Annotated in this window: 84 protein-coding genes and 1 pseudogene; 49 read left to right on the top strand and 36 right to left on the bottom strand. The window is 71.3% G+C overall.

Translation table 11 applies throughout. The features are described 5' to 3' along the window. From fdh to nrfD, 3 genes are all read left to right on the top strand, one after another. Positions 1-3,198: formate dehydrogenase (fdh, locus tag AB0B85_RS22240; RefSeq protein ID WP_357410200.1), on the top strand; the 3,198-nt coding region annotated here is incomplete at its 5' end. Positions 3,199-3,201: 3 nt separating this feature from the next. Next, positions 3,202-4,245 (top strand): 4Fe-4S dicluster domain-containing protein, encoded by a 1,044-nt coding sequence (locus AB0B85_RS22245; protein ID WP_357410202.1) that lies wholly within the window; start codon positions 3,202-3,204, stop codon positions 4,243-4,245. After that, entirely contained in the window at positions 4,242-5,213 is a 972-nt protein-coding gene (gene nrfD / locus AB0B85_RS22250; RefSeq protein WP_357410204.1) for an NrfD/PsrC family molybdoenzyme membrane anchor subunit, read from the top strand. Before AB0B85_RS22245 ends, nrfD begins: the two co-directional genes overlap by 4 nt. On the opposite strand, the gene AB0B85_RS22255 is transcribed toward nrfD, so the two are convergent. The 8 genes from AB0B85_RS22255 to AB0B85_RS22290 form a co-directional block, all read right to left on the bottom strand. Then, on the bottom strand, positions 5,203-6,762 hold the full coding sequence (locus AB0B85_RS22255; protein ID WP_357410354.1) for an OFA family MFS transporter: 1,560 nt from the start codon (positions 6,760-6,762) through the stop codon (positions 5,203-5,205). The genes nrfD and AB0B85_RS22255 overlap by 11 nt on opposite strands. A gap of 231 nt (positions 6,763-6,993) precedes the next feature. Then, positions 6,994-8,574, bottom strand: a complete 1,581-nt coding sequence (locus AB0B85_RS22260; RefSeq protein WP_357410206.1) for an MDR family MFS transporter — start codon at positions 8,572-8,574, stop codon at positions 6,994-6,996. A 73-nt stretch (positions 8,575-8,647) separates the two neighbouring features. Continuing rightward, positions 8,648-9,268: a TetR family transcriptional regulator gene (locus tag AB0B85_RS22265; protein WP_357410208.1), complete on the bottom strand. Its 621-nt coding sequence runs from the start codon at positions 9,266-9,268 to the stop codon at positions 8,648-8,650. 41 nt (positions 9,269-9,309) lie between these two features. Continuing rightward, complete coding sequence (locus tag AB0B85_RS22270) at positions 9,310-10,170, bottom strand: alpha/beta fold hydrolase (RefSeq protein ID WP_357410210.1); 861 nt, start codon at positions 10,168-10,170, stop codon at positions 9,310-9,312. Continuing rightward, complete coding sequence (locus tag AB0B85_RS22275) at positions 10,167-11,039, bottom strand: SDR family oxidoreductase (RefSeq protein WP_357410212.1); 873 nt, start codon at positions 11,037-11,039, stop codon at positions 10,167-10,169. The genes AB0B85_RS22270 and AB0B85_RS22275 overlap by 4 nt, the downstream gene beginning before the upstream one ends. After that, positions 11,029-12,522: an NAD(P)/FAD-dependent oxidoreductase gene (locus tag AB0B85_RS22280; RefSeq protein ID WP_357410214.1), complete on the bottom strand. Its 1,494-nt coding sequence runs from the start codon at positions 12,520-12,522 to the stop codon at positions 11,029-11,031. The genes AB0B85_RS22275 and AB0B85_RS22280 overlap by 11 nt, the downstream gene beginning before the upstream one ends. Continuing rightward, entirely contained in the window at positions 12,523-12,822 is a 300-nt protein-coding gene (locus AB0B85_RS22285; protein ID WP_357410216.1) for a DUF4873 domain-containing protein, read from the bottom strand. It abuts the gene before it with no gap. Next, positions 12,819-13,547, bottom strand: a complete 729-nt coding sequence (locus tag AB0B85_RS22290; protein ID WP_357410218.1) for a TetR/AcrR family transcriptional regulator — start codon at positions 13,545-13,547, stop codon at positions 12,819-12,821. The genes AB0B85_RS22285 and AB0B85_RS22290 overlap by 4 nt, the downstream gene beginning before the upstream one ends. 48 nt (positions 13,548-13,595) lie before the next feature. Between AB0B85_RS22290 and AB0B85_RS22295 the strand changes: the two genes are divergently transcribed. Further along, entirely contained in the window at positions 13,596-14,492 is an 897-nt protein-coding gene (locus tag AB0B85_RS22295; protein WP_357410219.1) for a diiron oxygenase, read from the top strand. Positions 14,493-14,606: 114 nt separating this feature from the next. Here AB0B85_RS22295 and AB0B85_RS22300 read toward each other — a convergent pair whose 3' ends face one another. Next, the gene (locus AB0B85_RS22300; protein ID WP_357410221.1) at positions 14,607-15,200 is read right to left on the bottom strand and encodes a winged helix-turn-helix domain-containing protein; all 594 of its coding nucleotides are present in this window, start codon (positions 15,198-15,200) and stop codon (positions 14,607-14,609) included. A gap of 195 nt (positions 15,201-15,395) precedes the next feature. On the opposite strand from AB0B85_RS22300, the gene AB0B85_RS22305 reads away from it, so the two are divergent. Then, positions 15,396-19,799 carry a S8 family serine peptidase gene (locus AB0B85_RS22305; RefSeq protein ID WP_357410223.1) on the top strand — a complete coding sequence of 1,468 codons (4,404 nt, stop codon included), beginning with the start codon at positions 15,396-15,398 and terminating at the stop codon, positions 19,797-19,799. A 71-nt stretch (positions 19,800-19,870) separates the two neighbouring features. On the opposite strand, the gene AB0B85_RS22310 is transcribed toward AB0B85_RS22305, so the two are convergent. Then, on the bottom strand, positions 19,871-20,386 hold the full coding sequence (locus AB0B85_RS22310; protein WP_357410226.1) for a winged helix-turn-helix domain-containing protein: 516 nt from the start codon (positions 20,384-20,386) through the stop codon (positions 19,871-19,873). A gap of 251 nt (positions 20,387-20,637) precedes the next feature. Here AB0B85_RS22310 and AB0B85_RS22315 point away from each other — a divergent pair, with 251 nt between their 5' ends. The 4 genes from AB0B85_RS22315 to AB0B85_RS22330 are packed head-to-tail and all read left to right on the top strand — an operon-like array spanning position 20,638 to position 24,266. After that, positions 20,638-21,606 (top strand): phosphatase PAP2 family protein, encoded by a 969-nt coding sequence (locus AB0B85_RS22315; protein WP_357410228.1) that lies wholly within the window; start codon positions 20,638-20,640, stop codon positions 21,604-21,606. A gap of 16 nt (positions 21,607-21,622) precedes the next feature. Further along, the gene (locus AB0B85_RS22320) at positions 21,623-22,318 is read left to right on the top strand and encodes a response regulator transcription factor (RefSeq protein WP_357410230.1); all 696 of its coding nucleotides are present in this window, start codon (positions 21,623-21,625) and stop codon (positions 22,316-22,318) included. After that, entirely contained in the window at positions 22,315-23,775 is a 1,461-nt protein-coding gene (locus AB0B85_RS22325) for a HAMP domain-containing sensor histidine kinase (protein WP_357410232.1), read from the top strand. Before AB0B85_RS22320 ends, AB0B85_RS22325 begins: the two co-directional genes overlap by 4 nt. Further along, positions 23,772-24,266 carry a hypothetical protein gene (locus AB0B85_RS22330; protein ID WP_357410234.1) on the top strand — a complete coding sequence of 165 codons (495 nt, stop codon included), beginning with the start codon at positions 23,772-23,774 and terminating at the stop codon, positions 24,264-24,266. The genes AB0B85_RS22325 and AB0B85_RS22330 overlap by 4 nt, the downstream gene beginning before the upstream one ends. Here AB0B85_RS22330 and AB0B85_RS22335 read toward each other — a convergent pair. From AB0B85_RS22335 to AB0B85_RS22345, 3 genes are read right to left on the bottom strand one after another with little or no spacing between them, the layout of a single operon-like run. Beyond that, entirely contained in the window at positions 24,259-25,308 is a 1,050-nt protein-coding gene (locus tag AB0B85_RS22335; RefSeq protein WP_357410236.1) for a D-alanine--D-alanine ligase family protein, read from the bottom strand. The genes AB0B85_RS22330 and AB0B85_RS22335 overlap by 8 nt on opposite strands. Further along, positions 25,305-26,447, bottom strand: coding sequence for an alanine racemase (gene alr / locus AB0B85_RS22340; RefSeq protein ID WP_357410238.1), 1,143 nt, complete (start codon positions 26,445-26,447; stop codon positions 25,305-25,307). Before alr ends, AB0B85_RS22335 begins: the two co-directional genes overlap by 4 nt. Next, positions 26,444-27,592, bottom strand: coding sequence for an acyltransferase (locus tag AB0B85_RS22345; RefSeq protein ID WP_357410240.1), 1,149 nt, complete (start codon positions 27,590-27,592; stop codon positions 26,444-26,446). Before AB0B85_RS22345 ends, alr begins: the two co-directional genes overlap by 4 nt. Before the next feature lie 200 nt (positions 27,593-27,792). Between AB0B85_RS22345 and AB0B85_RS22350 the strand changes: the two genes are divergently transcribed. Further along, positions 27,793-28,665, top strand: a complete 873-nt coding sequence (locus AB0B85_RS22350) for an LLM class F420-dependent oxidoreductase (protein ID WP_357410242.1) — start codon at positions 27,793-27,795, stop codon at positions 28,663-28,665. Positions 28,666-28,847: 182 nt separating this feature from the next. Then, the gene (locus AB0B85_RS22355; RefSeq protein ID WP_357410356.1) at positions 28,848-30,878 is read left to right on the top strand and encodes a serine/threonine protein kinase; all 2,031 of its coding nucleotides are present in this window, start codon (positions 28,848-28,850) and stop codon (positions 30,876-30,878) included. Between the two features lie 114 nt (positions 30,879-30,992). Here AB0B85_RS22355 and AB0B85_RS22360 read toward each other — a convergent pair whose 3' ends face one another. Then, the gene (locus AB0B85_RS22360) at positions 30,993-33,254 is read right to left on the bottom strand and encodes a catalase (RefSeq protein WP_357410244.1); all 2,262 of its coding nucleotides are present in this window, start codon (positions 33,252-33,254) and stop codon (positions 30,993-30,995) included. Positions 33,255-33,438: 184 nt separating this feature from the next. Between AB0B85_RS22360 and AB0B85_RS22365 the strand changes: the two genes are divergently transcribed. The 11 genes from AB0B85_RS22365 to AB0B85_RS22415 all read left to right on the top strand — a co-directional run bounded on the left by AB0B85_RS22365 (position 33,439) and on the right by AB0B85_RS22415 (position 44,883). Continuing rightward, the gene (locus tag AB0B85_RS22365; protein WP_357410246.1) at positions 33,439-34,338 is read left to right on the top strand and encodes an alpha/beta hydrolase; all 900 of its coding nucleotides are present in this window, start codon (positions 33,439-33,441) and stop codon (positions 34,336-34,338) included. A gap of 137 nt (positions 34,339-34,475) precedes the next feature. Continuing rightward, positions 34,476-35,261: an ATP-binding cassette domain-containing protein gene (locus AB0B85_RS22370; protein WP_357410248.1), complete on the top strand. Its 786-nt coding sequence runs from the start codon at positions 34,476-34,478 to the stop codon at positions 35,259-35,261. After that, entirely contained in the window at positions 35,258-35,980 is a 723-nt protein-coding gene (locus AB0B85_RS22375; protein ID WP_357410250.1) for an ABC transporter ATP-binding protein, read from the top strand. Before AB0B85_RS22370 ends, AB0B85_RS22375 begins: the two co-directional genes overlap by 4 nt. A 30-nt stretch (positions 35,981-36,010) precedes the next feature. After that, positions 36,011-36,889, top strand: coding sequence for a branched-chain amino acid ABC transporter permease (locus AB0B85_RS22380; protein WP_357410252.1), 879 nt, complete (start codon positions 36,011-36,013; stop codon positions 36,887-36,889). Next, the gene (locus tag AB0B85_RS22385; RefSeq protein ID WP_357410254.1) at positions 36,886-37,986 is read left to right on the top strand and encodes a branched-chain amino acid ABC transporter permease; all 1,101 of its coding nucleotides are present in this window, start codon (positions 36,886-36,888) and stop codon (positions 37,984-37,986) included. The genes AB0B85_RS22380 and AB0B85_RS22385 overlap by 4 nt, the downstream gene beginning before the upstream one ends. A gap of 85 nt (positions 37,987-38,071) precedes the next feature. Continuing rightward, a complete protein-coding gene (locus tag AB0B85_RS22390; RefSeq protein ID WP_357410256.1) occupies positions 38,072-39,358 on the top strand; it encodes an ABC transporter substrate-binding protein in 1,287 nt (428 codons plus the stop codon). Between the two features lie 338 nt (positions 39,359-39,696). Then, positions 39,697-40,308: a TetR/AcrR family transcriptional regulator gene (locus AB0B85_RS22395; RefSeq protein WP_357410258.1), complete on the top strand. Its 612-nt coding sequence runs from the start codon at positions 39,697-39,699 to the stop codon at positions 40,306-40,308. A 112-nt stretch (positions 40,309-40,420) separates the two neighbouring features. Further along, positions 40,421-43,207 (top strand): AAA family ATPase, encoded by a 2,787-nt coding sequence (locus AB0B85_RS22400; RefSeq protein WP_357410260.1) that lies wholly within the window; start codon positions 40,421-40,423, stop codon positions 43,205-43,207. Between the two features lie 46 nt (positions 43,208-43,253). Continuing rightward, positions 43,254-43,628, top strand: a complete 375-nt coding sequence (locus AB0B85_RS22405) for an acyl-CoA dehydrogenase family protein (protein WP_357410262.1) — start codon at positions 43,254-43,256, stop codon at positions 43,626-43,628. Between the two features lie 32 nt (positions 43,629-43,660). Next, on the top strand, positions 43,661-44,401 hold the full coding sequence (locus AB0B85_RS22410) for an acyl-CoA dehydrogenase family protein (RefSeq protein WP_357410358.1): 741 nt from the start codon (positions 43,661-43,663) through the stop codon (positions 44,399-44,401). A gap of 17 nt (positions 44,402-44,418) precedes the next feature. Next, positions 44,419-44,883, top strand: a complete 465-nt coding sequence (locus AB0B85_RS22415; protein ID WP_357410264.1) for a MaoC family dehydratase — start codon at positions 44,419-44,421, stop codon at positions 44,881-44,883. Positions 44,884-45,581: 698 nt separating this feature from the next. Here AB0B85_RS22415 and AB0B85_RS22420 read toward each other — a convergent pair. The 5 genes from AB0B85_RS22420 to AB0B85_RS22440 all read right to left on the bottom strand — a co-directional run bounded on the left by AB0B85_RS22420 (position 45,582) and on the right by AB0B85_RS22440 (position 50,887). Then, a complete protein-coding gene (locus tag AB0B85_RS22420) occupies positions 45,582-46,796 on the bottom strand; it encodes a sigma-70 family RNA polymerase sigma factor (RefSeq protein ID WP_357410265.1) in 1,215 nt (404 codons plus the stop codon). Next, positions 46,796-47,182, bottom strand: a complete 387-nt coding sequence (locus AB0B85_RS22425; RefSeq protein WP_357410267.1) for a YciI family protein — start codon at positions 47,180-47,182, stop codon at positions 46,796-46,798. The genes AB0B85_RS22420 and AB0B85_RS22425 overlap by 1 nt, the downstream gene beginning before the upstream one ends. Positions 47,183-47,325: 143 nt before the next feature. Then, the gene (locus tag AB0B85_RS22430) at positions 47,326-48,525 is read right to left on the bottom strand and encodes a cellulose binding domain-containing protein (RefSeq protein WP_357410269.1); all 1,200 of its coding nucleotides are present in this window, start codon (positions 48,523-48,525) and stop codon (positions 47,326-47,328) included. A gap of 292 nt (positions 48,526-48,817) precedes the next feature. Next, on the bottom strand, positions 48,818-49,825 hold the full coding sequence (locus tag AB0B85_RS22435; protein ID WP_357410271.1) for an acetylxylan esterase: 1,008 nt from the start codon (positions 49,823-49,825) through the stop codon (positions 48,818-48,820). 24 nt (positions 49,826-49,849) lie between these two features. Then, positions 49,850-50,887, bottom strand: coding sequence for a LacI family DNA-binding transcriptional regulator (locus AB0B85_RS22440; RefSeq protein WP_357410273.1), 1,038 nt, complete (start codon positions 50,885-50,887; stop codon positions 49,850-49,852). A gap of 314 nt (positions 50,888-51,201) precedes the next feature. On the opposite strand from AB0B85_RS22440, the gene AB0B85_RS22445 reads away from it, so the two are divergent. From AB0B85_RS22445 to AB0B85_RS22470, 6 genes are all read left to right on the top strand, one after another. Continuing rightward, a complete protein-coding gene (locus tag AB0B85_RS22445) occupies positions 51,202-53,577 on the top strand; it encodes a glycoside hydrolase family 3 N-terminal domain-containing protein (protein ID WP_357410274.1) in 2,376 nt (791 codons plus the stop codon). Between the two features lie 12 nt (positions 53,578-53,589). Then, positions 53,590-54,579 carry an ABC transporter permease subunit gene (locus AB0B85_RS22450; RefSeq protein WP_357410276.1) on the top strand — a complete coding sequence of 330 codons (990 nt, stop codon included), beginning with the start codon at positions 53,590-53,592 and terminating at the stop codon, positions 54,577-54,579. Next, entirely contained in the window at positions 54,576-55,487 is a 912-nt protein-coding gene (locus tag AB0B85_RS22455) for a carbohydrate ABC transporter permease (protein WP_357410278.1), read from the top strand. The genes AB0B85_RS22450 and AB0B85_RS22455 overlap by 4 nt, the downstream gene beginning before the upstream one ends. Before the next feature lie 53 nt (positions 55,488-55,540). Next, the gene (locus tag AB0B85_RS22460) at positions 55,541-57,178 is read left to right on the top strand and encodes an extracellular solute-binding protein (protein WP_357410280.1); all 1,638 of its coding nucleotides are present in this window, start codon (positions 55,541-55,543) and stop codon (positions 57,176-57,178) included. Positions 57,179-57,328: 150 nt separating this feature from the next. Continuing rightward, complete coding sequence (locus AB0B85_RS22465) at positions 57,329-58,015, top strand: DUF624 domain-containing protein (protein ID WP_357410282.1); 687 nt, start codon at positions 57,329-57,331, stop codon at positions 58,013-58,015. A gap of 111 nt (positions 58,016-58,126) precedes the next feature. After that, positions 58,127-60,241, top strand: coding sequence for an alpha-glucuronidase (locus AB0B85_RS22470; protein WP_357410284.1), 2,115 nt, complete (start codon positions 58,127-58,129; stop codon positions 60,239-60,241). A gap of 9 nt (positions 60,242-60,250) precedes the next feature. Here the strand turns inward: AB0B85_RS22470 and manD are convergent, their stop codons facing one another. Then, positions 60,251-61,459: a D-mannonate dehydratase ManD gene (manD, locus tag AB0B85_RS22475; RefSeq protein ID WP_357410286.1), complete on the bottom strand. Its 1,209-nt coding sequence runs from the start codon at positions 61,457-61,459 to the stop codon at positions 60,251-60,253. A gap of 314 nt (positions 61,460-61,773) precedes the next feature. Here manD and AB0B85_RS22480 point away from each other — a divergent pair, with 314 nt between their 5' ends. Both AB0B85_RS22480 and AB0B85_RS22485 read left to right on the top strand, forming a co-directional pair. After that, the gene (locus tag AB0B85_RS22480; RefSeq protein ID WP_357410288.1) at positions 61,774-63,144 is read left to right on the top strand and encodes a PHB depolymerase family esterase; all 1,371 of its coding nucleotides are present in this window, start codon (positions 61,774-61,776) and stop codon (positions 63,142-63,144) included. 115 nt (positions 63,145-63,259) lie between these two features. Next, positions 63,260-64,582, top strand: coding sequence for an endo-1,4-beta-xylanase (locus tag AB0B85_RS22485; protein WP_357410360.1), 1,323 nt, complete (start codon positions 63,260-63,262; stop codon positions 64,580-64,582). 55 nt (positions 64,583-64,637) lie between these two features. On the opposite strand, the gene AB0B85_RS22490 is transcribed toward AB0B85_RS22485, so the two are convergent. Both AB0B85_RS22490 and AB0B85_RS22495 read right to left on the bottom strand, forming a co-directional pair. After that, positions 64,638-65,081 carry a hypothetical protein gene (locus tag AB0B85_RS22490; RefSeq protein WP_357410290.1) on the bottom strand — a complete coding sequence of 148 codons (444 nt, stop codon included), beginning with the start codon at positions 65,079-65,081 and terminating at the stop codon, positions 64,638-64,640. 101 nt (positions 65,082-65,182) lie between these two features. Next, positions 65,183-65,878: a methyltransferase domain-containing protein gene (locus tag AB0B85_RS22495; RefSeq protein WP_357410292.1), complete on the bottom strand. Its 696-nt coding sequence runs from the start codon at positions 65,876-65,878 to the stop codon at positions 65,183-65,185. Here AB0B85_RS22495 and AB0B85_RS22500 point away from each other — a divergent pair. After that, positions 65,877-66,314, top strand: coding sequence for a MerR family transcriptional regulator (locus tag AB0B85_RS22500; protein WP_357410294.1), 438 nt, complete (start codon positions 65,877-65,879; stop codon positions 66,312-66,314). The two genes, AB0B85_RS22495 and AB0B85_RS22500, sit on opposite strands and share 2 nt — an antisense overlap. On the opposite strand, the gene sthA is transcribed toward AB0B85_RS22500, so the two are convergent. From sthA to AB0B85_RS22520, 4 genes are all read right to left on the bottom strand, one after another. After that, a complete protein-coding gene (gene sthA, locus AB0B85_RS22505) occupies positions 66,311-67,714 on the bottom strand; it encodes a Si-specific NAD(P)(+) transhydrogenase (protein WP_357410296.1) in 1,404 nt (467 codons plus the stop codon). The two genes, AB0B85_RS22500 and sthA, sit on opposite strands and share 4 nt — an antisense overlap. Positions 67,715-67,767: 53 nt before the next feature. Continuing rightward, positions 67,768-68,769 (bottom strand): cellulose binding domain-containing protein, encoded by a 1,002-nt coding sequence (locus AB0B85_RS22510; protein ID WP_357410298.1) that lies wholly within the window; start codon positions 68,767-68,769, stop codon positions 67,768-67,770. Between the two features lie 525 nt (positions 68,770-69,294). Then, the gene (locus AB0B85_RS22515) at positions 69,295-69,933 is read right to left on the bottom strand and encodes a response regulator transcription factor (protein WP_357410300.1); all 639 of its coding nucleotides are present in this window, start codon (positions 69,931-69,933) and stop codon (positions 69,295-69,297) included. After that, entirely contained in the window at positions 69,930-71,132 is a 1,203-nt protein-coding gene (locus tag AB0B85_RS22520; RefSeq protein ID WP_357410302.1) for a histidine kinase, read from the bottom strand. Before AB0B85_RS22520 ends, AB0B85_RS22515 begins: the two co-directional genes overlap by 4 nt. 147 nt (positions 71,133-71,279) lie before the next feature. Here AB0B85_RS22520 and AB0B85_RS22525 point away from each other — a divergent pair, with 147 nt between their 5' ends. Together AB0B85_RS22525 and AB0B85_RS22530 are read left to right on the top strand one after the other, a co-directional pair. Then, complete coding sequence (locus AB0B85_RS22525) at positions 71,280-72,038, top strand: ABC transporter ATP-binding protein (protein WP_357410304.1); 759 nt, start codon at positions 71,280-71,282, stop codon at positions 72,036-72,038. Next, positions 72,035-74,566, top strand: coding sequence for an ABC transporter permease (locus AB0B85_RS22530; RefSeq protein ID WP_357410306.1), 2,532 nt, complete (start codon positions 72,035-72,037; stop codon positions 74,564-74,566). Before AB0B85_RS22525 ends, AB0B85_RS22530 begins: the two co-directional genes overlap by 4 nt. 51 nt (positions 74,567-74,617) lie before the next feature. Here AB0B85_RS22530 and AB0B85_RS22535 read toward each other — a convergent pair whose 3' ends face one another. Together AB0B85_RS22535 and AB0B85_RS22540 are read right to left on the bottom strand one after the other, a co-directional pair. Continuing rightward, a complete protein-coding gene (locus AB0B85_RS22535) occupies positions 74,618-76,228 on the bottom strand; it encodes a ricin-type beta-trefoil lectin domain protein (protein ID WP_357410308.1) in 1,611 nt (536 codons plus the stop codon). A 95-nt stretch (positions 76,229-76,323) separates the two neighbouring features. Next, on the bottom strand, positions 76,324-76,746 hold the full coding sequence (locus AB0B85_RS22540) for a DUF2000 domain-containing protein (protein WP_357410310.1): 423 nt from the start codon (positions 76,744-76,746) through the stop codon (positions 76,324-76,326). A gap of 49 nt (positions 76,747-76,795) precedes the next feature. Here AB0B85_RS22540 and AB0B85_RS22545 point away from each other — a divergent pair, with 49 nt between their 5' ends. Next, positions 76,796-77,626 (top strand): AraC family transcriptional regulator, encoded by an 831-nt coding sequence (locus tag AB0B85_RS22545; protein ID WP_357410312.1) that lies wholly within the window; start codon positions 76,796-76,798, stop codon positions 77,624-77,626. Here the strand turns inward: AB0B85_RS22545 and AB0B85_RS22550 are convergent. The 3 genes from AB0B85_RS22550 to AB0B85_RS22560 form a co-directional block, all read right to left on the bottom strand. After that, complete coding sequence (locus tag AB0B85_RS22550) at positions 77,604-78,437, bottom strand: helix-turn-helix transcriptional regulator (protein WP_357410362.1); 834 nt, start codon at positions 78,435-78,437, stop codon at positions 77,604-77,606. The genes AB0B85_RS22545 and AB0B85_RS22550 overlap by 23 nt on opposite strands. A 324-nt stretch (positions 78,438-78,761) precedes the next feature. Continuing rightward, positions 78,762-80,186, bottom strand: a complete 1,425-nt coding sequence (locus AB0B85_RS22555; protein ID WP_357410314.1) for an aldehyde dehydrogenase family protein — start codon at positions 80,184-80,186, stop codon at positions 78,762-78,764. An 84-nt stretch (positions 80,187-80,270) separates the two neighbouring features. After that, positions 80,271-80,414, bottom strand: coding sequence for a hypothetical protein (locus tag AB0B85_RS22560; RefSeq protein WP_357410316.1), 144 nt, complete (start codon positions 80,412-80,414; stop codon positions 80,271-80,273). 136 nt (positions 80,415-80,550) lie between these two features. Here AB0B85_RS22560 and AB0B85_RS22565 point away from each other — a divergent pair, with 136 nt between their 5' ends. From AB0B85_RS22565 to AB0B85_RS22575, 3 genes are all read left to right on the top strand, one after another. After that, positions 80,551-81,126, top strand: coding sequence for a DinB family protein (locus tag AB0B85_RS22565; RefSeq protein ID WP_357410318.1), 576 nt, complete (start codon positions 80,551-80,553; stop codon positions 81,124-81,126). Between the two features lie 229 nt (positions 81,127-81,355). Continuing rightward, the gene (locus tag AB0B85_RS22570) at positions 81,356-82,606 is read left to right on the top strand and encodes a DUF222 domain-containing protein (protein WP_357410320.1); all 1,251 of its coding nucleotides are present in this window, start codon (positions 81,356-81,358) and stop codon (positions 82,604-82,606) included. A 678-nt stretch (positions 82,607-83,284) separates the two neighbouring features. Next, positions 83,285-84,865 carry a DHA2 family efflux MFS transporter permease subunit gene (locus AB0B85_RS22575; protein ID WP_357410322.1) on the top strand — a complete coding sequence of 527 codons (1,581 nt, stop codon included), beginning with the start codon at positions 83,285-83,287 and terminating at the stop codon, positions 84,863-84,865. Positions 84,866-84,919: 54 nt separating this feature from the next. On the opposite strand, the gene AB0B85_RS22580 is transcribed toward AB0B85_RS22575, so the two are convergent. The 3 genes from AB0B85_RS22580 to AB0B85_RS22590 all read right to left on the bottom strand — a co-directional run bounded on the left by AB0B85_RS22580 (position 84,920) and on the right by AB0B85_RS22590 (position 87,424). Further along, positions 84,920-85,381 (bottom strand): DUF5709 domain-containing protein, encoded by a 462-nt coding sequence (locus tag AB0B85_RS22580; RefSeq protein WP_357410324.1) that lies wholly within the window; start codon positions 85,379-85,381, stop codon positions 84,920-84,922. Positions 85,382-85,502: 121 nt separating this feature from the next. Further along, positions 85,503-86,387 (bottom strand): alpha/beta hydrolase, encoded by an 885-nt coding sequence (locus AB0B85_RS22585; RefSeq protein ID WP_357410326.1) that lies wholly within the window; start codon positions 86,385-86,387, stop codon positions 85,503-85,505. Positions 86,388-86,500: 113 nt separating this feature from the next. After that, positions 86,501-87,424: a sigma-70 family RNA polymerase sigma factor gene (locus AB0B85_RS22590; RefSeq protein WP_357410328.1), complete on the bottom strand. Its 924-nt coding sequence runs from the start codon at positions 87,422-87,424 to the stop codon at positions 86,501-86,503. A gap of 277 nt (positions 87,425-87,701) precedes the next feature. On the opposite strand from AB0B85_RS22590, the gene AB0B85_RS22595 reads away from it, so the two are divergent. The 3 genes from AB0B85_RS22595 to AB0B85_RS22605 are packed head-to-tail and all read left to right on the top strand — an operon-like array spanning position 87,702 to position 89,852. Beyond that, the gene (locus AB0B85_RS22595; RefSeq protein ID WP_357410330.1) at positions 87,702-87,920 is read left to right on the top strand and encodes an epoxide hydrolase N-terminal domain-containing protein; all 219 of its coding nucleotides are present in this window, start codon (positions 87,702-87,704) and stop codon (positions 87,918-87,920) included. Continuing rightward, positions 87,917-89,071, top strand: a complete 1,155-nt coding sequence (locus tag AB0B85_RS22600; protein ID WP_357410332.1) for a winged helix DNA-binding domain-containing protein — start codon at positions 87,917-87,919, stop codon at positions 89,069-89,071. The genes AB0B85_RS22595 and AB0B85_RS22600 overlap by 4 nt, the downstream gene beginning before the upstream one ends. A gap of 37 nt (positions 89,072-89,108) precedes the next feature. Next, positions 89,109-89,852 carry a DUF2071 domain-containing protein gene (locus AB0B85_RS22605; RefSeq protein WP_357410334.1) on the top strand — a complete coding sequence of 248 codons (744 nt, stop codon included), beginning with the start codon at positions 89,109-89,111 and terminating at the stop codon, positions 89,850-89,852. A gap of 22 nt (positions 89,853-89,874) precedes the next feature. Here the strand turns inward: AB0B85_RS22605 and AB0B85_RS22610 are convergent, their stop codons facing one another. Next, the gene (locus AB0B85_RS22610; RefSeq protein WP_357410336.1) at positions 89,875-90,852 is read right to left on the bottom strand and encodes an aldo/keto reductase; all 978 of its coding nucleotides are present in this window, start codon (positions 90,850-90,852) and stop codon (positions 89,875-89,877) included. Positions 90,853-91,074: 222 nt separating this feature from the next. On the opposite strand from AB0B85_RS22610, the gene AB0B85_RS22615 reads away from it, so the two are divergent. The 9 genes from AB0B85_RS22615 to AB0B85_RS22655 all read left to right on the top strand — a co-directional run bounded on the left by AB0B85_RS22615 (position 91,075) and on the right by AB0B85_RS22655 (position 101,963). Further along, on the top strand, positions 91,075-91,434 hold the full coding sequence (locus AB0B85_RS22615) for a hypothetical protein (protein ID WP_357410338.1): 360 nt from the start codon (positions 91,075-91,077) through the stop codon (positions 91,432-91,434). Between the two features lie 47 nt (positions 91,435-91,481). Next, positions 91,482-92,042: a hypothetical protein gene (locus tag AB0B85_RS22620; protein WP_357410340.1), complete on the top strand. Its 561-nt coding sequence runs from the start codon at positions 91,482-91,484 to the stop codon at positions 92,040-92,042. 4 nt (positions 92,043-92,046) lie between these two features. Beyond that, positions 92,047-92,613 (top strand): helix-turn-helix domain-containing protein, encoded by a 567-nt coding sequence (locus AB0B85_RS22625; protein ID WP_357410341.1) that lies wholly within the window; start codon positions 92,047-92,049, stop codon positions 92,611-92,613. Between the two features lie 186 nt (positions 92,614-92,799). Next, complete coding sequence (locus AB0B85_RS22630; protein ID WP_357410343.1) at positions 92,800-94,185, top strand: cellulase family glycosylhydrolase; 1,386 nt, start codon at positions 92,800-92,802, stop codon at positions 94,183-94,185. A gap of 186 nt (positions 94,186-94,371) precedes the next feature. Further along, positions 94,372-97,041, top strand: a complete 2,670-nt coding sequence (locus AB0B85_RS22635; RefSeq protein ID WP_357410345.1) for a carboxylate--amine ligase/circularly permuted type 2 ATP-grasp protein — start codon at positions 94,372-94,374, stop codon at positions 97,039-97,041. A gap of 97 nt (positions 97,042-97,138) precedes the next feature. Further along, on the top strand, positions 97,139-98,917 hold the full coding sequence (locus AB0B85_RS22640) for an N-acetylglutaminylglutamine amidotransferase (protein ID WP_357410347.1): 1,779 nt from the start codon (positions 97,139-97,141) through the stop codon (positions 98,915-98,917). Continuing rightward, positions 98,918-100,750, top strand: a complete 1,833-nt coding sequence (locus AB0B85_RS22645) for a prolyl oligopeptidase family serine peptidase (protein ID WP_357410349.1) — start codon at positions 98,918-98,920, stop codon at positions 100,748-100,750. 17 nt (positions 100,751-100,767) lie between these two features. After that, positions 100,768-101,301 carry a hypothetical protein gene (locus AB0B85_RS22650; RefSeq protein ID WP_357410351.1) on the top strand — a complete coding sequence of 178 codons (534 nt, stop codon included), beginning with the start codon at positions 100,768-100,770 and terminating at the stop codon, positions 101,299-101,301. A gap of 107 nt (positions 101,302-101,408) precedes the next feature. Continuing rightward, complete coding sequence (locus AB0B85_RS22655) at positions 101,409-101,963, top strand: dihydrofolate reductase family protein (protein ID WP_357410352.1); 555 nt, start codon at positions 101,409-101,411, stop codon at positions 101,961-101,963. Positions 101,964-101,978: 15 nt separating this feature from the next. Here the strand turns inward: AB0B85_RS22655 and AB0B85_RS22660 are convergent. Next, positions 101,979-102,187, bottom strand: a pseudogene (locus AB0B85_RS22660) (hypothetical protein); the annotation flags it as partial.

Below are 102,187 nucleotides of genomic sequence, written 5' to 3' on the forward strand. Positions count from 1 at the left end.
GCGGCGAAGTCCGACGGATCCCGCGCGCTCACCGCCCGCACCGACACCGCCGACAGCGTGGCCCGGTCCGTCTGCCCGTACTGCGCCGTCGGCTGCGGTCAGCGGGTGTACGTCAAGGACGGGCAGGTCAGTCAGATCGAGGGTGACCCGGACAGCCCGATCTCGCGGGGTCGGCTCTGCCCGAAGGGTTCGGCGAGCAAGAGTCTGGTGACCAGCCCGCTGCGGCAGACGACGGTCCGCTACCGCCGGCCGTACGGCACCGAGTGGGAGGACCTCGACCTCGACACGGCGCTGCACATGATCGCCGATCGGGTCCTGGCCGCCCGCGACGAGACCTGGGAGGACGTCGACGCCGAGGGCCGACCGCTCAACCGGACGCTGGGCATCTCCAGCCTCGGTGGGGCGACGCTGGACAACGAGGAGAACTACCTCATCAAGAAGTTGTTCACCGCGATGGGGGCGCTCCAGATCGAGAACCAGGCCCGTATTTGACACTCCTCCACCGTCCCCGGTCTGGGGACCAGCTTCGGTCGTGGCGGCGCCACCCAGTACCAGCAGGACCTGTCGAACTCCGACGTCATCGTCATCCAGGGCTCGAACATGGCCGAGGCACATCCGGTGGGTTTCCAGTGGGTGATGGAGGCCAAGCGTCGGGGTGCGAAAGTGTTCCACGTCGACCCCCGGTTCACCCGCACCAGCGCGCTGGCTGACTCGTACCTGCCGATCCGGGCGGGCACGGACATCGCGCTGCTCGGTGGTGTGGTGCGCTACATCCTCGACAACGAGCTGGACTTCCGGGAGTACGTCGTCGCCTACACCAACGCCGCGACGATCGTGACCGAGGAGTACGCCGACACCGAGGACATGCACGGCCTCTTCTCCGGCTTCAACGACGACAACGCCACCTACGACCAGGCCAGTTGGCGGTACGAGGGCCACTCGCAGGACCAGACGACCCGCGACAGCGAGACGCAGCGGGAGACCGCGGCCGGGCTGGAGAACGAGTCGCACGGCGCGCCGGTCGGCGGCGAGACCGAGCGGGACGAGACGTTGCAGCACCCGCGCTGCGTCTACCAGATCCTCAAGCGGCACTTCTCCCGCTACACCCCCGAGATGGTGGAACGGGTCTGCGGCATCCCGCAGGAGAAGTTCCTCGAACTGGCCCAGGCATGGACGGAGAACTCCGGCCGGGAGCGGACCGGCATGCTCGTCTACTCGGTGGGCTGGACGCAGCACAGCGTCGGTGTGCAGTACATCCGTACCGGCGCGATCATCCAACTGCTGCTCGGCAACATGGGTCGCCCGGGTGGCGGTGTGATGGCCCTGCGCGGGCACGCCAGCATCCAGGGCTCCACCGACATCCCGACGCTGTTCAACCTGCTGCCCGGCTACCTGCCGATGCCGCACCACGCCGAACACCCGACCCTCGACAAGTGGGTGGACAGCATTGCGCACCCCGGGCAGAAGGGCTTCTGGGGCAATGCCCGCACCTACGGCGTCAACCTGCTCAAGGCGTACTGGGGTGACGCCGCCACCGCCGACAACGACTACTGCTACGGGTACATGCCGCGGATGACCGGTGACCACGGCACCTACCAGCAGGTGCTCGACATGATCGACGGAAAGGTCAAGGGGTACTTCCTGCTCGGGCAGAACCCGGCTGTCGGCTCGGCGCACGGCCGCGCGCAGCGCCTCGGCATGGCAAACCTCGACTGGCTCGTGGTCCGGGACCTGTTCGAAATCGAGAGCGCCACGTTCTGGAAGAACGCGCCGGAGATCGAGACCGGCGAGATCGTGCCGGAGAAGTGTCGGACCGAGGTGTTCTTCCTGCCGGCCGCCTCGCACGTGGAGAAGGAGGGCACCTTCACCCAGACGCAGCGGCTGTTGCAGTGGCGGGAGAAGGCCGTCGAGCCACCGGGCGACGCCCGCTCCGAGCTGTGGTTCTTCTACCACCTCGGGCGCATCATCCGGGAACGGCTGGCGACGTCGACGAAGCCGCGCGACCGTGCGCTGCTCGACCTCACCTGGGACTACCCCACGCACGGCCCGAACGTCGAGCCGAGCGCCGAGGCGGTGCTGCGCGAGATCAACGGGTACGACGTGGCCACCGGCCGGCCGCTGGCGTCGTTCACCGAGATGAAGGACGACGGCTCGACCCTCGGCGGGTGCTGGATCTACACCGGGGTGTACGCCGACGGCGTCAACCAGGCGGCCCGCCGCAAACCCGGCTCGGAGCAGTCACTGGTGGCGCCCGAGTGGGGTTGGGCGTGGCCGGCGAACCGGCGCATCCTCTACAACCGTGCCTCCGCCGACCCGGACGGCAACCCGTGGAGCGAGCGCAAGAAGTACGTCTGGTGGGACCCGGACAAGAGTGAGTGGACCGGCTACGACGTGCCGGACTTCGAGAAGACCAAGCCGCCGTCCTACCGGCCGGAGCGCGACGCCTCGGGCGTGGCGGGAATCGCCGGCGACGACCCGTTCATCCTTCAGGGCGACGGCAAGGGCTGGCTGTACGCGCCCACCGGCGTGCTCGACGGGCCGATGCCCACCCACTACGAACCTGTCGAGTCGCCGGTACGCAACCCGCTCTACCGGCAGCAGGCCAACCCGACCCGCAAGGTGTACACACACCCGATCAACACGTTGAACCCGAGCCCGCCGCAGGAGCACAGCCAGGTCTTCCCGTACGTGTTCACGGTCAGCCGACTCACCGAGCACCACACCGCCGGTGGGATGAGCCGGACCGTGTCACACCTGGCCGAGTTGCAGCCCGAGATGTTCGTCGAGGTGTCACCGGAGCTGGCGGCCCTGCGAGGGTTGACTCACCTGGGTTGGGCCCACCTGGTCACCAGCCGCGCGGCAGTCGAGGCGAAGGTGCTGGTGACCGACCGGGTGACGCCGCTGCGAGTCGATGGCCGGATCATCCACCAGGTCTGGCTGCCGTACCACTTCGGCTTCGAGGGCCTGGTGACCGGTGATTCGGCAAACGACCTGTTCGGCATCACCCTCGACCCCAACGTCCTGATTCAGGAGAGCAAGGTCGGCACGTGCGACGTCCGGCCCGGACGACGCCCCAGAGGACCGGACCTGTTGGACCTCGTCGTCGACTACCGGCGGCGGTCGGGGAACCTCGTCCACCGCTACCCACCGATGGTCACTACCGACGTCGCCGACAGCAGCAGCGACCAGGAGGCCTGACCGATGCCCCACGCCAACGCCCTGTACGGGCCGCTGGACCCCGCACCGGACGCCGGTTACGAGGACCCGCCGCCGAGGATGGGGTTCTTCACCGACACCAGCGTCTGCATCGGCTGTAAAGCGTGCGAGGTGGCCTGCAAGGAGTGGAACGGCGTCCCGGAGAGCGGGCTCGACCTGCTCGGCATGTCGTACGACAACACCGGCGCGTTGACCGCCAACTCGTGGCGGCACGTCGCGTTCGTCGAGCAGCCCCGCTCGGCCGGCTGGGCGACTCCGGCGTTCGAGGGGGATCCGGACGGGCCGGCGATCAGCCCGGTGACGGCGGCGGCCGGTGCGCGTACCAGCACCGACACCGGCACGGACCCCGGCCTGCCCCCCGGCTCGCCCGGCGCGGCGGCCCGCATGTCGAGCGGCCCGGAGTTTCTGGGGATGCCTGGTGCGCAGCCGCCGGGGAGAGGTTCGGGCGCGGAGGGACGGACGGATTTCCGCTGGTTGATGATGTCGGACGTGTGCAAGCACTGCACCCACGCGGCCTGCCTGGATGTCTGTCCCACAGGTTCGCTGTTCCGGACGGAGTTCGGCACGGTGGTGGTCCAGGAGGACATCTGCAACGGCTGCGGTTACTGCATCTCCGCCTGCCCGTACGGAGTCATCGATCAGCGCAAGGATGATGGTCGGGCGTGGAAGTGCACGCTGTGCTACGACCGGCTCGGGGTGGGGATGACGCCCGCGTGTGCGAAGGCGTGTCCGACCGAGTCGATCCAGTACGGCGTCCTTGACGAGTTGCGCGAGCGGGCCGCCGCGCGGGTGGCGAAGCTGCACGAGCGGGGAGTGCCGGAGGCACGGCTGTACGGGCACGACCCGAACGACGGCGTCGGTGGCGACGGTGCGTTCTTCCTGCTGCTGGACGAGCCGGAGGTGTACGGGCTGCCACCGGACCCGATAGTGACCACCCGCGACCTGCCGGCCATGTGGAAACGCGCCGGCCTGGCGGCGGTGACGATGGCGGTCGCCACGGCTGTCGCGTTCCTGGGCAGGCGGCAATGACCGACGAGAAGCCCCGCGGACGACGCGGCGACGGCGGTGAGCGGCTCACTGTGCCGCCGGCCGAGTTCGCCTCCTACTACGGCCGACCGGTCTTGAAGCCGCCGGTGTGGAAGTACGACATCGCCGGTTACCTGTTCACCGGAGGCCTCGCCGCCGGAAGTGCGCTGATCGGCGCGGGCGCCCAACTGACCGGACGACCCGAACTGCGCACCGTGGGCCGCTGGACGGCCCTCGGCGGTGTCGCCGCCAGCACGTACCTGCTGGTCCACGACCTCGGCCGGCCGGCCCGTTTCCATCACATGCTCCGGGTGGCCAAGGTGACCTCGCCGATGTCGGTCGGCACCTGGATCCTCGCCGCGTTCGGGCCACTTGCCGGCGTGGCGGCTGTCGCCGAGCTCGCGCCGCTGCTCCCGCAGCACGGTGTGCTCGGCCTCGCCCGCCGGATCGCACCGCCGATCGGCAACCTCGCCGGTCTCGGCGCCGCGGCCACCGCGCCGGCGCTGGCGACGTACACCGGGGTGCTGCTCGCCGACACGGCAGTGCCGTCCTGGCACGACGCCTACCCGTCGCTGCCGTTCGTCTTCGCCGGCAGCGCGCTCGCCGCCGCGTCCGGGGTCGGACTGATCGCGGCACCGGCAGCGCAGGCCGCCCCACTGCGACGACTCGCCCTGGCCGCCGCGGCCGTCGAGTTCGGCGGAGGGCACCAGCTGGAGCGGCAGGGCCTCACCAGCGAGCCCTACACGCGCGGGCGCAGCGGCCGGCTGGTCAAGGCGGGACGCGTCCTGCTCGCCGTGGGCACCGTCACCGCGCTGCTCAGCCGCCGCAGCCGGGTCCTGTCGGCGATCTCCGGCGCCGCCCTGGTGGCATCGTCGGTCGCCACCCGGTTCGGCGTCTTCGAGGCGGGCCGGGCCTCGGCACGAGATCCGAAGTACACGGTCGTGCCACAACGGGAACGGCTCAGCCGGTAAACAGCTTCGCGGCGGTGATGGCGGTCTGGATGATGCCGTACCCGAGCAGCACCGCGACCAGCAGCCACGACACCCAGAGCCGCCCGACCTGACTACCGACGTGCGGCGGCGCGGGCGGCTGGCTGTCGCGCCCGAGAGCGACCGGCTCGGTGACTGTAGCCTTCGCCACCGGCGAGGTCGGCCCCCGGTTCGGTTCGTGGAACCGCTCGGGCACGGAACGCACCAGCAGGTTCGCGATGAACCCGATGGCGAGGATGCCGACCATGGTGAACAGCGCGGGCCGGTACGACGCCGCGGTGAGGGTGCCGGGCTTGCCCTGCGTGTCGAGGATCCCGTTGACGATGAGCGGGCCGGCGACACCCGCCGCCGACCAGGCGGTCAGGATCCGGCCGTGGATGGCCCCGACCTGGAAGGTGCCGAACAGGTCACGCAGGTAGGCGGGCATGGTGGCGAAACCACCGCCGTAGAAGGAGATGATCGCGGCGGCGATCAGCACGAAGACCGCTGTCGCGGAGTGGCCGGCCACGGCGAGCAGCACGTACAGCACCATGCCGACGCCGAGGTAGACCATGTAGATGGGCTTGCGGCCGATGAGGTCGGACGTTGTGGACCAGACGAACCGCCCGGCCATGTTGAACAGCGACAGCACTCCCACGAAACCGGCCGCCGCCGACACCGAGACAGCGGTGGCGGTCCCGTTGTCCCGGAAGAAGTCCTGGATCATCGGGCTTGCCTGCTCCAGGATGCCGATGCCCGCTGTGACGTTGCAGAACAACACGATCCACAGCAACCAGAACGACCGGGTACGCACGGCGTTCGACGCCGACACGCTCGCCGTCGTCACGAGAGGTTTGGCGGCGACGGTCGCGGGGTCGAACCCGGCTGGCCGCCAGTCCGGTGCCGGAACCCGGACGTTGAACGGGCCGAACATCATGATCACGAAGTAGCCGATGCCGAACGTGACGAAGAGCGCCACGAGGGCGCTGCCCGACGCCACGGCGGCCGGGTTGTCGGGGTTGTAGCCGGAGTCGTAGAGGGAGAGCAGTTGGCGCGCGAGCGGGCCGGCGACCAGGGCGCCGCCGCCGAAACCCATGATGGCCAGGCCGGTGGCGAGGCCGGGACGGTCCGGGAACCACTTGATCAGTGTGGAGACGGGCGAGATGTAGCCGATGCCGAGCCCGATGCCGCCGATGACGCCGTACCCGAGGTAGAGCAGCCACAGCTGCTGGGTCGCGATGCCGAGCGCGCCGACCAGGAACCCGACGGCCCAGAAGCACGCCGAGACGAACATCGCCCGGCGCGGTCCGTTCTTCTCCACCCACCGGCCACCCACCGCGGCGGACGAACCCAGCATGACGATGGCGATGCTGAAGATCGCCCCGATCGCCGTCTGGCTGGTGTCGAAGTGCGCGATGAGGGAGTTCTTGTAGACACTCGTCGCGTAGACCTGGCCGATGCAGACGTGCACCGCCAGTGCCGCGGTCGGGATGAGCCAGCGGCTGTATCCCGGGGGAGCGACAGTGTGCCGGGGATCGAAGACCGACAGCATGGGCATCGTCCACACCTCCTGCGGCTGAGTGGGCCGCGACGTTGCCGAGCTGTCCGACCCGGCAGTTGGCCGAGGGGCGCCGCCGCAGTGGCGGCCCGGCGCACGTCTGGCGTCAGCCGATTACCGGCTCTACCTCACGTTACGTGGCGGCTGATTCACACCATGTCATTACCGGAAAACGCGGAACGGGGGCGGGCCAACCGGCTCGCCCCCGTCCCGCTGGCGTACGACTCAGTGCATCGCGGCCTTTGCCGCCGCCTCCTCCTGTACGCGTCGTTCGTCCCCACTGAGGGTGTGCAGCGGCTTCTCCTTGATGAACAGCACGACGATCAGCGCGAGCAGCGCGATCGGCGCGCCGACCAGGAAGAGATCCGCGGTGGCGATGCCGTACACGTCCTGCACGATGCGCAGCACCGGCTCGGGCAGCGTGGACAGGTCGGGCACCTCGGCGGAGCCACCTCCGGCGGTCGCCGCCGGGCCGAGACGTTCGGTCGTCAGCGAGGTCACCCGACTCGCCAGGACCGCGCCGAGTGCGCTGACTCCGATCGCGCCGCCCATGCTGCGGAAGAACGTCAGGACGGACGTGGTGGCACCGAGTTCGTTTGCCGGCACGTCGTTCTGGGCGGCCAGTACGAGGTTCTGCATGAGCATGCCGACACCGATGCCCAGCACGGCCATGTAGATCGACAGCACGAGGACGCTGGTCCTGGCGTCGATGGTGCCCAGTAGCAGCATTCCGACGCTCATCACCGCGGCGCCGGCCACCAGGTAGGCCTTCCACCGCCCGTACTTCGTGATGAGCTGCCCGGCCACCGTCGACGAGACGAGCAGACCGAAGATCATCGGAAGGCTCATCAGGCCCGCGACGGTGGGCGACTTGCCCAGCGAGATCTGGAAGTACTGGGACAGGAAGACGGTGCCGCCGAACATCGCGACACCGACCAGCACGCTGGCGATGGTGGCCAGCGAGACAGTGCGGTTACGGAAGATCGTCAGCGGGACGATCGGCTCCGCCGCCCGTGACTCGACGACCACGGCAAGCGCCAGCAGAACCAGACCGCCGATGACCATCAGGGCCGTCCAGCCGGATGCCCAGTCGAACTTGTTGCCGGCCAGGGACGACCAGATCAGCAGCGTGGAGACGCCCGAGGTGATGAGCAGCGCACCCAGCCAGTCGATCGTCGCCTTGCGGCGAACGACAGGCAGGTGCAGGGTGCGCTGGAGCAGGGCGATGGAAATGATGCTGAACGGGACGCCGATCAGGAAGCACCACCGCCAGCCCAACCACGACGTGTCGACGAGCAGGCCACCGATCAGCGGACCGGCGATGGTGCCCACACCGAAGACCGCGCCGAAGATGCCGGCGTAGCGACCCAGCTCACGGGGTGGGATCATCGCCGCCATGACGATCGTGGCCAGGGCCGTCATGCCGCCGGCGCCGATGCCCTGTACGACACGGCTGAGCAGCAGCACCTCGACGTTCGGCGTGAAGCCCGCGATGAGCGAACCCACAACGAACAGCCCCAGCGACAGCTGGATCAGCAGCTTCTTGCTGTACAGGTCGGCCATCTTGCCCCACAGCGGCACCGTCGCCGTCATGGCGAGCAGTTCACTGGTGACGATCCAGGTGTAGACGGTCTGGCTGCCGTTCAGATCCGCGATGATCCGCGGCAGCGCGTTCGCCACCACCGTGGAGGCGAGGATGGACACGAACATGCCGACCATCAGGCCGGAAAGTGCCTGGAGAACCTCCCGACGCGACATGCGCGTACCGACCTCGGCGGTGTCGGCGGGCGGGATGGTGGTGGTCATTGACGCTCCCTTGTCGGGTTTGTGGCGGAGTGGCTGGCCCTGAGGCTGTTGCGGCGGGGCGGGGACGTGCGGGTCAGGAGAGGGCTGGCGGATCCGGCAGGCCGGCGGCGATCGCGGCGAACGCCTCGTCGACGAAGTCGCGCAGGGGCCGGGCGTCGTCGCTGGCGGCCCAGCGCAGCATCGCGGTGCGGAAGGCGGCACCGGCAACAGCGATGACAAGCGGCGGGTGGCCGTGGTCGAGGCCGACGCCGAGGCGGGTCGCGACGACCGCGACCATGGCCTGCTCGGTAGCGCTGTTGCCGGCCACCAGCCGGGGCAGCAGCGCGGGGTTCTGGGCGATGACCGCCAGTCGCAGCCGCCACAACTCCCGGTCGGCCTGGATCGTGTCGATCGCCTCGTCGAGGGCGATCCGGATGGCCTGCAACGCCGACACCTGCGCGGGGGCGGCCGCCAGACGCGCCACGGCCGGGTTGCCGTCGAGCGCCGGATCGTCGGTGAGAGCCTCGTCCTTGCAGGTGAAGTAGTTGAAGAAGGTCCGCGAGGACACGTCCGCGGCCTCGCTGATCTCCTCCACCGTCACGTGGTCCAGGCCGCGTTCGGCGACCAACCGCAGCGCGGCGGCGGTCAGTGCGGCCCGCGTCTGCGCCTTCTTGCGGTCGCGACGCCCGGGCGCGGCGTGGTCGGTGTCGGTCACGCGAGCGAGGCTAGGAGCGAACTTGCGCAGTCTGCAAGTTTTTAGCGTGTGAAGTGATCTTTCTGACCCGAGGCGCTGGTCGGGGACGGACGTACCGTTCGTTCGGTGCGGGGCGCGGCGCCGGTGGTCTCCAGGATGAGCCCGGCGACCAGGTCCGGATCGTCGCTCATCGGCACGTGCCCACAGCGGGGCAGCGTCACCACCCGTGCCGCCGGCAGGCCCGCCCGGGCGCGCTCGGCCTGGTGGACGCCGAAGATCCGGTCGCGGTCACCCCAGCCGATGGTCACCGGCACGGTCGAATCGGACAGCCGAAGGCAGTCGAAGCGATAGTCGCGGGCTGCCCGGGCCACGGCGTTGAAGCCGGGCCCCCGGCGCAGGGCGAGTGCGTCACCCAGCGCCCGCTCGACGTCCAGCAGTGTCGGGCGGGCCATCAGCGGCGCGAAGCACAACGCCCGCAGGTACGCCGAGCGCAGCGCGACTCGCATGATCGGGGCGGGCAGGCGCGAGTTGGCCCGCAGCATCCGGAGGATGGCCAGCGCCCGTCGGCGCTCCGTCGGGGTGAAGAAGCCGGCGGGGGAGAAGGCGGTGGCCGAGGCGACCGCCCCGGTGGCGGCAAGCTCCAGGGCGATCGCCCCACCGAGGCTGCAGCCGGCGACGTGCGGGCGCTCCAGGCCCCACTCGGTCAGGGCCGGCAGGATCCCGGCCACGGTGGCGGCCATGTCGGCGGGCATGCCGGCGCCCGGCACCGGAGAGTTTCCGAATCCGGGCAGGTCGAACGCGATCACCTCGTGGTGGGCGGTGAGCCTGTCGAACACCGGCTCCCACGCCTGATGGCGGTGACCGATGCCGTGGATGAGCACGAGGGGCTGTCCGCTGCCCGCACGTCGGAAGTGAATGCTCATCTCGGCTCTCCCACCGACGTCCTGCCGAAGGAACGCCCGAGCTGGCGTACCTCGTCTTCCATCTGGCCGACCATGCTCTGGCCGCCGAAGCGGGTGATCAACGCGTCCGAGAGGCCGCTGAGCACCACCGGCCGCAGCGCCTGCACCAGGGCGAGCGCCCGGGGCACGTACACCTTGCGTTTGCGGCGTTCGATGCCGTGGAGCAGGGCCTCGACGCACTGCTCGACGGGTACGACGGTGGACAGCGGCCACGGCAACCGGCGCAGTGTGGTGCGGAAGGACGCCAGGTCGGCACTGATGTCGCGGACCAGGTCGGTGTCGATCCAGATCGGATGCGCCGTGCCGACGGTGACGCCGCGTGGGCGGGTCTCCAGGCGCAGCACGTTGGCGAACTGCTCCACACCCGCTTTGGACGCGCAGTAGGCCGCCATCCCGGGCATCGCCGTGAAGGCGGCGGCCGACGAGACGATCAGGACGTGGCCACGGGCGGCGGTGACGTGGGGCAGCGCCGCGCTGACAGTGCGGATCGCGCCGCAGAGGTTCACCTCGACGGTACGGACCAGCGCGTCGACCGGTCCCACGGCGACGGTGCCGAGGTTCGCGATGCCCGCGTTGGCCACGACGACGTCGATGCCACCGAAGCGGTCGACGGTGGACGCCACCGCCGCGTCCAACGCCGCCTGGTCGGTGACGTCACACTCGTACCAGTGCGCGTCGAGGTCGGCAGCGAGCTGCCTGAGCAGGTCGCCCTCCAGACCAACGACGGCGACCTGGGCGCCCCGGGCGACGGCCGCGCGGGCCAGCTGCGCCCCGATGCCGCGCGCCGCGCCGGTGATGAGCACCGTCCTGCCCGCCAGGTCATACCGCATCGGCGTGCTCCCGTTCCCTGTCGTTGGGGGTGTTCCCGGCCGTGACGACCTGGTAGTCGGCCGGGCGGAACCGGCGCAGCCGCATCCGGAAGCTGGTGGCGAGGCCTGGCCAGATGGTGGTGTTGCGGCCGGTGGCGTCGAGATACCAGCTCGAACAGCCGGTCTGCCAGACGGTGCCGTCCATCTTCTGATCGATCCGTTCGGTCCAGCGTCGTTGCGCCCGCGCCGTGGGCTCGATGGCCCCGATGCCCTTGGCCCGCAGGTGTCGCAGGGCCGCGACCACCAGGTGCAGCTGGGCCTCGATCATCAGGATCACTGAGGTGTGCCCGAGCCCGGTGTTCGGGCCGAGCAGGAAGAACAGGTTGGGGAAACCGGCGATTGTCGTGCCCCGGTACGCGTGCATGCTGGGGGTCCACGCCTCGGCCAGGCTGCGCCCGCCCCGGCCGTGAATGCGCCGCACGACGGGGGAGTCGGTGACGTGGAAGCCGGTCCCGAAGATGATCGTGTCCGCCGGGTGGTGGACGCCGTCGTCGGTGACCAGGCCGTCCGGCACGATCCGGTCGATGCCGGCGGTGACCACGTCGACGTTCGGTCGGGTGAGTGACGGCCAGTAGTCGTTGGAGATCAGCACCCGCTTGCAGCCCATCGCGTAGCGGGGGGTGAGCTTGTCGCGCAGGTGCGGGTCGGTGACCTCGCGGCGCAGCGTACGCAGGGACAGCCGCGAGGCGAGACGGTTGACCGCCGGGTGCAGGAAGCCCAGGCCCATGCTCTCGCGTACCAGGTAGAGCCCTGCCCGGGCGGCCCGTTGCGCGCCGGGCACGGTGCGGAACGCGGCCTGCTCGGCCCGGCCGATCCGGCGCGACATCCTTGGCATGATCCACGCGGGTGTGCGCTGGAAGAGCGTCAGCTTCTCGACAGTCGGCTGGATCTGTGGCACGAACTGGACGGCCGAGGCGCCGGTGCCGATCACCGCGACGCGCCGACCGGTCAGGTCATGGTCGTGCCGCCACCGCGCGGAGTGGAACACCGTGCCGGCGAACCCGTCGATCCCGGGCAGGTCGGGGATGGCCGGGTCGCTGAGTGGGCCGGTGGCACAGATCAGGACGCGGGCGCTGTGGTCGCCGCCGGAGGTGCGCAGCAGCCAGCGTTGGCGCTTGTCGTCCCACCTCGCCTCGTGCACCTCGTGGCGCAACCGCAACCTCGGACGTATGCCGAAACGGTCGACGCAGCCACGCAGGTAGTCCCAGATCTCCGGCTGACCGGAGAACGTGTTCGACCAGCGGGGGTTGGGGGCGAAGGAGAACGAGTAGAGGTGCGACGGGACGTCGCAGGCGCAGCCCGGGTAGGTGTTGTCCCGCCAGGTGCCGCCGACGTCCTCACCCCTGTCGAAGACGAGGAAGTCGGTGAAGCCGGCCCGTTGGAGGCGGATGGCGGCGCCCAGGCCACCGAAGCCGGCGCCGATGATGGCGATGTCTGTCTCCATTCACCCCTCCGTGAGCTCGGGCGCGGAAGTCGGGTCGGCCACGGACGGCCAGGGCGGATCGCCCACGCCGGTGATGCGTACGCCGCCCCACGGGTCGACCTCGGCAAGTCGGGCGGCCCGGACGCGGTCGGCGATGCGCACCTCGACGTCGCGCCGGCCGGAGCGCAGCAGGTGGGCCACCCGTGGCTCGGGTTCGATCCGCCCGCCCCAGTGGAAGCGGCCGTCGACCGGCTCCCACCGTCCGCTGAGGTGCACCCGGACCGGTGTGCCCTCGACCCCCGCCGGGCCGTGGTAGCTCACGGCACGATCCGCTCGTGGGCACGGGTGAGCTCGGGTGGCAGGTCGGCGCTGGCCCGTACCCCCTCGATGCCGCTCCACAGCAGGGTGGTCAGGTAGTCGGTGAGGGCGGCCCGGCTGATCGGCTGGCCGTGCGTGGTCCACCAGTCGCCGACCGCCTGCACGAAACCCACGAGGCCGTACGCCCAGGGCTCGGCGGGGCCGGCGTCCAGGCCCAGCGTGCGGAGCCGGTCGCCGATCACCCGGGCGAGCCCGGCGGCCACCTGCCGGCTGGTGCCGGCGATCACCTGGTGGATGCCGGGGTCGCCGGACTGGTGCATCAGGAACCGGTAGAGCCTCGGCTCCGACTCGATGACGCCCAGATAGGCGTCGATCGTCGCCTCGACCAGGCCGCGTTCCTCGCGGACCTGTTCGACGGCGGGCGCGATGGCGTCGACCATCCGGGCCGCCACCACCTCGCTGACCGCGACCCAGAGCTGCGACTTGTCGGCGAAGTAGCGGTACAGAACCGGTTTGCTGACACCCGCGGTGGTGGCGACCTGTTCCATGTCGACCTCCGGCCCGTGGCGCAGCAGCGCCTGCACGGCAGCCCCTACCAACTCCTGCCGTCGTTGCTCGCGATGGTCCGCCCAGCGGTCCCGACGGCCGTTGCCCTTCGCCCTCGGGCCTCCGTCGGGGGGCGTGGCCGGCGGGTCGGCTGCATTGACATCAGTGAGCGGCGATTGCATGCTACTACTCGTAACAGTTACTGGTCGTCACGTCAATATGGAGGAGCCATGGAGGCCGCACCGGAGGAAACCGGGCGTGCGGCGGTCGCCGAGCGACTACTCACGTCCTCACTGCGGACCAGCTACGACCCCACCGTCGAGATCGACTGGGACGCCCCGCACACCCCCGGCGCCTACTGGCTCCCGCCGCAGCGCAGCAGCCTCTACGGCACGCCGCTGTGGGAGCAGCTCAGCGAGGAGCAGCGCGTCGCGCTCACCAAGCACGAGGTGGCCAGCGCGGCCAGCGCCGGGCTGTGGTTCGAGACGATCCTCATGCAGATGCTGATCCGGGAGTACTACCGCGCCGACCCGACCAGTCGACAGGCCCAGTACGCGTTGACCGAGGTCGCCGACGAGTGCCGGCACTCCATCATGTTCGGCCGGCTGATCGAGGCGATGGGCTGTCCGGTCTACCGCGCGAGCACTGTGGACCACCACCTCGGGCGCTTTCTCAAGACCACCGCCAGCGGCCCCCGGATGTACGCGGCGATCCTCATCGCGGAGGAGATCCTCGACGCGTTCCAGCGCGAGATCATGGCGGACGAGTCGCTCCAGCCGCTCATCCGGATGGTCTGCCGCATCCATGTGGTGGAGGAGGCGCGACACGTCCGGTTCGCCCGCGAGGAACTGGCCGCCGCGGTGGCGGCCACCGGCCCGGCGGGCCTGGCGTACGCCCGGCTGTTGGTTGGTCGCGCCGCCTACACGATCGCCAACCGCCTGGTCCATCCCGACGTGTACGCGGCGGTGGGCATCGCGCCGGCGGTCGGTCGTGCCGCTGCCCGGGCCAACCCGCACTGGCGTGCCACCCTGCGCTGGTCGGCGGCGCGGGTGCACGCCAACCTGGCGGACGTCGGCCTGGTGGCCGGGCCGGGGCGTCTGCTGTGGGCCCGGGCCGGGCTGATCTGACCCGTCGTCGCTCGGTGGTACGGCATGAGGGCGCGCCGTCCCCGGCCGCCCCCCAACGCCGCCCCCCGGTGAGCTCACTCGCCGCGGGTGCGCGCTGCCCACATCAGGCAGGCGTCAGGCCCTTTCGACGCGCGGATGCCGACGATCGGTGAGCCGCAACCCGACCCCGCGTACCGCTTCGATGCTGGCTCCGGTGTCGAGGTCGTGCAGCTTGCGCCGCAGCCGCTTCACCAGGGACTGCACGTCCGCCTTGCGCTCGCGCCCCTCGTCGCGCCAGACCGACCGGTGCAGGTCGGCGTAGCTCCAGACCCGGACCGGTTCGGTGGTCAGGCAGATCAGCAGGTCGTGTTCCAGTCGGGTGAGGTCGACCTCGCGATCCCGGTGGCGGGCGACGGACCGGGCGGAGTCGATCACCAGCGCGGAGTTGGTTCCGCTCGCGGCGGCGGGCGCCGGCGAGGACGACGCGGGGGCCAGCCGCTGCGGCGCGGCGATCAGTCGGCGTAGCTCGTCGAGGTCGGCCACCAGCAGCAGCGGTGCGATGCCGTCGAGGCGTTCGGCGAGCCGGATCCGTTCGGCCGGCGACGAGGTCACCGCGATCAGCAGCGGGAACGGCTCGTCGGCCGGATCACCCCGACTCAATGTCGCCTCGTCGTCCTCGGCCACAGCACCGCCCGGGATCGATGGGCATCCCTGCCCGGCTATCGTCATGGTCCTGACAATGATTGGCAAGCGCGTCGTCAGCGGGGCAACTCTTAGCGACAAGTTGCTCACGGCAAGTTCTTGATCGTCCGTTCTTCTCGATCATAGTGTCCAGTCGGGCAACCGGCGTGACCCGCGCGGTGCATGGGGGAGGTCCACCATGGCCCATTGACACCCTGGGTCGTTCTGAGGGAGGCAGCACCGATGTTCAGACGTCCACAATGGGGACGCGCGGCCAGATCACTGGTCAGCGCCGGGGCGGCGACGATCCTCGCCGCCACCTGCCTGGCCGCCATCGGCTCGGGCGCGCAGGCCGCCCCGACCGGGGCGACCGGGGCGGGGGACAAGATCCGACCGGAGCTCACCAAACAGCTCCAGGCCAAGAGTGAAGGGGACTTCTGGATCCGGTTCAAGGACCGGGCGGACCTGAGCAAGGCCAGCGCCATCAAGGACTGGTCGAAGCGCGGTACCGCGGTGGCGGACGCGCTGCGCAAGACCGCCGCGGCGAGCCAGGGCAAGATCCGGGCCGACCTCGACAGCTCGGGTGCGAAGTACCAGACCTTCTGGGCCACCAACGCGATCAAGGTGAACAGCGGCTCGCTGGCGATGGCGCAGAAGTTCGCAGGCCACGCCGAGGTCGAGGGCCTGTACGCCCCGGTCACCTACAAGGTGCCCGAGACGATCAAGGGTACCGACGAGCACACCGTGAACGCCCTGGAGTGGGGCGTCGCCAACATCAACGCCGACGACGTCTGGTCCCAGTTCGGCGTCAGGGGCGAGGGCATCACCGTCGCGAGCATCGACAGCGGGGTCCAGTTCGACCACCCGGCGCTGGTCAACTCCTACCGCGGCAACAACGGCGACGGGACGTTCGACCACAACTACAACTGGTTCGACGCCGCCGGCACCTGCGACGCCGGCCCCTGCGACGACGACGGCCACGGCACGCACACGATGGGCACCATGGCCGGCTCCGACGGCGCGAACCAGATCGGTGTCGCCCCCGGAGTCAGGTGGATCGCGGCGAACGGTTGCTGCCCCAGCGACGCCGCTCTGATCGAATCCGGTCAGTGGATGCTCGAACCGCTCGACCTCAACGGCGAGAACGCGGACGCGAGCAAACGACCGAACGTCATAAACAACTCGTGGGGCACCCGGGACCCGTCGAACGAGCCGTTCATGGAGGACGTGACGGACGCCTGGGCCGCGTCCGGGATCTTCGGCGTCTGGTCCAACGGCAACAGCGGGCCGGCGTGCCAGACCAGCGGCTCGCCCGGCAGCCTCGCCAGCAACTACTCGACCGGCGCGTACGACGTCAACAACAACATCGCCGGCTTCTCCGCCCGGGGCACCGGGCAGAACGGCGAGATCAAGCCGAACATCTCGGCCCCCGGCGTGAACGTCAGGTCGAGCATCCCGGGCAACGCCTACGGAAGCATCAGCGGTACCTCGATGGCCGCACCGCACCTCGCGGGTGCGATAGCGCTGCTGTACTCGGCGGCCCCGTCGCTCATCGGTGACATCGACGGCACCCGTGCGCTGCTCAACGGCACCGCGATCGACAAGGCCGACGGCCAGTGCGGCGGCACCGCGGCCGACAACAACGTCTACGGCGAAGGCCGACTGGACGCCCTCGCGCTGCTCACCGCCGCGCCGACCGGCGACATCGGCACCCTGGCCGGCACGGTCACCGACGCGGCCACCGGCGCCCCGATCGCCGGGGCGACGGTGACGCTCACCGGCCCGACCGCACGTGAGGTGAGCACCGGCGCCGACGGCACGTTCTCCACCCAGCTGCCCACCGGCGACTACCAGGTCACCGTGGCGGCGTTCGGCTACGGCAGCACCACGAAGCCGGCGACGGTCAGCAAGGCCGCGACCACGACGCTCAACGTCGCGCTCACGCCGGTGCCGAGTGTGAACGTCACCGGAGCGGTCACCGACGGCTCCGGCCACGGCTGGCCGTTGTACGCGAAGGTGACAGTGACGGGAGTGTCCGGCGTCTACGACTACACCACGCCGGCGAACGGCCGTTACAGCCTCAAGCTGCCCGCCGGGCAGACCTACACCCTGAAGTACGAGTCGCAGTACCCGGGCTACCAGACCGTCACCAAGCAGGTCGCTGTCGGCTCGGGCAACACCACGGTGAACGTCGCGGTGCCGGTGGACCCCAGCACCTGCACCACGGCGCCCGGCTACACGTTCGGCTCCGACGGTGAGTACGAGTCCTTCGACGGCACCACCACGCCGCCGGGCTGGACGGTCGTCGACAACGCGGGCAGCGGTCAGGTCTGGAAGTTCACCGACGACGGCGACCGGGGCAACCTGACCGGCGGCAGCGGCAACTTCGCGATGATCGACAGCGACGACTACGGCGCGGGCACCAGCCAGGACACCTCCCTGGTCAGCCCGGTGGTCGACCTGACCGGCGTGCCGGCCCCGGTGATCCGGTTCAACCAGGACTTCAACCAGCTCAACGACGACACGGCGGATGTCGACCTGAGCATCGACGGTGGCGCCACCTGGACCAACGTGCTCCGCCAGGAGACCGACGTCCGGGGCCCGAAGCTGACCGAGATCCCGATCCCGCAGGCGGCCGGCCAGGCGAAGGTGCAGGTCCGGTTCCACTACTACGACGCCTCGTACGAGTGGTGGTGGGAGGTCGACAACGTCCTGATCGGCAGCCAGATCCTCTGCGTGCCGGTCGACGGTGGTCTGGTCGTCGGCAACGTCCGCGACAAGAACGACAACAGCTACGTCAACGGCGCGACAGTCACCAGCAAGGACCGGCCCGCCGAGAAGGCCGTCACCGTGGCGACCCCGGACGACCCGGAGTTGGCCGACGGCTTCTACTGGATCTACTCGACGCTCACCGGCACGCACCCGTTCACCGCGACCGCCGGCAACTACGTCAGCCAGACCAAGCAGGTCGACGTCGAGGCCGACTGGGCGACCGCCGCGAACTTCCAGCTCGCGGCCGGCCGGCTGTCGGTGACGCCGACGCAGCTGAACGCCACGCTGCAGATGCCGAGCGGCAAGGCCAGCAAGACGTTCACGGTGACCAACACCGGTGGGGCGCCGGTCGAGGTCAAGTTCGGTGAGCGGGACAACGGGTTCGCGCTCCTGCGGGCGGACGGGTCCACCGTCACCCGGCAGCAGGTGCTCGGTGGCTCCGGCGCCCCGGCGCAGCGGATCAACGCCCCGACGTCCTTCGCCGCGAAGGCGTCGAGCAAGCATGCCAAGGCGGCCACCGCCGCGGTCGGCCCGCAGGCGGCACCGTGGACCGACATCGCCGACTATCCGTCCACGATCATGGACAACCGGGTGGTCAGCCTGGACGGCAAGGTGTATTCGCTCGGTGGCGGGGACGGCAGCGCCTCCACCACGAAGAACTACGCCTACGACCCGGTCGCGCAGACCTGGACCGCGATCGCCGACCTGCCCGGTGCCCGCAACGCGGTGACGGCGGGCGTCGTGGACGGGAAGATCATCGTCACCGGTGGTTGGGGCGACGAGGGTCCGGACTCGGCCACCTGGTCGTACAGCCCGGCGGCCAACGCCTGGACGGAGCTGGCCGACAACCCGGCGCCGCGGTCGGCTGCCGGTCAGGCAGTGGTCAACGGCAAGTTGTACGCCATCGGCGGCTGCACCACAGCGAGCTGCACGCCGATGTCGAACAGCGTCGTCCGGTACGACCCGGGCAGCGACACCTGGGAGACGCTCGCCAACTACCCGAAGTCTGTGGCGTTCGCCTCCTGCGGTGGAATCGACGGCATCCTCTACTGCACCGGCGGCAACGACGGGGCCGCCGCGCAGAAGTCGAGCTACGCCTACGACCCGGGCGCCAACACCTGGTCCACTATCGCCGACGCGCCGAGCGACAACTGGGCCAGCTCGTACGCCGTGGCCAACGGCAAGCTCCTGGTCGTCGGTGGTTCGCAGGGCGGGGCCATCAGCAACGCGGGCTTCGCCTTCGACCCGGCCACGGCTTCGTGGTCGAACCTGCCGAACGCCAACACGCCGCGTTACCGGGGCGGGGCGGCGTGTGGCTTCTACAAGATCGGCGGCTCGTCCGGCAGCTTCGACGCGGCCCCGGACAGTGAGGTGCTGCCCGGCTTCGAGGGCTGCTCCGAGGCGGCGGCCGACGTCAGCTGGCTGGCCATCGACAAGTCGGCGGTCACCCTCGCCCCGGGTGCGAAGGTCACCGTCACCGTCACGATGACGGCGAACGTGGACCAGCCCGGCACCTACTCCGGCTCGGTCGCGATCACCGAGAACACGCCGTACTCGGTCGCGCCGGTCGCGGTGACCATGACCGTCAACCCCCCGAAGACCTGGGGCAAGCTGATGGGTACGGTCACCGGCACCAGTTGCCAGGGTGCGACCTCGCCGCTCACCGGCGCGGTCGTCCAGGTCGACTCGTGGGCGTCGTCGTTCACCTTCGCCACCGACGCCGAGGGTAAGTACGCCTACTGGGTGGACCGCCGCAACAACCCGATCACGATGATCGTCGCCAAGGACGGCTGGAAGCCGCAGACCCGGCAGACGAAGGTCAACACCACCACTCCCACAGTGGAGAACTTCGGGTTGGCGCCGATCCGGTGCTGACACCCGAGCGGTAGCGACCACGTCCGGCCCGCCTGGTCACCGACCAGGCGGGCCGGAACGCGTCCGGCGGATCAGACCGGGGCGAGCCGGAAGCCGACCCCGCGCACCGAGTGGATCGTCGCCGCGGCGTTCAGCCGGGCGAGCTTGCCACGCACCCGGCGGACCACCGAGTGCATGTCGGAGCCGCGACCGAGGTGCCGGTTGCCCCAGACCTCGAGGTGCAGGCGCTCGTAGGTCCAGATCTGCCCGGGGGCGTGCACCAGGCACAGCAGGACGTCGTGCTCCAGCCGGGTCAGGTCGATCTCCTGGTCGCGCCACCGCAGCACCCGCCGGTCGGAGTCGACGCTCAGCTCCGGTGGTGGCGGCGGTGGTGGTGGTGGGCTCGGCGCCACCTCGGCGAGTACGCCGGTGACCGGGGGAGTCGGCAAGGGCGGCGCGTCGACCACCCCGAGGAACTCCCGCGCCTGGTCGACGGTCGAGACGATCAGAAAGGCGTCACTTCCGCCGAGTAGTCGGGCCAACTGCCGGCGTTCGGCCGGCGACGACGCGATGCCGATGACCAGACTCGCGACAGGGATTTCCTGCATTCCCCCAACCCCTTCCGGTTCCCCAACTCACTCCGGATGGATTTTTCGCACCGTCGACGCACGCATCGATCGGCGTCCTGACCCTAGTGGTGGCTGATCTCGGCAGAGTAAAACATCGTCGCATGCACGCGGACGAATTCGACCACGTCGCAGGGGTCGCCAGCTCGTCTCCGACGGTCCGGAGGCAGTTGTGACAGAACCATGACAATCCGCGCACGCCGTACGGACCTGGCGGGCTGAGCATGGTCGTCATGTCCATCGGATCGTCGTACCCCGTCGGGCGGTCGACGCCCGGCCCGCAGCCGGCGCGACCGCTGGCACGCCCCCACCCGGCGGTGCCGCTGGGTCTGCGGCTGCTCGCGGCGTCGCTGTGCGGCCTGCTCGCGCTGGCCCTCACGGCTCTCGTCTTCGTGCGGACGTACCCGGGTCAGTGGTGGGACGGCGCGCTGCTACCGCCCGCCGAGCGGGGCGGCGGGTACGAGCAGCAAACCGCCCTGGTGGGGCCGGCCAACGCCGTGCTCGCCACCTTCGGCCGCCCGACACTGCTCGCCGCCCTGCTCGGCGCGGTGCTGCTTGTGGGTGCGCTGCGCGGACGGCTGGTGCCGGGTGTCGTCGGGGTCGGCCTGGTCCTCTGCGCGGTGGTGGTGGCCGGCGCGGTGAAGTCGGCGCTGCCCCGCCCGGATCTCGGGATCGGGAGTTCGACAACCCACAACAGTTTCCCGAGCGGCCACGTCGCGGCGGCGACGGCGCTGCTGCTGGCGTTCATGCTGGTCCTGCCCGGGTGGGCCCGGCGTTGGCTAACGGTGCCAGGTGCGGCGGGGGTCACGGTGGTCGCGGCGGCGACGATGATCGCGGGTTGGCACCGGTTCAGTGACGCGCTCGGCGGCGTACTGCTGGGGGTGGCGTTGTTCTGCCTGGCCGCGGCGGCCCTGGTGGCCCGGGGTGAGCGGGGCGCTGCCGGCCGGCCGGCTGGCGGCAGTCGGTGGGGTGGGCTGGCCGGGGCGGCGGCTGGTCCCCTCGTGCTGCTCTGGGCCCTGGTGGTGGTCGGGCCCGAGTTGGCCGCGTCGGTGCAGCGCGGCGCGCTCGTCGCCATCATGGTGGCCGGCGCGGTGACGATGGTCCTGGTGGGTGCTGTGGTGTTCCTGGTAAGGGCCACTGATTTCGCTTCTCCGCTTCCCGCCCGGCCAGGGCCGTCGACCGGGTCGCAAAAGATCTCATGATGGGATACTTGACGACATGTCCCAGGTGCTGCTTATCGAAGACCACCAGACGGTGCGCGACGGACTGCAACTGGCGCTCACCCGACAGGGCCACACAGTGCATGCCGTGGGAACCGGTGAGCAGGGGTTGGACCGGCTGCGCACGACCTCGTCCGACGTCGTGGTCCTCGACCTCATGCTGCCCGGGATGGACGGGTTCGAGGTGTGCCGCCGAATCCGGCAGCTCGGCGACCTGCCGATCATCATGCTCACCGCCCGTAACGACGACATGGACGTGGTGGCGGGCCTGGAGGCCGGCGCCGACGACTACGTGGTCAAACCCGTGCAGGCCCGGGTGCTCGAGGCGCGGATCCGCGCGGTGCTCCGACGCATCGGTGGCGAGTCGCGGCGTCCCGCCGGCGAACGCGCCGGTGTGGAGCAGTACGGCCCGCTGACCATCGACCGCGCCGCGCTTGTGGTGAGCAGGGACGGGACGCCGGTCGGCCTGGCCCCGACCGAGTTGCGCCTGCTGCTCGAACTCTCGCAGACGCCGGGCCAGGTGCTCAGCCGCCAGCAACTGCTGGAGGCCGTGTGGGAACACGGGTATCTCGGGGACTCCCGACTCGTGGACGCGTGCGTCCAGCGGCTGCGTGCCAAGATCGAGGCCGACTCGTCAGCGCCGCTGTTCATCCAGACCGTGCGCGGTTTCGGATACCGGTTCGGGCCGCTGTGACCCGGTGGCGCTGGGCCGGCGCCCGACTTCTGGGCCTGCGGGTCCGGCTGCTCCTGACCTTCGCGCTGCTGGGCGTGACGACCACGGCGGCCGTGGCCAGCGGCAGCTACATCCAGGCCCGGACCGTCATCCTGCAACAGGCGCAGGACGCCGCTGTCGCGTCGCTCACCGACCAACTCACCAAGGTCTACCCGATCTTCCAGCTCCCACCGACCCAGAACGACCTGGACCTGCTGGCCCAGCGGCTCTCCGACCGGCAGGGCTTCGCGGTGGTCGTCTACCGCGACATGCGGTCCCAGGGCAGCCGGGAGATCGCCGACCCGCTCACCCCCGAGCTGCGTCGGGAGGTCGGCGACGGCCGGATCGCCTGGCAACGGGTATCGCTCGACGGACAGCCCTGGCTGCTCATCGGCACCCAGTTGGCGCTCGACGCGTCCGGCGGTACGACCCGGCCGTCCGGGCTGGAGGTCTACTCGGTGCGCAGCCTGGTGCCCGAGCAGCAGAGCGTCAACCGGCTCGCCACCCGGGCCTGGCAGACCGGCGGGCTGTCCCTGGTCCTCGCCGTCCTGCTGGCCCTGCTGGCCGCCCGCGGTGTGCTGCGACCCGTCCGCGACCTGGGCCGGGCGGCCCGCCGCCTCGGCGAGGGCGACCTGAGTACCCGGCTGACCGTCCGGGGCGCCGACGAGCTCGCGGACGTGGCGCGGACCTTCAACGACACCGCCGGGACGCTGGAACGGCAGGTCGGGGAGCTGCGGCGGATGGAGTCCGACGCCCGCCGCTTCGTGGCCGACGTCTCGCACGAACTCCGTACGCCACTGGCGGCGATGACGGCTGTCACCGACGTGCTCGACGAGGAGGCGGAGCACCTGCCCGGCGACGCGGGCCGGGCCGCCCGGCTGGTCAGTCGGGAGACGCAGAACCTCACCCAACTGGTGAACGACCTCATCGAGGTCAGCCGGTTCGACTCCGGCACCGCACGGCTCGCCCTCGACGACGTGGACGTGGCCGCGGCGGTGACCGCGACCCTGCGGATCCGGGGTTGGCTCGACCGGGTACGGGCCGACCTGCCCCCCGCGATCGTGGTCCGACTCGATCCCCGTCGGCTGGACGTCATCGTCGCCAATCTGGTCGGCAACGCCTTCCGGCACGGTGCCGAGCCGGTGTCGATACGCCTGCGCGCGGACGCGGACTGGGTCACCATCGAGGTCGCCGACCAGGGGCCGGGCCTGGACCCGGCGGTCCTGCCGCACGTGTTCGACCGGTTCTACAAGGCCGACACCGCGCGGACCCGCTCCGAGGGCAGTGGTCTCGGCCTCGCCATCTCCTGGGAGAACGCCCGCCTGCACCAGCACGGCGAACGGCGGGGGAGTCTGGTGGCGTCCAACGCCGCCGGTGGCGGCGCGGTGTTCACAGTGCGCCTGCCCCGCGACCCGGCGGACGCCGCAGGTGCCCGATGACCAGGCGCGTGCTGCTCGCCGGTGGCGTGCTGCTCACGCTGCTCGCCTCGGGCGGCTGCGGGGTACGGCCCAGTGAGGTCATCACCGGTCGGCCCGCGGTCAGCGGCCCGGCCCAGGGCAGCACGCTCTACCTGCTCGCGCAGGGCGCACTCGTGCCGGTCCTCCGCCCGCAGTCGGAGGACTCCTCGCCCGCCACCACGCTCGCCCTGCTCGCGGCCGGTCCGCAGCAGAACGAACGCGGCCAGGGTTTCACGAGCGAGGTGCCGGCCGGGTTCGACCCCGTCACTGTGACGTCCGTGGCCGGCCGGTCCGCTGGCCTCACGGTGCGGACGACCGGCCCGGCGCGGGCCCTGACGTCGAGGGCGGCGGACCAGATCATCTGCACGGCGGCCGACGCCGCCGCCCGGTCCGGCCTGGCGGAGAGCTTCACCCCGGTCACCATCACCGGGTCCGACGGGGCCCGGCCGGCCCGGCCGTGCCCGATCAGATGACCGGGCGCTGACCACCACTGCCCACCAGGTTGGCCGGTCCCGCCTGCCGGGGCAGCCCGGTGTGGCGGCCCCGGTCCTCGTCGACGAGCGCACCGGCGATCAGGATGTCGATGAGCGCGGCGAATCCGAGACCGGCCTGCGCCCAGATCTGCGGGAACTGTGACGCGGCGGTGAAGCCGGGGAACGTGTTGACCTCGTTGACGATGGGCTCGGGCGACCCCTCGGCGGGCAGGAAGAAGTCGACCCGGAGCAGCCCACGGCAGTCGAGGGCGCGGAAGGCGCGGATCGCCCGGTCCTGGAGCACCTCGGTGGTCGCCGCGTCGAGCGGGGCGGGGATCTGGAAGGCCGCCCCTCCGTCGTACTTGGCGTCGTAGTCGAAGAAGCCGGGACCGGTCACCCGGATCTCCAGCGGCGGGCCGGCCTGCACCCGCCCGTCCGGATGTTGGAGGACTGCCACGTCGATCTCACGCCCGCGCGCACCCTGCTCGACGAGCACCTTCGGGTCGACCTGACGGGCCTGCTCCAGCGCGGCGGGTACGCCCGCCCACTCGGCCACCTTGACCACGCCCAGGCTGGAGCCGGCCCGCGCCGGCTTGACGAAGACCGGTAGGTCCAGCCGTTGCCGGTCGGCGGCCGACAACTCCTCGCCGGGACGCAGGGTCACCCCCGGGCTGACCCGCAGGCCCTCCGCCGCGAGCAGCCGCTTGGTGACACCCTTGTCCATGCCGGCGGCGCTGGCGAAGACACCGTTGCCGACGTACGGCACGCCGAGCCATTCCAGCAGGGAGGCCACCGTGCCGTCCTCGCCGTACGGGCCGTGCAGGGCCGGGAACACCACGTCCTGGGTACGCAGCACCCGCAGCGCCTGGGGGAGTGTCGTCGGGCGACCGCCGACATGCCATCCGCCGTCGCGGTCGATGAGCACCTCGGTGACCTCGTAGCGCTCCCGGTCCAGGTTGGCGAGGATGCTCTCCGCCGAGCGGCGGGACACCTCGTGCTCGCCGCTCTGCCCGCCGTACAGCACTGCCAGTCGGGTCGTCATGAATTCCGTGCCCTTTCGTGGAGGTGGTCGCGGGCCACCCGGGGCCCGATCCCGGTCAAGATCTCGTGCGGGTTGGTGTCGGCCCAGCGGGCCCACTCGACGACCGTCGGTGGGTCCTGGTCGCCGTCGGCCGGGCCGAAGACCACTACCGGGTCGCCGATCGTCACCGGCAGGTCCCCGGCGTCGACCACGCACTGGTCCATGGCGACGCGCCCGACGATGGGGCACCGTCGGCCGCCGAGCCACACCTCACCGCGACCGCCGGTGGCGCGGGGCAACCCGTCGGCGTAGCCGAGCGGCAGCAGCGCCAGCGTGGTCGGCGCGTCGGTGACGTGCTCGGGACCGTAGGAGACGCTCGTACCGGCGGGCACCCGTTTGACGTTGACCACACTCGTGCGCAACGTCATCGCGGCGGTCAGCGCGAACTCGCCCGGACCGCTCGCCCCGAACGGGTCCACGCCGTACAGCGCGATCCCGATCCGGCAGAGGTCGAAGCGGGTGTGCGGCGCGGACAGCGCGGCCGCCGAGTTGGCCAGATGCACCAGGTCCGGGTCGAGGCCGGCCACGCGGCTCACCCGCAACGCCTCCTCGAAGGTCGCCACCTGCCGGTTCAGGGCGGGGGCGCCCGGCAGGTCCGCGTCGATGAGGTGGGACCACACCCCGCGCACCCGGATCGCGCCCTCCCGCTCGTACTTGCGGGCCCAACCCACCAATTCCGGCCAGTCCTCCCCGGCGGCCCCGTTGCGGGACAGGCCGGTGTCCGCCTTGAGCTGCACCATCGCCGGCACGCCGTGCAGGTGCACCGCGTCGACGACGGCGTGCAGGTGCGTCGTGGTCGACACCCCGACGTCGACGCCCGCCGCGATCAACGCCCCGAAGTCGTCGTTCGGCCGGTGCAGCCAGCTCAACGTGGGGGCGGTCACCCCCGCCGCCCGCAGGGTCAGCGCCTCGGCCACCGAGGTCACCCCCAGCCAGCGGGCGCCGGCGCGTAACGCGGCCCGGGCCACCTGCGCCGCGCCGTGACCGAACCCGTCCGCCTTCACCACCGCCATCAGGTCGGTGCCGGTGATCGAGGCGATGGCCCGCACGTTGTCGGCGATCGCATCGAGGTCGACAACCGCCTCGGCCAGGGCGCTCATCCGGCCGCCTCCGCCCGGCGGGAGCCGGGGAGCGCGAACAGCCAGGGTGCGCGTACCGCCAACAGCCCGCGGTGGACGGCCAGGCTCAGACCGATCACCAGTGCGCTCAGCAGAATCGGATAACCGAGGACGATCAGGGCCTGGGCGGACCGGTCCAGCCCGGAAACCGGTACCAGCAAAAGCCGGTGCAGCAGGGCCAGGACCGGCATGTGGATGACGTAGATCGGCAGTGTGATGCGGCCGAGCCTAACCAGCGGTTTGCTGAGTGCCGACCACCGGGCCAGCCGTGCGGCGGCGGTTATGCCGAAGATCACTGCCAGTACGGAGACCGCCGTCCATACGCCGAACCACTGTTGGGCGCCGGCCGCCGCCATGGCGGTGAGCGCGAGCGCGTAGGCGCCCGAGGTCCACCCGAGGCGGCGTGTGCTGGCGGTGGCCGCCCACCGCTCGATCTGCGGCCGCAGGGCCAGGCCGGCGAGGAAGAAGACCAGGTTCTGGTAGAGGCCGGCCCGGTTGCCCGGGGTGTCGAGCAGGCCGGCGGCGGCGATCGCGGACAACGCTCCGGCGGGTACCAGGACCAGTGCCCGGGGCACCCGGCGGGTCGCCTTGGCGACTGTGAAGTACAGCGCCAGCGCGTACAGGTACCAGAGGTTGGACGGCGTGATGGTGAGCTGCTCCAGCAGGCCGAGGGGCGAGGTGGCGCGGTCGGTAGGCAGTTGCGGCGCGGCGGCGAGTACCGCGGTGTGGATCAGCAGCCAGACGACGTACAGGTAGAGGAACCCGGCGATGCGGCTGCCGGCCACGACCCGCCACGGCCGGGTGACGGCGTTCGCCGCGAACAGGCCCGAGATGGTGAAGAACAGCGGCATCCGCAGCGGCAGGAACTGCTCGCCGAGCGTCCCCCACAGCCCCGGCACCGGTACGCCGACGTGCCAGTCGATCTGTAGGTAGTCCTTCACCACGACGTGCCACAGGACGACGAGGATGATGCAGACGCCCTTCGCCGCGTCGGCCCACTGTGCGCGCGGGGACTGCCGCGCGACGGTGACGGTCCCGGTCCGGTACCTTCGGCGAAACCGGACGTGCGTCGCCTCGGGGCGCATTTCGGCGGACCGGGACTCGGGGGGAGACAACTGTTGGATCACTCAGCAGAAGCTGCCAGCCGGATATCCGCGCGTGGTCCACGAATTGTCATGAACCGGTAATGGACGCGACCGGCACCGGCAGGCGGTGACGGTGCCCGCCCGGTGCGCGACAGTGCCGGTCGCTGCCCTGGACGGCCTCACCTACTGCTTCTGAGACAGGTCGCCAGACGTCCCCTAGGCTCGTTGCGGAGGTGCCGAACATGAAGCTCGGACTGCACTACTGGAACTACTCGACCCCGGCCGATCCGACCGCGATCGCCCCGACCCTGGCGCAGGCGGCGACCACCGCCGAGCAGGCCGGCGTCGCCTCGTTCACGGTGATGGACCACTTCTTCCAGATGGACGCGGTGTTCGCCGCCGAGGAGCCGATGCTGGAGGCGTACACCACGCTGGCCTACGTTGCGGCGAAGACCCAGCGGATGACGCTTGGTGTGCTTGTCACCGGTGTGATGTACCGGTACCCGGGGCTGCTGGCCAAGACCGTGACGACCCTCGACGTGCTCTCCGGCGGCCGGGCCCGCCTCGGCATCGGCGCCTCCTGGTACGAGCGTGAGCAGCTCGGGCTGGGCGTGCCGGTGGTCCCGGTGGCCGAGCGGTTCGAGCGGCTGGAGGAGACGCTGCGCATCTGCCTGCAGATGTGGAGCGACGACGACGGCCCGTTCGACGGACGGCACTACCAGCTCGCCGAGACCATCAACTCGCCGCAGCCGTTGCGTCGTCCGCACCCGCCCATCATGATCGGCGGTGGGGGCGAGAAGAAGACGTTGCTGCTGGTGGCGCGCTATGCCGACGCCTGCAACCTGTTCGGTCGCGGTGGCATCGACGACGTGGCGCGCAAGCTGGACGTGCTGCGCGGGCACTGCGCCGCCGAGGGCCGCGACTACGACGCGATCGAGAAGACAGTGGTCGCCTCGCGGTCGCCGCTCGACGACACCGAGGCGTTCCTCGCCGAGGTCTCCGACTACGCGGCACTCGGGGTGACCGAGGTGCAGGTGACCCCGGATCGGCACCCTGTCGAGTTCGCCGAGCGGCTCGGTGGCGAGGTGCTGCCACGGTTGGCCGACATCGGCTGACGCGGCAGCGACGGTGCGGGTGGCCACTGTGAACAATGGACCAATTCCTGGCTGACCGATGGTGTGCCGGGCGCCGGAATGGCCGTTCTCCCGGCGGTAATGAGGCGGATCACATAAGCGCCCTTTTTCGACCGCCACAATTGGTCGCACGGCCTGCCAGGTAGCCTCTCCGGGTGCCGCAGATGCTACCGCTACTTGTTACCGATCGGTATGACGTCGTGGGGCTCCTCGGCCAGGGCGGAATGGGTCGAGTGTGGAAAGCCCGCGACCGAATGCTGCAACGCGACGTCGCCATCAAGGAAATCGTTCCACCGCCCGGCCTGACCAATGAGGCGCGACAGGAATTGCGGATCCGGTCACTTCGGGAGGCCCGGGCGATCGCGCGGCTCGACCACGTCAACGTCGTCCGGGTCTTCGACGTGCTGCTGAGCGCCGACGGTGACCCGCAGATCGTGATGGAGTACGTGCCGTCCCGTTCGCTGCACGACGCCATCAGCACCGATGGTCCGATCCCACCGGTGCGGGCGGCCGCCATCGGGCTGGCAGTGCTCGGTGCGCTCCGCGCCGCCCACCGCGCCGGCATCATGCACCGCGACGTCAAACCCGCGAACATCCTGCTCGGCGCGGACGGCCGGATCGTGCTCACCGACTTCGGCCTGGCCACCGCCGTCGAGGACGTGAACCTCACGCTCAGCGGTGTGGTGCTCGGCTCGCCCGCGTACGTCTCGCCGGAGCGGGCCATGCGCGGCACCGTGGGTCCCGAGGGGGACTTCTGGTCGCTCGGCGCGACCCTCTACGCCGCGGTCGAGGGCCAGTCGCCGTACGCCCGGCCGTCCAGCCTGATGAGTCTCACCGCGCTGGTCACCGAACCGCCACCGACCGCGCGCCACGCGGGACCGCTCGCACCGGTGGTGGCCGGACTGCTGCGCAAGGACCCGGCCGAGCGGATGGACGCCGACACCGCCGAGCGGCTGCTCCGCTCGGCCCTGGACGGCACCGCGCTGCCCACGGCGGGGACCCGCCCACCGGTCGACACCGCGGGTTCGGTGGCGATCAGGTCCGGCACCGACGACGTACCCCCGACCGGGCCTGGCTCCGCGATGGACGGTGCCGGTCCCGCGGCGGGTCGCCGCCGTCGGACCTGGCTGCTCGGTGGTGTCGCCGTCGTGCTGGCGCTCGGCCTGGTGATCGGCATCCCGCTCGTCACCCGGCGGGCGCCGGGCCCGAGCGGCGACGCGGCCGAACTGGTGCAGGCCGCCGCGCCGGGCATGACGCCGACCTCCGGCGGCCCGCCGAGTGCCAGCGCACCCCGGCCGATCGCGTGGTCGGTCTACCGGGACAGCACCGGCTTCTCGGTGCCGGCGCCGCGCGACTGGCAGATCGTCCGCCGGGGCCAGCGGGTCGAGTTCCACGAGCCGGACGGGGCGCGGATGCTCGTGGTCAGCCAGACCGACACGCCGCGCACCGACCCGGTGGCCGAGTTGACCAGCCACGAGAAGCAACCCGACATCGTCGGACGCTACCGGGACTACCGCCGGGTCGCGCTGCTCGCTGTCAACTATCAACTCGCGGCGGCGGACTGGGAGTGGCTCTACACCGGCGACGCCGGCACCACGATGCACGTCCGTCAGCGCACCTTCCGGACGGCGGACCGTAAGGGCTACAGCCTCGCCTGGTTCGCGCCCGAGGCCGCCTGGGGTGTGGACGACTTCCGGCACGTCACCTCGGGGTTCCGGCCCGCGTCGGCGGCGGTCGGCAGCACACCGGGTGGCAGGCCCCCGGCCGGGGGGTCACCGACGCCGAGCACGCCACCGGCTCGGACGGGCTACCGGTTCGTCGGAGCGGCGAGCGACAGGTGCCTGGACATCGCGACCCCGCAGTCACCCGATCCGGTCCGGGTCCGGCTGTGGGACTGCCGCGACGACCGCGCCGCCAACCAACTCTGGACCACGCGACCGGACGGCAGCGTGCAGCTCGGCGGCCGGTGTCTGGACGTGCTGGGCGCCTCCAGCGACGCCGGTGCGGCGATCCAGCTCACCACCTGCAACACCACCCCGGCGCAGCAGTTCACCCTCACCGCGGACGGCCACCTGGTGAACGCGCACAGCGGACTGTGCCTGGGCGCGGCCGACCAGAGCGCAGCGGCCGGTGCGCTCATCGAACAGCGCGACTGCGGCACTGCCACTAACGACCTGCGCTGGACCCGGAGTTGAGGGCGCACGACTGACCGAGGTGGCCCGCCGGTCCGCTGTGCTACTCGCTGGCCCGGAACTGCCCGAGGGGCTGCCCTTCCCGGGTGCGGGAAGGACAGCCCCTCGGCGGTACGGTCAGGCGACGGTGGCGGGGAACCTCTCCCACACCCGGTGCGCGGCCATCAGCTGCTGCACCGCCGCCAGCGCCTCGGCACCCGTACCCGCCGTCACGACGCCGGGCGTGCCGGCCACCCCGACCTGCTCCAGCACGGCGACGCCGGCGCCCCAGGCACCCACGGCCTTGGCGTGCCGCCAGCACTCCTCGACGAGCAGCAGCACCCGGGGATCGACGGCTGCCGGGGCCGGCGTACCCGCCTTGGCGTCGCGGGAAGCGACGGCATCCGGCGCGGGCGCCGGCGCTCCGGCCAGCAGGACCGCGTCGAACTCGACGGACCGGCCGGTGGCGAAGGTGCGCTGCACCGGCAGGTCGCCCACCATGCCGCCGTGCGGGGCGATAAGCAGCGGCACCATGCCGGCCGCGAACACGGCCCGCCGAACCTCGTCGACGCCGTCCAGGTCGCCGTCGGGGTCGACGACGATGCCGACCACCCGGCCGTCGCTCGGCCACTCCCGGCCGACCTGCGACAGCGCCGGGCTGGGCGTGACGTCGGCGAGCGGTACCGTCGGCTGCGGGGCGGGCAGACCGAGCCCGGTGGCGACCTCCGCGCAGAGCACCGGGTCGATGTTGGCGAGGCACTGGAGCTGGCGCTCCTTGATCGCCTGGTGGTAGCACTTGCCCAACTCGAAGGTGTACGCCCGGATGATGTGCTCCTTCTCGACCGGCGACATGCTCGACCAGAACAGGCGTACCTGGCTGTAGTGGTCGTCGAACGAGGCCGGGTTGGCGCGTACCTTCGGCGCCTGCGCCACGGTGACCGGCACGTCGACGAAGGCGTGCTCGTCGTCCCCGGCGGGGAACGGGTTGCCGCCGTCGAGCGAGTTCGGCCGGTACGGTGCGACGCCCGCGTGCACGGCGTGCTGGTGGAAGCCGTCGCGCAGCATGTCGTTCACCGCCGCGTGTGGCCGGTTGATCGGGATCTGCGTGAAGTTGGGCCCGCCGAGCCGGGTGAGCTGCGTGTCGAGGTACGAGAAGAGCCGACCCTGCAACAGCGGGTCGTTCGTCACGTCGATGCCCGGCGGAAGGTGGCCCAGGTGGAAGGCGACCTGCTCGGTCTCGGCGAAGAAGTTCGTCGGGGTCCGGTTGAGCACCAGCCGCCCGACCGGCTGCACCTCGGCCAGCTCCTCCGGCACGATCTTCGTCGGGTCCAGCAGGTCGATGTCGGCGAAGGTCTCCTCGGGGGTGTCGGGGAAGACCTGGATGCCGAGTTCCCACTCGGGGTACGCGCCGGCCTCGATGGCGTCGTACAGGTCCCGGCGGTGGAAGTCCGGGTCGATGCCCCCGAGCAGCTGCGCCTCCTCCCAGGTCAGGGAGTGCACACCCAGCTTGGGCTTCCAGTGGAACTTGGCAAGCACCGTCTCCCCGGCCGCGTTGACGAGGCGGAAGGTGTGTACGCCGAAGCCCTCCATCGTCCGGTACGACCGCGGGATGCCCCGGTCGGACATGTTCCAGATGGTGTGGTGCTGCGCCTCGGTGTGCAGCGACACGAAGTCCCAGAAGGTGTCGTGGGCGCTCTGCGCCTGGGGGATCTCCCGGTCCGGGTGCGGTTTGCCGGCGTGGATGATGTCGGGGAACTTGATCGCGTCCTGGATGAAGAACACCGGCATGTTGTTGCCGACCAGGTCGAAGGTGCCCTCGTCGGTGTAGAACTTGGTCGCGAAGCCCCGGGTGTCGCGGACCGTGTCGGCCGAGCCCCGCGAACCGAGGACCGTGGAGAAGCGGACGAAGACGTCGGTCTCCCGCCCCTTCTTCAGGAAGCCGGCCCGGGTGACCGCCTCGGCGGTGCCGTACGAGGTGAACACGCCGTGCGCGCCCGCGCCCCGGGCGTGTACCACCCGCTCGGGGATGCGTTCGTGGTCGAAGTGCGTGATCTTCTCGCGTAGGTGGTGGTCCTGGAGCAGTACCGGGCCGCGCGGGCCGGCCTTGAGTGAGTGGTCGGTGTCGCGCAGCCGCGCCCCGTTGGCGGTGGTCAGGTAGGCGCCCTGCTGACCCTTCGCGGTGCTCGGCACGCCGGTCTCGGCGCCGGTGGGCGTACGCGTCTGCGGCGCACCCTGTTCCGCCTTCGGCGGCAGTGGGTCGTGCGGCGTCGTCGGTTCCTCGACGGTGGGCGGCGCGCTTCCGGGCGCACCCGGGACATCCGGGGTAAGGGCGTCGGCGATCTTCCCGGAGGCGGTCTTCACTGCGTTCTTGACCGCCTCGGCGGGCTTGCTGGAATCCACTTGTCGAAACCCTCCATGGCGCGTGTTCGAGCGGGCGCTTGCCCTGCTACCCCTGGTCAGAGGGCCGAAACACGACTGATCACGGCAAATGCCGCCACGACTGGTGATTTTGCCGATGCGGCGACCGGTTGACCGGCCAAAACTGACACACGTCGATATCCCTCGACCCTAGGGAGTGCCCGACGTGTCCTCACCAACCACCACCCGTCCCCGTTCCGTCGCCGCCCGAGCCACCCGGTTCGCCCTCGCCGCCGTCCTGGCGGCCGGCGGCTTCGTGGCCGGATCGACCGGCGCCGCCCAGGCCGCCGGGCCGTACGAGCGGGGCCCGGACCCCACCACCGCCATCCTGGAGGCCAGCCGCGGCCCCTTCGCCACGGCGTCGCAGAGCGTGTCCTCGCTGAGCGTCACCGGCTTCGGCGGCGGCGTCATCTACTATCCGACAAGCACCAGCGAGGGCACCTTCGGAGCCATTGCCATCTCGCCCGGCTACACCGCCTCCTGGTCCAGCATCAGCTGGTTGGGACCACGGATCGCCTCGCACGGCTTCGTGGTGATCGGCATCGAGACCAACACCCGGCTGGACCAGCCGGACAGCCGGGGCCGGCAGCTCCTCGCTGCGCTGGACTACCTCACCGAGCGCAGCTCGGTGCGCACCCGGATCGACAGCAGCCGACTCGCGGTGGCCGGGCACTCCATGGGTGGCGGCGGCAGCCTGGAGGCGGCCTCGTCGCGGCCGTCGTTGCAGGCCGCTGTGCCGCTCGCGCCGTGGAACCTGGACAAGAGCTGGTCCGAGCTGCGCGTACCCACCCTGATCATCGGCGGCGAGAGCGACAGCGTCGCCCCCGTCGCGACGCACTCGGTGCCCTTCTACAACAGCATCCCGGCGTCCGCCGAGAAGGCGTATCTGGAGTTGAACGGGGCGAGCCACTTCTTCCCGCAGACGACGAACACGCCCACCGCCCGGCAGATGGTGGCCTGGTTGAAGCGGTTCGTCGACGACGACACCCGCTACGAGCAGTTCCTCTGCCCCGGCCCGAGCGGCTCACAGATCGAGGAGTATCGCAACACCTGTCCCAGCGCCTGAGCCTGGTCGCGGGGCGGTCGCCGGTGGCGGCCGCCCCGTCGGCGTGCCCGGCGAGATCAATGAAGGTCTTGACGCGATACCCGAGAAACGTACACTGCGAGTGTAAATAAACACCCGCCACGACAGAGGGATGGGTGATGGAGCGCGGCCTCGAACTGCACCACATCGGCGTCCGTTTCGGCGGCCTCACCGCCCTCGACGACGTGTCTCTGCGGGTGCCACCCAACCGGGTGGTGGGCGTGATCGGGCCCAACGGCGCCGGCAAGACCACGCTGTTCAACGTGATCTGCGGCTTCGTCGCGCCGGACACCGGTTCGCTCACCCTCGACGGCCGGCCGCTGCGGCCCCGGCCGCACCAGCTGACCCGGCTCGGCATCGCCCGGACCCTGCAGGGGACCGGCCTGTTCGCCGGTCTGACAGTGCTGGAGAACGTGATGACCGGCGCCTCGCACACCGCCCGGGCGGGCTTCGTCCCGGCGCTGCTCGGGCTGCCGGCAAGCGACCGCGACGAGCGCCGACTGCGCCGGCACGCCCTGGACATCCTCGACGACCTGGGGATCGCCGGGCACGCCGAGGCCGCACCGAGCACCCTGCCCTTCGCCGTACGCCAGCGGGTCGCCCTGGCCCGCGCGCTCGCCGCCCGGCCCCGGCTGCTGCTGCTCGACGAGCCCGCCGGTGGCCTCGGCGCCGACGACATCGCCGAGCTGGCCGAGCTGGTCCGGCGGTTGCCCCGGCGCGACGACGATCCCTGCGCGGTGCTGCTCGTCGAGCACCACATGGATCTGGTGATGGCGGTCTGCGACGAACTCGTGGTGCTCGACTTCGGCCGGGTCATCGCCGCCGGCACCCCGGACGAGATCCGCGACGACCCGGCGGTCACCGACGCCTACCTCGGTGCCACCGTCGAGGAGGTCTCCCCGTGAGCGCGACTGATCTGCTCGTCGTGCGGGGGCTGGTGGCCGGTTACGGTGCCGCGCCCGTGCTGCGGGCCATCGACCTCAGCGTTCCGGCCGGCACCATCGCCGCTGTGGTCGGCGCGAACGGCGCCGGCAAGACCACCCTGCTGCGTGCGCTCTCCGGCATGATCCGCCCGGCCGCCGGCCAGGTCCTCCTCGACGGCGAGGACCTCGGGGGTACGCCGGTGGAGCAGCTCGTCCGGCGCGGCATGGCGCACGTGCCGGAGGGGCGGGGCGTGATCAGTGAGTTGACCGTCGAGGAGAACCTGCGGCTGGGTGGGTTGTGGCGGCGCGACCGGGCCGACGCGGGCCGTGCCCTCGACGAGGTCTACGAACTCTTCGAGCCGCTGGCCCGTCGCCGTCGGCACCTCGGCCACCAGCTCTCCGGCGGTGAGCGGCAGATGCTCGCGCTCGGCCGGGCGCTGGTCGGCCGTCCCCGCCTGCTGCTGCTCGACGAGCCGTCGCTCGGTCTGGCGCCGCGGGTGGTCGCCCGGACCATGGCGCTGCTCCGCCAGCTGCGCGACAGCACCGGCCTGACCGTGTTGCTCGTCGAGCAGAACGTGCGCAGTGCGCTCGCCGTCGCCGACCAGGGCGTCGTGATGTCCCTCGGTCGGGTGGTGATCGCCGCTCCGGCGGCGAAGCTGCGCGACGACGTCGATCTGCGCCACGCGTACCTCGGTTTCTGACCACCACCTCGTCCCCCGGAGGGAGGACTGTTGGACCGCTTCGTCTTCCTCACCATCGACGGCCTGTCCCGGGGCGCTGTGTACGCCGCGTTCGCGCTGGCCCTGGTGCTCATCTGGCGGGCGGCGCGGGTCGTCAACTTCGCCCAGGGCGCGATGGCCGTCGCCGCCGCGTACGTCGCCTACACCGTCAGCGCCGCGACCGGCTCGTACTGGTTGGGCTTCGTTGTCGCGATCGTCGCCGGGCTGCTGCTCGGCGCGTTTGTGGACCGCGTCGTGATGCGGCACGTCGACCACGCCTCGCCGCTCAACCCGGTGATCGTCGCGCTCGGACTGGTGCTGTTGATCCAGGCCGTGTTGGGCATGGTGTACGGCAACGAGTTCCGGCCCGCCGAGGCACCGTTCAGTCGGTCGGCGCTCACTGTCGGCGGGGTGGCCGTGCTGTCGCCGTACGACCTGTTCGTCTTCGCCACGATCGGGGTGGTGGTCAGCGGCCTGGCCTGGATGTTCGCCCGTACCCCGGTGGGGTTGCGGATGCGGGCGGCGGCCTTCGCCCCCGAGGTGTCCCGGCTGCTCGGGGTCAACGTCGGTGGCATGTTGACGCTCGGTTGGGCGCTCGCCTCCGGGGTGGGTGCGCTGGCTGCCATGCTCGTCATCCCGACCGAGCTGGGCCTGCACCCGCACGCGATGGACCTGGTGTTCGTCTCGGCGTTCACCGCGGCGGTGGTCGGTGGGCTGGACAGCCCACCGGGGGCGGTGGTGGGCGGCCTGGTGGTCGGTCTGCTGCTCTCCTACGTGAGCGGCTACGCCGGCAGTGACCTCACGCCGCTCGCGGTGCTGGTCCTGCTGCTGGCGGTGCTGTTGGTCCGGCCCGGTGGGTTGTTCGCCCCGGTCGCGGCGAGGCGGGTGTGAGCGCCACGACGGCGGCGGTGCCGCCGAAGCAGCGGCCGGACGACGCCGTCGACCGGCCGGCCGACCGGCGACGCGGCTCGACACTGCTGCGCCACCTCGCGATCGTGCTCGTCGCCGGGCTGGTGCTGGTCGGGGTCAGCTACGCCGTCGAGCCGTTCCGCAACTTCCAGCTCGCCACAGTGGCCGCCTACCTCTGCGCGACGGCCGGGCTCACCGTCCTCACCGGGCTCAACGGTCAACTGTCGCTCGGGCACGGCGCGTTGATGGCGACCGGGGCGTACACAGTGGCGTTGTGCCAGAACGCGTTCGCCGACCGGGGGATGACCGGCGGCTGGCTGCTGCCGCTCTCGCTGGTCGCGGCGGTCGTCAGCACTGTCGCGGTCGGCGCGGTGGTCGGGGCGGTGGCGGCCCGGCTGCGCGGCCCCTACCTGGCCGGGGTGACCCTCGCGGTGGCCGTCGTGGTGCCGGCGCTGGCGGTCACCTTCGACGGCGTGTTCAACGGCGAGCAGGGGTTGTCGGTGCCGGTGGACCCGCCGCCGCTGGCGCTCGGCCCGTACTTCCCGTACGAGCGGTGGCAGCTCTGGCTCACCGGCGCGGCCACCCTGCTCGCCCTGCTGCTGCTGGCCAACCTCATCCGCAGCCGGTACGGGCGGACCTTCCGGGCGGTCCGGGACGACGAGGTGGCGGCCCGCCTCGCCGGTATCCACGTGGCCCGCACCCAGGTCCTCGCGTTCGTGGTCAGCGCCGCCACCGCCGGGCTCGGCGGTGCGTTGCTGGCGGTCCTCGCGCAGAGCGTCTCGCCGGGGGCGTTCTCGCTCACCCTGTCGCTGTTCCTGCTGATGGCCGTGGTGATCGGCGGTCTCGGCCGACTCACCGGCGCGCTCTGGGGGGCGGTCCTGCTTGTCGCCCTGCCCGACCTCACCCACTCCGTCACGGAGTTGCTCACCCTCTCGCCCGCGGTGGCGCAGCGGCTGGAGGGCAACCTCCCGCTGGCGATCTTCGGCCTCACCCTGATCGTCGTGATGATCGCCGCGCCGGGGGGCGTGCAGGGGCTGTTGTCGCGTCTTGGTCGGCGCCTGCGGGCCCGGCGTTCCTGAGCTGTTCTCCAGCCCGGCCCTCGGCCAGGCATCCCCACCACCCACACCGTTCCCGCAAACCGGACCGAGAAAGGTCGGTGTTCCCATGCACCGTTTGGCACAACGTGGTCTCGCGATCGCCAGCACCATCGCCCTGTTGGCCGCCGCCGCTGGTTGCAGCGGTGACGACGGCTCCGGTCCCGGCGGGGCAGCGGTGCCCGGCGTCACCGACACCGAGATCGTCGTCGGCACCCACATGCCGCTCACCGGGCCGGCCTCGGCCGGCTACTCGAAGATCGCCCCGGCGACGAAGGCGTACTTCGACTACGTCAACGCCAACGGCGGCGTACACGGTCGGAAGATCACCTACAAGATCATGGACGACGGCTACAACCCGGCGAACACCCAGCAGGTGGTCCGTCAGCTCGTCCTCCAGGACAAGGTCTTCGCCATCCTCAACGGCCTCGGCACGCCGACGCACAGCGGGGTGCTCGACTTCCTGAAGAGCAACCGGGTGCCCGACCTCTTCGTCGCCTCCGGCAGCCGCAGCTGGGACCAGCCGGACAAGTATCCCGGCACGTTCGGGTTCAACCCGGACTACACGGTGGAGGGCAAGATCCTCGCCACCTACGCGAAGACGAACCTGGCCGGGCAGAAGGTCTGCTTCCTCGGCCAGGACGACGACTTCGGCCGGGACAGCCTGGTGGGCGTGGAGCAGGTGCTCGGTGCCGGTGCCGTGGCGGTCAAGCAGACCTACGTCACCAGCAACACCAACGTGGCGCCGCAGATCGGGGCGTTCAAGGCCGCCGGGTGCAAGGTCGTCGTGCTGGCCACCGTGCCCGGCTTCACGGCGCTGTCGATCGGCACCGCCGCGCGGCTGGGCTTCAAGGCGCAGTGGCTGGTCTCCAACGTCGGCGGTGACCACCCGACCCTGGCCAAGCAGCTCGGCGCCGCCGCCCCGATTCTGGAGGGCATGGTCGGCACCAACTACCTGCCGATGCAGAACGACACAGCGAACCCGTGGATCCAGCTCTTCACGAAGATCAACAAGGAACACAACGGGGACGCGCCGTTCGACGGCAACACCGTCTACGGCATGTCGGTCGGTTACCTCTTCGTGCAGACGTTGCTCGCCGCCGGCAAGGACCTCACCCGGGAGAAGGTGCTCCAGGCCGTGCAGAAGGGTGGCTTCCAGGGCCCCGGGCTGGTGCCGTTGCGCTTCTCCGAGAAGGACCACAGCGGCTACGGCGGTCACCGGCTGAGCCGGGTGACCGGGGGAGTGCAGAGCTACTTCGGGCCGGCCTACGAGACCGACGAGGCGGACGGGCCGGTCAAGGAGTACACGGCCGCGCCGGTCGCGCCGCCCGCGAACGGGGTGCCGACCGTCTCCTGACGACCCGACGGCAGCCGCCCGACCGGGCCGGGTCGCGCGTGACCCCGCCCGGTCGGACGGCTGCCCTGGGTGCCTTCCGGCCGCTCGTGGAAGGCGTTGACCGCCACCGAGCCGCCCTCCTACTATCTGCACTGTGAATGCACATTTGGCTCGGCTCGTGAACCGCGTCGCCATCGCCGCCCAGATCACCGGGCAGACGATCGTCCGCGACGGCGGGGTATCGCTGACCGGTCGGGTCGGATGACGGTGCCGACGGTCGGCGCGGAACCGCTGATCACCGCCTGTCTAGACTCGGCGGTGCGCCGGGAGGCGTCGTGGCGGTGAGGAGGCGGGGGCGGATGGACGGGGTCGAGGTCGCGAACCGGGTCGACGGGCGAACCGCCCGGGCCGAGCGCACCCGGGCGGCCATCGTCGAGGCCCACCTCGCGCTCATCGGCGAAGGGGACCTGCGCCCGACCGGGGAACGCATCGCCGAGCGGGCCGGCATCTCGCTGCGGACGCTCTGGACCAACTTCAAGGACATGGAGACGCTCTTCGAGGCCAGCGGCGCCGAGGTGCTCCGCCAGCAGGACGCCGCCTACCGGCCGATCTCGCCCGGGCTGCCGCTGGCGAAGCGGGTCGACGCGTACTGCCGGCAGCGGGCCCGGTTGCTCCAGCTCATCGCGCCGTCGGCGCGGGCCGCCCAGATGCGCGAGCCGGTCTCCGACCAGCTGCACCGCAACCGCCTCAAGCACATCGACCGGGTACGCGACGAGGTCGAGGAACTCTTCGCCGGCGAGCTGGCCCAGGCCGGGCCGGGGCGGGAGCAACTGCTCAACGCCCTGGTGGTGGCGAGCACCTGGCAGGCCTGGTCGATGCTGCGCTACGGGCTCGGTCTCGGCGTGGACCAGGCCCGTGCCGTGATGACCCGGACAGTGGGTGCGTTGCTGGCCGAGGTCGTGGCGGACTGACGCCGGTCGGCAACCTACCGACGCGGCCCACCGAATTCGACACCGTGAGCCTGTCGCGGCAGCAGAGAAGCACCCCTTTCCATTCGGTTTCCGATGAGTGACACTGGCAAGCATGGTTACTGCATCGAGAGTGCAACTAACCGTACTGCGTGGGCGAGACGACGAGTGCCGAGCGCTGCGGAGCCTGCTCGACGGAGTGACCGACGGCGGCGGCGCCCTGCTGCTGCAGGGAGAGCCCGGATCGGGTCGTACCGCGCTTGTCGGTTACGCCCACCGGTATGCCCGGAACTGCACTGTGCTCGCCGGGAACGGGCTCGCCGAGGAGGCCACCCTGCCGTACGCGGGCCTGCAACGCCTGCTCGACCCGGTGCTGGACCGGACGACCGCACTGGCGGACGAGCAGCGCCGGCTGCTGCGGCGCGCGCTGGCCGGTGAGGGCTGTCCAGCTGACCGCCGACTGAAGCTGTCGATGGCGGTGCTCGGGTTGCTCGCCGCCGCCGCCGAGGACCATCCGCTGCTCGCCGTCATGGACGACGTCGACCGGGGCGATCCGCAGACCGCTCAGGTGCTGGCCTTCGTGGCCCGCAGGCTGCGGCACCTGCCGGTGGCGGTGGTGCTCACCGCCGATGTCACCACGACCGTCGACGGGGTGCCGGCGCACCGACTCCGTCCGCTGGACGCGCACGACAGCGTCGCCGTCCTCACCGACCGGCTGCCCGAGCGCCCCACCGCGCCGGTCGCTGCCACCCTCGCGGTGGCCGGTGGCGGCAACCCGCAGGCCCTCGTGGACCTCGCCGAGGTGCTCACCCCCGGGCAGTGCCGGGGGGAGGATCCGCCGCCCACCGCGCCACCGGCGGACGGCGCGCTGGCCCGCGCCTACCGGGCCCGGCTGGACCGACTGCCCCCGGAGACCCGACGGGTGCTGCTGCTCGCGGCGCTCGACGAGAGCGGCGAACCGGGCACGCTGACCCGGGCGGCGAGTGTCGCCGGCACCGAGGTCGAGGCGCTCGCACCGGCGGAGGTCGCCGGTCTGGTCCGTGTCGAGCCGCGGGGCGTCACGTTCCCCCAGCCGTTGGTGCGCGCCCTGATCGCGTGGACGGCGACGCTCGCGGACCGACGCGCGGCGCACCGACTGCTCGCCGGTGTGCTGGTCGCCGACGGGCAGCGGCTGCGCCGGGCGATGCACCTCGCCGCCGCCGCGGCCGGTGCGGACCCCGCCCTCGCCGACGAACTGGAACAGGCGGCGGTCGGTGGCGCCGACGGTTGGGCGACCGCGTCGGCGGCGTTGCGCTGGGCGGCCGAACTCAGCGACGAACCGACGCGGACGGCCGCCCGCCTGCTGACCGCAGCCCAGTACGCCTGGGCCGGGGGACAGCCCGACGTGGCCCGGCTCCTGCTCGACCGGCTCCGCCCGATGTGCACGGACCCGGGCATCCGAGGGCGCGCCGACCTGCTCCTCGGTGAGCTGGAGCTGCGCTGCGGCACCGCGGCACACGCGTCGGCCCGGTTGCTGGCCGCCGCCGCGACGGTGGCCGGGACCGATCGTGCGCTGGCGCTGTCCGGGCTGGCCCGAGCCGGCGAGGCGGTCTGCTTCGCCGGTGACCAGTACCGCTACGCCGAGGTCGGCCGCCGCGCCTCGGCGTTGCGGCGGCCGGACGACCCGCCCGCCACGGAGCTGATGAGCAGTCTGGTCGCCGGAGTGGCGGCGACCCTGCGCGGTGACCACGAGCGGGCCGGTCCCGCGCTGCGTCGCGCCGTCGTGCTCGGTGGGCGGCTGACCGGGCCGGCGGCGACGCCCACCGCGCTCAGCTGCGCCGCCGCGGCCGGTCTGGTCGTCGCCGTGGACGGTGCGGCACACCGCCTCGCCGACCGTGCCGTCGCGGTGGCCCGGGATCGGGGCGAGCTGCACATGCTGTCCCGGGCGCTGGAGTTGCGGGCTGTCGCCGAGTACTGGCAGGGCCGGCACGAGGCGGCGGCGGAGACCTCCCGTGACGGGTTGCGGGTCGCCCGGGCCACCGGTCAGGTCAACTGCGCCGACGTCCACCTCGGCATGCTCGCCGTGCTCGCCGCCGTACGGGCCGACCGGGACACCAGCCTGCGACGGATCCGCGAGATCGGCGAGGCGCCGACGCCGGGCAGCCGTCCGCACGCGCTCGCCGGGTGGGCCCTGGCGGTGCTCGATCTGGTCGACGGTCGACACGCCGAGGCCGCCGACCGGTTGGCGTCGTTGGCCCGGCTCGGCACCGGGCGCGGTCAGGTGCTCGTGCAGGTGATGGCCACTCCGTACCTGGTGGAGGCGGCGGCGCAACTGCCCTGTCGGCCGACCGCGACGGCGGCGCTCGCGGTGTTCGACAGATGGGCCAGCAGCACCGCGAGCCCGCTGCGGCGGGCCCTGTCCGCCCGGTGCCACGCGCTGCTCGCGCCGCGCGGTGGCGCGGAGGCCGAGCAGGAGTTCCAGCGGGCGCTGCGGCTGCACCCGAGCGATGCGGGCCCGTTCGAACGGGCCCGCACCGAGCTGCTCTTCGGTCAGGAGCTGCGCCGCAGTCGACGCCCCCGCGACGCGCGTACGCACCTGCACCAGGCCCGCGAGATGTTCACGCTGCTCGGCGTGGACTGCTGGACCGAGCTGGCCACCACGGAGCTGCGGGCGGCCGGCGAGTCGGTCGGCGCACCGGATCGGCCGGCGGCGCGGCTGCTGACCGGGCAGCAACTGCGGATCGCCGAACTGGTGGCGGAGGGCGCCACCAACCGGGAGATCGCCGCCCGGATGTTCCTCTCCACCCGTACTGTCGACCACCACCTGCGCAACGTGTTCCACCGGCTGGGCATCCGCTCACGTACCGAGTTGGTGCGCGCGTTCGCCACCGAGCGGCACGTCGGGCTGGCCTCCGACCGATGACGGTCGGGTCTGGACGACGTTAACTATCACCGCTAGTTTATTGGTCATGGACCTCACCCTCTCCGCCGAGCAGGCCGCGGTCCGCCAGTTGGCCGCCGAGTTCGCCGACCGGGAGCTGGTGCCGCACGCCGCCGCCTGGGACCGTCGCGAGTCGGTCGACCCGGCCATCGTCGGCACGCTGGGTGACCTGGGTTTCCTGGGGTTGACGATCGCCGAGGCCGACGGCGGCTCCGGCGGCGACCACCTCGCGTACTGCCTGGTCCTGGAGGAGCTCGGCCGGGGCGACTCGGCGGTACGCGGCATCGTCTCGGTCTCCCTCGGCCTGGTCGCGAAGTCGATGCGGCCCACGGCTCGGCCGAGCAGCGGGCCGAGTGGCTGCCCCGACTCTGCGCCGGCACCGCGCTCGGCTGTTTCGGGCTGACCGAGCCGGACAGCGGCTCGGACGCGGCGGCACTGCGCACCCGCGCGGTCCGCGACGGCACCGACTGGCTGATCACCGGCACGAAGACGTTCATCACCAACGGCACCACGGCCGACGTCGCGCTGGTCTTCGCCCGCACCGGCGGCCCCGGGCACCGCGGCATCACCGCGTTCCTGGTGCCCACCGACACCCCCGGGCTGACCCGACGGGAGATCCACGGCAAGCTCGGCCTGCGCGGCCAGGCCACCGGCGAGCTGCGCCTCGACGAGGTACGCGTGCCCGACGCGGCCCGCCTCGGCCCCGAGGGCGGCGGGTTCCGCCTCGCCCTGGCCACCCTGGCCAAGGGTCGGATGTCGGTGGCGGCCGGGTGCGTCGGCATCGCCCAGGGCTGCCTCGATGCCGCGGTCGGCTACGCCGCGCAGCGCACCCAGTTCGGCAAGCCCATCGCGGGGCACCAACTCGTCCAACAGCTGCTCACCGCCATCGCCGTGGACACCGCCGCCGCCCGGCTGCTGGTGTGGCAGGTGGCCGATCTGATCGACCGGGACCAGCCGTTCGCCACCGAGGCCTCGATGGCCAAACTCTTCGCCAGCGAGGCCGCCGTCCGCGCGGCCAACAACGCGGTCCAGGTCTTCGGCGGGTACGGCTACATCGACGAATACCCGGTCGGCAAGTACCTGCGCGACGCGCGGGTCGCCACCCTCTACGAGGGCACCAGCCAGATCCAGCAACTCCTCATCGGACGCGCGCTCACCGGCGTCAACGCCTTCTAGTCTCCGGGAGACCTGACATGAGAGTCTTCAGCTCGTTCGAGGAACTGGCCAGCGCGGTCGGCGAGACCCTCGGGCCCGGCCCGTGGGAGCGCATCGAGCAGAGTCGGGTCGATCTCTTCGCCGACGCCACCGACGACCACCAGTGGATCCACCTCGACCCGGTCCGGGCCGCGGCGGGGCCGTTCGGCGGGACCGTCGCCCACGGGTACCTGACGTTGTCGCTGCTGCCGGCGCTGGCCGGCCGGCTCTACCGGGTGCAGGGGGTGGCGATGGGGGTCAACTACGGGCTGAACCGGGTGCGCTTCCCCGCGCCGGTGCGGGTCGGCACCGCCGTCCGGGCCGCTGCCACCATCGCCGAGGTGTCCCCGGTGGCCGGCGGCGTGCAGATGGTCGCGACCGTCACAGTGGAGAGCGACAGCGGCGGCAAGCCCGTCTGCGTGGCCGAGACCGTCAGCCGGCTCTACGCAACCGCTGGTGGATGAGATGTAATCGCGAACGATGGCCGGATCGCGACGATCGAGGTCAGTAGCGGAAGCTATTGCAGGAGCGACAGGGCTCGAACCACCGGCCGGCACCCTGGACCTTGCCGGATCCGCGGCAGGCGGGGCACGGTCGCGGGCGACGGGCCCGGGCGGCCTCCCGGGCCTCGTCCTTGGCCGCCTCCCGATTGACGTACATGTTGACGCGCTGCCAGAGAGGGCTTACGCAACATCCGAAGGACGTCCTCGGTCTGGCGTCGGGCGTCGGCGAGTTGCCGCGTTCGCTGCTGCCGGAAAGGATCATTCGGAGTGCTGAGAATATCCGCCTCGATCTCGTCGTAGCGGCGCAGCCGACGCTCGCACCAAGCGATCCTCTCCGCCCGCGACATGAGGTCGAACTCGTCCATTGAAACTCCTTGCCCTGAGGAGAGTCAGCCGCACGACCTGCGGCGGATCTGACGATGAGCGAGGCGTTACCGCGTCTCCACATTCGAGCCCGAGCGATCACCTGCGAGCGTCTGGGTAACCGCAGAACACTGCATTCGCAGCTTCCCGCGTTGGGCGGCACCGGCCCATCAGGCAACAGGACCTCATGCCCGACACGTTCGGGTGGCGAGCGCCTTCGATTCGTCAGCAGGAATGGTGCCGCGTCCCGTCCCGTAGGACCGGATCGGGTCCAACGGCCGGCCGTGTCGCCGAGGTCAGCTCAGCGCCGCCGCCTTACCCAGGAGCACAGCGCGTTCCCGCTGGTTGGCGCAGAGCCGGGCCGCCAGTTCCAGCTCGGTGCGCGCCTCCGTACGCCGGCCGAGGCGGGTCAGCAGCTCGCCGCGTACGGTCGGGACCACATGCGAGCCGGGGAGCCGGTTCGCGGCGATCAGTTCGTCCACGATGGCCAGGGCCGGCGCCGGACCCGAGGCCATGGCCACCGCGACGGCCCGGTTGAGCTCGACCACCGGGGAGGGCGCGGTCCAGCCGAGTGCCTCGTAGAGCACCACGATCCGGTCCCAGTCGGTCTCCTCGACCGAGGGTGCCGCCGCGTGGCTGGCGGCGATCGCGGCCTGCAGGCCGTACGGGCCGAGGCCGCGAGTCGACGCCCTGGCCAGCGCGGCCACCCCACGGCGGATCGCCGCCGGGTCCCACAACCGGCGGTCCTGATCCGCGAGCAGAACCGGCGAGCCGTCCGGGCCGGTGCGGGCCGGGAAACGCGCGGCCGTCAGCTCGCACAACGCGAGCAGGCCGTACACCTCCGGTTCGTCGGGTTGCAGCGCCGCCAGCGTGCGGGTCAACCGGATCGCCTCGTACGCGACGTCGGGGCGCACCAGCCGGTCGCCCGAGGTGGCTGTCGACCCCTCCGTGAAGATCACGTAGAGGACGCTGAGCACGCCGCCCAGCCGGTCCCGGCGTTCGTCGGCCGGTGGCAGCTCGAACGGCACCGCGGCCGCCGCGATCGTCTTCTTGGCCCGGGTGATGCGGGCCTGCACGGTCGGCACGGGCACCAGGAGCGCGCGGGCGATCTCCTCGCTGGTCAGCCCACCCACCACCCGCAGGGTCAGCGCCACCCGGGCCGCCGGGGCGAGCACCGGGTGGCAGCTGACGAACATCAGCGCCAGGACGTCGTCGTCGATCCGGTCGAGGTCGACGTCCTTGTCGACAGCCGGTTCGGCAGCCAACAGGGCGTATCGGTCGTGCAGGGCGACCCGGCGGCGGATCGCGTCGATCGCCCGCCGCCGGGCCGTTGCCATCAGCCAACCGGCCGGGTTGGCCGGTGACGCCCGCCGCCACGACACGAGCGCCTCGGCCACCGCCTCCTGGGCGGCGTCCTCGGCCAGCCCGAAATCACCTGTGAACCGGGTCAACGCGGCGACGATCCGGGCCGACTCGACCCGCCAGATGGTCTCGACGTCGGCCGTACCCATCAGTTCCGGCCCTTGCTCTCGTTGCTGAAGGGGACCTCGTCGGCCTCGGCCACCCGCCGGACCTCGATCTTGGAGCCGCGGACCGCCGGAAACCGCTTGGCCCACTCGACCGCCTCCTGTTTCGTGGCGACGTCGAGGAGGAAGTAGCCACCGAACAGTTCCCTGGTCTCGCCGTACGGCCCGTCGGTGACCACCGGGGTCTCGCCGCCGAAGTCGACAACGACGCCGCGGCCCGGATCGTCAAGTCCTTCGGCCGCGACGAGCACACCGGCCCCCATCATCTGCTCGATGAACCGGCCGGTCTCGGCCATCGCCTCGTCGATGGTGGCCATCATGGCCGCGTTCGACTCGTCGGTGCCCCGCATGATCAGCATGTACTTCGACATCGCGGTCTCCTCGTCCGGCGGGGCCGCCTCCCGGCCCCCGCACCCCCACGTCGAACGAGCGGCGCGCGGATCGACACGGCGCCTCAATAATCTCCCGCCGTGGCGGTGCCGGGCCCCTACGACCCGGCACCGCGACAGGTTCGTCAGGCGACGGTGCAGGCGGTGCCGTTGAGGGTGAACGCGGATGGTCGGTCGGCGTTGCCGGTGTGGGTGGCCTGGAAACCGATGTCGACAGAGGTGCCCGGTGCGATCGTCGAGTTGTAGGAGACGTTACGCGCGGTCACCGCGCCGCTCGACGGGGAGTAGCTGGCATTCCAGCCGTTGGTGATTGTCTGTCCGCTCGGCAGCGTGAACGCCAGCGCCCACCCGTTGACAGCGGTGCTGCTCGTGTTGGCCACCGACACGGCGGCGGTGAGCCCGTTGCCCCAGGCATTGACCGTGTACGTGACCCGGCACGCACCCGACGGCGGCGGGGTGGTGGGCGGCGGGGTGGTGGGCGGCGGGGTGGTGGGCGGCGGGGTGGTCGGTGGCGGCGTGGTCGGCGGCGCGGTGGTCGGCGGCGCGGTGGTCGGTGGCGTGTCGCCGCCGATGCTGCCGGGCACCGACCGGAGGGCGTCGTACCAGGTCACGGCCATCTTGCGATAGCCGGTGGCGTTGGGGTGCACCCCGTCGGCCAGGTCGCTGAGCGTCAGCGCCCGGTACATGTCGACCAGGTGGACGCGTTTGCCGGCGGCGGCCCTGGTCTGCACGATCCCCGGGATCGCCGCGTTGTAGCCCCGGACCTGGTTGTCCGCGCCCGACTTCGGGATGATCGTCGCGACGAACACGTCAGCGTTCGGGGCGGTGTTGGTGATCCGGTCGACAAGGGTGGCCAGCCGGCCCGGGGCGCCGGAGGTGTCGCCGTACATGTCGTTGGTGCCGATGTGCAGCAGCACCGTCCGGGGATTGGTGGCCCGCAACCAGTTGACGACGTTGGCGTCGATCTGGGCGATGGTCCACCCGGAGTGGCCCTCGTGGTCGTGGTCGCCGAGGCTGGACGGGCCGTTGAACTGGGAGCCGACGAAGTCGATCCGGTAGCCACCGGACGTGAACTGCTGCCAGAGCTCGATCCGGTAGCCACCGGCGACGTTGAAGCCGTCGGTGATCGAGTCGCCGAGCGGCATCACGCGAACGCCGCCGTTGGATTCCGCGTTCGCGGGAGCGGTAGCGATCGGTACGGCCGCTGCCACGGCGGCGACGGCGGCCAGGGCCGCCCACCACAGGCGGGCTCGTCGGGGCCTTGGTGACGGCGCGGTGGTGGGTGGTGACGGAGGGACGGGACGGCCGAGCGTTGCACTGCTCATGGGACTTCCTCTGGTGGTGAGGGTGCGCGACAAGGGTGGCCACCAGGAGGACGGTCGCCGCCAGGTCGCGGTACGCGGGGGAGCGGGCGACGTGGCACGACCAAGAACCCGGACGTCTGCACTGGTGGCCGTGGCGCTGCCGCTGACACTGGTCCTCGATGGTCGGAGCGACAGATCGATGGACCGTGGCGGAAGTGTGCCCTGCACCTCGCCTGACGCACCCTAACGTGTTATCGCTAACACCGGCAATAGATCGGTGTCCGGCTATGGGTTCCGGCCCCGGAGCGCGTGCTCACGTTCTGGGTCGACCGGCCGGGTGCAGCGTCGAGTCGAGCCAGCGCAGCTGACGCCGGACGTGCACCGCCTCGCCGCCCTCGTGACCGTTGAACGGATAGACGTGCATCTCGCGAGCGGGTGGAACCGGCCGCCGGGCCGCCGCACCGTACTGGTTGTAGGCGGCGAAGCCGGTGCTGGGCGGGCAGACGGTGTCCCGCAGCCCGATCCCGAAATGCGCCGGCGCCGTCGCGCGCCGGGCGAAGCTCACCCCGTCGACGTAGGACAGGGTGCGCCACACCGCGTCCTCGGCCTCCCGGTGCACCGCCAGGTAGCGGGCGATCTCACCGTACGGCGCGGGCTCGCTGAGCTGGACGGCCCGCCGCATGTCGCAGAGGAACGGAGCGGTGGTCAGCACCGCGGCGAGGTCGCCGACCAGGCCGGCCACCGCCAGGGCGAGGCCGCCGCCCTGGCTGTTGCCGACCGCCGCGACCCGGGTGCCGTCAACCCCCGGCAGGGCGCGGACCGCCTCGACCGCACGGACCGCGTCGGTGATCAGACGGCGGTAGTGGTAGTCGTGTGGGTCGAGGATTCCCCAGGTCGCCGGCCAGGGCCCGCCGGGTGCGCCGTGCGGGTCGGGGGTGTCCCCACTGGCGTACTGACCCGACTGGCCCCGGTTGTCCATCAACAGGTGGGCGTACCCGGCAGTGGGCCAGGTCAGTCGCTCGTGGGGCAGGCCGCGACCACGGCCGTAGCCAGCGTACTCGACGACCGCGGGCAGTGGCTCCACTACCCCAGCGGGGCGGGTGTACCAGGCCCGGACCGGGTCGCCGCCGAAGCCCGCGAAGGTGACGTCCCAGGAGTCGAGCAGCCGCAGGTCGGTGGACTCCGGACGGACGTCGACGAGCACCGGCCGGGCGGTCGACTCGGCGAGGGTGTCGCCCCAGAACGTGTCGAAGTCGTCGGGTTCGACAGGTTCCGGCGCGTACCGCTGAAGGTCGTCGAGCACTGTGGCGGCGTGGGGCACGGGTCCTCGCAAAGGGGGCTCGGGTCAGCGCGGGCTGGCGGGGGGTGCGGTGCTCTCCCGGACGACCAACTCGGTCACCAGGTCTATCCGGCTGGTCGCCGGCTCGTTGCCCCTGGTCAGGTCGAGCAGCATCTGGGTGGCGATGCCCGCCATGTCGCGCAGCGGCTGGTTGATCGTGGTGAGGGCCGGGTCGGTCCAGGTGGACACCGGCAGGTTGTCGTACCCGATCACCGACAGGTCCTCGGGCACCCGCAGGCCGCACTGGCGGGCGGCCCGGAGCACCCCCATGGCCTGCGTGTCCGAGCCGGCGAAGATCGCCGTGGGTCGGGACGGCAGGCGGAGCAGCTCCAGCCCGTGGGCGTGCCCGGCGCCTGCGGAGAAGCTGCCGTAGCGGATCAGCTCACGGTCGACCGCCAGCCCGGCCTCCTCGTGGGCCGACTGGAAGCCGGCGGCGCGAGCCCGGCTGCAGAGCACATCGGGGGGCCCCGAGATGATGGCGATCCGCCGGTGCCCCAACTCCAGGAGGTGCCGGGCGGCCAGCAGGCCACCGTTCCAGTTGTTCGAACCAACGGTGGGCACCGAGGCCGAGGTCGCGCTGTCGGTGTCGACGACGACGAACGGTATGCCCTGACGCCGCAGGTGCTGCTGCTGGGCCTCGGCCAGATGGGAGAGGACGAACACCACGCCCAACGGGCGGTCGGTGAGGATCCTGTCCAACCATCGGGCCGGGGGGCGGTGCGCGCCGTTGAGCTGGGCCACCGACAGCCCGATGCCGGCCGCCGCGGTCACCGCCTCGACCCCGCGCAGGATCTCCATCGCCCACCCGGTGTCGAACTCGTGGAACACCAGGTCGATCCGCCCGCCGCTGGTCGAGGGGCGCCGGGCCCGGCGCTGGTACTGGTGGCGATCGAGGCTCGCCTCCACCCGCGCACGGGTGCCGGGGGCGACATCGCCGCGACCATTGAGGACCTTGGAGACCGTGGCGACCGAGACACCGACGTCGTGGGCGATGGTCGCGATGGTGGTGGAGGCGGGTGGATCGAGCGGGCGGTGCTCTGTCATCGCAGCCCCATACAACATCCGAAATTTTCGGGAGACCTTAACACGATTGGCCGGTCGCGCCAGCCGTTGCGGCAGTCGACCGGCCCGTTCGCGGGTCATTTCGCCGCGAATTCGCGACGGTGGGCCGACGGCACGGTCACTGTGCGCAGGATGTGGTCGCCGGAGTCCGATGCAGACCCTTGACACCCATCGATGGGGCACTTAGGTTGCCGAAAAGGTTGCGCAGGCTTCCGGAAACTTTCGGATCGCGGCACGTCCACCACGGAACTGGTTCACCAGGCACGGGGATGTGGCCGGAGCTAAGGGGTCATGGCATGGGAAGTCAGTTGCCCGGGCACAGCGACGCCGCGCCGTGGCGCGATCCGCAGCTGTCGCCGACCGAACGGGCCGAGGCACTCCTGCCGTTGATGACACTCGACGAGAAGATCGCCCAACTCGTCGGGGTATGGGTCGGCGCGGACGCCTCCGGCGGAGGCGTCGCCCCACACCAGTCCGACATGATCACCGAACTTCCGGAGTGGAGCACCCTCATCCGGCACGGGTTGGGCCAGCTCACCCGGCCGTTCGGCACCGCACCGGTCGACCCGGTGCTCGGCGCCCGGTCGCTCGCCGCCTCCCAGGCGCAGATCGTCGCCGCCAGTCGGTTCGGCATCCCGGCCCAGGTGCACGAGGAGTGCCTCACCGGGTTCGCGGCCTGGCGGGCCACCGTCTACCCCACCCCGCTGAGCTGGGGCGCGTCCTTCGACCCCGACCTGGTCGAGGCGATGGCCGACCGGATCGGGCGTTCCATGCGCGCCGCGGGCGTGCACCAGGGGCTCGCGCCGGTCCTCGACGTCACCCGCGACTACCGCTGGGGCCGCACCGAGGAGACCATCGGCGAGGACCCCTACCTGGTGGGGACGACCGGTGCGGCGTACGTGCGGGGGCTGGAGGGCGCCGGTGTCGTCGCCACGCTCAAGCACTTCGCCGGCTACTCGGCCTCCCGGGGCGGGCGCAACCACGCGCCGGTGCCGATGGGCCGTCGGGAGTTGGCAGACGTGATCCTGCCGCCGTTCGAGATGGCCCTGCGGCTCGGCGGCGCCCGCTCGGTGATGAACTCCTACGCCGAGATCGACGGTTTGCCCGCCGCCGCCGACGAGGAGCTGCTTACCGGTCTGCTGCGCGACGAGTGGGGCTTCACCGGCATCGTGGTCGCCGACTACTTCGCCGTCCGGTTCCTGGAGACCCTGCACCGTGTCGCGGGCGACGCCGCCGACGCCGCCCGGCTCGCCCTGCGCGCCGGGATCGACGTCGAGCTGCCCACTGTGGACGCCTTCGGCGCGCCGCTGGTCGAGGCGGTCCGCCGCGGTGACGTCGACGAGGCGCTCGTCGACCGGGCGCTGCGGCGGGTGTTGATTCAGAAGATCGAGATAGGCCTGCTCGACGACGACTGGCAGGGGCTGCCCGACGACGTGGCGAACCTGCGACTGGACGACGACGTCAGCCAGGAGGTGGCCCTTCGGCTGGCCCGGGAGTCAGTCGTGCTGCTGCGCAACGACGGCGTCCTCCCGCTGCCCGTCGGTGGCCGGGTCGCCCTGATCGGCCCGCTCGCCGACGACCCGATGGCCATGCTCGGCTGCTACTCGTTCCCCAACCACGTGGGCATCAACCACCCCGACCACGGGCTCGGCCTGGAGATCCCCTCGCTCCGCGACGAGTTGGCCCGACGCGTCCCGCTGCTCAGCCACGAGCCCGGCTGCACCATCACCGGTGAGGACACCTCAGGCATTCCGGCCGCGGTCGCCGCGGCTGCCGCCGCCGACGTGTGCGTGCTCGCCGTCGGCGACCGCGCGGGAATGTTCGGCCGGGGCACCTCCGGCGAGGGCTGCGACGCCGTCGACCTGCGGCTGCCCGGCGTACAGACCGAACTCGTCCGGGCCGTCCTCGCCACCGGCACCCCGGTCGTCCTGGTGCTGATGACCGGTCGCCCGTACGCGCTCGGCCCGGAGTTCGACACGGCGGCTGCCGTGGTGCAGGCGTTCTTCCTCGGGCAACTCGGCGGGCAGGCGCTCGCCGAGGTGCTCACCGGCGCGGTGAACCCGTCCGGGCGCCTACCGGTGAGCGTTCCCCGTGATGCCGGCGGCCTGCCCGGCACCTACCTCGCGCCGCCGCTCGGTCACCGCACCAAGGTCTCCTCGGTCGACCCCACCCCGGCGTACCCGTTCGGCCACGGGCTGAGCTATACCACCTTCGAGTGGTCCGACGCCGGGGTGGTCGATCCGGCCGACGAGACGCCGGACGCGCCGGCGGCCTGGCCGGTCGACGGCGAGGTCCGGGTGCGGATCACCGTCACCAACACCGGTGACCGGGCCGGCACCGAGGTGGTGCAGCTCTACCTGCACGACCCGGTCGCGCAGACCACCCGCCCGGTGGTCCGGTTGGTCGGCTACACCCGGCTGCCGCTGGAGGCCGGCGAGGCGGCGCAGGTGACCTTCGGCGTACCGGCCGACCTGGCCTCGTTCACCGGGCTGGCCGGCCGGCGGGTCGTCGAGCCCGGCGAGGTGGAGCTGCGCTTCGGCCGGTCGAGCGGCGACGCGGCGGCGACAGTGCCGCTGCGGCTGACCGGCGCCGAACGCCAGGTCGGCCACCAGCGGGAACTGCTCACGTCGGTGCGGGTGGAGCCCCTCGTGGCCGTCCCGCATCCCGCCTAGGAAGGGCCGAGGATGACGTCGACCTTGCGGCCACCGCCGCCGGCACCACCCCGGTCACCGGCGGAGGCGGACAGCCCCGCCCCGCGGGCGCCGCGGCGGCGCCAGAGCTGGCGGCAGGCGCTGCGCCGGGACTGGCAGCTCTACTCGCTCGCCGTCCTGCCGCTGCTGTTCTTCCTGATCTTCCGGTACCTGCCGATGATCGGGAACGTCATCGCGTTCCGCCGGTTCAAGCCCGGCGGCAGCATCTTCGGTGAGTACTGGGTCGGCCTGCGGTACTTCCGGATGTTCCTCACCGACCCCACGTTCTGGGAGGTGTTCACCAACACGCTTGTGCTCGGGGCGCTGACCCTGCTGTTCTGCTTCCCGTTGCCGATCGTGCTGGCGTTGCTGCTCAACGAGGTGCGGGCCCGCCGGTTCAAGCGGTTCGTGCAGTCGGTGTCCTACCTGCCACACTTCCTGTCGATCGTGATCGTGGCGGCGATGGTCATGCAGTTGACCATGGTCGACGGCGCGGCCAACCAGCTCGTCCGGTTCTTCGGCGGCGACGCGGTGGCGTTCCTGCAACAACCCGGCTGGTTCCGCACCATCTACGTGTCCTCCGAGGTCTGGCAGAGCGTCGGCTGGGGCACGATCCTCTACCTCGCGGCCCTCACCACTATCGACGAGGACCTGTACGAGGCGGCGCGGATCGACGGCGCCAACCGACTGCGGCAGACCTGGCACGTCACCCTGCCGGGGATCCGACCGACGATGATGACGCTGCTCATCCTCAACATCGGCAGCTTCCTGGCTGTCGGGTTCGAGAAGATCCTGCTGCTCTACAACCCGTTGACGTACCCGACCGCGGACGTGGTCTCCACGTACCTGTTCCGGATGGGCTTCCAGTCCAGCAACTTCAGCTATGCCGCGGCCATCGGTCTCTTCGAGGCGGTGATCGGGCTGGTCCTGGTCCTGACGGCGAACCTGATCTCCCGGCGCACTGTGGGGACGAGCCTGTGGTGATCCTCGGTACGAAGAGCGAGGCCCCGAAGACCCGGGGACAGGTGGACAGTAGGGGCTACCGGATCTTCCGAGTAGTCAACACTGTCGTCCTGATCGGCGTCGTGGTCGTGACGCTGTTCCCGTTCCTCAACATCGTGTCCCGCTCGCTCAGCGACGAGGCGTACATCATCACGGGAAAGGTGAGCATCGTCCCGCGCGGGTTCAACGTCACCGCGTACAAGCTGGTGATGTCCGACCCGATGTTCTGGACGAACTACCGCAACACGGTGGTGTACACGGTGGTCGCCACCATCATCTCGATCGTGCTGACCACCTGTTACGCGTACGTGCTGTCGAAGCCGCAGCTCAAGGGGCGCGGCGTCCTCGTCGGCATCGCGCTGTTCACCATGTTCTTCACCGGCGGCCTGATCCCCAACTACGTGCTGGTCACCAGCCTGGGCATGAAGAACACCATCTGGGCCGTCGTGGTCCCCAACGCCATAAGCGTGTTCAACCTGCTGGTCATGAAGGCGTTCTTCGAGAGCCTGCCCACCGAGTTGGAGGAGGCCGCGGCGGTCGACGGGCTGAACACCTACGGCATCCTGCTGCGGATCGTGCTGCCGTTGTCGAAGGCGATCCTCGCGACGATGGTGCTCTTCTACGCGGTGGCGTTCTGGAACTCGTGGTTCAGCGCGTTTCTCTACCTGGACCGGCAGGAACTGTTGCCGGTCACCGTCTACCTGCGCAACCTGATCGTGGGTGCCACCGACGCGCAGGAGGCGGGGGCCGCCGATGCCGATGTCGTGCAGGCCGCGGCCACCCTGCAGGCCGTGACGATCGTGCTGACCACCCTGCCGATCCTGGCGGTCTATCCCTTCGTCCAACGGTACTTCGTCCGCGGCGTGATGCTCGGCGCGGTAAAGGGGTGACGCGGACGACGCACCGTTCCACAGTCGAATCCCCACCACCGAAAGGACGAGCCATGCTCCACCAGACGTGGCGCCGGGTGGCGATAGCCACCGCGGGTCTGCTCGCGTTCACCCTCACCACCGCCTGTTCCGAGGATCCCGGCGAGTCGACGGACCTCTCGAAGAACAAGGTCGGGGCGATGGACACCTACGGCGTCGGCGACCAGTTCAAGGCCACCGAGGCGCTCTCCTTCTCCACCCTCTACAACAACCACACGTTCTACCCGCTCAAGGAAGACTGGCTGTTCTGGTCGGAACTGACCAAGCGGACCAACGTCAAGATCGAGCCGGTCGCCGTTCCGCTCAGCGACTACGAGCAGAAGCGCAGTCTGCTGATCGGTGCCGGCGACGCCCCGCTGATCATTCCGAAGACGTACCACCCGCAGGAGGACGCGTTCGTGGCCTCCGGGGCGATCCTCCCGGTGAGTGACTACCTGGATCTGATGCCCAACCTCAAGGACAAGATCGCCAAGTGGAACCTCAAGCCGGAGATCGACAACCTGCGGCAGGCCGACGGTAAGTTCTACCTGCTGCCGGGCCTGCACGAGAAGCCCACCCAGGACTACACGGTGCTGGTGCGCACCGACATCATGCAGGAGCTCAACCTGCCGACCCCGAAGACCTGGGACGACCTGTACACGGTACTCAAGGCGATGAAGGCGAAGTACCCGAACGTCTACCCGTACTCCGACCTGTTCAGCAAGCCCAACCCGACCGGCGCCCTGCTGGGCATTCTCGGCTCGTCCCACGGCACCTACGCGGGCTGGGACTTCCAGCACGCCACCTGGGACCCGAGCGCGAAGAAGTTCACCTACACCGGCTCGTCCGAGCAGTACAAGCAGGTGGTCACGTACCTGCACAAGCTCGTCGCCGAGGGCCTGCTCGACCCGGAGAGCTTCACCCAGACCGACGACCAGGCCCGCCAGAAGCTGGCCAACGGCAAGTCCTTCGTGGTCACCGGCAACGCGCAGACGCTCGTCAACAACCACCGGCCCGACCTGGCCAAGACCCTGCCGAACGCGAAGATGGCCAAGATCCCGCTGCCGATCGGCCCGGCCGGCGAGGTCAACCCGTTCCCCCGGCTGGAGAACGGCATCATGATCTCCTCGAAGGCCCGGGAGAGCAAGAACTTCGTCGCCATGATGCAGTTCATCGACTGGCTGTGGTATTCGGACGCCGGCATGGAGTTCGCCCGCTGGGGCGTCGAGGGCACCACCTTCACCAAGGACGCCTCCGGCAAGCGCACGCTCAACCCCGGCGTCGACTTCCTCGGCCTCAACCCGAAGGCACCCAAGCACCTGCAGAAGGACTTCGGCTTCCACAACGGTGTCTTCGCCTACGGCGGCACACCCGACCTGGTCCGCGGGTTCTTCTCCCCGGAGGAGCTGGAGTTCCAGAAGGTGATGGACGCCCGCAAGCCGCGGGAGGTCCCCCCGCCGCGCCCGTTCACCGATGAGGAGCGGGAGCAGGTGTCGCTCTGGGAGACCCCGCTGAAGGACTTCGTCACCCAGAACACGCTCAAGTTCGCCCTCGGTCAGCGACCCCTGAGCGAATGGGACGCCTACGTGGCCGAGCTGAAGGCCAAGAACTCCGAGCAGTACATCGACGTGGTCAACAAGGCGTACGAGCGGTTCCAGAAGGACAACGGCTGACCAGGCGGGGAGTCCGGTCGGGCGGTGACCAGGCCCGACCGGGCTCCCCGACGACCACCGGCCCCGGGGCGCGTCACCCGCCGCCCCCGGGTCGGACGAGCAGAGGACGGCGATGCGCAGCACCGGCCGTCGCGAGCGGAGGGAACAGCCGTGAGCGCCGCGCGCACCTGGCGACAGTTCGGCGACGGGCCGCTGTCGCGGATCACCTCTCGGGTCTACATCCTGCTCGTGGTCGAGATGCTGCTCCTGCTCACCACAGTGCCCGGCCTGCTCCCGCTGCTGCTGCTGGGCCGCGACCCCAGCAATCTGCCGCTTGCCGCCGTCCTGCTGGTGCCGCTCGGTCCGGCGCTCTCGGCTGCCCTGTACGCGCTGCGCCACCAACGCACCGACCTGACCGACCTGCGGCCCGCCACAGTGTTCTGGCGCGGCTACCGGGCCAACCTGTCCGGCGTGCTGCGCGTCTGGGTGCCGATGCTGCTGTGGTTGACGGTGCTCTCCGTGAACCTCGCCTACCGTGCGGCGGTCGGCCTCCCGGGCTGGTGGACGGTGCCGCTGCTGCTGCTCGCGCTGGGTGTGACGCTCTGCGCGGCAAACGCCCTGGTGATCACCTCGCTGTTCGACTTCCGCACCCGGGACGTGTTCCGCCTGGCCGTGCACTTCCTCGTGCGTACCCCGGGGGTCACCGTCGGCAACGCGCTGCTGCTTGCCGCGGCGGCCGCGGTCACCGCGGTCTTCTCCGAGGCGGTGCTGGTGCTGTTCGGTTCGGTAGCGGTCCTGGCGTTCCTGCGCGTCAGCGACCCGATGGTCCGGCTGATTCAGAAGGAGTTCCTGCGATGAGCCTGCCCGTCACCGCCAAGGTGCGAGCGAGAAATACCACGGTCACCGCAGGAGGACAGGTGCCTCCGTGCCGCTTCCGGCGTACGGTGTCGTCGTGCTACGGGAGGATCGATGAACGCCGAAGAATGGGTGGACCTGGAGCAACTGATGTTCGTCGAGGAGCCGCTGGAGAGTGACGAGCCGCGCGTACACCCGGCCTGGCTGCCACCGGAGGCATTCCGCACCCTCGGTGCGCGCCGCGTCCTCGTGCACGGCGACGGCCTGCTCGTCGACACAGTGCTCGACGAGGTTTCGCGGGCCTGTGCGCGCTACGGCGGGCGGGTGTGGCACAACCCTTCCTGGGACGTCGACGCCGACCTGGTGCTGGCCCTGCGCGGCGCGGGCGAGCTGCCCGGCCCGGCGGTGGAGGCGGTGCGGGACGAGGTCGACGGCGGGACGCTCGGCGACGAGGGGTTCCTGCTGACCCACGCCGGCCCGGTGACGGTGGTGCTGGCCAACACGCCCGCCGGCCTGCTGTACGGGCTCTACCACGTGGTCCGGCTCTGCGCGGCGGCCTTCGACCCGACCCGCCCGCCGGAGCGGCACCGGCCCGCGCTGCGTCGGCGGATGCTCAACCACTGGGACAACGTGGCAGTGCACCCGGTGATGGGCCAGGTCGAACGGGGCTACTCGGGTGGCTCGATCTTCTGGCAGGACGGCCGGCCGCGCGGCGATCTGGCCCGGATCCGGGAGTATGGACGACTCCTCGCGGCGAGCGGCGTCAACGCCATCTCGGTGAACAACGTGAACGTCGCCCGTACCGAGGCGCTGCTGCTCACCGACCGGCTCGGCGACGTGGCCGAGATCGCCGACGTGCTGCGCCCGTACGGCATCCGGGTGCACCTGTCGGTCACCTTCGCCGCGCCGATGCTGCTCGGTGGCCTGTCCAGCGCCGACCCGCTCGACGAGCAGGTGCGCAGCTGGTGGGCGGAGACCACCCGCGACGTCTACGACAGCATCCCCGACTTCGGCGGCTACCTGGTGAAAGCCGACTCGGAGGGGCAGCCCGGCCCGTTCAGTTACGGGCGCGACCACGCCGACGGGGCGAACCTGCTGGCCGACGCGCTCGCCCCGCACGGGGGAGTGGTGCACTGGCGGGCGTTCGTCTACAACCACCACCAGGACTGGCGGGACCGGTCCACCGACCGGGCCCGCGCCGCGTACGACCACTTCGCCCCACTCGACGGGCGGTTCCGCACCAACGTGATCCTCCAGGTGAAGCACGGTCCGGTGGACTTCCAGACCCGTGAGCCGGTCTCCCCGGTGATCGCCGCGATGCCCGCCACCCGACTGGCTGTGGAGTTGCAGGTCACCCAGGAGTACACCGGCCAGCAGCGACACGTCTGTCACCTCGGCCCGTGGTGGAGTGAGGTGCTGCGGTTCGCGCCGTGGGGGCCGAGTGGGCGGCTGGTGGCCGACGTGGTGGCGGGGGTGGCCGGCGCCGGTGGTGGCCTCGTCGCGGTCGCCAACACCGGCGACGACCTGTTCTGGACCGGGCACCCGTTGGCGCAGGCCAACCTGTACTCGTTCGGGCGGCTCGCCTGGAATCCGCGGCTGGACCCGACGGCGATCCTCGACGAGTGGATGACGCTCACCTTCCCGCCGTCGGCCACCGCCGACCCCGAGCTGGTGCGGCGGACGCTGCACGAGATCATGGACGACTCGTGGCGCACCTACGAGCGTTACACCGCCCCGTTGGGCGTTGGCTTCATGGTCAACCCCGGCGACCACTACGGCCCCGGCGTCGACGGGTACGAGTACTCGCGGTGGGGCACCTACCACTTCGCCGACCGTGACGGCGTCGGCGTGGACCGCAGCCGCGCGTCGGGTACCGGTTTCGCCGGCCAGTACCCGCCGTACTGGGCCGAGCAGTACGAGACGCCCGAGAGCTGTCCCGACGAGCTGCTGCTCTTCTTCCACCATGTGCCGTACCGGCACGTCCTGCGAAGCGGATCGACTGTCATCCAACACATCTACGACACGCACTTCGCCGGCGTCGAGGAGGTGGCGGCGATGCGCCGCAGGTGGCAGACGCTGAACGGGATGATCGACCCGGCGGTGTACGAGCGGGTGGCCGACCGCCTCGACGAGCAGGTGCGCTCCGCCACCGAGTGGCGCGACCAGATCAACACGTACTTCTTCCGCAAGTCCGGGGTGCCGGACGAGCGGGGGCGGCCCATCCACTGACCGGGCAGCTCACCAGGGATGCACGGTCCCGTCCTCCAGCCGGTTCACCGGCAGGTACGCGGGCGAGTACGGGTAACGGGTCGCCGCCTCCTCGTCGATGTCCACCCCGAGACCTGGCGTCTCGGCGGGGTGCAGGTAGCCGTCGGCGAAGTGGTAGCCGTGCGGGAACACCTCGTCGGTCTGCTCGGTGTGCCGCATGTACTCCTGTAGACCGAAGTTGGGGATGGAGATGTCGAGCTGCAACGCGGCGGCCATGCAGACGGGGGAGAGGTCGGTGGCCCCGTGCGATCCGCTGCGGACGTGGTGCAACGCCGCGAGGTCGAAGATCCGACGCAGGTGGGTGATCCCGCCGGCGTGCACCACTGTGGCCCGGATGTAGTCGATGAGCTGTTCCCGGATGAGCTGGGCGGCGTCGAAGATGCTGTTGAACACCTCCCCGACGGCGATCGGGGTGGTGGTGTGCTGCCGGATCAGCCGGAAGCCCTCCTGCAGGTCGGCCGGGACCGGATCCTCCATCCAGGTCAGCGCGTAGGGCTCCAGGCTGCGGCCGAGCCGGGCCGCCTCGATCGGGGTGAGCCGGTGGTGCACGTCGTGCAGCAACCGCAGGGTGGGGCCGAACTCGTCGCGTACCTGGGCGAACACCTTCGGCACGTGCGCCAGGTAACGCGGGGTGGACCAGGTCGCCTCGCTCGGCAACGCCGCGTCGGCCGGCTCGTAGAAGAACTTGTCGGTGCTGACGCCGTAGGTCTTGGGTAGGCCCGGCACCCCGCACTGCACCCGGACCGCCCGGTAGCCGAGGTCGACGTAGCGGGCGACCTCGACCAGCACCTCCTCGACGGTCTCGCCGTTGGCGTGGCCGTACACCGTGACGCCCTCGCGGGAGCGACCGCCGAGCAGTTGGTAGACCGGCAGGCCGGCGACCTTGCCCTTGATGTCCCACAGCGCGGTGTCCACGGCGGCGATGGCGCTCATCGTGACCGGGCCGCGCCGCCAGTACGCGCCCTGGTAGAGGTATTGCCAGGTGTCCTCGATGCGGGCCGGGTCCCGGCCGATCAGCAGGGGCACCACGTGGTCACGCAGGTACGACGCGACGGCCAACTCCCGGCCGTTGAGGGTGGCGTCCCCGACCCCGGTCACCCCCTCGTCAGTGACGATCTTGAGAGTGACGAAATTGCGTCCCGGGCAGGTCACGATGACCCGGGCATCGACGATTCTCACCTGATCTCCTTCGTGCCCCCGAGCGTCGTGCGCTGACGCGCACCGGGGGCGGGAGGGATGTGAAAGTCCGGCACGTTTCGAGAACGTCCCGATAATAGCCCGCGAGCCGTCACCCACAGCGGGGCTCGCCGGCCTCCCCGGTTGCGCAGGTGGGCCCGGAATCCGTTGCGCCGAAAGGTTTCCGGAAGTCTTGACAATCGAGTGTGCTCGATTAAAGCTGACGTGGTCACGCGAGCCGCGGTCAGGGTCGGGCGAAGGGCAGTCCTCGACTTCAGTCCCCTTCCACGCGCCTATCTTCCGAGGGATCGCGATCGATGACATTCAAGACAAGGCTGCTCGGCGCCGCCATGGCGGCCCTGACGCTGGCCGCCGCCGCGCTGACCTTCGCCACCCCGGCGTCGGCGGCGACGCTGACCCAGGTGACCGGCTTCGGCACCAACCCCACGAACCTCCAGATGCACCTGTACGTCCCGGACCGGGTGGCCTCCCGACCGGGCATCCTGCTCGCCCTGCACTACTGCACCGGCACGGGTCCCGCCTTCTACTCCGGCACGCAGTACGCCCAACTCGCCGACCGGTACGGCTTCATCGTCATCTACCCGTCGGTGACCCGCAGCAGCAAGTGCTGGGACGTGGCCTCACCGCAGGCCCTGCGCCGGGGCGGCGGCAGCGACCCGGTCGGGCTGATGTCGATGGTCGACTACGTCAAGCAGCGGTACTCCGCCGACCCGGACCGCGTCTTCGCCACCGGCACCTCGTCGGGCGCGATGATGACCAACGTCATGCTCGGTGACTACCCGGACGTGTTCGCGGCGGGCGCGTCCTTCGCCGGGGTGCCGTTCGCCTGCTTCGCCACCGGGGGCACCTCCGAGTGGAACAGCGAGTGCGCCAACGGGCAGTCCATCAAGACCGCCCAGCAGTGGGGGGACCTGGTCCGCGGGGCGTACCCCGGTTACACCGGCAAACGTCCGCGCATGCAGATCTGGCACGGCACGAGCGACGACACCCTGCGCTATCCGAACTTCGGTGAGCAGGTCAAGCAGTGGACCAACGTGCACGGTCTGAGCCAGACCCCGACGTACACCGACTCCCCGCAGTCGGGATACACCCGCACCCGGTACGGCAGCAGCGGCCCGATGGCCCCGGTCGAGGCGATCAGCATGCAGGGCGTCACGCACAACATCCCCGTTGACGCGGCCCAGGTGATCCGCTTCTTCGGCCTCGACGGCACCGCGCCGCCCACGACCCCACCCCCGACGACCCCGCCCCCGACCACCCCACCGCCCACGACTCCGCCCCCGACCACGCCGCCCCCGACCACCCCGCCGCCCACGACCCCGCCGCCGACCACGCCGCCGCCGAGCGCGGGCGCGTGCCGGGTCGGCTACACGGTCAACGCCTGGAACAACGGGCTCACCGCGAGCGTGATCATCACCAACACCGGCACGGCCGCCGTGAACGGGTGGGCGCTTGCCTTCACGCTGCCCAGCGGGCAGACCATCACCAACGGCTGGAACGCGCAGTACTCCCCGACGAGCGGTGCGGTGACCGCCCGCAACGTCTCCTACAACGCCGCCATCGCCCCGAACGCGTCGGTCGAGATCGGCTTCCAGGCCACGCACGGCGGCGGCACCGGCACACCCTCGTCGTTCACCCTGAACGGCGCGGCCTGCGCGGTGTCCTGAGCTTCCCCACCACCCCCCACCACGCACAAGGAGTCGCACGATGAGAAACACGAGATGGAAGGCGGCGTCGAGAGCCGTGATCGCGCTGACCGGCGCGGGTGCTCTCGCCGCCGGCATGGCGCTGTTCGCTACCGCACCCGCGTCCGCCGGGACCACCCTGGGCGCGTCCGCCGCCGAGAAGGGTCGCTACTTCGGTACGGCGGTAGCCGGATTCAAGCTCTCGGACAGCGCGTACACCACGATCTTGAACCGTGAGTTCAACATGGTGACGGCCGAGAACGAGATGAAGATCGACGCTACCGAGCCGCAGCAGGGCCGGTTCAGCTACAGCGCGGGGGAGCAGATCGTCAACTACGCCCGCAGTCGCGGGATGCAGGTACGAGGGCACACCCTGGCCTGGCACGGCCAGCAGCCCAGTTGGATGCAGGGCATGAGCGGCAGCGCGCTGCGGCAGGCGATGTTGAATCACGTGACGCAGGTGGCGACGCACTTCCGGGGGCAGATCTATTCCTGGGACGTGGTGAACGAGGCGTTCGCCGACGGCAACTCCGGCGGGCGGCGCGACTCGAACCTGCAGCGCACCGGCAATGACTGGATCGAGGCGGCGTTCCGGGCGGCGGATGCCGCGGACCCGGACGCGAAGCTCTGCTACAACGACTACAACATCGACAACTGGACCTGGGCCAAGACCCAGGGCGTCTACAACATGGTGCGGGACTTCAAGTCCCGTGGGGTGCCGATCGACTGCGTGGGCTTCCAGTCGCACTTCAACAGCGACTCGCCGTACGCGAGCAACTACCGCACCACGCTGTCGAGTTTCGCGGCGTTGGGGGTGGATGTGCAGATCACCGAGCTGGACATCCAGGGCGCGCCGGCGAACACCTACCGCAGCGTCGTCGAGGACTGTCTGGCGGTGGCCCGGTGCAACGGGATCACGGTGTGGGGCATCCGCGACAGTGACTCGTGGCGGTCCTCGCAGACGCCGTTGCTGTTCAACAACGACGGGTCCAAGAAGGCGGCGTACGACGCGGTGCTGGCCGCACTGAACAACGGCACTCCGCCGCCGACCACCCCGCCGCCCACGACCCCGCCGCCCACCACCCCACCGCCCACCACCCCACCGCCGACCACCCCGCCGCCGGGCCAGGGTGACTGCACCGCGACGGTGACGGTGAACCAGTGGACGGGTGGCTTCGTGGCGAACGTCCGGGTGTCGGCCGGCTCATCGGCCCTCAACGGCTGGACGGTGACGATCGCGCTGCCATCGGGCGCGACGGTCACCAACGCGTGGAGCGCCGACCGCAGTGGTAACACCGGCACGACGACCTGGCGGAACGTGTCCTACAACGGCCAGGTCGGCGCAGGGCAGTCCACCGAGTTCGGCTTCCAGGGCACCGGCGACGCCGGCAGCCTCAGCCCCACCTGCTCGGCAGGCTAGAACCCATCGGCCGGTGCGGGGGTGGTACCGCCCCCGCACCGGCCCACGGGAGAGGTCAGTCGCCGGAGTAGCCCCAGAAGTAGATCTCCTCCGGCTCGCCCTGGGCGTCGTGCAGGACCGCGCAGCGGCCGAACCACCCCTGCGCGGCCAGCCCTTCGATCGCGTCGACGTGCTCACGGGTGAGCCGCTCGGTGCCGGCGTGGCGCAGCGCCTCAGCGGCACTCACCGGCTCGACGGTGCCGAACTCGGGTGTTTCGCCCTCGTCCAGGACGCGGTAGACGTCGAGGATGGAGTGGGTGCCCGACTCCTGCACCGACTCGTCGTCGAACAGCTCCTTCATGGTGGCGGGACGGTTCGGATAGTCGCTCGCCGAGCTGGGGATCTCACCCCGGGCCCACCAGTACCGTCCCTCGGCGAAGACCTCGTCCCGCAGGGCGTCCAAGGCCGCGTCCAGATCTGGCTGGTACGCGACGAAGTACTTCCACCCGGATGCGCCCACCGCTGCCTCATTCCTCGTTGTGTGAACAGTGCCGGCACCGTAGCGGGCCGCACCGACATCGGTGGTGGAGCAGGCCGTCGAGTTCGGACCCGCGTTCGGTGTCAGGCCCGGGCGGCGACGAGGAACATCGGCACGACGACGAGGCTCCGGTTCGTCCGGGCGCGCTCGGCCTGCTCGGCGAGCCACCGCTCCTCGTCGGTGAGGCGTCGCACCACGGCGAGCGCGGTGTCGTCGGTGAACACGGCGGTGTGCACCTCGATGGTCGGGTCGGTGAAGCCGGCGTCGAGCAGCAGGTTGCGATACCTGCGGGCAACGCGCGGCGACGGGAGCGAGTCCGCCTTCGCGTGGACCAGCCGACGGGTGGTCTCGGGCTCGTCCGAGTCGATGGCGATCAGGTCCCAGTCCTGGCCGAGCAGTACGGCTCGGCCGCCGGGTGTGAGCACCCGCCGGGCCTCGGCCACGGCTCGCGCCGGGTCGTCGAGGACGTGCAACACCTTGTCCGCCCGGTAGTAGGTGGCCGATCCGGTCTCGAGCGGCAGTGCGGTGGCGTCGCCGACGTGGAACTCACCGGCGGGCCACCGCTCCCGGGCCACGGCGATCATCTCGGGGTCGAGGTCGACGCCGACCGCGTGGGCTCCACGCTCGGCCAACTCGGCGACAGCGCGACCACTGCCACAGCCGACGTCGACGACGGTTCGGCCGGTGAGGTCGCCGAGCACCTCGTAGGAACGTGCGCGCAGGTCGACGGCCGAGGGTTCACTCTCGATGGCATCGAGGACAGCGAGAAGACTGGACATGCCCGCCATCGTCGGACTTAATGTCGACATGAAGTCAAACCCGATGACGATCGGCGAGGTGGCCGACCACTTCGGTCTGCCGGCACACGTACTGCGGCACTGGGAATCGGTGGGCCTGCTCTGCCCCGCGCGGGTCACCGGCGGTCGTCGTCGCTACACGCGCGACGACCTGTTCCGGGTGGCCTCGATCCTGCGCGCGAAGCAGGCAGGTCTGTCGCTGCCGGACATCCGGGCGTTCCTCGTGGCGGCCGATCCGGCCGCACGCAAGGACGTGCTGCGTCGCAACCACGACGTGCTGCAGGCCAGGATGACGGCGCTGCGGTCGGCGCTCGACCTGCTTGAGGCCGGGCTGAACTGCTCACACGAGGAGATCTCGACCTGCCCGAACTACCGCGTTCGGCTGGTCGAGTTGGTCGAGGTCGGCGCCGGCGGCTAGCCGTCGATGCGGGTGATGTTGCGGATCTTGTTGGACGCGTCCAGGGCGGCCACCTTGTACGCCTCGGCAAGCGTCGGGTAGTTGAACACCGTGTCGATCAGGTAGTCGATGGTGCCACCGCAACCCATCACCGCCTGCCCGATGTGGACGATCTCGGTCGCGGCGGTACCGAACACGTGCACCCCGAGCAGCCGGCCGTCCTCGGGGGAGACCAGCAGCTTGAGCATGCCGTACGAGTCACCGACGATCTGGCCCCGGGCCAGCTCCCGATAACGCGCGATGCCGACCTCGAAGGGAGTCGAGGTGTCGGTGAGCTGTGCCTCGGTCTGCCCCACGAAGCTGATCTCCGGGATGGTGTAGATGCCGATCGGTTGCAGGCCGTGCATCTCCCGGATCGGTTCGCCGCAGGCGTGCTGTGCCGCCAGCCGACCCTGCTCCATCGAGGTGGACGCGAGCGCGGGAAAGCCGATCACGTCGCCCACCGCGTAGATGTTCTCCACCGAGGTCTGGTAGTTGACGTCCACCTTGATCCGGCCGCGCCGATCGGCCTCCAACCCGGCGGCTGCCAGGTCCAGATCGTCGGTCTGACCCTGGCGGCCGGCCGAGTACATCACGGTGTCCGCGGCGATCTTCTTGCCGCTCTTGAGGATGCACAACGCGGCGGTCTGGTGCTTCTCCACGGCGGCGACCTCCTCGCCGAAGCGGAACGCCACCGACAGGTCGCGCAGGTGATACTTGAGCGACTCGATGACCTCCTCGTCGCAGAACTCGAGCATCCGGTCGCGGCGCTCCACCACAGTGACCTTGGTGCCCAGCGCCGCGAACATCGAGGCGTACTCCATGCCGATCACGCCGGCACCGACCACGACCATGCTGCGCGGCACGGCCTGCAGGTTGATGACGCCGTCGGAGTCCACGATCGTCCGGTCGTCGAAGTCGACGCTGTCCGGGCGGGCCGGGCGGGTGCCCGCCGCGATGATGGCCTTGTCGAAGGTCACCTTCGACTCCCGGCCGGAGCCGCTGTCGACCCAGATCGAGTGCGCGTCCGCGAATCGGCCGGTGCCGGTGATCATCGCGACCCGGTTGCGGGCCAGTTGGTTGCGGATGACGTCGGTCTGCCGGGTGATCACGTGCTGGGTCCGGGCCGCGAGATCGCTGACCGTGATCTCTTCCTTGACCCGGTAGCTGCTGCCGTAGAGGTCCCGCTGGCTCAGCCCGGTCAGATAGAGAACCGCCTCCCGCAGCGTCTTGGAGGGGACCGTGCCGGTGTTGATGCACACCCCGCCGATCATGTCGCGGCGGTCCACGATGCCGACCCGCCTGCCGAGCTTGGCGGCTGCGATCGCGGCCTTCTGACCGCTGGGTCCGGAGCCCAGCACCAACAGGTCGTAGTCATTCACAACCGCTAGCGTCGCAAGATGTCGTGGCTGGCGCCAGACCCCGGAGTCGAGCGTTATTCGTCTGCCACCACGCAGAGGCCGCCGTTGAGCGTGACCTCCTGCGGCAGTTGTGTGCCGGTGGCGACGAGCCCCAGCGACACGCTGCCGCCCGGCGGAACCAGTGCGTTCCGGGCGGTGTTGCGCACCCGGAGGTAGCCGTTGTTGGGGCGATCGACGACAGTCGCGCCCCAGATGCCGCGGACCTGCTGACTGGCCCAGAACCGCCAGGTCATCGTCCACCCGTCGACCGCGGTGGTGCCGGTGTTCTCGACGACGAGGGTCGCCGCGAAACCGTCCGACCACTGCCGCACCGTGGACCGGACCGCGCAACTCGGCGGCGGGGGCAGGGTGGTCACGGTGACCGGCGCGGACAGGGGGGACAGGTGGCCGGCCTCGTCGCGGGCCCGCACCACGAAGGTGTACGTGGTGTTCGGCGTCAACCCGCTGATCTGGGTGCTGTTTCGGGGCGGGTACTGGGACACGTCGCGGATCAGCGTGAGAGCGCCGCCAGCGTCGACCCGGAACACCTCGTACCTGTCGAGCACGACGTTCTCCACCGAGTGCGCCCAGCGCAGCCAGACCTGCGTGGCGGCGACGTCGTACGCCACCGGTTGCCCCGGCGCGCCCGGCGGCTGGTCGTCCCCCGGTGGCATGGTCAGCCGCAGCGTCGGGTTGGACACCGAACTGTTGCCGGCCGCGTCCAGGGCCCACACCGAGAAGGTGTACGTGCGTGAGGGGCGCAGGCCCTCGATCCGGATGCTGTTGGTGTCTGTCGAATACTGGGCGCCGAAATCCTCGAACTGCGCGCCGACCGGGTAGCGCACCACCCCCACATTGTCGGTCGAGGCCGCCCATGTCAGCTCGATCCAGGTGGTGTCGACGGCGACGACAGTGATCGGGCCGGGGGCGGTCGGACGCTCGGTGTCCGGCGCGGCGGCCTGCGCCGGGGTCGCGCCGGTGGCGACCAGAGTCGCCGTCAGTGCGCACGCGATCAGCGCGGCGGCTCTGGACCACATTCCTCTGACTGGACGATCACGCACGACAAACCCTCGCCCTCGGCTGCCCGCAGCTGTTAGTAATCAATGGCTGTCTATCTTATGGCATCGTCGGTCGGTAGGTGATCCCATGGATGCGGAAGTCGCCCGCGACGCAACGAGTTGGCCCGGCCCCCGGGGGCAGGGTGCTGGTCGTTGCCTTTGGAGCTGAATCGCATACGACAGCACTGCGTCACGACAGCTGGGCGACGTGGCAACTGCGGGGCGCGGCATCAGTGGCGGCGCGGCATCAGTGCGGGGCGAGATCGGTGCGGGGCGAGATCGGTGCGGGGCGAGATCAGTGCCGCACGATTTCGCCGTGGCCCTGACGTCCGGTGAGCGACCGTCAGCCGGAATGACTGATTCGTTTACGGCATCAGCTCCAAAGGCAACGCGTCCAACCTTCGCCCCAGCCCTCACCGCCCAGCCCTCAGCCCTCACCGCCCAGCGCCCCGCGCCGGAGATGGCGCCCCTGTCCGGGCCACCGCGCGCCCGTCGGCCCGACCCCTAACCGACGAGGCGGCGTTCCCAGGCCCACGCGGCGATCTCCACCCGATTGCGGGCATTGAGCTTCATCTGCACGCTGGCCAGGTGGGTTTTGACCGTGCCGACGGCGATGAAGAGCCCGGCGGCGATCTCGGCGTTGGTGAGGCCCCGGGCGACGAGCTTCACGACGTCGAGTTCCCGTGGTGACAGCCCGGTGTCGCCGCGCGCCGGGGCGGGCGTGCTGAGGTGCTCCAACAGCCGTACCGTGATGGACGGGCTGATCAGCGCGTCACCTGACACTGCCGCGCGGACCGCCTCCACCAGCAGCGTCGGGCCGGAGTCCTTGAGCAGGAAACCGCAGGCGCCGTTGGCGAGCGCGGTGTGCACGTACTCGTCGAGGTCGAAGGTCGTCACCACGACCACCCGGATCGGGTCGGCGACACCCGGCCCGGCGATCAGCCGCAGTGCTTCCAGCCCGTCGAGGCGGGGCATCCGGATGTCCAGCAGCACCACGTCCGGGCGCAGCCGCCGGGCCAACTCCACGGCGACGACGCCGTCGGCGGCCTCACCGACCACCTCCATGTCCGGCTGCGCCCCGATGATCATGCCGAAGCCGGTCCGGACCATCGCCTGGTCGTCGGCGATCAACACCCGGATCATCGCCCCACCGCCGTGCGCAGCGGGAACGCCGCATCGAGCACCCACCCACCGGCAACGCCCGGTCCGGCGGTGATCGTGCCGCCGAGGGCGCGGACCCGTTCGGTGAGGCCGATCAGGCCGAACCCGTGCCCCCGGGCCGGCGCGGTGCGCGCGGTGGCACCGTCGTCGGCGACCCGGACCAACAGCCAGTCCGGGGTACGACGCACTGCCACGTCCACGGATCGGGCGTCCGGCGCGTGCTGACGGGTGTTGGTAAGCCCCTCCATCACGACCCGGTACGCCGACGTCGACACCTCGACCGGGAGTCCGTTCAGGTCGCCGTCGACGTGCAGTCTGGCCGGCGCGTTCGCAGTGCCGTTGAACCCGGTCAGCAGTGGCGCCAACTCGGTCACCCCGGCCAGTGGGGCCAGGGGGGCATCCGGCGGTGTGTCCGGGTTACGCAGGATGCCCACCATCCGCCGCATCGAGGCCATCGTCTCCGCACCGGCCCGTTCGATCTGCTCCAGGGCGACGATCACCCGCTGCGGGTCCTGTTCGGCGACGAACCGGGCGCCCTGCGCCTGCACCACGATGCCGGTGACGTGGTGGGCGATGAAGTCGTGCAGGTCCCGGGCGAACTCGGCGCGCTGCTCGGCCCGCACCAGCGCGATGGCCCGCTCCCGACCGGCGGCGATGATCCGCAGGTAGAGCCCCACCCCGGCGGCGCCCGCCGCGCCGAGCACCTGGAGCAGGCCGAAGATCACCAGCAGGTTCTCGGTGCCGACGCGCAGTGGCATCGCGGCGACGGCGAGCCCGGCGGCGATCGCCGCCCACGGGGCGAGCCGGGGGGCGCCCCAGCGGCTCACCACGAAGACCACACCGATCAGCCCGGCCGACTCGGCGAGCCCCCAGGTGCGGGCGAGCATGATGCCGTCGCCTCCGGAGAGGAGCACCACGCCTGCGGTCACGGCCAGTGAGGCGGCGGCGAGGGCCAGCGCGGCCACCGGCAGCCGCTGCGAGCCCGGCCGGTGCACCGGCAGCCAGAGGGGCACCGTCGCCACGGCCAACCCCATCGGCACCAGCAGCAGCAGGAGAGCGGCGACGCCGCGGTCGTCCGCCGTGCTGGCCGTGAAGTCGAAGAGCGCGAGCAGGCCGAAGGCCGCCAGCCCGGCCGCCTGGGCCAGGCGTACCCACAGACGTCGAAGATCCGGCGCGCTCATGGTGACCCAGCGTAGCCAACCGGACGGAGGTGGCGGATCGGCCAAAAGGTAGACCCGGCGACGGCGATACCCGGCCCCGGGCCGATGCGCCCACCCATCGACGGCGGCCAGGCTTCCGGAGGTCACATCGCAGCCCTGGAGGAACACATGACAACCCACGCTCCGCCGGAGACCAGCCACGCCGCGGTCGCCGCTGTCGACCTGGTGAAGGTGTACGGCAGCGGCGACACCGCTGTGCGTGCCCTGGACGGCGTCTCGGTCGGCTTCGGTCGGGCCGAGTTCACCGCGATCATGGGTTCGTCCGGCTCCGGCAAGTCGACGCTCATGCACTGCCTCGCCGGTCTCGACACCGCCACCTCCGGCCGGGTCCTGCTCGGCGGAACCGAGCTGACCGGCCAGTCGGACCGGACGCTGACCCGGGTCCGCCGGGAGCGGATCGGGTTCGTCTTCCAGTCCTTCAACCTGCTGCCGCAGCTCACCGCCGCGCAGAACATCACGCTGCCGCTGGATCTGAGCGGCCGGCAACCCGACGCCGACCTGCTGGCCCGCCTGGTCGACGAGTTGGGACTAACCCAGCGGCTGGGTCACCGGCCCAGCGAACTGTCCGGCGGCCAGCAGCAGCGGGTCGCGCTGGCCCGGGCCCTGGTGGCACGGCCCGAGGTGGTCTTCGCCGACGAGCCGACCGGCAACCTCGACTCCCGCTCCGGCGCGGAGGTGCTCACCATCCTGCGCGACTCGGTACGCGGGCTCGGCCAGACCGTCGTCATGGTCACCCACGACCCGATCGCCGCCGCGTACGCCGACCGGGTGGTGCTGCTCGCCGACGGGCGGATCGCCGGGGAGATCGACAAGCCGGACCAGGTGTCGGTGACCGACGCGCTGCGGGACCTGGCGGCCCGCGGATGAGAGCGACAGTGCTGCGTACCCAGACGAGTGCCGCCGCCCGGCGGCCCGGCCGGCTGATCCTGACCGGCCTGGCGATCCTTGTCGCGTCGTTCGTCGTCTTCGGCACCGTGCTGGTGCAGCAGATCACCGAACGGACCGTGCGGGACAACCTCAGCGGCACCCCTGCCGTCACCGACCTGGTGGTCGGCAGCACCGACGTGCCGTCACCCACCATGCAGGACGTGCGGCGGATCCGGGCGGTGCCCGGTGTCGCCGAGGCGGTGGCCCGGGTGTCGACCGGGATCGCGATCGGCGACGGCTACCTCAACCTGCAGGCCGAGCCGGGCACCGGACCGCTGAGCAGGATCCGGGTGCTCGAGGGCGGTTACCCGGAGCAGCCCGGCGAGATCGCTGTCACCCCGAGGACCGCCGAGCGGCTCGGGCTCTCGGTCGGCACCACGACCACCGGCACCGGCGGTGAACTCACCGCACCCGCGGGCCTCACCGTGACCGGCATCGTCGACGCCGCCGCCGACGCCGGCTACGACGCGTACGCCCCGGAGAGCGCCGTGATCGCCTGGGCGCGCCTGACGGCGGTCGAGCGGGTCGACGTGCGCGTGGTCCCCGGCACCTCGACCGACACCGTCCGCCAACGGGTGACGGCGGTGGCGCCGGGACAGCCGATCCGGACCGGCGCGCAGGTGCGCGAGGCGGAGGCCGACGCGGCGGCCGAGGAGGTCGGGAAGCTCTTCATCCTGGTCGGCGTCTTCGTGTCGATCGCTGTCGTCGCGGCGGCGCTGGTGGTCACCTCGACCTTCCGCATCGTCTTCGCCCAGCGGATGCGGCAGCTCGCGTTGCTGCGGGCGGTCGGTGCGAACAGGGGCACGCTCATCGGGGCGTTGACCGCCGAGGGAGCCCTGACCGGGCTGGTCGCGGGCGTCGTCGGGGTGGCCGGCGCGCTCGCCGTCGGGTACGCGTTGCCGGCGGCCCTGCGCGCGTCCGGCATGGCGGTCTCCTCGCCGGGCCTGCCACTGGCGACGGCGGTCTCGGTGGTGCTCGGCGCGATGGTGGTCACCGTGCTGGCCGTGCTGTCGCCGGCGTTCTCGGCCGCCCGGGTCTCCCCGCTGGAGGCGCTGCGCGCGGCGAGCACCACAGCGGGTCGGCGTGGCATCGGTGTGCCGCGCCTGGTGTCCGGGCTGGTCCTGGCCGTCGGTGCGGTGCTGGCGGCGCTGGGAACGTTCAGTCAGCTGCCGGAGCCGGAGCAGTCGACCTACGACCCGCTCCTCCCGCTGCTCCTGCTTGTCGCGTCGGGCGGGTTGGCGTTCTTCGCGCTGGTGGCGCTCGGGCCGCTGCTGGTGCGGCCGGTTCTGGCCGTCGTGGGGTGGCCGCTGCGTCAGCTCGGACCACTCGGGCGGATGGCGGTCGGCGGGATCGGTGGGGCGCCGCGCCGGGCGGCGGCGGTCTCCGTCGTCGTCGCGCTCGGCGTGACCCTGATCTCCGGGGTGATCATCGGCGGTGCGTCGTTGCAGGTCCTCGCCGACCGCGAGATGGCGTTGTCCGCGCCTACCGACTTCGAGGTCAGCAGCAACGGAGGGACGCTGCCGGCGGCTGTCGTGGCCCGGGCCGAGGCGGAGCGCGCGGCGCTGGTCCGGCTGGTGCCGTACCGGCGGCTCGACGACGTCACGCTGCTGCGCGGCTCGGACCGGCTCGGGGACGTCGAGTCCGGCTACCCGACGAACGACCTGGATCTGGCGGCGTTGCCGAGCACCGGGGACCTGGACGTGGCCCAGGGGTCGCTGGCCGATCGTGGCCCGGGACGGATCGTGCTCAACAGCTGGGTCGCCCGGGACGCCGGTCTGCGGGCCGGAGACACTGTCACGCTCGCCCGGGGCGGGCGCACCGTCGACGTGCGGGTGGCCGCGGTGCTGCCCGGTGACGGCCCGCTGCACGCCGGCATCCTTGCCGACCGGGGTGACCTCGACCGGCTCGGCGCGCCGGCTGCGTACACCGGTCTGCTTGCCGACGCGGCAGCTGCCGGCGAGGACGGTCGCACCGCCGGTGTGCGGGCGCTGCGGCAGGCGATCGGGGGCGACGACGGGGTGGGCCTCACGGTGCTCGCCGACGAACGGGACCGCAACGACGCGCTGGTGCGCACCCTGGTCTGGATCGGTGTCGGTCTGGTGGGGTTGACCGTGCTGATCGCTGTCGTCGGCGTGGGTTCCACCACCGCGCTGTCCGTTGTGGAGCGGATCCGCGAGTCCGGGTTGCTGCGGGCGATCGGCCTGTCCCGGACCGGACTGCGCACCATGCTGACGGTCGAGTCCGGCCTCTACGGGCTGATCGGCGCGACGATCGGCCTGCTGATCGGCGTCCCGTACGGCTGGTTGGCGGTCCAGACCCTCGGGGTCGACGCGCCGCTGACAGTGCCCGCGCTGCCGCTGGTCGGGCTCTTCGTGACACTGGTCGGGCTTACCGCGTTGGCCGGAGTGCTGCCGGCCCGCCGGGCGTCGCGGGTCAGCCCGGTGGTGGCCCTGGGAGCCGACGGCTGACCACCACCACGGGTCGGCGCCGCAGCGTGGCGTCGACCCGTGGTGGCACTGTCAGTTCGGGTTGGCGGCGTGCGTCAGCGTCTCCCAGGCGACGAAGAGGTTGTTGCTGCCCGCCGGGCGTTGTTGCTGGGTGAGCGTCTGGGTGTTGGTCATGACGTTGCCCAGCCGGGTGCTCATCGCATTGAAGCCGACCTCGGTGATCGGGCCGAGACCCCGGGTGAGGCTGCCGCCGCAGAGCCAGGAGGGCGGCGCCTCACCGAGCTGGTAGCGGGAATGGAAGCCAAGCGCCTGCCGCAGCCGCTCACCGACCTGCGGGTACAGATCCCGCCCCTGGATCCGCGAGGTTTCCGCGACGTGCGAGATGGCGGAGATCCCGTACCCGGTGTGGACGAAGTCGCGGCAGGTCTCCTGGGCGAGGCCGGCGACGAAGGTGGACTGACCCTGCCAGTAGCCGATGATCTCCGAGCTGGTGTCCAGACCGCTGCCGGGCACCGTGTACGGCAACGCGCCGTCGCTGGGCAGGTAGACGAACGCCCGGGTGCGGTTGAGGAAGCGGGTCACCGCGGCGTCGTAGGCGCTGCGGTCCTCCAGGAAGACGGCGATGCCGACGGCCGCCTCCATCATCGTCAGTTCCCAGTTGCCGTTGCTGTTCGAACCGTTGCGTACCACCGGCAGGTAGACGGTGCGCAGCATGGTGGCGAACCGGTTGGCGTTGGGCCAGCTCGAGTACGTGTACTTGATGATCTCGGCGGCCCGGGGCCAGACCGAGGCGGCCCAGCCGGTCTGCAGCGGGGCGTTGCTGCCGGTGTGCGCGGTGATCGTGGCCGACCAGGCGTCCATGATCTGGATCGACTTCTGCGCGTACCGGGAGTCCCCGGTGAGATACCAGGCGAGCGCGTCGGTGTACGCGGCGATCGCGTCCTCCCGCTCGTCGGTGCAGCCGTTGTTGGGGTTGGAGTAGGACCCGCACTCGACCACCGAACGGGGCGCCGGGGTGCGGGACAGCGAGGCGTACCGGCTGCCCATCATCTGGCTGTAGGCCGACGCCCACGGCTGCGCTCCGGCCTGCACCCGGCCCCTGACGAAGTCGAGTTGCCCCCGGCTGACCAGCACGCCGGGGTGGGTGAAGCCACTCGACGGCGGTGGTGTGGTGCCGCCGGTCGGCAGCGTCCAGGCCTGGTTGGCGGTGCCGGTGCAGCTCCAGATCTGGAGCGGGGTGCCGTCGGCAGAGCTCTGGCCGGTGGCGTCGAGGCACTTGCCGGAGGTGGGGTTCACCAGTTGGCCGGCGGTGGCCGCCCACTGTTGCGCCCCGGTGCCGTTGCAGTCGTAGATCTGCACCCGGGCGCCGTTGGCGGTGCTGGCGGCAGCGATGTCGAGGCACTTGCCCAGCGCCCGGATCGTGCCGTCGTCGCCGACCGTCCACTGTTGCGCGGTGGAGCCGTTGCAGGTGTAGAGCTGGACCGGTGTGCTGTTTGCCGGGTTGGCGGCGGCCACGTCGACGCACTTGCCGCCGTAGCCGGTGATGGCGCCGGTCGCGGCCGCCGTAGCGGGCGACGCGCCGACGACCAGGCCGATCGGTACGGCGAGCAGGGCCGCGGCCAGCGCGGAGGTCGGTCTGATGCGGGGGCGGCGGGGCACGAGCCCGGCCAATCGTCGCGCCATGTGGAGGTCCTTCCGGGCGGCGAAACATCTGTAAAGTGTGTTAATCATTACAGCCATACACACCGATATCAATGTCTTCGTCGCCACGGATGCCGTTACGGGTGCATCGACGCGCCCTTGAGCACCTTGTCCACCACGTTGCGGGGCGCGTGCAGCGCCAGGCCCACCAGGTCGAGTTTCTCCCGACCGACAGCCTGCACGGCGGCGCGGTTGTCCCGGTCGTTGCCGGTGGCGAACAGATCTGCAGTGAAGATGGACAGACGCAGCCCGCGGGTGAGCGCACGCGAGTGCGCACCGACCAGCGCGGCCCGATCGCCGACGAAGACCAGCACCGGCTGGCCGAACATCGGCAGGTACCGGGTGCCGTCCGCGTCGCGGTACTCCTCGCCCAGGAGTTCCGGTACGGCGTGGGCGATGCCGCTGACCAGGAACGCGGTGACGTTCAGGCGCTGCCAACTCACCAGGTCGTCGCGGAGCAGCACGGCAATCTTGGTGGGAAATCGGATCGGTTCGGTCATGGCGTCGAGCCTGCCCGCGTACCGCCGATGGGTCTTGTACGTTCTTAGCGTGACCACCCGCCCGGCGGGCTCGCACGTCAGCGCCTGGCGACCCGCGGTGGCCGGGGTCGCCGAGGTCTTCCACGCCCGTTTCGTCGACCACGTCTACCCCCGGCACATCCACGACGTCTGGACGCTGCTGATCGTCGACGACGGCGCGGTCCGTTTCGACCTGGACCGGCACCGGCACGGCGCGTTGCGGACCTCGGTCACCCTGCTGCCGCCGCACGTGCCGCACGACGGCCGTGCCGCCACCGCCGACGGTTTCCGCAAGCGGGTCCTGTACCTCGACACCTCGGCGCTCGACGCGGAACTGGTCGGCCGGGCGGTCGACGAGCCGGGCATGTCCGACCCGCAGCTACGCGACCGGATCCACCACCTGCACCGGGTGCTCGCCGCACCCGGCGACGAGTTCGAGGCCGAGGGGCGGCTCGCGCTGATCCTGGACCGGCTGCACACGCGGCTCCGCCGCCGAGCCCCGGTCGACGTCGCACCGCCCGCCCACGGTCTCGCTGTCCGCCTCCGGGAGCTGCTGGACGCCCGGACCGTCGAGGGCGTCACGTTGCGCGAGGCCGCCGCGCTGCTGCACGCCCACCCGACCCACCTGGTCCGGACGTTCACCACGGCGCACGGGGTGCCACCGCACTCGTACCTGACCGGTCGGCGCGTGGAGGTGGCCCGTCGGCTGCTCCTCGCCGGGCAGCGGCCCGCCGACGTCGCGAGCGCGGCCGGCTTCTTCGACCAGGCGCACCTGAGCCGCCACTTCCGGCGGTACCTGGGCGTCAGCCCGGCCCGCTACCTCGGCGTTCCTTCGGGGATCAGACCTGCTGGGCCCCGATGACGGAGAGCAGCCGCAGCTTCTCGTCGCTGGCCGAGCCGGGCACGGCGGTGAAGACCAGCAGCGTCTGGGACTGGTCCGGGTCCACAAGCGTCTGGCAGTGCAGCTCCAACGCCCCGACCTCCGGGTGCAGGAAGTGCTTCGCCGGGCAGTAGCCGGCCGGCACCGGGTGTTCCCGCCACAGCTTCACGAACTCCGGACTCCTGGCCAGCAGGTCGTCGACGAGCGTCGCGGCCCGCGAGCCGCGCCCGTCCCGGGTGTACGACGCGTGCAGGTGCCCGACGAGCAGGCGGCTCTGCGTGTCGTGGTCCTCCGCCGGGTGCAACCGCCGGACCGCCGGGTCGGTGAACCAGCGGTGGTGGGCGCTGCGGGCCAGACCGGTGTACCGGGTCTCGTCACCGAGCAGGGCGACGGCCGGCGCGGTCTGCGCCAGGGTCTCGCCGAGGTGGTTCACCACCTGGGCGGGGGTGTCCTGCATCCGGTCGAGGATCCGCATCATGCCGGGGTTGACGTGGTCGGCCCGGACGGTGCGGTGCGGGACGGCGTGCCCGGCGAGCCGGAACAGGTGGTCCCGTTCGGCAAGCGAAAGCCGCAGGCCACGGGCCAGCGCGGCGAGCATCTGCTCCGACGGGTGCGGGCCGCGCTGCTGCTCCAACCGGCTGTAGTAGTCGGTGGACATACCGCTCAACGCGGCGACTTCCTCGCGTCGCAGCCCACCGGTGCGTCGACGCGGCCCACGGGGCAACCCCACGTCCTCGGGTTGCAACGCCTCCCGTCGGGTGCGCAGGAAGCTGGCCAGTTGGGCGCGGTCCACGGTGTCTCCGATCACTGCGTGCCGGCCGGGGGCCGGCCTGTTCACTGCAACAGGCGAGCCCGGGGACGGTGTTCCGCCGGCCCCAAGATCGCACAGGATCCTGGGGCCGGCGGGTCAGCGGGCTGGCGGGGCCGGCGGGCCGGCGGGCCGGCGGGGCCGGCGGGCCGGCAGGCTGGCGGGCTGGCGGGCGAGATCAACACGGGTTTGCTGAAACGGCGGTGTCGCGGCCATGTTGATACCCCGGACTTCACGGAACCCGAGTCGATCATCCCCGCTTTCCCAGCCGGCGGGAGGCTTTGACCGAATACTGGGCCGACAGCCCGGTCAGCGCTGGATGGACGTGGTCTCCAGGAACTCCTCAAGGCCGAAGCGGCCGAACTCGCGGCCGTTGCCGGACTGCTTGTAACCGCCGAACGGAGCGAACGGGTTCCAGTGCCCGGCGTTCACGTCGACCTGCCCCACCCGCAGCCGCCGGGCGACAGCCAGAGCGTGCTCCGGCTCGCCGAAGACACCGCTGGTCAGGCCGTACGGCGTGCCGTTGGCGATTGCCACGGCCTCGTCCTCGTCGCCGTACGGGATGATCGTGAGCACCGGCCCGAAGATCTCCTCCTGGGCGATCGCGGAGGTCGGGTCGACGTCGGCGAAGATCGTCGGCTGGACGTAGGCGCCGGTCGCCAGGCCCGCGGGTCGGTCCGGGCCGCCGAAGACGAGCCGGGCGCCGTCGGCGATGCCCCGATCGATGTAGCCGACGACCTTCTCCCGGTGCGCCTCGGACGCCATCGGGCCGATCCGGGTGGCCTCGTCGGTCGGGTCACCGACTGTGTACTGCCCCGCCGCCTCGACGGCCAGTGCCACTACCTCGTCCTGGCGGGAGGCGGGCACCAGCATCCGCGGCCACGCGCCGCAGACCTGACCGCCGTTGCTGAACGCCATCATCAGTCCACGGGTGACCGCCTCGGGCAGGTCCGCGTCGTCCAGGATGATGTTCGCGCCCTTGCCGCCCAGCTCCAGCGCGACCCGCTTGACGGTCTCCGCAGCCACCGCGCCGATGCGCTTGCCGGCCCGGGTCGACCCGGTGAAGGAGATCATGTCGATGTCCGGGTGGGCGGAGATGGCCTCGCCGACGACCGCGCCGGTGCCGTACACGACGTTGAGCACTCCCGCCGGGACGCCCGCGTCGGCGGCGACCTCGGCGAGGATCCGTGCGGTCAGCGGGGCGTTCTCGGAGGGCTTGAAGACGATCGTGTTGCCCGCGAGCAGCGCCGGCGCCACCTTGGAGACGATCTGCTGCAACGGGAAGTTCCACGGAGTGATCGCGCCGACGACGCCGATCGGCTCGCGGACGATCAGCGAGTTGCCGACCTCCTCGGTCCAGGCGAAGTCGTCGGCCAGAGCGACGACGGACTCGACCACAGCGGCCGGGAAGGCGACCTGGGCGGTGCGGGACATGCCGATCGGCGAGCCCATCTCGGCGGTGATCGCCTGGGCGATCTCCTCCTGCCGGACGCCGAGGCCGGCACCGAGGCGACGCAGCACGTCCGCCCGATGCCGGGGCGTGGTCCCCGCCCACGCGGGGAAGGCGGCCCGGGCCGCGACGACGGCGCGGTCGACGTCGGCGGCGGTGCCGGCCGGGGTCTTGGCGACGACCTCGCCGGTCGCCGGGTTCACGACGGGAAGGGTGCCGGCCGAGCCGGCGACTGTCTCGCCACCGATCCAGTGGCCGGTGACGGTGTACGCGGAAGGTGTCATGCACCGACCGTCGCACCGGCCCGGAACCCCAACCAGGTGCGCTTTATCCACGGTTTCGCGATCCCTGGCTCGGCTCGGGGCGGGTCAGAGCGTGAGGACGGTGCGACCGGCGGCGGGGGCGGCGTCCTGCCGGGCCCAGGCGTCCGTGACCGCGGCGAACGGCACGATCTCGTTGTCGACGCTGAGCCGGCCGCCGAGGCGTGCGACCACACCACCGGCGCCGAGCACGGCAACCTGCTCACCGGCCGCCAGGTCGCCGGCGTGGGTCAGCGCCGCGTGCGCGGCAACGACTTCTGGTACTCCAACGAGCTTTGTGGATGTTCCGGGGCGGCGCCGACACCGGACCGGATGCCATAGTGCGGCGATGAAGGCAGACCTGCACAGTTACCTGAAGGGCGGCCGCGACTCGCTGCTGTGGAAGCTGGACGGGCTCGGCGAATACGACATCCGGCGTCCGTTGACCCCGACCGCTACCAACCTGCTCGGTCTGGTGAAGCACTCGGCCGCCATGGAGATCCTCTACTTCGGCGTCGTGTTCGGCCGACGGTTCGAGCAGGAGCTGCCGTGGCTCGGCGACGGGGCGGAGCCCAACGCCGACCTGTGGGCGAGCGCGGACGAGACCCGCGAGGAGATCGTCGGACTGTACCGGCGCGCGATCGCCCACGCCGACACGACAATCGAAGCCCTTGCACTGCATGAGGTCGGCCGCGTGCCGTGGTGGGGCGAGTCAGCAGTCACGTTGCACCATGTCCTGGTCCACGTCATCGCGGAAACCCAACGGCACGCCGGCCACGCTGACATCGTGCGCGAACTCATCGACGGTACGGCCGGGTTGCTCTCCAATAACGACAACCTGCCCCCGGTGGACGAGTCATGGTGGCTGGACTACCGCCAGCGAGTGGAGCAGGCCGCCCTCGACGCCAGCACGCGCAGCAACTAGGTCTCTGTCGGTCATGGCGGTCGGACGATGGCGGCCCGCAGCGGGCGTCCAGGTCGCGCCACCGCAGGGTCCCCGCTGCGGCCCGTCCTTGTCCCACGACCGGGGGCCACGGGCGGCATCCTGCAGCGGTCAGCAGGCTTACGACGGCGGGACTCTCTGGTCGCCAGCGGCCCGCCATGGATCGATCATGATGATCGAAAATGTCGTACAGGTGTTCTAGATTCGGGTCATGGTCGAGGAGTTGACGCAGGCAGAGGACGCGGTCGCGGCCTGCGTCGATGCGGCCACCTGGGCCCGGCCCGAGGACGAGCTGATCGCCGCGCTCGACACCACACACCGCATCGAGCAGCGTCTCGCTGCGGTGAAGCTGGCAGTGATCCGCGAGCTCGACGGCCGACGCACCGCTACCACGCGGGGCGCCTCCTCCACCGCTGTCTGGCTGCGCGAACGGTTGCGACTCACCGTCCCGGCCGCCCGCCGCCTCGTCGACCTCGCCACCGTCCTGGAAAACGGCAACCCTGGGGTACGCCACGCACTGGCTGGTGGCTGCATCACCGTCGACCAGGCCCGGGTCATCGCCGACTCGGTCGACAGTGTGCAGACCGCCGCCGGTCCCGAGGTCGCCGACAAAGCTCTCGGAATGCTCGTCGAGTGGGCCGGGCAGTTCGATCCCACCCTCCTCCGCAAACTCAGCACCCGCATCCTCGACCACGTCGCACCAGACATCGCCGACGGTGTCGCCAGAGCCGCCCTCGACGCCGAAGCCCGCCGCGCCACCCGCGACCGCCACCTCACCCTCTCCACCCTTACCGACGGCCGCCTGCGCCTCACCGGCATCCTCGACACCGAGACCGCCGGGCTGCTCCGTGCCGCCATCGACCCACTCGGCGCACCCTCGGACCCTGACGACCAGCGCTCTCCTGGGCAACGCCGGCACGACGCCCTCGGCGACGTGTGCCGCCTCGCCCTGCGCACCGGCGAGTTGCCCGAAAACGGCGGTGATCCCGCCCAGATCGTCGTCACCACCAGCTTTGACGGGTTGACCGGGAAACTGGGCGGCGGAACCCTCGACACCGGCCTGCACCTCACCCCCGAGGCCGTGCGCCACCTCGCCTGCGACGCTGCCATTCTCCCCGCCGTCCTCGGCGGCGCCGGCCAACCACTCGACCTCGGCCGACAACGCCGCCTCATCACCGGCCCGCTCCGGCGAGCCCTGGTGCTGCGGGACCGCGGCTGCGCCTTCCCGGGCTGCGACCGCCCACCGCGTTGGTGCGACGCCCACCACATCCACCACTGGGCCGACGGCGGCACCACCAGCCTCACCAACGCCGTCCTGCTCTGCGGCCACCACCACCGGCACCTGCACCACAGCGACTGGACCGTGCGACTGGCAGGCGACGGCAACCCCGAGTTCGTGCCACCGGCCTGGCTCGACCCCGAACAGCTCCCTCGTCGCAACCACTACCACCGACGGACGTGAGCACCACCAGCACGATCCTCTGTTGGCGGGCCGATCGAGTGGCCAGCCCAGCACGCCCCAATTCCTCGCGGTCACCGCGGGCGGTGAGAGGTGCGCGGCCAGGACCGGCGTGCGCCTGCGCCTGCTTGGTCACCGGGGCGGTGAGAGGCGCGCGGCCACGACGGCGATGGCCCTGTGCCACGCAGCACGGCGCGGCAAGGACAGGTCTCGGCGCGCCGCGCCCTGTTCAGCTACCTGAAGCCCTGAGGCCCTGAGGCGCAGGGGCGCAGGGACGCAGGGGCGCAGGGGCGCAGGGACGCAGGGGCGCAGGGACGCAGGGGCGCAGGGACGCAGGGACGCAGGGACGCAGGGACGGGAGCCTACGTGCGGCTTCCCGGCTGGTCGCGTTCGACAGGCCGGCTGATCAGCAGGGCTGGCCAGGCGGATCAGGTGGCCCACTCCGGTGACCACTTGATCACGGTTCGGCCGGCCGATCGCCACCCCGACGACCGGTCACAGTCGTACGGCCGTTCGGATGCGACGCCCGGACGAGCGTAAATCCGGCGGCGAACGGTCGTACCCGACCGATACTCTTCCTGCGCGCGTCGTCGTCCTGGCACGTCGCGCCCCGCGCCTGGTCGGCGCGGCATCGCCGCCACCGCCCACCACTGGCCGGCTCAATCGACTTCAGGAGAGTTTGTGACACAGCAATCCGTCGCGACATCGGACAAACTCGACGCCGCGGTGCTCAAGGTGGCCGGCGTCGTCGTCCTCGGCGCGATCATGTCGATCCTCGACGTGACGGTGGTCAGCGTGGCGCTGCCCACCTTCCAGAGCGAGTTCGACGCGTCGTACGCCCGCGTGGCGTGGACGATGACCGCCTACACCCTCGCGCTCGCCACAGTGATCCCGCTCAGTGGCTGGGCGGCCGACCGGTTCGGCACCAAACGCCTCTACATGGTGGCGCTGGCCCTGTTCACCATCGGATCGGGGCTCTGCGCCACCGCCGACACGATCGGCGAGCTGATCGGCTACCGGGTGCTCCAGGGCCTCGGCGGCGGCATGCTCATGCCGCTGGGCATGACCATCATGACCCGCGCGGCAGGCCCGCACCGGATCGGCCGACTGATGGCCGTCCTCGGCATCCCGATGCTGCTCGGGCCGATCGGCGGGCCGATCCTCGGTGGTTGGCTCATCGACACCGCGAGCTGGCACTGGATCTTCCTGATCAACCTGCCGATCGGCGTCATCGCCCTGATCTACGCGCAGTTCGCCCTGCCGAAGGACGCCCCCGAGCCGTCGGAGTCGTTCGACTTCCTCGGCATGCTCATGCTCTCGCCGGGCCTGGCGCTCTTCCTCTACGGCGTCTCGTCGCTGCCGGAGGCCGGCACCTTCGCCGAGGCCAAGGTGTGGGCCCCGATGCTCGTCGGTGGCGCGCTCGTGGTGGCGTTCGTGCTCTACTCGTTCAAGCCCCGGCACCCGCTGCTCGACCTGCGCCTGTTCCGCAACCGCAGCCTGACCATCGCGTCGCTGACGCTGTTCGTGTTCATCATCGCGTTCATGGGCGCCGGCCTGCTGTTCCCGAGCTACTTCCTCCAGGTGCGCGGCGAGACGACGCTGACCGCCGGTCTGCTGATGGCCCCGCAGGGCATCGGCGCGATGATCACCATGCCGATCGCCGGCACGTTGGCCGACCGGGTGCCGATCGGGCGGACCGTCCCGTTCGCGCTGGCGCTCATCGTCGTCGGGTTCTTCGGCTTCACCCAGGTCGACCCGCAGACCTCGTACGTGCTGCTCTGCGGGTCGCTGTTCGTGATGGGCCTGGGCATGGGCGGCACCATGATGCCGATCATGACGTCGGCGCTGCGGACGTTGCAGGCTCAGGAGGTGGCGCGCGGCTCGACGCTTGTCAACATCCTCCAGCAGATCGGCGGCTCGGTCGGCGCCGCCGTGATGTCGGTGATCCTCACCAACGAGCTGAACGGCTCACGGCCGATCCCCGGCCTGGTGGACGAGAGCGGCAAGCCGATCACCGAGGCCGGGCTGGCCATCGCCTCCCAGCAGCGGCCGGAGCTGCTCCAGCAGATGCCGGTCGACCCGTCGATCATCGAGCGTGGCCTGGACTTCGCCGCCAAGTCGTTCGCCAGTACGTTCTGGGTGGCGTTCGCGCTTGTCGTGCTCACCTTCATCCCGGCGGCGCTGCTGCCGCGCCGACGTCAGCCGGCGCAGCTCGACGACCCGCAGGCCGAGCAGGTGCGCACGCCCGTCGTCATCCACTGACCGACGCCGCCGCGCTCAGTACCCGATGCGGTGCTGAGCGCGGCGACTACGGCGTCAGCGCAACGGACCGTCGCCGGGCCCGTCCGGGTCCTCGACCACGTGGATCGCGGCCTCCTCCGCGCTGGCCGCGCCGGCGTCGATGCCGGCGTCCCAGGCCACCGACTCGGCCTCGTCGTCCTCGCGGACACCCTCGTCGTAGGCGACGAGACGGCCCGCGCGGGCCTCACTCTCGTACCCCCGGCGGGTCAGCTCGTCCTCGTCGTCGCCGCCCTCGGCGTACGGGTCGACATCCGGCACCTCCTGGGCGAGGTGCTGCGCCAGGGACTCACCGGCCCGCTCCTCGGCGGGTGTGGTGCCGAACCGGTTGGCCGCGGTCCAGTGGTCCTCGGCCACGATGCCGGTGTCGAGGGGGTCGCCGACCCGGTCGTCGTCGAGGGTGTCGGAGGCGTCCAGGACGCCGTCGTCCTCGGCCACGTTCCACTCGTCGACGGAATCCATCCGCTCGGTCTGGCTCACGGCGGTCTCCTCTTCGTCACGGTGCACCAAAGTGCCCAGCCTATGACCGTGCAACGCATCCGCACGCCGAGGCCCGCCCGCTGTGACGAACCGACCCCGGCGGTACGGCCGGGCGTGCCGGTCAGCGTGTGAGCAGCCCCACCACGGCTTCGGTGAACTCCGCCGGCTGCTCGATGTGGGCGAAGTGCCCGCTCCGCTCCAGCAGCACCAGCCGCGAGTCCTTGAGGCCCGCGTGCAACTGCTCGGCCCAGCGCGGGCCGCAGATGAAGTCGTACGCCCCGACGATCACCACGACGGGCACGGTGATCTCCGCCAGGTTCTCCCGCACGTCGAAGGGCGTGGGGTCCTGCGCGCCGGCCGGTGCCGAGGAGATCCGGACGGCGGCCTGGAACGGGACGAACTCGTCCTGTCGGCCCCAGAAGTCCGCGAAGTACACCGGCAGGGCGGCGCGCAGGGCGGCCGCCAACGACTCGTCGTCCGTCGCTGCGCCGATCTGACCGAAGGCCGCCGGGACGGCCGCCGCCTCCGGCCGGTCCGGGTGCCGCTGCGGGTACGCGGCAAGACCGGCCATCGCCTCGGCCCAGAACTCGGCGCCGGTGACCGGTGAGGTGTCGTACAGGGCGAGACCGGCGACCCGGTCCGGGTGGGCGAGCGCGTACCGCTGGACGACGAAGCCGCCGTGCGAGTGTCCGAGCAGGTACACCCGGGGTGCGCCGAGGTGCTCGACGACGGCATCGAGGAACCGGACATAGGTGTCGAGACGGTACTCACTGGGATCATCGAGTCGTCCGGCGGCACCGGTGCCGACCGGCTCGACGTACACCATCGTGAAGTGCTCTTCCAGGCTCGGCGTGCGCAGGTAGGCCCACTCGATGCCGGGGCCGCCGGAGTGCGCCACGCAGACCGGGCCGGTGCCGGCGACGTGGTAGACCTGCCGGACGCCGTCGACGGTGAAGGTGTGCGCGCCCGGTGTGAGGGCGCTGACGTCGTGGCTTGTGGAACCCATGAACTATCTCCCGATCCGAGACCCGCGCGGCGGCTGCCGGCGCGGCAACTGGTGCATGACGCGGACCAGATGCGGGGGTGGACGGAAAAGTTCGCTCCGGTCGGAGAGGTTTTTCAGACAAGCGCCGGGATGGGGTGGAAGAGGGTGAGTTGGCGTACGCGGCCCTCGCGCAGCACCTGCAACCACAGTGCCGCCGGCGGGCAGTGCTCCGGGTCGTCGGGTGGGCTGATCAGGTCGGTCTCCCAGATCAGCACGTCGCCACTGGCCACGACGTTGCGCAGCCGCTGACGTACTCCGGCGGACAAATCACCGTTCATGCCGTTGATCGCCAGGTCACGGCCGCCGCGCGGGCCGCCCGGCACGATCATCTCGGCGTCCGGCCACCAGCTGTCGCGGACCACCCGGTCGAAGTCGCCGCTCATCGCCGTGGTGATCATGTCGCGGCCCTCCCGCCAGCGCGAGTCGTTCGCGGCGGCGACGTCCGGGTGCGCCGCGCTCGCCGCCGTCCGGAGGCCACCGGCGAGCGCACGGCGGGCGTGGCTGAGGCGGCTGCGGACGGTGCCGACCGGCACGCCACACACGGCCGCGATCTGCTCGTACGAGGACGCGTCGCTGAAGTACCGCAGCAGGGTGACGAGCCGGTCAGGCTCGGACAGCTGCCCGATGGAGTGCCACACCCAGTCGCGCGTCGCCGCCCGGTCCAGCGCCTCCTCGGGGGTGGGTGTGTCGGCGGGGCGGGTGAACCACTCGGGTTCGGCGACCGGGACCGCTTTCGGGCCCCGCAGCGCCATCCGGCTGTTGTTGCGGACGATGGCCCGCAACCAGCTGCCGACGGCGCTCGGGTCGCGCACCTCGCCGATACGCCGCAGAGCGACGACCATGGTGTCCTGCACCGCGTCCTCGGCGTCCGGCCCGTAACCGAGGACGCTCAACGCGACGGCCCGCATCCCGGCCTCGTGCCGGGCCAGTAGCGCCCCGAGCGCTGCCGCGTCTCCCGCCTGCGCGAGCACGACCAGCTCCACGTCGCTCTGCGTCACGCCCAGTTCCTCCCCGAAAGGTCTTTTTCACCGTCTTGCGCCCCATCAAGCGTACGGCGGGCCGGCGGCTCGATGGCCCGCCGGTCGGCCGTCCTACGCTGCGCAAGGGCCGGCGGCGCGGGTGGCTCGAAGGCCGATCTGCCGCAGGGGCCACGCGCGGGGCGTCTGCAACAGCGACAGCAGGCCCAGCAGTCGGGCCGGGGGCGTCGGACCTGGCTCCCAGAATGCCAGCGATGTGTGCCAGAACCTGTCCTATATGGGCCGTAGCGTTTTCGGCATGACACCCTTTCGCGTGGACATCCCCCAGGTGGACCCCGACGACCTGCGTGACCAGCTCGCCCGCACCCGGTGGACCCGCTCGTTGCCCGGCACCGGCTGGAGCCGCGGGGTGCCGGTGGACTGGCCGCAGGGCAACCCGGGCAGCCACTTCGTGGCGATGGACGAGCCGCTGGCGCACGCCGCGGACATCCGCGCGTTCTTCGGGCAGCTGCGATGATCGAGCTGGACTGGGCTCAGGTGGCCGCCCGACGTCTACAGCGGCACCGGCTCTCCCCGTCGACGGCGCGGACGGCACCGGACGCCGGGCGCGTCGCGGACGTGGTGTCGGCGATGTGCGGCGCGCACGCCCAGATCGCCTCGGCCGCCGAGCTGTCCATCGGACTGCGGCTGCCGGGCGCGACCCGCGCCCTGGTCCGCCGGTCACTGTGGACGGACCGCACAGTGGTCAAGACCCGGGGGCCGCGCGGGACGGTGCACCTGCTCGCCGCGGCGGACCTGCCGATGTGGGTCGGTGCGCTGTCCGCGATGCCGGCCCCGCCGTGGGAGCGCAGTGTGGTCCTGCTGACGCCCCGGCAGACCGAGCAGGTCCTCGCGGCCATCGCCGACGCGGTCGCCGAGGCGGACCTGACCACCGCCGAGCTGACCGAGGAGGTCGTCGCCCGTACCGGCCCGTGGGCGGGCGACCTGGTCGTGGAGGCGTTCCAGGACACCTGGCCCCGGTGGGTCGCCGCGATGCCCGCCGCCACCCGGGCCGGAGTGGTCTGCTTCGGCGCGAATCGCGGTCGGGCCACCACGTACACCAGCCCGACCCGGTGGCTGCCCGACTTCGCGCCGATGCCCGGTCGCGCCGCCCTGGCCGGACTCGTCCGCGGCTACCTGTACGCGTACGGGCCGGCCACTCCGAGGCAGTTCGCCAGGTGGTTGGGGGTGGCGCCGGAGTGGGCGACGTGGCTGTTCGACTCGGCCGATCTGACCGAGGTGACGGTGGAGGGCAGCCGGGCCTGGGTGTCCGCCGAGGACACCGAGTTCCCCGACCGGCCGTCCGGCTTGCGGCTGCTGCCCTACTTCGACGCGTACGTGGTCGGCTGCCACCCGCGCGAGCGGCTCTTCCCCGGTGCCGCCGCCCACCGGGCGCTCGCCAACGGTCAGGCCGGTAACTATCCGGTGCTGTTGGTGGACGGGGTGGTCGCCGGAGTGTGGCACCAACGCCGCTCCGGCCGCTCCATCCGGGTCACCGTCGAGCCGTTGCGGGCGCTCGACGCCGCCCGGCAACGGGCGCTGGGGGAGGAGGTCGAACGGGTCGGCGAGATCCTCGAGGGTGCGGCGTCGCTGACCATCGGCACCATCAGTGTCGGCCCGCACGCCTGAGACCACGCCGACGCACCGGCTGAGCCAGGATGAGGGGGTGCACCCCGAACCGGTCGACCACGCGCCCCGGCAGGCATTCCCCTGGGCGCTCCTGCGGCAGCGCTGGGAGGACCTCACCTTCCTGCACTGGCCCGTCGCCCCGGAGACCGTCGCGCCGCTGCTACCCGCCGGCACCCGTCCGGACACCCTGGACGGGGTCAGCTACGTCGGCCTTATCGGTTTTCGGATGGTCGGGCTGGGCTTCGGCCGGGGGCCGGGGGTGCCGTATTTCGGCACCTTCGCCGAGACCAACGTCCGGCTCTACTCGGTCGACGACACCGGCCGGCGGGCCGTGGTGTTCCGCTCGCTCGACGCGTCCCGCCTGGTGCCGGTGCTCGTGGCGCGGGCGACGCTGCGGCTGCCGTACCTCTGGTCGTCGATGCGGTTGGACCACGACGGCGACCGTCGCAGCTACCGGTGCCGGCGACGCTGGCCGGGCCCGGCGGGTACGACGAGCCGGATGGCGGTGCGGGTGGGGGAGCCGATCGTCGACCCGACCCCCCTTGAGCACTTCCTCACCGCCCGCTGGGGGCTGCACACCCGGGCGTACGGGGGCACCCTGCACCTGCCGAACTGGCATCCGCGCTGGCCGCTGCACCGGGCCGAGCTGCTGCACCTGGACGACGAGCTGGTCGCCGCCGCCGGGGTGCCGACACCGCTCGGCTCGCCGGTGAGCGTGCTCTACTCGCCCGGCGTCGCGGTCAGGTTCGGCCCACCGCTGACACTGCGCCGGCCCGGTTGAGCGGTGCCGGGCCGGCGCGGCGTCAGTAGCGACCGCCCTCCGGTGCGGGCAACGCGTCCAGGTCGGCCAGGTCCTCGGCGCTGAGCCGCACGTCGGCGGCGGCGCAGTTGTCCACCAGGTACTTCGGCGTCTTGGTGCCCGGGATCGGGATGACCTGGTCACCCCGGGCGACCACCCAGGCCAGGGCGACCTGCGCGGGGCTGGCCCCGGCCCGGTCGGCGATCTCCCGGACCCGGGCGACGATGGCGAGGTTGGCGCGCAGCGCGTCCTGCTGGAAGCGCGGCAGGCCGCGGCGGAAGTCGTCGGCGGGCAGGTCGTCGAACGAGGTGAACCGGCCGGCGAGGAAACCGCGACCGAGCGGGGAGAACGGCAGGAAGGCGATGCCCTGCGCGGCGCAGTACGGCAGCACCTCGGCCAGCGGGTCGCGGGTCCACAGCGACAGCTCGGACTGCACCGACGCCACCGGGTGTACCGCCTGGGCCCGTGCGATCTGGGCCACCGTCACCTCGGACAGCCCGATCTGCCGCGCCTTGCCCGCGGCGACGACCTCCGCCATCGCGCCCCAGGACTCCTCGATGGGCACCTCCGGGTCGACCCGGTGCAGCTGGTAGAGGTCGACGTGGTCGGTGCCGAGCCGGCGCAGGCTGGCGTCGATCGCGGCGCGGATGTGCTCCGGCCGGCCGTTGTTGCCGATCGTCGGGGAGTTGCCGGGGCCGCCGGTGGTGGAGGTGGCCACCAGGCCGACCTTCGTGGCCAGGACGGCACGCTCGCGGTGACCGCCGGCCAGCGCCCGCCCGACCAGCTCCTCATTCGTGTACGGCCCGTACACGTCCGACGTGTCGATAAGCGTGGCGCCCAGGTCCAGCGCCTGCCGGATGACGGAGATCGAGGTGTCGTCGTCGCGGGGACCGGTGATGTCGTAGCCGTGGCTCATGCCCATGCAGCCGAGGCCGATGACGCCGACCTCGGGGCCTGCGCTGCCCAGCGTGGTGGTTCGCATGTGCCCACGCTACGACCACTGCGGGCGCTTGGCGCGGCGGGTTCGGGTCGCGCACCACCGAGGCCGGCGGGGCCGGTGCTGCCGAAGGGGTCGGCAGGCGGCAGTCGATCCGAAACTGCTCGGTGACGACTCTCACTGGAAACGGACTACCTGGTCCGGTACGGTGGTGGCTAAGCGGACTCATGAGTCCGGATCTGTCCGACAGTGAGAAAGAGGAGCCCCATGAATCCGGTGCGGATCAGCGACGCCCTGCTCGCGGTGGCCTTCGATCCGAAGCGCGACCTGACCGAGGCGCTGGATCAGTTCTACGCCCCCGACTACACCCACCGCAGCGACGGCAAGACCCTTGACCGGGCCGAATTCGCCGAGATGGTGACGCAGGCACGCACTCAGATCGTCAGCGGCACGGTGACCGTCCTCGACGAGCTGCGCGAGGGTTCCCGCTACGCCGAACGACACGTTTTCGAGATCACCATGGCCGACGGGTCCACCGCCAAGCGGGAGATCGCGATCTTCGGGTCGTACGCCGAGGACGGCCGCTTCCGCCACCTCAGTGAGACGGGTTTCGACCTTCCCGCCTGAACCACCTCGACGACAACACAGGCTCGACGACAACACAGGAGAGCACCATGCCCCGACTCAACGATCCCGACCCGAACGTCGTCCCAGCCGACGTCCGCGACTTCCTGTCCGCGTTGCCGCCGGACCCGATGGTCAAGATGCTGACCCACTCGGTCGGCACCGTGAAACTGTTCATCCAGCAGGCCAGGGCACAGTTCACCGCGCTGGAACTGCCCGCCCGCTCGCGGGAGTTGGTCATCCTGACCGTTGCCGAGTACGCCGGGTGCGAGTTCGTGGCGGCCCAGCACGGTCCGATGTCCGAGGCGGTCGGCGTCAGCCAGCGCACCCGCCAGATCATCAGCGGCCGGGACATCGACAACCCGGACCTTTCGGCGTACGACCGGACGCTCATCCGGTTCGCCGCCGAGGTGGTGCGGTCGCCGCGCGTTGCCGACGACGTCTTCGACCAGGTGCGGCACATCCTGAGTGAGCGCGAGATCGTCGAAGCGCTTCAGGTGATCGGCTACTACTGGTCGTTCGGACGGGTGGCCACGGTGCTCAACGTCGAACTCACCACCGTGTACGGCGACGAGCCGCTGCTGACCGGGGAGACCGAGCGGGCAGACTGAGGCCGTGACCACGCCAACGCCGAGCGACCCGGACAGGCCCCACCGCCGGCTGGACGCCCGGCGCAACCACGAGCGGGTCATCGCCGCCGCCCGGGAACTCTTCGCCGAGCAGGGCCTCCAGGTGACGGTGCCGCAGGTCGCCGACCGGGCCGGGGTGGGCCGTGCGACGGTCTACCGGAGCTACCCCAGCAAGGACGACCTGATCGTCGCGGTCGTCCACCGCCAGTTCGACGAGCTGGAGCAGCGCATCCGCGCCGCGCTCGACGGCGCCGACCCGTACCGGGAGTGGTGTTCCTTCGTGCCCGACCTGTTCGGACGCCTCGCCCGCGACCGGGTGCTCGCCGACGCGTTCTTCGAGGGCCGGCTGGTGCCCGCCGCGCACATCCTGAGTCTGATCGGGCAACTGGTGGCTGCGGCCCGGTCCTCCGGCAAGATCCGCCTGGACGCTGGGGAGCTGGACATCAGGGTCCTCGTATGCGGAGCGGTTCGGCAGCTCATAGTGCTTGACGAGCGCGATCCGGCGGTGTGGCGCCGGTACGCCGACCTGGTGCTCAACGCGCTGCGCCCCTGACCACGGGGCAGGGCCGGGGATCACCGGCGTGGGTGCGGGTGGTGACCAACGGGCCGCACTGAGTCCGACGACCAGCGAGAAATCAGCGGCGCCGCCTTGAACCGCATAGCGAATGATCGATATTGTCTGCCGCAGGCGCCGCCCCGCCCCAGGCCATCACCGTCGATCGACCGAAGCGGGTTCAGCATGCGCGCACTGAGACTTGTCACGACGCTGGCCGTCGCCGGCCTGCTCGCCGGGGCGGTGGCGACAGTCGCCACCCCGGCCAGCGCGGCGACCGCCGCCTTCTCCGTGACCAACAACTGGGGCAGTGGCTACCAGGGGCAGGTCACCGTCACCAACAACACCTCCACACAGATCACCAGCTGGCGCGTGGAGTTCGACCTGCCGGCCGGAACGAGCATCAGCCAGTCGTGGAACGCCCAACAGGCGACCTCGGGCAACCACTACACCTTCAGCAACGTGTCGTGGAACGGCACTCTCGGTGCCGGCGCGTCGACGTCGTTCGGCTTCCTCGTCAACGGCTCGGGCACCCCGGTGAACTGCACAGTCAACGGCGACAGCATCTCCTGCACCGGCGGCACACCCCCGACGACCCCGCCGCCCACCACCCCGCCGCCCACGACTCCGCCGCCCACGACCCCACCGCCCACGACCCCGCCGCCGAGCACCGGCACGCCTGTCGAGCGGTACGGGCAACTCCGGGTCTGCGGCACGACGATGTGCGACAGGTCCGGCGCTCGGGTGCAGTTGCGCGGCGTCAGCAGCATGTGGCTCAACTGGGAGACCGCCCCGTACGCCGAGAATCTCTCCGCGCTGCGCTGGATGCGGGACAACTGGAAGCTCCAGGTGATCCGCGCGGCCATGGGCGTGGAGCCGGCCGGCGCGTACCTGAGTGATCCGAGCAGGGCGCGGGCGCAGGTGGAGACCATCATCAACAACGCGGTCAGCGCCGGGGTGTACGTGATCGTCGACTGGCACGCGCACGAGGCGCAGAACAACCAGTCGCAGGCGGTGGCGTTCTTCGGTGACCTGGCCCGCCGCTACGGCCACCTGCCCAACGTCATCTGGGAGCCGTACAACGAGCCGTTGCAGGTGAGCTGGACCAACGTCATCAAGCCGTACCACCAGGCGGTGGTCGCGGCGATCCGCGCCGCCGACCCGGACAACATCGTGGTGCTCGGCACCCCAACCTGGTCGCAGGACGTGGACGTGGCGGCGGCCAGCCCGGTCAGCGGCACCAACCTGATGTACACCCTGCACTTCTACTCGTGCACGCACGGCGCGTCGCTGCGGGCCAAGGGCGACGCGGCGATCCGGGCCGGCCTCGCGCTGTTCGTCACCGAGTGGGGCGCCAGCAACGCCGACGGCGGCCTCGACGGCCGGTCCTGCCTGCCGGAGGCGCAGTCCTGGATCGACTGGATGAGGGCGAACGGCATCTCCTGGACGGCGTGGAAGCTGGACGTCGGCACCGACACCACCAACCTGCTCAGCCCCGGCGCGCCGGTGACCGGTGGGTGGACCAACTACCTGCACGGCCACGCGCCGTTCGTGGTGGCGAACATGAGCTGACGCGACTGCCACTCCGGGGCGCGCCGTGCGGGCGCGTCCCGGGCCGGCACGGCGCGATTCCGACGGCCCGTTGAGCAGGCCGGCGAGAACGGTCCGCCACCTTAACGCACCCGAAACACGCCCGGCACCAACCCTGGGAACGCTCGTCGGACAGCCACGACCGCCGATCTGCGAACCGGGGTGACCATGGCCGACAACACCACGAACGCGCCGACGTTCGACGCGCCGAGCAGCCGGTCCGGCAACGGCCGGGCACTGCCCACGCCGCGCGCCAACACGGCGGCGACCCTCGACGACGGCGACCCGGCGGACCTTGCCACGATCGGTGTCGAGGAGGAGTTCCACGTCGTCGACCTGCACACCCGGGAGTTGGTGCCGCGGGCCGGGGAGTTGCTCGACCGGCTTCCGGCCGACTCGTTCACCGCCGAGTTGCACCGCAGCGTGGTGGAGACCAACACCGCTGTCTGCCGCAGCCTGGACGAGATCCGCGCCGAGCTGACCCGGCTGCGCCAGCTGGCCGTCCAGGTCGCCGACCGGGCCGGGTTGGGCATCGTGGCGGCCGGCACGGTGCCGTTGCGCGCCGACGGCGACCCGAGCGTCACCCCCACCTCCCGCTACCGGCGGATGCTCGACGAGTACCAACTCCTCGCCCGGGAGCAGTTGATCTGCGGCGCGCAGGTGCACGTCGGCGTGTCCGACCGCGACCTGGCGGTCGCGGTCACCCGCCGGGTCCAGCCGTGGCTGCCGGTGCTGCTCGCCCTGTCGACAAGCTCGCCGTACTGGATGGGTCAGGACAGCGGCTACGCCAGCGTCCGGTCGCTGGTCTGGCAGCGCTGGCCCACAGCGGGTGACCCGGGCGAGGTGACCAGCGCCGCGGATCATGAGGCGTTGGTGGCCGAGCTGATCTCCTCCGGCACGATCACCGACCCCGCCATGATCTACTTCGATGTCCGGCCGTCGGCCCACGTGCCCACCGTCGAGCTGCGGATCACCGACGCCAACGCCGACGTGGAGACCATCGTCCTGCTCACCGGGCTGTTCCGGGCGTTGGTCCGGCGGGAGGTGGCGGCCCTGCGCGCCGGGGTGGAGCGCACCGCAGTGCGGCCCCCGGTGCTGCGCGCCGCCGTGTGGCGGGCGGCCCGCTCCGGACTGGAGGGTGACCTGCTCGACCTGCCCCGCTCGGCCCGGCCGGTGCCGGCCGCCGAGGCGGTCCGTCGCCTGGTGACCGACCTGCGCCCCCAGTTGGCGGCGACCGGTGACTGGGAGCAGGTCCGGGAGCTCACCCGCTACGCCCTGGAGCGCGGCAGCTCCGCCGCGCGGCAGCGCCGGGCGTACGAGCGTCGCGGCCGGCTCGCCGACGTGGTGGACCTGCTCCTCGACGAGACCCGGGGCCGGGTCCGCGAGGCGCTGCCGGGTGCGCCCACACCGCCGGAGCTGCCCACGTACGCCGACGCCGGCGACGAGGTCTTCGGCTCGGCCGGACCGGACCCGGCGTACGCGCCGATCCTGACGGCCCTGCGCCACCTCGGGGCCGGCGCCCTGCGCCAGCGCGAACACGACCGGGACGAGGAGCAGCGCGCCCGCGGCGTGACGTTCAGCGTGGCCGGCGAGGCGAGCACCCGGCTCTTCCCGGTCGACCTGGTGCCCCGCGTGGTGGCGGCCGCCGACTGGCGGGCCCTGCGCACCGGCCTGGTGCAACGCGCCCACGCCCTGGACGCCTTCCTGCGCGACGTCTACGGCGACCGGGAGGTGGTGGCCGACGGCGTGGTGCCGGCGTGGGTGGTGGAGTCCTCACCCGGGCTGCGCCCGACCGGCGCGCTGATGGGTCGGCGGGGCACCCGCGCCCAGGTGTCCGGGACCGACCTCGTCCGCGACCCGGACGGCGGCTGGTATGTGCTGGAGGACAACCTGCGGGTGCCCTCCGGGATCGGCTACGCGGTGCAGAACCGCCGGCTGACCCGGGCGGTGCTGCCGGAGCTGCCGGTGCCGGCGGACCTGCTGCCCGCCGACGAGACGCCGGCGATGCTGTACCGGGCGCTGATCGCCGCCGCGCCCCCCGCGGCCGACGATCCCGCCGTGGTGGTGCTCAGCAGCGGCCCGGCTGACCCGGCGTGGTTCGAGCACCGGCTGCTCGCCGACGAGATGGCCGTGCCGCTCACCGAGACCGGTGACCTGCTGGTGGAGGAGGGCCGGGTCTGGCTGGTCCGTGCCGGCACCCGCAGCCGGGTCGACGTGATCTACCTGCGGATGGACGAGGAGGCGCTGCTGCACGCGCCCGGCGCCGACGGGCTGCCGCTGGGCTGGCCGTTGCTCGCCGCGGTGCACGCCGGGCGGCTCACCCTCGCCAACGCGCTGGGCAACGGTGTCGGCGACGACAAGGCGCTGTACGCGTACGTGCCCCGACTCATCGAGTACTACCTGGGCGAGAAGCCCCTGCTGGGGGACGTGCCGACGTACCTGTGCGGGCTGCCCGAGCAGCGGGCCGAGGTGTTGGACCGGCTCGACGAGTTGGTGCTCAAGCCCGTCGACGGGTACGGCGGCGACCGGGTGGTGATCGGCCCGCGCGCCGAGGCCGAGGAGTTGGACGCCGTCCGGGAACAGATCCTCGCCGCCCCGCACCGGTGGATCGCCCAGGAGATGGTCTCGCTCACCACCCACCCGGTCTTCGACGGTACGGCTCTCGCGCCCCGCCACGTCGACCTGCGGGCCTTCGTGTTCCTCGGCGAGCGGGCCGAGGTCGCACCGGTGGCGCTGACCCGGGTCGCGCCCGCCGGCAGCATGATCGTCAACTCGTCACGAGGCGGCGGGTCGAAGGACACCTGGCTGCTCGGTTCGGCCGAGCAGAATTCGGTGTAACGCACGGTTGACCTACCCGTCATCGGTACGCAACCCGGCCCGCCAAACCTGGACCGGTCAGCGGCCCGAACGGATCCGAGCCGATGAGAGGTGTGCCATGTGCGGTATCGGAGGCGAGTTACGCCTCGACGGGGCGCCACCGGACCTGGCCGCCGTCGAGCGGATGCTCCCCGTCCTGGCCTCGCGGGGCCCCGACGGTGCCGGGCGGTGGCAGCACGGGCCGGTGGCCCTGGTGCACCGCCGGTTGCGCATCATCGACCTCTCCGACGCCGGCGCCCAGCCGATGGTCGACAGCGATCTGGGCCTGGCCGTGGTCTTCAACGGCTGCATCTACAACTACCGGGAGCTGCGCGACGAGCTGATCGGCTTCGGCTACACCTTCCGGTCGACCTCCGACACCGAGGTGATCCTCAAGGCCTACCACAGGTGGGGGACGGCCTGCGTCGAACGGTTCTACGGGATGTTCGCGTTCGCCCTTGTCGAGCTGGCCACCCACACAGTGGTGCTGGCCCGCGACCGGCTCGGCATCAAGCCGCTCTACCTGACCCAGACGCCGGGACGGATCCGCTTCGCCTCGACCCTGCCGGCGTTGCTCGCCGCCGGTGACGTGGACACCGACCTCGACCCGGTGGCGCTGCACCACTACATGACCTTTCACTCGGTGGTACCCCCACCGCGCACGATCCTCGCCGGGGTCGGCAAGCTCCCACCGGCCACTGTACGGGTGATCACCGCGGACGGCCGGAGCACCGACACGCGCTACTGGCAGCCGGAGTTCACCAGGGCCGCCGCCCCGGCGATGTCTGCCGACGAGTGGCAGGAACGGATCATGGCGGCGTTGCGCACCGCCGTACGCCGACGGATGGTCGCCGACGTGCCGGTCGGGGTGCTGCTCTCCGGTGGCCTCGACTCCAGCCTGATCGTCGCGCTGCTCGCCGAGCAGGGCCAGACCGGGCTGGCCACCTTCAGCATCGGGTTCGAGGCGGCGGCGGGGGAGAGCGGCGACGAGTTCCACTACTCCGACCTGGTGGCCCGCCACTTCGCCACCGACCACCAGCAGATCCGCATCGGCGCCAGCCGGTTCGTACCCGCCGTGCACGACGCCATCGCGGCGATGAGCGAGCCGATGGTCAGCCACGACTGCGTCGCGTTCCACCTGCTCTCCGAGGAGGTGTCGCGGCGCATCACTGTGGTGCAGTCCGGGCAGGGCGCCGACGAGATCCTGGCCGGCTACGACTGGTACCCGCCGATGGCGAACGTGGCCCGCGCGGACGCCGTCGAGGCGTACGCCCGGGTGTTCTTCGACAGGCGGCACGACGCGCTCGGCGGGCACCTCGCGCCCGAGTGGATGCTCGACCATGACGCCAGCCTGGAGTTCGTCGCCGCCCACTTCGGTGCGCCCGGCGCGGACACCGCGCTCGACGCGGCGCTGCGCCAGGACAGCCTGGTGATGCTCGTCGACGACCCGGTCAAACGGGTCGACAACATGACGATGGCCTGGGGTCTGGAGGCGCGGGTGCCGTTCCTCGACCACGAGGTGGTCGAGCTGGCCGCCGCCTGCCCACCGGCGCTGAAGCTGGCCCACGGCGGCAAGGGCGTGCTCAAGGCGGCGAGCCGGGGCATCGTCCCGGACGAGGTGATCGACCGGCCGAAGGGCTACTTCCCGGTGCCCGCCATCCGGCACCTCTCCGGCCCACTGCTCGACGACGTCCGGGACGCGCTCACCGCCCAGCCGGCGCGCGAGCGGGGACTGTTCCGCAAGGACTACCTGGAGGAGTTGCTGGACGCGCCGAACGCCCGGCGGACCACGTTGGGCTCCAACGCGCTCTGGCAGCTCGGGCTGCTGGAGCTCTGGTTGCAGCGGATCGGGGTTTAGATGATCGTTCGGACCGATGCGCCGCGCCGGGTCCGCCCCGTGCGGCACCGGCCGGCGGTGCCCCCGCCCCCCGGCGAGGACTTCGCGCCCGCGCCGTCACCGGACGGCCGACGGTTGGCGTACCTGTCCGACCGGGCCGGAACCCCTGCCGTCTGGGTCCGCGACGTCGACGCGGCCGAGGCCGTCGCGCTGCCCAGCGGCGACGAACCGGTCCTGGCGGTGAGCTGGTCCCCGGACGGGCGGTGGCTGGCCTGCGTCGTCGCGCCCGGCGGCGCACCCCGCACCGAGCTGTGGGTGCTGCGTCCGGACGGCACGCAGCGCCGCCAGGTCGCCGGGTTCGGCCGGCGCAGTGCCACCCTGGCCGGCTGGCTGCCCCACGGCGCGCTGCTGGCGGTCACCGAGACCGCCGAGCGGGGTGTCGCAGTGCTTGTCGACGCCGACACCGGGCACCGGCGGGTGCTCGCCGAGGGCGATCTGCTCACCCTCCTGGATGTCAGCCCGGACGGCGGGTCCGCCCTGCTGCGACGCGGTCCGCGGAACGCACGCTGGCTGGAACTGCTGGACGTGGCCACCGGCGACCGGGTACGGCTGCTGCCGGACACCGGCCGGGGCAGCACCGACCAGGGCTGGTTCGGCCCCGACGGGACGAGCGTGCTGGCGCGTACCGACGCGTTCTCGGAGCTGGTCGCGCTGGTGCGCGTCGACCTCGCGCGCCCGGAGCGGGCCCCGACGCGGCTCGCGGCGCGTCCGGACGCCGAGCTGGAGCACGTCGCGCTCAGCGCCGACCGGCGCCGCGCCGCGCTGTCGTGGAACACCTACGGCGGGCGCAGCGAGCTGAGTCTGCTGGATCTCGCCAGCGGCGTGCAGCGGACCGTCGCCGCCCCGGGCGAGGTGCTCGACGGCGCGGTTTTCGCCGCCGACGGTGGCCTGCTCTGCGTCACCGCGCAGGGGCCGGTGCAGCCGCGGGAGGTCTGGCTGGTCGACCCGGCGAGCGGCACCCCGCGCCCGCTGCGGCCGGACACCGACGCCGCGCGTACCGGCGCGGGTGTCGCCCCGCAGCTCGTCGACCTGCGCGCCCGCGACGGGTTGCCGCTGTCCGGCTGGCTGTACCGCCCGCCCGGCCCGGGCCCCTGGCCGACCGCGATCAGCCTGCACGGTGGCCCCGAGGCGCAGGAGCGCCCCGGCTACAACCCGCTGTTCCAGGCCCTCGTCGCGCAGGGCGTCGCCGTGTTCGCGCCCAACGTACGGGGCTCGTCGGGCTTCGGCCGCACCTTCGTCGCCGCCGACAACCTCGCCGGCCGCTACGGGGCCATCGCCGACGTGGCGGCGTGCGCCGACCACCTGATCGACAGCGGTGTCGCGATCCCGGGCCGGCTCGGCTGCCTGGGCCGCTCCTACGGCGGCTACCTGGTCCTCGCGGTGCTGGTGAACTTCCCGGGGCTGTTCGCCGCCGGTGTGGCCGAGTGCGGCATCTCCGATTTCCGCACGTTCTACGCCGGCACCGAGCCGTGGATCGCCGCCGCCGCCGTCAGCAAGTACGGCGACCCGGTGCGCGACGCCGACCTGCTGCGGGACCTGTCCCCGATGACCCGCATCGACCAGCTCGACGTGCCGGTGCTGCTCATCCACGGCGCGAACGACACAAACGTGCCGGCCGACGAGTCGGCCCAGGTGGCGCAGGCCCTCGCCGCGCGGGACGTCCCGCACGGGCACCTCGTGCTCACCGGGGAGGGGCACGACTTCCTGGCCCGCGACAACGCCGAGACGGCGCGTACGGCCACCACCGCCTGGCTCACCCGGCACCTCGCCGTGACGACGGCCACCGTCGGCTGAGGCGTTATCCTGCGCCCGTGGACGTCACGGCGCAGGGTGAGCGGCTGGCCGCCGACCTGGGACGGTGGCTGGCCGACGTGACCTTCGTCGACCTGGACGCCGACGAGGTGACCGCGCTGATCATCGACGCGGTGGCGCGGTGGGGGCAGGAGCACCGCTGGCGGGTCTACCGGCGCGCGCCCAGCGTCATGCCGCTGCCGCCGCCCATGCACCAGCGGCACTCCGTCCTCGACGTGGCGTGCGCCCGACCGGACGGCCCACCGGTGGTGATCGAGGTCGACCACACCGACCGGGCGCGTACGGTGCAGAAACTCGCCGCCGAGGCCGACGCCGGCCGGATCCCGATCTGGGTGCGCTGGGGCGTGGGCCGCTTCACCGCGCCGCCACCGCCGGTGCGGATGGTGACCGTCGAGGTGACCCGCCGCGCCGGGCCGGCCGGGCGCGGACGTCTGCACAGCCGCACCGGCGACCGACCCGCGCCGGCGCACTCGTCAGGCGGCGGCACGGCCGCCCCGCAGGCGCTGCCGATCCCGCTTACCGACCCGCTTTGAGGACCCGCTTTCGGCCCCTCGCAAGGGGACCTGAAGCGAATCGTAAGCGGGGCTCGGCAGAGTTCTGGGTGTCACCGGAGCACACGACACACACCCAGGAGATTCCGATGCGCAAGCTCATCAACTCGACCTACCTCACCCTCGACGGCGTCATCGAGAACCCGATGTGGACCGCGCCCTACTTCGACGAGGAGGCCGCCGCCTTCGCCGGATCGCAGACCGAGGACGCCGACGCGCTGCTGATGGGCCGGGCCACCTACGACGGCTTCTCCCAGGCCTGGCCGACGATGGACGAGAGCGACCCGAGCACCGGCGCCGCGTTCTTCAACAACGTCAAGAAGTACGTCGCCTCGACCACCCTCACCAACCCCACCTGGAACAACACGGAGGTGCTCCAGGGCGACCTGGTCGAGGCGGTCGCGAAGCTCAAGGCCCAGGACGGCAAGGACATCGTCCAGTACGGCTACGGCTCGGTCACCGCCCAGCTGGTCAAGGCGGGCCTGATCGACGAGGTCCGGTTCTGGATCCACCCGGTGCTGGAGGGCGGCGCCAGCCTGAGCACCCCGCTCACCGACGTGAAGGCGACGTTCGAGCTGATCGACACCCGGGTGCACAAGAGCGGCGTGATCATCGCCTCGTACCGGCCGAAGTCGGCGAGCTGAGCGGCTGAGCGGCGATCAGAGCTGGGCCCGGGCCTCGCCCGGGGCCAGCTTCGCGCCCTCGGCGGCCAGCGCGTCGAAGCGTTCCCGGCCGAGCGCGGCGAGCACCCGTTCGGTCACCCGGTCGGTGCCCGCCTTGAGCACGCTGTTGTCGGCCTTGATGGCGTCGATGGCGAGCTTGGAGCCCGCGCCGCCGACCATGAAGAACTCCGACCGGTTGGCCTGCT

The sequence above is a fragment of the Micromonospora sp. NPDC049044 genome, from assembly GCF_040649215.1.
Lineage (GTDB): Bacteria > Actinomycetota > Actinomycetes > Mycobacteriales > Micromonosporaceae > Micromonospora.

Bases quoted from the DNA above. Each gene is read 5' to 3' on its own strand.
- AB0B85_RS22495 (WP_357410292.1), bottom strand. From the start codon at position 65,878: ATGTCCAGTCTTCTCGCTGTCCTCGATGCCATCGAGAGTGAACCCTCG.
- alr (WP_357410238.1), bottom strand. From the start codon at position 26,447: ATGAGCGCCCTGGCCGAGGCGGTTGTCGACCTCGATGCGATCGCCGAC.
- AB0B85_RS22290 (WP_357410218.1), bottom strand. From the start codon at position 13,547: ATGCAATCGCCGCTCACTGATGTCAATGCAGCCGACCCGCCGGCCACG.
- AB0B85_RS22330 (WP_357410234.1), top strand. From the start codon at position 23,772: ATGACCAGGCGCGTGCTGCTCGCCGGTGGCGTGCTGCTCACGCTGCTC.
- AB0B85_RS22610 (WP_357410336.1), bottom strand. From the start codon at position 90,852: ATGCGAACCACCACGCTGGGCAGCGCAGGCCCCGAGGTCGGCGTCATC.
- AB0B85_RS22520 (WP_357410302.1), bottom strand. From the start codon at position 71,132: ATGAGCGCGCCGGATCTTCGACGTCTGTGGGTACGCCTGGCCCAGGCG.
- AB0B85_RS22305 (WP_357410223.1), top strand. From the start codon at position 15,396: ATGTTCAGACGTCCACAATGGGGACGCGCGGCCAGATCACTGGTCAGC.
- AB0B85_RS22500 (WP_357410294.1), top strand. From the start codon at position 65,877: ATGCCCGCCATCGTCGGACTTAATGTCGACATGAAGTCAAACCCGATG.
- AB0B85_RS22460 (WP_357410280.1), top strand. From the start codon at position 55,541: ATGCTCCACCAGACGTGGCGCCGGGTGGCGATAGCCACCGCGGGTCTG.
- AB0B85_RS22510 (WP_357410298.1), bottom strand. From the start codon at position 68,769: ATGTGGTCCAGAGCCGCCGCGCTGATCGCGTGCGCACTGACGGCGACT.
- AB0B85_RS22430 (WP_357410269.1), bottom strand. From the start codon at position 48,525: ATGAGCAGTGCAACGCTCGGCCGTCCCGTCCCTCCGTCACCACCCACC.
- AB0B85_RS22275 (WP_357410212.1), bottom strand. From the start codon at position 11,039: ATGCGGTATGACCTGGCGGGCAGGACGGTGCTCATCACCGGCGCGGCG.
- AB0B85_RS22260 (WP_357410206.1), bottom strand. From the start codon at position 8,574: ATGACCACCACCATCCCGCCCGCCGACACCGCCGAGGTCGGTACGCGC.
- AB0B85_RS22445 (WP_357410274.1), top strand. From the start codon at position 51,202: ATGGGAAGTCAGTTGCCCGGGCACAGCGACGCCGCGCCGTGGCGCGAT.
- AB0B85_RS22635 (WP_357410345.1), top strand. From the start codon at position 94,372: ATGGCCGACAACACCACGAACGCGCCGACGTTCGACGCGCCGAGCAGC.
- AB0B85_RS22645 (WP_357410349.1), top strand. From the start codon at position 98,918: ATGATCGTTCGGACCGATGCGCCGCGCCGGGTCCGCCCCGTGCGGCAC.
- AB0B85_RS22440 (WP_357410273.1), bottom strand. From the start codon at position 50,887: ATGACAGAGCACCGCCCGCTCGATCCACCCGCCTCCACCACCATCGCG.
- AB0B85_RS22425 (WP_357410267.1), bottom strand. From the start codon at position 47,182: ATGTCGAAGTACATGCTGATCATGCGGGGCACCGACGAGTCGAACGCG.
- AB0B85_RS22480 (WP_357410288.1), top strand. From the start codon at position 61,774: ATGACATTCAAGACAAGGCTGCTCGGCGCCGCCATGGCGGCCCTGACG.
- AB0B85_RS22485 (WP_357410360.1), top strand. From the start codon at position 63,260: ATGGCGCTGTTCGCTACCGCACCCGCGTCCGCCGGGACCACCCTGGGC.
- AB0B85_RS22390 (WP_357410256.1), top strand. From the start codon at position 38,072: ATGCACCGTTTGGCACAACGTGGTCTCGCGATCGCCAGCACCATCGCC.
- AB0B85_RS22620 (WP_357410340.1), top strand. From the start codon at position 91,482: ATGCCCCGACTCAACGATCCCGACCCGAACGTCGTCCCAGCCGACGTC.
- AB0B85_RS22405 (WP_357410262.1), top strand. From the start codon at position 43,254: ATGGACCTCACCCTCTCCGCCGAGCAGGCCGCGGTCCGCCAGTTGGCC.
- AB0B85_RS22300 (WP_357410221.1), bottom strand. From the start codon at position 15,200: ATGACGATAGCCGGGCAGGGATGCCCATCGATCCCGGGCGGTGCTGTG.
- AB0B85_RS22600 (WP_357410332.1), top strand. From the start codon at position 87,917: ATGATCGAGCTGGACTGGGCTCAGGTGGCCGCCCGACGTCTACAGCGG.
- AB0B85_RS22350 (WP_357410242.1), top strand. From the start codon at position 27,793: ATGAAGCTCGGACTGCACTACTGGAACTACTCGACCCCGGCCGATCCG.
- AB0B85_RS22295 (WP_357410219.1), top strand. From the start codon at position 13,596: ATGGAGGCCGCACCGGAGGAAACCGGGCGTGCGGCGGTCGCCGAGCGA.
- AB0B85_RS22530 (WP_357410306.1), top strand. From the start codon at position 72,035: ATGAGAGCGACAGTGCTGCGTACCCAGACGAGTGCCGCCGCCCGGCGG.
- AB0B85_RS22420 (WP_357410265.1), bottom strand. From the start codon at position 46,796: ATGGGTACGGCCGACGTCGAGACCATCTGGCGGGTCGAGTCGGCCCGG.
- AB0B85_RS22540 (WP_357410310.1), bottom strand. From the start codon at position 76,746: ATGACCGAACCGATCCGATTTCCCACCAAGATTGCCGTGCTGCTCCGC.
- AB0B85_RS22470 (WP_357410284.1), top strand. From the start codon at position 58,127: ATGAACGCCGAAGAATGGGTGGACCTGGAGCAACTGATGTTCGTCGAG.
- AB0B85_RS22355 (WP_357410356.1), top strand. From the start codon at position 28,848: ATGCTACCGCTACTTGTTACCGATCGGTATGACGTCGTGGGGCTCCTC.
- AB0B85_RS22585 (WP_357410326.1), bottom strand. From the start codon at position 86,387: ATGGGTTCCACAAGCCACGACGTCAGCGCCCTCACACCGGGCGCGCAC.
- AB0B85_RS22320 (WP_357410230.1), top strand. From the start codon at position 21,623: ATGTCCCAGGTGCTGCTTATCGAAGACCACCAGACGGTGCGCGACGGA.
- AB0B85_RS22400 (WP_357410260.1), top strand. From the start codon at position 40,421: ATGGTTACTGCATCGAGAGTGCAACTAACCGTACTGCGTGGGCGAGAC.
- AB0B85_RS22555 (WP_357410314.1), bottom strand. From the start codon at position 80,186: ATGACACCTTCCGCGTACACCGTCACCGGCCACTGGATCGGTGGCGAG.
- AB0B85_RS22570 (WP_357410320.1), top strand. From the start codon at position 81,356: ATGGTCGAGGAGTTGACGCAGGCAGAGGACGCGGTCGCGGCCTGCGTC.
- nrfD (WP_357410204.1), top strand. From the start codon at position 4,242: ATGACCGACGAGAAGCCCCGCGGACGACGCGGCGACGGCGGTGAGCGG.
- AB0B85_RS22565 (WP_357410318.1), top strand. From the start codon at position 80,551: ATGAAGGCAGACCTGCACAGTTACCTGAAGGGCGGCCGCGACTCGCTG.
- AB0B85_RS22280 (WP_357410214.1), bottom strand. From the start codon at position 12,522: ATGGAGACAGACATCGCCATCATCGGCGCCGGCTTCGGTGGCCTGGGC.
- AB0B85_RS22640 (WP_357410347.1), top strand. From the start codon at position 97,139: ATGTGCGGTATCGGAGGCGAGTTACGCCTCGACGGGGCGCCACCGGAC.
- AB0B85_RS22515 (WP_357410300.1), bottom strand. From the start codon at position 69,933: ATGATCCGGGTGTTGATCGCCGACGACCAGGCGATGGTCCGGACCGGC.
- AB0B85_RS22255 (WP_357410354.1), bottom strand. From the start codon at position 6,762: ATGCTGTCGGTCTTCGATCCCCGGCACACTGTCGCTCCCCCGGGATAC.
- AB0B85_RS22310 (WP_357410226.1), bottom strand. From the start codon at position 20,386: ATGCAGGAAATCCCTGTCGCGAGTCTGGTCATCGGCATCGCGTCGTCG.
- AB0B85_RS22415 (WP_357410264.1), top strand. From the start codon at position 44,419: ATGAGAGTCTTCAGCTCGTTCGAGGAACTGGCCAGCGCGGTCGGCGAG.
- AB0B85_RS22450 (WP_357410276.1), top strand. From the start codon at position 53,590: ATGACGTCGACCTTGCGGCCACCGCCGCCGGCACCACCCCGGTCACCG.
- AB0B85_RS22395 (WP_357410258.1), top strand. From the start codon at position 39,697: ATGGACGGGGTCGAGGTCGCGAACCGGGTCGACGGGCGAACCGCCCGG.
- AB0B85_RS22630 (WP_357410343.1), top strand. From the start codon at position 92,800: ATGCGCGCACTGAGACTTGTCACGACGCTGGCCGTCGCCGGCCTGCTC.
- AB0B85_RS22335 (WP_357410236.1), bottom strand. From the start codon at position 25,308: ATGACGACCCGACTGGCAGTGCTGTACGGCGGGCAGAGCGGCGAGCAC.
- AB0B85_RS22245 (WP_357410202.1), top strand. From the start codon at position 3,202: ATGCCCCACGCCAACGCCCTGTACGGGCCGCTGGACCCCGCACCGGAC.
- AB0B85_RS22270 (WP_357410210.1), bottom strand. From the start codon at position 10,170: ATGAGCATTCACTTCCGACGTGCGGGCAGCGGACAGCCCCTCGTGCTC.
- AB0B85_RS22535 (WP_357410308.1), bottom strand. From the start codon at position 76,228: ATGGCGCGACGATTGGCCGGGCTCGTGCCCCGCCGCCCCCGCATCAGA.
- AB0B85_RS22655 (WP_357410352.1), top strand. From the start codon at position 101,409: ATGCGCAAGCTCATCAACTCGACCTACCTCACCCTCGACGGCGTCATC.
- AB0B85_RS22615 (WP_357410338.1), top strand. From the start codon at position 91,075: ATGAATCCGGTGCGGATCAGCGACGCCCTGCTCGCGGTGGCCTTCGAT.
- AB0B85_RS22315 (WP_357410228.1), top strand. From the start codon at position 20,638: ATGTCCATCGGATCGTCGTACCCCGTCGGGCGGTCGACGCCCGGCCCG.
- AB0B85_RS22370 (WP_357410248.1), top strand. From the start codon at position 34,476: ATGGAGCGCGGCCTCGAACTGCACCACATCGGCGTCCGTTTCGGCGGC.
- AB0B85_RS22595 (WP_357410330.1), top strand. From the start codon at position 87,702: ATGACACCCTTTCGCGTGGACATCCCCCAGGTGGACCCCGACGACCTG.
- AB0B85_RS22525 (WP_357410304.1), top strand. From the start codon at position 71,280: ATGACAACCCACGCTCCGCCGGAGACCAGCCACGCCGCGGTCGCCGCT.